An 89,048-nucleotide genomic window follows, 5' to 3' on the forward strand; every position below is an offset into this window, starting at 1 on the left:
GTACATGTACGGATGAATGTGGGAAGTGTTCGGATGAAGTTGCCATTCAAGGGCGAGTATAGCTACGGCAGCGTTATCTTAGGCGAAAGTGCCAAAGCACGTGAGGGTGTCGAGCTCCTCGGCAAGATCATCGACGAGCAGGGCGCCAACGGCAACGATCAGATTATCATCGCCGACAGCAACGAGACTTGGCTGTTTGCCGCACTTTCCGGCCACCAGTGGATCGCCATGAAGCTCGCCGATGACGTCGCCTCACTCAACCCCAACATCGGCGGACTCAATTACGATGTCAACCTTGATGACACCGAGAACTGCCTCCACTCCGAGGGCATCCAGACCATGCCCGAGAAAAATGGCTTCGCCGAGTACACCGACGGCAAGTTCGACGTTGCCAAGACCTATGGCAAAAGCGTCGCCGATTCCGGCGTTCATCAGTGGACTCGCTATGTCCAGGGCCGCGATTACTTCATGGCCCCGTTGACCAAGGGCGCGGATTACGACATCGTCACGGTTAAACCGAAAAAAGGCCCCGACCAAATCGGGGCCATGGTCAGCGAGATCCAGCCCCTGTTCTTCCAGCCCGGCAAGTCCGACTGGAACACCTTTGAGATGATCCGTGCATTTGGCAACCGCGGCGAAAATGTCCCCGGCCTCAACGCCAACACCGACGGTGTCTACGCCATCGGCACCGAAAGAAGCACCGAGACCAACCTCTTCCAGATCCGTCAGGACATGGACCCCGAGATCGCGACCATTCAGTGGGAGATGCTCTCCCGCGCCGCCTACTCCGTCGCTATTCCTCTGTACTCTGCACTGCTCACCGAGGTCAGCCCCTACTTCAGCAATCAGGATGTCTCCTACGATCACTGCGAAGAGACGGACATCGTGAACAACGAGGAGCCCGAGAACTCCATCAACTACGTCCTCATGGACATTAGTTCCCTCTGCTACGAGCACCGCGAGCAGCTCGGCACCGGCGTTCGCGCCTACCTCGACGCTCTCCAGAACGAGCTCATCGAACAGAACCTTGAGGTCGATGCTGCTATGCAGGCCGAGACCACCACTGAGGGCCGCACCGCCCTGGCAAACAAGGCCGGCAAGGCTGCCACTGAGAACACCTACGTCAAGTGCAAGGCCCTGCTCCAGGAGATGCGCGCTTATCTGAAGGCTGAGGATTTCAGCACGCCCTTCACCCCGAGCGACCTGAACACCGAGACCAACGGCCTCAAGGTGTCCATCACCTACGCCAAGGACGCTCTTGCCACCGACCCGGTAACCCCGGATCAGCCTGGCACCCCCGAGCAGCCTGGTACTCCTGAGCAGCCCGGTACCCCCGAGCAGCCCGCTAAGCCCGAGCAGCCCGCTAAGCCCGAGCAGCCCACCACCAAGCCCGAGAAGCCTGGCAAGTCCGACACCACGACCACAGTAACCACCAACAAGACGAACACCAAGGGCGGCCTGCCCACCACTGGCGATCGTTTTGATGGCCGCATGGTGGCCGCATTCGCCATCGCTGGCGTTGCCGTCATCTCCGCAGGCGGTTACTTCCTCTACCGTCGCAATAAGGAGTAACGTCTTAGCTGAGCGGGCGAGGCAGCAATGGCAGCCTCGCCCGCTTAACCCGCCTTTTTGGCCGACGGGAAACCCACGGGAAACCCGCCTGAAATCTTTTTAAAAAAGATTTCCCCGCACACACTTCGCTGTGCTATAGTGCAGCGCAACAGCAACTAGGTGCGACCGCGCCACGGCATCACGAAAGGAGCCACCAACATGAAGAACACGATGAAATCTCTCAACAACTGGTGGTGGCGTGATGCGAATACGATCGGTCGACAGTGAGTCCCTCACGCCTGTTTTTGCGCTCTAGGTGATTGGAAGGCCTCCGGTTTCGACCGGGGGCCTTTTTCTATCTCGAGCCCGATCGCATTCGCATCACGCGCCTCCGCTTTTCTCTTGCAATCCCCTTCCGAAAGGATTTTCACCATGTCTCAGAACACCACCGCCACCCAGCCCCGCACCGTCCAGACCGCCGACCGTGGCAAACTCGATGTCCGCGCCCTCGTCCTGCTCGCCATCCTGCTCGCCGCCGGCTTCATCCTCAACTTCACCGTCGGCAAGGCAATCTCGGGCATCTCGGGCGGCATGATCAGCCCCGAGTTCATCATCTCGGCCTTCTGCCTCACCATCCTGGTCGTTCGCCCCAACATCGGCCAGGCGCTCGTCATTGGCCTCATCTCGGCTGCCGTGATCCAGATCACCACCACTTCGCCGTTCGTCGATTTTGCCGCCGAGGGCATCGCCGCCATGCTCATGGCCGGCATCGTCAACGCCGCCGGCAAGAACGGTCAGGTCAAGCCTGCCGTCGCCATCGTCGCTACCTTCGTGACCACCTTTGTCTCCGGCGTCATCTTCATGGTTATCAAGATGGCCATGCTTGGCGTGGTCGGCGAGCTCGCCGCCGCTATGCTGCCCGTCGTCGCCATGACCGCCGTCTTTAACGCCATTCTGGTCGGCGCCCTCTATCTGCCCATTCAGAAGGCCCTGAAGCTCAACTAACCCGCTCGGCTTTATGAGCCACCCCATCTTGGCGTTCATTCGTCGCTCGCGTACCCAAGTACGCTTCGCTCCTCTTTCGCGCCAACCTGGGGCCCCTCGTAAAGCCGTCTCCGCACTCCACCAACAAAGACTGTCCCAAACAACTAGCTCTTGGGGACGTTCTTAAACGACTAGTCATTAAAGAACGTCCCCGATGACTATGAAAGGTATCCATGGAAACGATCATCAACGTCGACGATGTCTCGTTCTCCTATGGCACGCAGACCGAGCAGGCGCTCAGCCACATCTCACTCAGCGTGAACAAGGGAGATTTCATCGGCATCATCGGGCCCTCGGGCGCCGGCAAGTCCACGCTTGCCGCCTGCCTGTCGGGCGCCGTGCCCCACCACTACACCGGCACGTTCTTTGGGTCCGTCATGGTTGACGGCCACGACACCTGCGAGGTCTCGTTGACCGACGTGTCGCAAATCGTCGGCAGCGTGCTGCAGGATATCGACACGCAAATGGTCGCCTCGGTCGTCGAGGACGAGATGCTCTTTGGCCTCGAGAACTTTGGCGTCCCCCATGACCAGATCGAGCAGCGCGTGAGCGAAACGCTCGAGACCGTCGGCATCAGCGACCTGCGCGACCGCGAGATTGCCACCCTCTCGGGCGGACAGAAGCAAAAGGTAGCCATCGCCGCCATTCTCGCTATGCGTCCGCGCGTCTTGGTTCTCGACGAGCCCACCGCGGCACTCGACCCTGCCAGCTCCACGCTGGTCTTCGAGACGCTGCGTGAGGCAAACCGCGCACTTGGAATCACCATCGTCGTCGTTGAGCAAAAGGTCGCCCTGCTCTCGGAGTACTGCAACCGCGTGCTCGTGCTCAACCATGGCGAAATCGCGCTGCAGGGCGAACCACACGAGGTCTTCGCGCATACCGACGAGCTCCGTGCCATCGGCGTCGACTGCCCTCGCGTCACGCGTATCTTCAATAGCCTCGAGGCCGATGGCCTGGTAAGCGGTACCCCTTGCTTGGATGTCGATGAGGCCGAGCGCCTGATTTCGGGCATCGTCGACCCCGCACGCGCGGCCAGCGAAACCCAGGCGCCCGCCGGCTCCCCGCATGCACCGTCGTTGCGCCCTCATGCCAAGGACGCCGAACCCGTACTCACCTTCGACCATGTTGAGTTTGCCTATCCCAATGGCGGCGCCGCCGTACACGACCTCAACCTGACGCTCTATCCCGGCGAGCTCGTGGGCATCGTCGGCCAGAACGGTGCCGGCAAGACCACGCTCACCAAGCTGCTCACGGGCCTGCTTAAGCCCGCCTCGGGCAGCGTGCGCGTCACGGGACTGGATACCGCAGCCGTTCCCACGAGCCGCATCGCCCGCGAAGTCGCAACCCTCTTCCAAAACCCCGACCGCCAGATCTGCAAGGACACCGTGCTCGACGAGGTCGCCTTTGGCCTGGAGCTTGCCGGCATCGACCGTGCCGAGGCGCTGCGTCGCGCCCAGCTCGTCGTCGATCGCTTTGGCTTGCCGGCCGACGAGGCGCCCTTCTCGCTCTCGCGCGGTCAGCGCCAGATGGTGGCACTCGCCTCCGTCGTGGTCGTAGAGCCCAAAATCGTGGTGCTCGACGAGCCCACGAGCGGCCTTGACTACCGTGAGTGCATGATTGTCATGGAAACCGTGCGCACCATGGCCGAGCGCGGCTGCGCCGTCATCATGGTCTGCCACGACATGGAAGTCGTATCCGACTTTGCCGAGCGCATCGTGGTGATGGCCGACGGCCGCATCCTCGAGCGCGGCCGCACGCACGAGCTGTTCTCGAACATCGAGCTCATGCAGCAAGCCTACGTTGAGCCACCTCAGGTCATAGAGCTTTCTCATCGTCTGGCATCCTCCGTCTCTCCCGTCTTTGCGCAGGTGAGCGAGGTCACCGATGTCGTTCGAATTACCAAGGAGATGGTCCACCGTGGTTAACGTCATCGACTACATGCCGGGCGATACGCTACTGCATCGTTTGAACCCCGTCGTCAAACTGGGCCTCGCCGCCGCCATCATCGTCGGCATCTTCTTGTCCGACACCTACGTGGCGCTGCTGGGCTTTTTGGCACTCACCCTTGCGCTGGGTGCCTATGCCGGCGTCGTCGACCGTCTGTTCTCGTTGCTCAAGTTGCTGATTCCGCTCGCGCTTATCATGCTGGTGCTCCAGCTAGCCTTTATGCGCGATGGCAACGTGGTGTGGGGCTTTATCACCGACACGGGCCTCATCACGGGATCGAAGGCCTGCCTGCGCCTGCTGGGCGTGGCGTTACCACTCATCCTCATGCTCATGGTGACCAAGCTCAACGACCTTGCCAACGCCTGCGTCGATGTGTTGCACGTGCCGTATCGCTATGCCTTCACCTTTACCACGGCGCTACGCTTTGTGCCGGTGTTTGGTCAGGAGATGAACGCCATCATGGAAGCGCAGACCGCACGCGGCGTCGAGTACGACACCAAGAACCCCATCAAGAAGCTTAAGCTCATGCTGCCGTTGTGCGTGCCACTGCTCATCTCGAGCGTGGGCAAGACCGATGCCACAGCCTTGGCGGCAGAACAGCGCGGCTTCTATCTGCGTACACGCGCCAGCTCGTACAAGCGCTACCCCATCAAGGGCTTGGACATCGCCGTGCTCATCGTCAGCATCGCCCTCATCGCCATCGGCTTCCTGTTCTAGTTCGCCACCGGCAGCAACCGCCCAACGCAAAAGGCCTCGGCTCGCACCAAACGAGCCGAGGCCTTTACTGTTTCACCAGATAAAACCTACCAAAATTAACCTGTCCCTTTTTGACAGGTCGGAAGCTAGAGGCGGTAGGGGGCGCCGCTGCGGATGATGGATTCGCGCACCAGGACATCCATGGCATCGAGGGTGATCTCGGGCATCTCTCGATACTTCTGCAGCACCGATAGCTCGGTGCAGGCCAGAATGACACGGTCGCAGCCGCTACGGGCGAACTCCCACATCACGCGGTCGAACTTATCCATATCGGGCTCACGTCCGGCTTTCACATCATCGTAGATAAGCGACATCACATCGTTCTGACGTTTCTCGCTGGGATAGACGACCTCAACACCCGCAGCCTCGCATTCGCGGCCGTAGACGCCCGCGCCCACGGTTCCGTCGGTGCCCATGATGCCAATCTTGTGCACCGGCTCGGCCGGCATACTCAGGTTGGGGTCGAACTCGCACTCCCCCATCACCGCACCCGCAAGGGCATAGCGCACCGACTCACGCGGCATGTGGATAATCGGCACCTTCGTAAACGACTGGATCTGGTCGTAGAAGTAGTGTGACGTGTTGCAGGGAATGGCAATGTGCGCACAGCCCAGCGACTCGAGTGCCTGGGCACACTCTTTCATGGTCGCCAGCAGCTTGGCGTGCTCGCCAGTCTTAATGGCCAGCGTGCGGTCGGGCATGGTCGACTTGGAGAGCACCACCATGTCGATATGATCCTGATCGCAGGCAGCAGCCGTATGACGCACTACCTGGTCGTAGTAATACGACGTGGCCTCGGCGCCCATGCCGCCGATAACTCCCAGCTTTTCCATCGCCGCCTCCTTGGTGACGCTTGCGCAATTGCGCGTATCATACCCGCGCCCGCCCGATGTAAACCGGACGGGCGCCGCACTCATCTACTTGTAATACGTCTTGAACAGCTTAAAGTGGCGCAGCTTGGTGTGCCACATGCGCAGCCAGCGGTTAAAGACAAAGTCGCCCTTCATAAACGAAGGGTCGGCGCCCTTGCCTTCCTTGTCCAGGCGATGCACCTTAGCGCGCAGCTCGGGATCCTTGACGTACTTGTCGACGACGCCCATGGGGACGACCATCCACAGCGCCTCGTCCTGCGCCGTCACAAACTCCGGCTCAAACGGGCGGTTGAACACATACTCGTCCACCACATACTTGGCAACGTTAAAGCCGCTGTTAGTGACGTAGTAGTTGCTGCGACCTTGGCGCGTGTTGAAATCGAAGAACTTAAACGAGCCGTCGCGCTCGTCGTACTTAACGTCAAAGTTGGAATAACCCACAAAGTGAAGGTCCTCGAGCAACTTGCGCACGCCGCCCATGAGCTCGTCATTGGGCTCGGTGATGATACAGGCGTGGTTGCCGACACCGTGAGGCTGATGCTCCTCGAGCAGCACGTGGCCCAGGCACATCATGCGGACCTTGCCGTTGCGGTCGGAATAGCTGGTGAGCACGCGCATATACTCGTCGTTGCCGGGCACGCGATCCTGCAAGATCAGGTCGTCGGTGTAGCCGCTGGCATACGAGTCGCGAATGACCTGTTCCAGCTCGGCACGGTCGGCAATCTCATAGGCCTTTTTCTGGCCCTCGAACTCGTGCTGCCACCACATGATGCCGTCGGAAGGCTTCAGGATCATCGGGTAAGGAAAATCGATCTGGTCGAGCACTTCGGCAGGTGCCTCGCCTTGGGCATTCAGCATCGCCATGGTGAAGGTAAAGGTATGCGGATAGGGCACGCCGTGCTTCTCGCACAGCTCGTAGAAGATCTCCTTCTTCTGACACTGCTCAAGCATGCTGTAGGGAGCGTAAGGCGCGACGATGTTATCCGCCAGCTCATGGGCATCCTTGGCCTGAGCCACGAGGGCAACATAGTTATCGCCACAGCCCACAAGGACAATCGTCTTGTCGGCATGCGCTTGGGCAATGCCGTTGACGGTTTTGAGCATCACGGGCATGGTGTCGATATCCACGTTGGGCGTGTAGTCGATAATCTGGCTGCGGTAAGCGGGACCCGTCTGGTACTTGCCAAAGACCAGACTCTTGACCTGGTACTCCTCATAGAAGGCGCGCGCCACCGAATAGGCGTTGATGTCGCCTCCGAGCAGCACGGGAATGAACTCGCGCTCTGTAAACTGCAATGCCATGGAAACTTCCTATCATGAACTGCCCACACAACGGGCGGTCTTTGCGCAACTGATTTATTCTAGCGTGCCAAGCCGCCGGCGCCCAAAGCTCCACCGTATCTATGGCAATCGACGTGATCGTCCAGCATAAAGCCGCACTCACCGCGATGGGGCCTTGTAGCCGCAAACCCCCTGTTGAGATAGCTTTCACGACCGAAAGCCCGTCCGCAAACAGGCCCCCGTAACGTTAAAGTTGAACTCTATGGTTTCTCAACAATTCATCATAACTGCAGGTCAAAGCCAAAGCCTCAAGTTCAACTTGACCCTTTGGAACCTTTAAGGTTCAAGTTGAGGTCGAAAGCAGTAGTAGAATACCGTTCGAACCATAACCTACGATTGATTGCAGAGGGACTGGATGCAGCATTCGAATCATCGCACCGCAGCGCTCATCGCGTCGAAGCCGGCTCGTATCATCACGAGCGCCGCGCTCGCCGTTGCGCTGACGGCCACGCCGATGCTCTCCCCCGTTGCGGCGTATGCCGCCTCGCAGGCAACGCAGGACCAGCTTTCCGCAGCCCAGCAGAAGATCGAAGCCGCCACGAGCGCCTACAACGACGCCCGCACCAAACTCGATGACCTGCAAAAGCAGATTGACTCCAACGAGGCAAGCATCGAGGAAATCGAGGCTAAGCTTCCCGAGCAGCAGGCCAAGGCAAGCTCCGCCATGCGCGATCTGTACAAGTATCAGAAGGGCACCAATCCCATCGTGAGCTTCCTGGTCAATGCGCAGAGCCTGGGTGAGTTCATCACGACCTGCAAATACACCAACCAGATCACGAGCTCGAGCGTCAACGAGATCGAAGAGCTCAATAATATGCAAACCGAACTCGAGCAGAACAAGGCCGAGCTCCAGCAGGCCAAGTCACAGCTTGAGGCAGAGCAGAAAAACGCCGAGGATGCGCTGGCGCAGGCCCAGCAGCTCCGCAGCGAGGCACAGGCAAAAGCCGAGCAGGAAAATGCCGCCGAGCTTGCCAAGCTTGAGGCCGATAAGGCCGCTGCCGCCGAGAAGCTCTCGGGCGAGGGCGTAAGCGGCGGCAATTCCAGCAGCCAGGCCACCAACACCAACACCACCATAGACACCACGGTGAACAACTCCAATACCGGTAGTTCCGATTACGATTCGTTCATTAATGAGTGGACGAGCCGCATCGACAATTATCTCGCCGGCTCCCCCATGGCAGGCCAGGGCTATAACTTTGCCGTCGCCGCTTGGAATACCGGTGTCGACCCCCGTTGGTCCCCCGCCATCGCCTGCATCGAGAGCACCAAGGGTGCTTATTGCGCCAATTCTTACAACGCCTGGGGCTGGAGTGCCCGTGGCGGCGGTTGGCGCAGCTTTGGCAGCTGGAGCGAGGGCATCTCCGCTCACGTTGCCTATCTGGGCGCCAACTACGGCTCCACCCTTACCCCGGCAGCGGCCAAAAAGTACTGCCCGCCCACGTGGCAGGACTGGTACAACAAAGTCGCCGCTCAGATGAACCGCATCTAGGTGCAACTGCAAAGGGCCCCAATGGGGCCCTTTTCTTTTAGGTAGCGGAGGTATCGACGACGCCGGTCGCATTGGCAACCGCGACTATGACGATCATGCATAGGAGCAGCACACCCAATGCCTTGAGCCAGAGTTTCGCGAGTTTCTTGCCGCGATAGCTGTCGAGCAGTACGAATCGCCGACGAAGACGGCGCTTATCGAGCAGCGCAAAATGCATAAGCACCATAAGGCCATCGACAAAGAAAAAATACTCGATTATGAGAAGCCACGTCGGGTAGCCTTGGTTTGCTCCCGTGGGGTGAAAGACGGCAAAGTGACTTCCGGCAAAGAACACAAGTAGCGAGAAGCAGACAAGCGTATTCCAAATGCGCCCCAGAGACTCCGGAACGCGAGAGAGCAGACCGCATGCAGCGGAGGCGGCAGGCCTAGGAAGCCCTGCGGGGTTCTGGAGCCCTTGGGGCGTCAACACCGTCTCCGAGGCCGGAGTACGGACAGGCGCAGGCGCAGGAGGCCGCACGGGGCGACTCAGATCGTATGCCGCGCGCGTAGCCCGTCCCAACGCTTCCGCACTCGCAAAACGCTTAGCCGGGTCGAGCGCCATCGACATGCAGATGACATCGGCAAGTGGAGTGGGAATGCCACGCGCCTCGCATTGCTCGCGCATGTCGAGCCCTGGTTTAGGGTCGATTCCCGTCAAGCAGAAGAACAACAGGGCGCCAAGTGCGTAGACGTCGCTGCGCACACTCGTCTGCCCAAACCCATACTGCTCGGGCGGCGCATAGGGTCGCGTGCCAAACTTGACGGTGTCGGCATCGGCGCCATCGCGCCATACGCGCGCGATCCCCAAGTCGATAATCACCAGCGATGAAAACGTCAGGCCCTCATCGAGCGTACGGCTCGCACCTGTCACGATGATATTCGATGGCTTGAGGTCGCGATGGATCACCGGCGCCGACGTCTCCCCCGCCATTGCAAAACCGGCATGGAGCTCGCCCACGGCGTCGCAAAGGGCAGGATACAATTCACATGCATAATCGGGGGTGGCTCCCAGACGGTCCACCAGCACCCCGAGCGTCTCACCTTCGATATATTCCATAACCACGTTAAGCTCGTCGCCCACACGACGGCAATCGACGATTCTGGGCAGGTGCTCAAAACGCCTGCCCGCCCGCTGAGCGGCAAACAGACGCTCGTATGCCCCGCCGATTTGAGCCGAGGCATCGATGCGTTTACGGACAAAGGGGCCGAGAGAACCACCACCGGTTCCTTCAAAGTACACGAGCTCGGTTGTTTCAACGGACGAGCGCTTAAGTACACACTCCACGCGATAGCTGTCGTCGCGATCGAGCGACGCCAGATGTTCGGCAAGCGCTGCGGTCAGCTCGTCATCGGAATATGTTGTGGTCTGAGTATCCATAGCCTCCATCATAGCGCAGGGCGCAGACACCCCATGGCATCCGCGCCCCGTTCGTTTGCATCGTTGTTCGGCAGCTCCGCCGGCTCAGATATCAGCCGCTAACTCACCGTCTCCTCGCCAAAGCGATACAGCTCCTCGTTGACCTTTTGGAGGCTGCACCCGCGATCGATGCAAAAGATGATAATCGCATCACGGCGATCCTTGCAGTTAAGGACGCTTACCCCGGCAGCCGTCAGTGCACGGTTGGCCTCTTTGAGCGTCAGCGCCATCGCAAAGGCAATCTGCAGCACCTTATTGCGACTCGGATTGCGCGAACCAGTAAAGATCTGATAGCCAAAGGTCTCGTTGAGGTCGGCCATACGCACCACGCGCGAACGCTCCAAGGCCTTTTCCTGCAGCAGCTGCTTCAGGTAGTCCGAAAGCGACGGGGCGGCAAAGTCGTGCTCCCTGATATAGTCATCGATGTTCGGTGCATCGAGAAGCTCATTGAGCAACTCCTCAGTCAGCTTTTTATCGGGCATACGACTTCACCTCCCCCAGTGCATGCAACATGCTAGAAACCGCTTACGTCCGAACGCTCCCAGCTAGCAACCTGGTCGGGAGACACCGTACCCAGCGCCTCGAACTTCCAGGAACCGCCCGCCTTCAGATGATTGGTGTTTGCAAGAGCCGTTCCAACCTGGTTGCCATCGGCATCATACAGAACATACTCAATCTGAATGTAGCTCTTTTCCTTGTCCGTGTTATTGGTCAGCGTGCCCGTGATCTTATAGGCAAACTGATTGGAGGTGTCTTCAGCCTCGTCAGCAATGGTATACGGTTCTTGCGGTTCTTTTTGCTCCTCAGCCTGCTGTGTCGCCTCGGCAGGTTTTGCCGAATCGCTCGCAGACGAATCGGTTGAATTGCCACCCATAGAGCCCACGGCACCGACGATAACCAGCACCACGATGATGCCTAGGACAATCTTGCCGATCGGCTTCTTTCCCTCTTTTGCCATTATTCATCCTTCCTACAATCCGGCTACCGTGCCGGCACACAGCACATCGTAGGAGGCAGCGAACTCAAATTCATTAGCTGGGAGCTAATGTCGCAACATAGTTTGCCATCTGACACTCATTGAGTCCTTTTTTTCCTTCACCGAACTCATGCCTTTGTTGTTGACTATTAAACATTTAGACGTAAACTGCTTTGTTACCTTGTCAACATCTGAAAGGAACCTCATTGGGAAAAGACGTACTGGTGCAGCAACTCGTCGACTCATTCGACAGCTGGCCCGCCAAAAATTCCGGTTGCGGATCGTCCCGCATGACACAAGAGCTCTATCCTTTTGACAAGCTCTTCTCTCCCATCACAATTAACAAACTCACCGTCAAAAACCGCATTGTCATGGCACCGATGGGCAATATCGACATGTGCGAGGAAACTGGCCGCCCCAGTGACATGATGCTGCAGTACTTTTTCGCCCGCGCCAAAGGCGGCTGCGGCCTCATCACAACAGGACTCGTGCCGGTAAGCCACGGCATCGATACCACGGTTACCGAACTGGACAAGCTCACCTATTTCCCGCGCATCGATCGAAGCCGAACCGTTATGGCAGGCTGGCGCGACCTTGCCCAAGGTGTCCATGCCTTCGGATCGCGCATTTTTGTCCAGCTTACGGCTGGACTCGGCCGCGTGGGCAATCCGCAATGTCTCATCACGCAAAAGAAGTTTCCGGTCTCGGCGAGTTTCTTGCCTAACTACTACATCCCCGCCATTCCATGCATGCGCCTCTCGGACCAAAAGCTGCGCCGTATCGTAAACAATATCGGCCAAGCGGCGGCCGATGCCCATGCCATGGGCATCGATGGCGTCTATTTGCACGGGCACGAAGGCTATCTTATCGAGCAGCTCGGAAACCCCGCCTTTAACCATCGCAAGCTCGGACGTTATGCCGATTGGCGTCAATTTGGCCTCGATATGGTCAAAGAAATCCGTCGCCGCGTTGGGCCCGACTACCCCATCATGTACCGCATCGACCTTTCGCTTGCACTCGAGGAAACCTATGACGAGCAGGTCATGAATTCGACCTATCTGGGACGCATGCGCGGCGGCCGCACAGTCGAACAGACCCTGTGTTATATGGAAGAGCTCGTGGCGGCGGGAGTAGACATCTTCGACGTCGACCTGGGTTGCTATGACAACTGGTGGATGCCCCACCCGCCTGCAAGCATGCCCGCAGGCTGCTTCGTTCCCGTGGCGCGCGCCGTTCGGGAGCGCTTTGCCGCCGACAATATCCACTCCAATGCCGGCCTTCCCATACCCGTTGTCGCGGTGGGTAAGTTGGGCTACCCCGACATTGCCGAACGCGCCCTTCGCAATGGCGACGCCGATATGATCATGCTCGGACGCCCGCTGCTTGCGGATCCCGAGTGGCCCAACAAGGCGTACGCCGGTCGCGTGGCAGATATTCGACCCTGCATCGGATGCCAGGAAGGATGCCTCAACGAGTTTGTCGAAGGGGGCCACCCGCAGTGCGCCGTCAATCCACGCTGCAGCTTTGAATACCTCATGCCCCAGACACCCGCTCCCGCCATAGAACCCAAACGCATAGCGGTGATAGGAGCCGGACCCGCCGGGATGGTCTGCGCGTTAATCGCCGCGCGTCGTGGCCACGACGTAAAGCTCATCGACGCCGAAGATGAACTTGGAGGAAAACTCCTCTCCGCCAGCGCCGCCCGGATTAAGTTCGACCTCGATAACTACCGATCATATCTTGTTCGACAGGTGCGCGAGCAGGCAGAAAAACCCAACGGGAACCTGACAATCGAGCTTGGACGGGCGGCACGCGCCGAAGATCTTGCAAAAGCAGGCTTCGACGCAATCGTGTGCGCGACAGGCACTTCCAATGCGATACCGCCCATCCCCGGCCTTACGGAGCTTGCAGCATCGGGCCATGCCGTGCAGGCAACGCAGCTACTGCGCCAACCCGCGCTGCTTGGCAACGCCAAAACCGTCGCCATCATTGGCGGAGGGGCCGTGGGCTGCGAGGTTGCCCAGTGGCTCACCGTCGAACACGGCATACCACAGGTCAGCGTAATTGAAATGCTGCCTCACATGATGCAGGGCGCCTGCACGGCAAATCGTGGCCACCTACTCCATGCGCTCAGGGGACGCAATGTGCGGCTCCTCAATATGACACGCGTCGAGCACGCGGAGGTCGGCGGCAAACGCGAGTCTGGAGCCCCAGCGAGGTGCGCGCGTCTCCACCTGAGTCGCAACTGCCACAAAAACGTTCCCGACCCCTACATCTCGTGGTCACCGATCTTGCCCGAGAACGTCGAAAACCCGCTTGCACCCAAAATCGGCAACGACTGGAAGCCGCTCGAGCTAACCTGCGACCTGGTAATCATTGCCTGCGGCGGACATCCCGACGACGCACTGTTCTACAAGCTGCAGCAGACGCATGCCGCAGACGATCTGCATAACATCGGCGATGGGTTTGCACCCGGCCGTGTGCTCGAAGCGGTCCGCGCGGCATACCGACTCGGCACCAATATCTAACACGAAAGGATGGGCTCACAGATGAACCTGACCTCCCAACAACAAGCCCTGCTCAACGGCGCCAAGGGCCCCGCCATGGCCAAAGTGGTCAAGACCCTCGTTATGTACGGCGAGTGCTTTGGTGCCGAGCGTATGGTTCCCGTGACCGGCGCAAACGGTCATCTTGTCACAAGTTTTGGCCTCTCCATGCTCGGTCCAGTCTATGACCTTATGGATGAGCTGTTGGAAGACGGTGCCCTGTCCGGTCAGTCGTTCTCGGTCGACCCGAGGCCCCTCGACCCCGCCGTCCCGGCCAACCCGCTGCAAAAGCTGCTGTTCAAGATTATGTATTCCAAACAAGGCGATTATGAGGCACAGCTGCGCAGCATGGGTCTATTGGACAGCGATGCTTTCACCTGCACCTGCTACCAGCCCGAAGTTGGCAATCGACCTCGGCGTGGCGACATCCTAAGCTGGGCAGAAAGCAGCGCCGTGGTCTTTGCCAACTCTGTGTTGGGCGCCCGCTGCAATCGCAACTCCGGCATCATCGAGATGTTCGGCTCAATCGCCGGCTTTGTCCCGGAATTCGGCCTGCTCACCGACGAGGGCCGCAAGGCGACCTGGATCATCGAAGTCGACTGTAAACGCAAGCCCGAAGCGCAAGTACTTGGCAGCGCCATTGGCATGAAGGTGATGGAAGACGTCCCCTACATTAAAGGCCTCGACCGTTGGCTTGGCCGCGAACTCACGCCCGACACGCAGGACTACCTTAAGGACATGGGCGCCGCCAGCGCATCGAACGGCGCTGTCGGGCTCTACCACGTGGACGGCATCACGCCCGAAGCCGTCGAGCAAGGCGAACAGCTCATAGCACCAGACGCCCAAATCTATCGCATTGACGACGCCGAGCTGGAACGCATCCGCTCAAGCTACCCCATAATGTGGAAGAACCCGGGTGCGCGCCCCAAGCTGGCCTTCATCGGCTGCCCTCACCTCTCGTCTGCACAACTCGCCCACTGGGCAGACGCCATCTGCGATGGACTGTGCGCCTCCGGCAACTGCCGCGTGCAAGTACCCACCGTGCTGACCGCCGCCCCATCCGTGGCAGACGCCTTCCGCAAGACCGTGGCATACAGACGCCTCTCGACTACCGGCACCGTCGTCTCGAGCATCTGCCCGCTTATGTACACCAACAACCCGCTGTGCGGCAGCATGCCCATCATCACCAACTCCAACAAGTTGCGTACGTACTCGGCATCGCGCTACTACACCGACGACGAGGTGCTCGCCTACGTCACCACCGGAAAACCGATCAAATAGGAAGGCGACTCCTCATGGAAAAAATCTTTCACGGCCGCGTCGTTGTCCCCGGAACTGCCCACGCCAAGGCACTTGTCTCTCGCGGAGGGCTCAACACACTCGCATCGTTTCAGAAGGCACTGATGTTTGGTGACAAAAAGGCCACGTGTTCCGACCAAAACAATCCCGACTTGTACGGCAAACCTTTAGCAGGATGTGCCCTGTGCCTACCGCAAACCATCGGCTCCACCACAGGCGGCATGGTGCTCTTCTGCGCCACCAAAATGGGCCGCCAACCCGCATGCCTGCTGTTTTCCAAACCCATTGACAGCCTTGCCGCCGCTGGCGCGATCCTCTCGGGTGTGTGGACCGACACCCCCATGCCCACCATTGACAACCTAGGCGATGAGTTTCTCGATGCCGTGTCGACGGGCGACGCCATCACCGTGGCCGAAGACGGCACGGTCATCGTCGGCTAAGGCTATCCGACCCGCCGCCCGCAGATGAACAACGTGTTTCGCCGTTTCCCGCGCGCGGTGCGGACGATAATCTTGACGTATTCGATATACAACACGAAAGGAGTCCCACCATGGGAGCATCGGTATCGGTCGCACAGGGCGCGCCTCTTGATGCAGGCACCTACAAGGCAGACGAGGCAGCCGTCGAGCGCTTTTGCGAATTGCTGCGCATCCCCACCGTTTCACGTGAGAACATCGCCGAACGCGACGATGAGCCCTTCAACCAGTGGATTCCCACGCTTCAGCGGCTTTATCCGCATTTCTTTAAAGTCGCCGAGCTTACACGCGTCGACGATTTTGGCATGCTCCTGCGTTGGCCTGGTGCCGATTCCGCCTTGGACCCCATCGTCATGATGGCGCACCAGGACGTCGTGCCCGTCGAGGGGCAAGACTGGAAGCATGATCCCTTTGGAGCCGAGATCATCGACGGCGAAATCTGGGCCCGCGGCTCACTCGACACCAAGTGCATCGTCTCTGCTTTCCTCGAGGCAGCTGAGCATTTGATTGCCCAGGGCTTCGTTCCCCCGCGCGACGTCTGGTTCTTCTCGAGCGATGGCGAGGAAATCGCCGCACCCACCGCCACCCATGCGGTGCAGTGGCTTCGCGAGCACAACATCCATCCCTATATGGTGCTCGATGAGGGCGGCGCCGTGGCAACCGACGCCCCGCTCGGCGTCACCGAACCCGTTGCCATGGTAGGCGTATCCGAGAAGGGCCACGTCGACCTTACCGTCACGGCGCGCGCCGACGGCGGCCATGCCTCTACGCCCGCGGCAAACGATGCCTGCCGTCTTCTCTGCCGTGTATGCGAGACCATTTCTGCCAACCCCGGCAAGCCGCAACTCACGCCCGCCGTCGAGGCCACGCTGACCGAACTGGGTGCCCGCAGCAGCGCGACGTATCAGGCGATCTTTGGCAACCTGTGGCTCACGCGCCCCGCGGTTACCAAGATCATGGCCGCCAGCCCCGAGACCTCGGCCATGCTGCGCACAACCTATGCGCTCACGCAGCTCGAGGGTTCTAACGCACACAACGTGCTGCCTCCAGTCGCCCGCGCCAACTTTAACGTGCGCATCGCACCGTTCGAAACCATCGCCGATGCCGTTGAGCGCGCTCGCAAGCTCGCCGCTCAGCAGTGTCGCGCCTCGGGCGTAAGCCCCGACCACGTCACCGTCGAGATTAACGAGGCGATCCCCTACACCGAGCCCGCGCCCGTCTCGCCTTACGAAGACGATGCCGCCTTCAACTACATCCATCGCTGCGTGTCGGGCGTCTATCCCGAGGCCGGCTTTGCTCCCTACGTGCAGAACTCCTGCACCGACTCGCGCGAGTTCAACGAGATCTGCGATCGCGTCTACCGCTTCTGCGGCTTTATCTACTCGGGCGAGGCGCGCAAGCTCATCCATGCCGCCAACGAACGCATCGGCGTCGACGTCTACAAGCGCGGCATTGAATTCTATGTGGCGTTTCTCGCCAACCTTGAACAACTGTAGGACGGGAGGGCCGATAGCGCCCCTCCCCGCTTTTACCGACCAGGAGAACCAGCATGACCCAACCAAATCTTAAGCGGGCGGCCCGGCTCGACACCAAGGCCGTCGCCCTCGCCTCCCTACCCTTTATGGGCATGATCAGCTTTTGGCAGGTCTACGACGGCATCGTTCCTAAGATGCTCACGGGGACCTTTGGCCTATCCAACTCGCTCACCGGCGCGATCATGGCTATCGATAATGTCTTTGGCCTGTTCCTGCTTCCGCTCTTTGGCATTCTCTCGGACCGTTGCACAAGCAAACTCGGGCGCCGAACGCCCTTTATCTTGGGCGGCTCTGCGGTGGCAATGCTCTCCGTCCCGCTCATCGCGATCGCCAACAACATGGGCAGCCTACCCCTGCTCATCGGCGCGATTATCCTCACGCTTTTGGCAATATGCGCCTATCGCACCATGACGGTTGCCGTCGTGGCCGACATTACGCCCCGTCCCCTGCGAACCAAGGCGGACTCGATCGAAAAGATCGTCGGCTACGCGGGGACGGGTCTTATGCTCGTCGCCATCTCGGTCATGGTTCCCAAGGCCGACAAACCCGATTATCTTCCGCTCTTTATTTTGCAGGCCGCCTTTATTCTCGTCTCGGCCGTTGTCTACGGCATCTTTATCCGTGAGCCCGCCCTTGTCGAAAAGATGCGCAAGAAATCGCTGTCCATGGGCATCGACGAGGATCAGATTGACAAAGATGACTCTCCCGAGGCCGGCGGTAAAGATCGCATTGCAGACGCCGGCGTACGCCGCTCCATCATCATGCTGCTCGCTGCAACGTTTTTCTACTACATGAGCTATAACGCCATGACCACCAATATCAGCCGTTATGCCGATATGTTCTACGGCATGGAGGGCGGTTCATACGCCATCATCAATATCGTGACGATTGCAGGCGCGCTGCTAAGCTACGTACCCTTGGCGAATCTTTCGCTCAAAATCGGCCGTAAAAAGGTCGCCCTGGGCACCGCCGTCATCATGGTTTTATGCCCCGCGCTTCTTTGGCTGGCACCCGGTTTCTCGCCCGTGCTGTACGGCGTCTTTTTGTTGATGGGCGTTGCGCTGGGCGGCGTGGACCTGTGCGTATACACGATGATTCTGGAGTGCTGCAGTTCCCAAAGCGTGGGCCGCTACTCCGGTTACTACTACACCGTGAGCATGGCGGCTCAGGTGGCGACACCGATTCTCTCCGGTATCGTTATGGACGTGGCGCCGTCGATGCTCTTCGCCTATATCACGGCAATGGGCCTGCTTATGGCCGCGAGCATGGCCTCCGCCAAGCACGGCGACGCCATCTTAATCGACGAGGTCGCTCGCCGCGAGGCAGCCGAGTAGAAGTGCACGCCAATATTGAGCAATGGAGCCGGATGGGGGTATTTCCCATCCGGCTCCATTTTTTCATCCTCAAGAGGCTTGTCGAAGCCTACCCCACCGTGACGGATTCCCCGGTAAAGGTACTGACCATCAACAGGACAAAGAACACCAGGTAGCTGACACTCAGCGGGTACGCAATGATCAGGAAGACGACCCAGCCGACATTGGTTTTACCGCAGGCATGGCGTTGCTCGCGATTGCGGCAGAGCCAAATCGTCACGCCAATGGCCACGATCAGCAACACGAGTGCCGCTGCCGCCAACCCGGCAAGCGCAAACATAACGCCAATGCTCACAGCAATAACCGGAAGCAACAACAAGCCGCATCCACACCCACCGGGACTATAAACGGCAAATTGTCGGCGTCGCCCCATCGTCACTCCAACCTCAACATCTTTGAACACTACAATGCGATAGCCTGCTGGACAGGAACGATCTTATCCAGTTCCGGTTCGATGCGTCTCTTCTCCGCCTCGAGATCAAACGCTATCTGGGCGCGCAGCCAATAACCATCCGTCAGGCCAAAGTAGCGGCAAAGGCGAAGGTCGGTGTCGGCCGTCACACGACGCCTTCCCAAGATAATCTGCCCAATGCGTTGAGCCGGAATCCCGGTCTCCTTAGCAAGGCGATATTGAGAAATGCCCATAGGGACAAGAAATTCCTCTTTGAGAAGCTCACCAGGAGTCACCGGCGGCAGCAAATCGGACGCAGTCTCATCACTTGTGATAATCGACGATTTCAACATTCCAAGCCATCCCCTGTCTCCACTCAAAACAGACCCGATAGCGCTCATTGACACGGATACTATATTGACCGGCGCGATCGCCCTTCAACGCTTCAAGACGATTGCCTGGCGGAACGCGAAGATCATCAAGCGAAGCGCAGATCTGCAGTTGTCGAATCTTCCTCAAGGCAACCCGCTCAAAAGGAATGAACTTCCTAACCCGCGTACCCATTGCAAAGCGTTCAGTGTCTTCATCTTTATATGATGCAATCATAGTATCGCCTTACGTTAATAACGTCAAACGTTTCTATAGACTTACATCTCTATTATACCGTACATCTGTTCGTGTTTTCTAGAACAGGTATCCCTCGCCACTTAAGCAAGCAAAAGCAATCGTTTGTAGACATCGAGGCCCTTGAGTAGAATTTCCTCGTCAAAGAGCATGGTATCGGTATGCAGAGCGCTCGTGGCATAGGCGGGACAGCCATCCGAATCGATCGGATTATCTTGTCCCTCCGGCACGCCCGTACCCAGGAGGAAGAACACGCCTGGCAGATGGCGCTGATAGAAAGCGAAGTCCTCGGCAATCAGCAAAGGCTCATCCACGAGTTGCAGCTCGGACAAGACAGGCGCAATGTGGGCGAACAGCTCGGGATCGTTATCGACCGGCGGATAGCCCTCGGCAAAATCGAGGTCATATGTGCAGCCCGTTGCGACGCAGGCATCGTCCAGCACGCGGCGCACGCCCTCGCGCGCGCGGTCGAACATGTCGTCCGTAAACACACGTAGGCTGCCGGCAACATGGGCCTCCCCCGCCACCGCATTGCAGACGGTGCCGGCCTGCAGCAGGCCGAACTTACCAATGCAGGGCTCGTCGACACCCAACTCGTCCATGAGCTCGCGCTCGGAAACCAAGAACTTGGCAGCCGCCAGCGCCGCATCGTGCGACTCCTCGACCGGAACGCCATAGGTCTTAGCGATATGGATGCTCGTGCCATGGATATGAATGTGTGTCTCACTCGAACGCGCCAGCAACGGACCGGAGCAGCTCGCCAACGTGCCGGCGGGCAGATCGGGCCACACGTGGAAGCCGAAGATGCGATCCACCCCGTAGCGCTCGAACACGCCGCTCTCGCACACCGTCTTGGCACCACCAGTCGTCTCCTCGGCCGGCTGAAACACAAAGAGCACATTGCGCTTAATGGCGCCCGGCTGCTCACGGATCGTACGGTCGACAAAGGTTGCCGCCGAAAGCGCCATGGCCATGTGTCCATCGTGCCCGCAAGCATGCATCTTGCCGGGATGGGTCGAAGCGAACGCTGCCCCCGTTGCCTCGGCAATGGGCAGCGCATCCATATCGGCGCGAATCGCCGTGGCATGCGCGGCGCCAACGCCAGCGTCGAAGAAAGCGCAGACGCAGCCGGGGCACGGATGGGTCACATCGCAGGTGAGCGGTGCCAACACGCCCTCGATATAGGCGATCGTCTGCGGAAGATCGAAGTCGAGCTCCGGGATCCTGTGCAAGTCGCGGCGGTAGCGACGGAGTTCTTGGAGCTCGGCCATATTGGTTCCTTTCGTAGGTGCGCGTCGGCTGCTATCTATTGTGCCGCAAGATTGCTACACCCTTATTTCCAGCATATCCCTGCATTTTTTAAACGTTATATACGAATACTCTTGTTTGGTAAAGTGCAACGTGGTAGGGTCGTTACCACTTGATAGAGGCGCGGGCACGAAGAGCCGCGGGCGAGCCGGCAGGCTTTGACCCCGCGGGGAGGCGAAACCCGCCGAACTGGGTTTTTCGGGCACGAACAGCCTGGTGGGCCTGCGGGAAACACCCGCAGGACTGTCTGCAGCAATGCGGGAGCGCTATCCGGACATTGGGTCCACGCTATGCGGATTCGATGCGCAGGTAGCGCCGTCTGGATAGCGAGGTTTACGGGACATGTCATTGACTCCCAACGAGGCATATGCGGCCAAGCAGCCGTTTGTGGACAAGGAGACGCTCGAGCATATCGTCGAGCAGTTCCCCACGCCGTTTCATCTATACGACGAGGCGGGCATCCGCCGCAACATGCAAGAAGTGCGCGACGCCTTTGCATGGAACCCGGGCTTTAAGGAATACTTTGCCGTCAAGGCCAACCCCAACCCGGCACTCATCTCCATTCTCAACGAATACGGCTGCGGCTGCGATTGCTCGAGCTATACCGAGCTCATGATCGCCCGCTCGCTGGGCATCACCGGACACGACATCATGTTCTCGTCCAACGACACACCGGCGGCGGACTTTGAGCTCGCCGACAAGCTGGGTGCCATCGTCAACTTTGACGACATCAGCCACATCGAGTTCTTTGAGCGCGTTGCGGGACCCATCCCCAAGACGGTCAGCTGCCGCTTTAATCCGGGCGGCCTATTCCAGCTCTCCAACGGCATCATGGATAACCCCGGCGACTCCAAATACGGCATGACCACCGAGCAGCTCTTCGAGGCCTTCCGCATGCTCAAGGCCAAGGGCGCCGAGGACTTTGGCATCCACGCATTCCTTGCCAGCAACACCGTCACCAACGACTACTACCCCAAGCTTGCGCGCATCCTCTTTGAGCTTGCCGTGCGCCTGGAGCGTGAAACGGGCGCACATGTCGCCTTTATCAATCTGTCCGGCGGTGTGGGTATCCCCTACCTGCCCGAGCAGCAGGCTAACGACATCCGTGCCATCGGCGAGGGCGTACACGCGGCCTACGACGAGATCTTGGTTCCCGCCGGCATGGGCGATGTGGCGATTTGCACCGAGATGGGTCGCTTTATGATGGGCCCCTACGGCTGCCTGGTGACCAAGGCCATCCACGAAAAGCAGATCTACAAGGACTATATCGGCGTGGACGCAAGCGCCGTCGATCTGATCCGTCCTGCCATGTATGGCGCTTACCACCACATTACGGTGATGGGACAGCCGGGTGGCGCCGACAAGACCGCAGCACCCGTTACGGACACCTACGACATCACGGGCAATCTGTGTGAGAACAATGACAAGTTCGCCATTGATCGCGAGTTGCCGCATATCGACATGGGCGACCTGCTCGTGATCCACGATACCGGCGCGCATGGCTACTCCATGGGCTACAACTACAACGGCCGTCTGCGCTCCGCCGAGGTGCTGCTGCGCCCCGATGGCTCGGCCGACCTCATCCGCCGTGCTGAGCGCCCGGGCGATTACTTTGCCACGCTCGACGTGCTGCCTAGCGGCCGAGAGCTGCTGGCCAAGTCGCGCGCCGAAAGTGCCCGCCGTCGCGCCCAGGACGAGCGTCTGGCCGTCGCCGCTCAGTGGAACAAACGCATCCAGATCGCGGAAGCGAAGGAGAAGAACATGGATATCCGCAACCTCGAGGGTTCGATCGTCGCCCTCGTCACGCCGTTTAAAAAGGACGGAAGCGTCGACTTTGACGCGCTCGAGCGCCTTATCGATTTCCACCTGCAAAACGGTACCGACGCCATCCTCACCCTGGGCACCACCGGCGAGAGCGCCACGATGACTGACGATGAGGACAACTCCGTTGTCGCCGCGGTGGTCAAGCAGGTTGCAGGCCGTGTCCCCGTCATCGCCGGCTCGGGCTCCAACTCCACGCAGACCATGCTCACCAAGTCGCTCACCTATCAGGGCCTGGGCGCCGACGGCCTGCTGCTCATTACCCCCTACTACAACAAGTCCAACGAGGAGGGCATCTACCAGCACTTTAAGACCGTTGCCGATGCCGTAGATATCCCCTGCATCCTGTACAACATCCCCGGCCGCTGCGGCTGCGGCATCAGCGAGCGCAACGTAGAGCGCTTGGCCGCGCACCCCAACATCATGGGTATTAAAGAAGCCTCGGGCAACGTCGCCTACGCGGCCAAGATCGCCCACCTGCTGTCCGATGACTTCCGCATGTACTCGGGCGAGGACGCCCTCACCGTGCCGCTCATGAGCCTGGGCGCCTCGGGCACCATCAGTGTGTGGGCCGATGTTCAGCCGCAGCTCGTGCACGACATGTGCCGCGCCTATCTGGACGGCGACGTAGCGCGCGCCCGCGATATCCAGATTGCCGGCCAGCCGCTCATCAATGCCCTCTTTAGCGAGGTCAACCCCATCCCAGTTAAGGAAGCGCTCGCCCAGATGGGTATGATCGAGGCAAACTACCGCATGCCGCTGTGCCCCATGGCCAACGACACGCGAGCCGCACTTACCGATGCTCTGAAGGGAGCTGGTCTGCTTGATTAAGACCGTCATTATGGGAACGGGCCGCATGGGCTCGCTCATCCGCACTACCGCCGAAGGCATTGTCGACGCCGCCGGGCAGCCCGTTTTTGATATCGTGGCCCACATCGGCTTCGACTTGTCCGAGCTCGAGAGCGCCCCGGCAGCCGACGTCATCATCGACTTCTCGAACGTCGTGACCTTCGATGCCGTCGTCGCCTATGTCGAGTGCACGGGCGCGGCGTTGGTCTCGGGCACTACAGGCTACACACCCGAGCAGATGGATCGCCTGCGCGAGCTGGGTCAGAACGCCCGCGTCATGCACTCCGGCAATTACTCCATCGGTATCGCAGCCCTGCGTCATCTGGTAGCACAGGCCACACGCGAGCTGCCCGGCTTTGACTGCGAAATCGTCGAGACGCACCATAACCAAAAGGTCGATGCCCCCAGCGGCACTGCAAAGCTGCTGCTCGACGCCGTAGTCGAGGCCGAGCCCAAGGCAGGCTACCACCCCGTCTATGGCCGCGAGGGCATGTGCGGAGCGCGCGACCCCAAGGAGATCGGCATGCACTCGCTGCGCGGTGGCACTGTCGCCGGCGTGCACGAAGTGAGTTTCTTTGGCCAGGACGAAGAAGTCACGCTCACGCATCGCGCCACAAGCCGTCAGATCTTCGTCAACGGCGCCCTGGCAGCCGCGCAGAAGCTCGTCACCCGCGAGCACGGCTTCTATACGTTCGACCAGGTCATGTTTGCCTAACCAGGTATCAACCGGATCCACCCAAAGGAGAGACAGCAAATGAGCAATGCAGCCGAGATGGATGCCCAGGAGATTATCAACTACATCGCCACAGCGCCCAAAAAGACGCCCGTCAAACTGTACGTGCGCGAGAAGCCCGGCATGAAGGTCCAGTGGGGCAATGCGCACGTCTACGGCGGTCGTCGTGGCAAGACCGTCTTTGGTGACTGGGATGAGCTCAAAGCCATCCTTGATGCCAATGCCGATTCCATCGATTACTACGATGTGGAGAACGATTGCCGCAACTCCGCCGTGCCCATGCTCGACCTTAAGGGCATCAACGCCCGCATCGAGCCGGGCGCGATCATCCGTGACCGCGTCGAGATCGGCGATCGCGCCGTCATCATGATGGGTGCCATCATCAATATCGGCTCCGTCATCGGTGAGGGCTCCATGATCGACATGGGCGCCGTGCTGGGCGGCCGCGCCACAGTGGGCAAGAACTGCCACATCGGCGCTGGAACCGTGTTGGCAGGCGTCGTTGAACCCGCAAGCGCCACGCCCGTCATCATCGAGGACGATGTCATGATCGGCGCCAACGCCGTGGTCCTGGAAGGCGTGCACGTAGGCAAGGGCGCTGTCGTTGCCGCCGGCGCCGTGTGCGTCGAGGACGTCCCCGCTGGTGCCGTCGTGGCCGGCGTCCCCGCCCGCGTCATCAAGATGCGCGACGAGAAGACCGACAGCAAGACCGGACTCGAGGAAGGCTTACGCCGGCTGTAGAAGTTACGCGGTTTTACCAAACCGCGTAACGGCTCGACGCTGCAAACGCCCCTAAGCGGCAATCTGACGTTCAATCGTCGGTCGCGTACCGAAGTACGCTTCCCTCCTCTTTCACGTCACCTTGCTCGCCTAGGGGCGTTTTCGCTGACGTATGCTCAGTCTGCAACTCAATTCAGCTCCAAGCAAAAAGGCCGAAGTCCCGAAGGGTTTCGACCTTTGTTTTTCTGCAGCGTCCAAGCGCAGTTTATCTATTCTCGATGCTGCCGATGTTTTTGAGCTCGATGGAAATGAGGCCGTTGGGCTCGTTGACGAACTCGATGTACTCGGAGTTCGAGCCCATCTCGGCCGGAAAGCTGATCTCGATGCCCGTATCGGTACGAATCTTGTGGTTGCGCACGGCCGCACGCTCGACCTGCTTGCGCTCCACGGGCACACGCTCGGGCACCTTCTCTTCGGTCAGCGCCGCGCGTACGCTCTCCTTGATGACCGGCTCGTCCTCAAAGACCTCATCGACGATATCCCAGGGCGGCAGCTCCTCGTCATCCTCAACCTTCTCGGCAACGGCAGCCTTAACCTTAGCGAGCGCTACGGCCGTATTGGCACCGTGCTCCTCGGCGACTTCCTCGACCACGCGCGTCACGGTGTCGATGACCTCCTTGCCCGACACGCCCGTATCGCACTGCAGCAGACCGTCGGGAATGAGCATGCGGTCTTCGCCGGCAATCTTGCGCTTCTTGTCCACATAGCCGATCTCCATGGTGCTCGCACGCACGATGGCATAGCTTGGCACCTTTTGGGAAGGATTCGGCAGGATAGCATAGTGGCGCGCGATGTCGTTGCGTACCTCGCCCTCCTCGCGGCCCACCTCGTGCATAAAGGCCTGCTTGGAGCCCAGCAGCATCACGGCAAACCAGCGGGCATCCTCATCGTCGTCAAAGTCGGCCACGAGCACATCGGTGGACTCGGCTTTTTCGGCCTTGGTAAGCTCGGAGGAAATGAACTCCGCAATCTGCTGCGACAGGTCTACGAACTCGCGCTCGCCAAAGAAATAGCCCTTGAGCTCGCCGCCAAACGCAGAGTTCTCGGCAAACGCGGCGCGTTTATTGTCGGCCGAGGTACGTGCGCGGCGCAGATGCGTGGTCACAAAGTTGCGCACGGTACGGCTCTCGATATCGAGCTCGCGCTGGCTCATGACGTTGACGGCAGAGTCAAAGTCCAGGATATGCAGAATCGCGTGATTGATTTTCATATACGGCATTCCGTTCTAGATCGATTTCGGCACGAACCAGTATAGCGGTCGAGCCCGCCCCAGGCGCATCGAAGATTGGTGCATCGGGGACAGGTTGCTTTGCACCAATGGCTAGCGCAGGAGCTCGGACTGCCATACCTCGAGCTGTTCTGCCAGGCTCTTACCACTAGAAGGCACGCTGAACTCGGGACGTTTGGGCAGCAGCGCACACTTAAGAATTGCCACGATGGTCTGCGAGACAAAGCGTCGCGTATCCTTGTCAAACCCTTGCGCAGCCTGGAGCATCACGGGCAGGCTCTCGCGCAGATTCCCAGCGATATCCGCAAACCGCTCAGCACCCGTAGCCTCAAACACGGAGAACAACGCATCTACAAAACGCTCGCGCTCGCTAGGCGAAACTGCAAGCAGCATCTCGCGAATGGAGCCATCAACGTATCGAGCACCGGCGGACAGGCGCTCACAGTACACGAAGTCGCGACCATCAACCACCCAGCTAAAGGGATTGTGCTGCAGCAGGCTGAACTCGGTGCTCTCAACGATGGCATAGTCCTCCTGCGTCTCGAACATCATGCCAAAGATCGACGACCGAGGTAGCGTCTTGTCGATTCGACCGGAAAGATCGGCAAAGGCGTTGCCGTTCAGAAACTCCTCGACGAAGCCCGGACCATCATGGGAATACGCCTGTTCGATTCGCGCACGGGCGACATCGGAGCACATCGCCGCACCGTACACCGCAAGGTTTCCACCCTTGGAATGACCTCCGCACAAAAGCGGCCCGTCAATCGCATCCGCCGCCTCGTCCACATAACGCGCCGCGGATTCCTGGGCCGGCACAGGATACCGGAACGCCATGTTAAAGTCCTCTTTCCAGCCCACAATCGTGCTGTCGGTCCCCCGGAAGGAAAGATAGCTAAACCCCGCCGGAAACCGGAACGCCATGGCTGCAAACTGCTCTGTCGCCACCACATCGCTCACGGCACGATAGCCGCAAACGTGCACGCCACGGTAGCGAGGACTTGCTGCCACGGCCTCCAGCAAGGCCTTGCTCCCCTCCGGGTCCCACAAGTCGTCAATCATGTCCCGGTAGCACTCGGCACGCAGCAGCTCGCGTACGTCTAGGCCCTGCCAGTTCGTCAGCTCCGCCATATCACCCGGCAAACGCAAATAGGACAACCACGCAAAGACGAGGCTATCCACCGCGCAGAACGGCCTCTCCTCAAACGGATCAAACGCCGTCTGGGCATAGGTTAAAAAATTAGGCGAATCCGACATGGCCCTCCCATCAACTATGCTGCATTGGGGTCAGGTTACTTTGCACCAAAAAGGCGCCCGGGCCGTGTGGGCTCGGACGCCTTCATTGTAGCTTTTCGCTCTAGCGAGCTTGATTTAGCAGGAGAAGTCGACGCTGTCGATGATGTCCTTGAGGGCCTTGGCGGAGGCGGTGAGCTCATGCTGCTCGTCATCGTTCAGCGGCACGGGGACGCGACAGACGACGCCGTCGCGGCCAACGACCGTCGGCATGGAGATGGCAAGATCGGACAGGCCATACTCGCCCACCATGAGCGAGGAGACGGGCAGAACGGTCTGCTCATCGCGCATGACGGCGGTGCAGATGCGCTTGACGGCCATGGCGACGCCATAGTAGGTGGCGTGCTTCTTCTCGATGATGGTGTAAGCGGAGTTCTTGACGTCCTCGGCGATGCGCTTCTCGGCAGCCTCATGCTCCAGATGACCGTGAAGCTCGCAGAAAGTGTTCAGCGGCACGCCGGCAACCTGGGCGCTGGACCAAGCGACAAACTCAGAGTCGCCGTGCTCACCCATGACATAGGCCTGGACATCGCGCGGGTCAACCTCGACGTGGGCACCAAGCATCTGCTGCAGACGGCCAGTGTCGAGCACGGTGCCGGAGCCGATGACATGGCCCTCGGGCAGGCCGGACATCTTGATGGCGGCATAGGTCAGAACATCGACCGGGTTGGAGACAATGAGCAGAATGCCGTCGAAGCCAGACTTCTTAATTTCGGGAATGATGGACTTAAAGATGTTGACGTTCTTGTTGACCAGGTCCAGACGGGTCTCACCGGGCTTCTGGGCAGCGCCAGCGGTGACGACGATCATGGCGGCGTCGGCGACATCGGAATAATCGCCGGCGTAGATTTTCATCGGCTCGGCAAACGTCATGCCGTGCGCGATATCCAGGGCCTCACCCTCGGCGCGGTTCTTGTCCACGTCGATGAGGACCATCTCGGAGAACAGACCGCTCTGCATCAGCGCGAACGCCGAAGACGAACCGACGAAACCGCAGCCGACAATAGCGACCTTCTTCTCGTTAACCATTAGAAACTCCCATCTCTCTCCACAAACAAGCCACCCGGGAACGACCCGAGCGGCTTGTCGTAATCCCAATACATCCAATCGGGACTTTGATTATGCTCCTATTCGCAGCCAAAAATCGACCGTTTACCGAAATTGTTTGCAGGATTCGTAAAATAACTGCACGAAATCGGTTTCGAGCTATTGACGAGTCGAAACAGGTTTCTAATACAGACCCGCCTCGCGGATGGCCTCGACAGCCAAAGCAATCTGATCGGGCGGCAGGACCAGCGCCATGCGCACGTGCCCCTCGCCCGAAGGACCAAAGCTCGCGCCCGGCGTCACCACAACGCCGGCCTTCTCCATGAGCTCCTCGCAAAACGCCATGGAATCGGTGCGACCACCGGGAAGCTTGGCCCACACAAACATAGAGCCATGCGCGTTGGGACGCTCCCAGCCCAAGCCCTCAAGACCGTCGCACAGGGCATCGCGGCGCTCCTGGTACTTCAGACGCTGCGCCTCGACCTCATCGCGCGGACCGTTCAGGCAGGCGATAGCAGCCTTCTGGATCGGGAAGAACATACCAAAGTCGATCTGGCCGCGCAGCTTGGCAAAGGCAGAGACCACGTCCTCGCGGCCGACCAAAAAGCCGATACGCGCACCGGTAACGTTAAACGACTTGGAAAGCGAGAAGAACTCCACGCCCACCTCAAGCGCACCAGGATACTGCAAGAAGCTTCCGCCCGGCTCGCCGTCGAACACGATGTCAGAGTACGCGTTGTCATGGACGATGAGCAGGTCGTGCTCGCGGGCGAAAGCGATGATCTCCTCGTAGACCTCGGGCGTGCCCACCGAGCCGACCGGGTTGGCGGGCAACGACACGATCATATACTTGGCACGATCGGCCACCTCGGGATCGATGCCCGCCACATAGGGCAGGTAATTATGCTCGGCGACCAACGGATAGTACTCGAGCTTGGCATCGGCAATCTTGGCGCCCGCCTCAAAGACCGGGTAGCACGGATCGGGAACCAAAATGGTGTCACCCGGATCGAGCAGGGCCAGGCCCAAATGGCCCACGCCCTCCTGCGTGCCGTTGCACGACTGCACCATAGACGGCGTAATGCCCGAAACGCCAAAGCGGCGCTCATAGTAATCGCACACGGCTTGCTTGAGTTCGGGCAGGTCGCGCAGGGCATACTTCCACATCTCGGGGTCCTGGGCCGCTTGCGTGAGCGCCTCGACCACGTGGTCGTACGGCTTAAAGTCGGGCGTGCCCACGCTCATGTTGTAAATGGTCTTGCCCTGAGCCTTCAGCGCAAGCAGTTTGTTGTTGAGCGAGGCGAAGACCTCCGCGCCAAAGCGGTCGAGACGCTGCGATGCCTGCATGGTGCCACCTTCCGATATAAAAAAGCGGCGCTCCGACAAGAGCGCCGCGCGATACGGGCCATCAGATTGCAAAAGTGTAACGCTTGCACCCGCTGTTTTGGTTCAATTTGGCAACCTTAGTCCATCGGATTGAGCGCGTCAATCTGGGCGAGCCACAGGCGCGAGCTGGCGTCACTCGGCATGCGCCAATCGCCGCGCGGGCTGAGCGTGACCGAGCCCACCTTGGGGCCATCGGGCAGGCAGCTGCGCTTAAACTGCTGGGCAAAGAAGCGACGGTAGAACGTGCGTAGCCACGTGTGAACGGTCTTGGCATCGTAGACGCCCTCGAAGCTCTTGAGCGCCATGCGGTAGATCTTGCCCGGCTCAAAGCCAAAACGCAGCAGGTAGTAGAGGAAGTAGTCGTGCAGCTCGTACGGGCCCACCAGGTCCTCAGTCTTCTGCGCAATCTCGCCGTCGCCCGTGGGCGGCAGGAGCTCGGGGGACACCGGCGTATCGAGGATATCGAGCAAGACCTCGGCAATACGCCCGCCAAAGACATCGGCCGCATAGCGCACCAGATGGCGCACAAGCGTCTTGGGCACGCTCGCGTTGACGGCGTACATGCTCATGTGGTCGCCGTTATAGGTAGCCCAGCCGAGCGCCAGCTCCGACAGGTCGCCCGTGCCGATGACAAAACCGCCAGCCTGGTTGGCCAGATCCATCAGAATCTGCGTACGCTCGCGGGCCTGGCTGTTCTCGTAGGTCACGTCCTGCACGGTCGGATCGTGCTCGATATCCTTAAAGTGCTGCTCCACGGCCGCATGAATCGAAACCTCGCGGAAACTCACACCCAGGTCGCGAGCAAGCGACTCGGCATTGGACTTGGTGCGGTGCGTCGTGCCAAAGCCGGGCATGGACACGGCCGTGATACCGGTGCGCAGCAGCCCCAGTGCATCGAAGGCGCGCACGGTCACAAGCAGTGCTAGCGTGGAGTCCAGGCCGCCCGAAAGACCGATGACAGCCGCCTTGGTACCCGTATGGGCAAGGCGGGTCTTGAGGCCGGCGGTCTGCAGGTCGAGGATGGTCTCGCAGCGCTCGGCCAGATCACCGTGGTCGGCCGGCACAAAAGGCGCGCGAGGGAAAACGCGGTCGATATCAAGCGCATCGCGAAGAACAGGATCCTTCGCAAGCACGCCCTCAAACGAAAACTCAACGGTCGTGGCCTCCGGCGCATCGTCCGCGCGCGTCCACGTCGTCGAGCGACGGCGCTCGGCAACCAGGCGGTCAAGATCAACGTCGGCGATGGCCATATCGCAGGTAAGCAGTTTGGTCGCGGCGAGCTTGGATCCGTTTTCGTAGACGAGGTTCTCGCCCGCAAAGACCATATCGGTCGTGGACTCGCCCTCGCTCGCGTCCGCGTAGGCATAGGCGCAGTACAGGCGCGCGCTCTGGTTGGAGATAAGGCTGCGGCGGTAATCTGCCTTACCGATAATCTCGTCCGAGGCCGACGGGTTGAGAATCACCGTCGCACCGGCAAGCGCCATCTCGGTCGAAGGGGGTGCCGGCACCCACAGGTCCTCGCACACCTCGACACCCAGCACCATATCCTCGGCGCCTTCATCACAGCAGCGGTAGACAAGCCCCGAACCCAGCGGAACCGGACCCTGACCGGCAAACTCGACCCACACAGGATCTGCGGGCGCCGGAGCAAACCAGCGGCACTCGTAGAACTCGCCATAGTTGGGCAGATACTTCTTGGCCGTGAGGCCCAAAAGCTCGCCCGCGCAGCACACGGCGGCGCAGTTGTAGATATTCTCGGCAACCGCAACGGGAAGACCGATGGTAAAGACAATCGACAGCTCACGAGTCTCGTCGAGGATATGCACCAGAGCAGCCTCACAGGCATGCAGCAGCGTGCGGTTATGGAACAGATCAGCCGCGGTATAGCCGGTCAGGTTAAGCTCGGGCAACACCAACGCGCGAACGCCACGCCCGGCAGCATCGCGAACAGCCGCCAGCGCAACCTCGACATTGCCCTCGACATCGGCGACGCGAATCTGCGGCGATGCCGCCGCAACCCGCAGAAAGCCGTCGTTCTTATTAGCCGAAACGCAGCATTGCCTTGTTGATCTGGACACTGGAGGCCCCTTCTACCCTGAGATTCAGTCTAACGGACGTTCACATATCTCTAACTAGCCAAAGCAACCTCCCAGTTTACTGAGACGCTAACCTGTGCTAAGAGCATGTATTCCAAAAAAATCTTTAATTAAAAAAGGAGAAATCGATAATCGACTTCTCCTTTAAGCGAGGCAAGAAAATTCCGAAACTAATGGCAGAATTTATCCATGTAGTCCTCAAAGTCGAACACTTCTACCACGACGCCCTCTTCCTGAGACTCTTTCAGTTGCTCCAAGAGATCTTTGTTAATAACGTCCATGCAGAAACCTCCTCTATCTAATCAGTTGTAGTATATCTGCTTTCATGCAATTATCAACCAACTTGTTTAATTGCTCCTCGCTTGTCGATAGTCCCTCTTTTTTCAAAATGTCGCGCACCTCGTTCTTAGTAATCGGCTTTTCAAACAACGAAAGCAAAGCGAACGAAAAATCATTAACCGCACACATTCTATGGGTGGCACAACTCAGCAGTACTCTTAACCCCTCTTTTGAGCGTCCGACTTCTTTAACAAACGAACTTTTAACCAATTGAAAACCATTATCGTGCATTACATAATCGGCATCGATATTTGTATTCAGCAATCCATAATGCAACAGTTCTTCTATCGCCCTTGTCAGCTCGAGGTCGCCCTGATCAAGAATAAGAGAAATGCTACAATCGGCCTCCAATAAACGGGCCAACTTATGGTATACCAACTGGGAAACAGCATAGACATGATGGTATTCAGAATTATAGAAGTAGGCAAATGGCTCAACGAGCACGACAGAGGTCTTGGAATCCAGCCAGATTCGATCGGCTGGATTTAGACTAGTTAGCCGTCGCTTTACTTTGGTCAAATGTCCCTTATACCTGACAGCGTGAATAGAATCTAGGATCCAGGTCACCTCTGAAATATGAAGCCGCTGGGGCAAGTCAATTGTGTCGCTACCGTTTATGACCTCTTGCATATAAAAATCAATATGATGCTCATCAGATAAGGATTTTGCTTCATTTAAAGTTAAACCAGTGCCTGAAACATAATCTACTTCGAGGCGCAAATCCTCATATTGGGACTGCGGCATTACAGAGACACCATACTTATCGGGATGATTCCAAACATCCGACCCCATAACGAGACCAAAATTCGTAAATCCTCTCGTGGAATATGGAACACCACATACCTGTTTTGAATAATTCAAAACATTCTCTGTATAAGCTAAGGTGTTCAGAGCCTCTTCTTTAGTTTCGGTCGGAAAGCCAATCATAAAAAATAGATGAACAGGAATACCCGCATTGAGACAATCATGGATATTGCGATCAATCCAATCAACTCTCGTGTTCTTCTTCATTAGATCAAGAACTCTTTGGTTGTATGACTCGAGGCCAAACTGAATCTGCCTACATCCACTTTGGTATATCTTGTTAAAAACGTCTGTACTTAGGGTTGGAGAGAACCTCGTTTCTCCATGCCAGAAAAACGTTTTTCCCGATGCGTTTATTTCATCCGCGAGTTGCTCCATTCTTTTGCCTTCGAATGTTTCATCCACAAAAGAGAAAACTCTCGTGCCGTATTTTTCATTTAACCGACACATTATTTCAAATACTCTCGATATAGGCATCTTTCGGTAACAACCACCGGTAGCACCGGGAATGGTGCAGAAGGCGCAATGATTAAAACACTGCCTAGAGGAATAAACCGGCAATATTAGCTCAGGCATGAAGTATTTAGAAAGGGCGAAGCCATCGAAATCGGGAACTGTATCGTTGATAAATGTTTGCTCAATCCGATGGTTTTTATATATCTTTCCACCTTTAGCATGGCAAAGGTTTGGAACACAGTCGAGATTGTCATCACCAGAGTCAAGAGCCTCAAGAAGACGTGCAAGCGGCTCTTCGCCGTCATACATCATTATCGAATCAATGTATTCAAAAAAGGGATGCCATTCTTTCATGCAGTCATCTGCTAAACGAGTAATGTAATTGCCGCCCAATGAGACGTGTTTAACAGATGGACATTCTTCTTTAATCAGTTTCGCTAACGTAACTGCAGAAATCAATTGGAAACAGCCGCTCACCGAAATCCCAATAAACTCGATTTTTTCCCTCTGAATACGCTTAAGAAAGGCAGTTTCATAGAAGGAAATAAACGGATTATGCAAGGTATCCGCAAGCGATTTCATTATTTCTGGTGTCGAATAATAATCATAGGGCAGATCTATGGAGTTGAACGTGTATTTAACTCCATATGAGACGTGATTTATGATATAGAGTGCATTTCTAAAAATGTTTTCAGCATATTGTCTTTCTTTTAGATTAAAGTATCTCTTCGATCTGAAAATATCTTTTGCCTCGTCAACATTAAGTGCCGACTTTTGTATCAACTCGATTGTTAATTGGACATTCGAACTAAACGAATCCTTTGATTCCCGATACCTTTTACAGCACTCTTCGACATGTCTAAAAGATAGGAGGTCATCGTAAAATTCCACGTTTAAGTCAACAATGTCAACTTTGTATTGTTCAACCTCTTGAAGATATGACTTCAAAACAGGCAAGGCAAGATACGGCCCCACTGGACTCCATCCTGGGGGAAATACTAAAAGCGTTTTAGGCATATCAACGTCACATCTTTCGCAAATAATTCAATTGAAACACAACTACCATCATAATTGAAAATACACCAAGTCCTGTAACGAGAATTGAGAACATCGCGATGCTCGTGAACAGCGAAACAAGAAGTGTTGAAATAACAACAGCAACCGATTGCAAAGACTCCCTAATTGAAAACAGGCTTATCGATTCAGATCCGTCTCTCGCCAAATCCTGCAGCGATGTTATGAGAAGCACATCTTGAATGGCGTTTCCGGCACCGACGATAAAAAGGAAAATAAACGATATCCCAGACGCATAGCGATAGCCAAACGCCAGATACGCACCGAGCGCAAGATACGTCACAAAACAATATGATTTAACGCAATCGGAACCACTGATTAAACGACCATATATTGTATTTCCGAACAACAGTCCGATTGTAAGACTACTCTGAAGGAATCCGTATTGTATCGATGACGAGTCAAATTGCAATTGCGCTATAGCTGGCAAAAGAGAATTCAGAGAGCCGAATGCCACGCCACTAGAAATATCGATTAATAGGAAACCAATTGCCAAGTGCTTCGCGCTAAGATCACTAAATGCAGTCCTGTTTTTTTCATTTTTGCTTATTCCCTCTTTATCATTAACCTCGATAACCGACGGAACATCTCGCAGCAACCAGAACGACGCGGCAAAAGAAAGCGCGTCTAATGCAAGAACAGCCTCCGCCCCAAATTGAGCGACAACAAAACCGCCGGCAACTGGCCCCAGAACCATCATCAAATTCTGCAGGAACCCAAACGAATTATTAATTACGTCGCGATTGATACTATTCGTATTGGCTCTTAACAACGAGTAAAAGCAGGGCATTTCTACCGTTCGGCAAAGCGATACCGCGCACGTAATAGCAAACATACTCCATTTACTATCAACAAAAATATAGCAAACGAATAATCCCGCGCGAATTAAGTCTGCCAATCTCATGGCCTGCAGTGTCCCGATACCCATCTTCTGAGGCAGCTGCGCGAGCGCAACTGAAAACAGAGAGGGGGCAAATCTGCAGCAGACCATCAAAGCAGTTGCAGAAACATCGTGAGTTACCTCGTAAATTAGCATTGGCAAAGCAATATTCGCACACCAATTGCCTATTTCGCTTATCCCTCTAGCAATATATAGGACCCGAACCGGACGGCTAGCTCTCAATACCGTGAACATCACGATTAACCTCGTATTTCAGGCCTCGTTCATCCCTTAATAGGAATCCATAATCAACCAAGTACCGCCTCAACACGGCATAATCAGGATAGAGCTGTGACAGCACACGATTAACCTGAAGCTCCGTATAACTTGTATTTAATTCAAAGAAAGAGACGGCCCATAGCAGCATGATTCTTTTATAGCTTTCCTTTTTTGGAATTGAAACCAGCTCGCCATTCTTGAGAAATCGTTTTTTAAAGTCTATTAGCTCATCCATTCACATCCTCCATTTCATACGCATCTAATACTAAAAATGCATACGCTTTAGGTCATCGCATTCAGCTTCTTTATTCGAACTAAACTCGAACTAATCTAAATTATTTGCTCAGACACTCTTCGAAAGCTCGTTTTTCACTCTGAGTAAAATGCCCTTCCCAGTCAGTCCACGAACAGGAAGGCAACTCACAACGAGCGGAGTCGAAACCCTCTGCCGTCGGTCGTTCAAAATGCACGATAACCTTTTCGATATCGCCATCTGTAATCAGGTCAGAATGAATGACCTCGGTTCCATCTTCGAATGTCATATACGGGTACATCACGTAAACCACCTCGCAAACATAAATCCAGTTTAGCATCAAGCTATCGCACCAAAGACAGCAAGCCCCCTTGATGAGTTGATGGTATCTGTTAAATGTCACGTACGATTCACATCTGGTGGGTACCCTGATGGCTACACGAAACGAAGCAGATTTACACCGGGAGGACCCCGTATGACAACCAAGTACACCGACGCGCCGCGCACGCGCGTCATGACGCCGGCATCACTCAACAACGGCGTGCACGAGAACCATTCCATCGGACAGACCATGGCCATCGCGCCCAAAAAGGGCCTGTTCGACGACATTTCCATTCCCCAGATCATCGCCGGCGCCGCAGCTGCCGCCACGAGCGTGGCGCTTGCTTCAAAGATCGGCATTGCCGGCTCGGTGATTGGTGCCGCTGTGAGCTCAGTCATCACTGTTGTGTCCTCGCAGGTCTATCGCCACTTTATCTCCGCCAGCGCCGAAGCAATCAAGGGCACGCATGCCGCTGTCGACTACCCTACCGGCGCCTACGAGCCCGTTGAGCCCAATGTCGAGGAGCACCTAGGTGGCGCCGCAACCACGCAGGAGATGCGCCAGGTTGCGGGACGCGCGACCACGGCGCGCGTCGCTCCCAACAGCCTGCGCGCCAAGGCGGCGGCTGAGCGCAGCCAGACGCAAAAGAAGGTCATCGTCTTCTCGATCGCTATCGCCATCGTCGCGGTCATCGCCTGCGCCGGCGCCATCCTTATCACCACTGCCGGTGAGGGTCTGGGCGAGCGTCCCGAGCCAATCCTGTCGTCGCGCACGACCGAGAGCGATGCAAATGGCAACACCCAGTCGCAGGATCAGCAAGCACAGACGGACGATACGCAAGACAGTTCTACCTCTGCCAATTCGTCCTCGAACACCCAAAACCAATCGCAGGGCACCGATTCCTCTGCGAACAACAGCGGCACGCAATCCGGCACGACTGACTCAAGCCAAACGACTGACGGCTCTCAACCGAGCACGGGCGGCCAGACGAGCGACACCACGTCGGGAACGGGCACAGCAGGCAGCAGCAACAGCAATTCGAGTGACACCACATTGGGCACGACATCTAACAGCTCGAGCCAAGGCACGGCATCGGGCAACTAAGCACTGCATCCCCAGATAGGCAACCTGTACAACGGGCGCGAATCGATAGCGGTTCGCGCCCGTTTGCCTTGGGTGCCGCCATGGCGAACGCTATGCGATGGTAAGATGCTTTACGTGTGTAAAGAGGAGATTTGCCATGAGCAAGACAATAGTTAGGCCCACGCTATCGCTGGGCAACCACATCTATCTGTATCGCCTGCTGCGCGACGCGATTGGGTGCGGTAAGCAAACGTTTATGACGCAGGTCGAGGAGGCGCTCGCCGCCGGCGACATGGCCGCTTATGACTTGGGCTTCGAGTCCACGCGCGAGTTGCTCGAGGAACTCGACGACTGCATTAAACTGACCGTCTTTAAGGGCGGCCGCCTGTATGCCACCGTCATCGCCAACGAGGCATGGGATGCCGCCCTTGCCAAGGACGAGGACAAGCGCAAGGCTACCAAGGGCGCCAAGCAGTCCTACAAAAAGAAGAAGCACGGCAAGAAGGACCTGAAGGCCGTGCGCCCCAAGCACGTTAAGCGTCCCGAGCCCGAAGCCATGGTTGGAGCCGTGCCGGAACCCGAACCCGAGACAGAGATCGAAGTCGCTATTGGAGTAACAGCAGAGGCCGAAACCGAAATCGCCGCCACGACCGATCCCGAAGTCATATCCGAGCAGGAAGCCACTGCGGAGCTCAACGAGGCATCCAAGTCGACAACCGAAGAGGCGGCTGGCCAGCCCGAGGCGCCCGTGTTCCAGAACCACGATGTCTTTGGCGACAACACCGAGGACAATCAGTCCGACGAGCTCGCGGATCAAGATGCTGCCGAGGCAACACCGGAGCCCGAGGCGCCCCAGCCTGCCATCTCGCTCACGGTTGTCTACGACCCCGAGAACGCCAACGCCGGCATCACCACCATGGTATCCACGCCGGTCGAGGCCAAGCCGAACGTCGAGGCAGAGGACACTCCGCAGGCCGATGCCAAAACCGGGACCGAAGACACGTCCATCTCCGTGGAACCGACAGATTCCATAGCTAAGCCAGAAGCGGCATCTGAGTCTGCACCTGTCATTGAGTCCGCATCCGCACCCGCCTGTGACCAGGCTCCCACACCTGCACCGACTCCGGTCCCCAATTCAGCACCGGCCCCCGCTTCCGCAGCACCAACCATCCCCGGGGACTTCCCCATCGATTTCGCGACCGAGGTCTTCTGCCCTAGCCCGCTGCTGCACCAGCTGTCGACTTATCTCCCCTACGGCGCCGACACCCTCGGCATCGTCGGCGAGTACTACTGGATCGCTCGCGAGCGCGGTACCATCGAGGCCGGCCGTAACCGCGCGAGCTTCCCCCTGCGCTACACACAGGCCGGCAAACGCCACGAAGTCACCGTACGCATTCGCCGCAACACCACCGGCGGCCTCGGAGCCACCTGGGCCATCGACAAGGTCGAAGCCCCGGTCGAGTAAAAAACGGCCTCGGATAGCCAATTGACCATCCGAGGCCGTTTGAATTCAGGCCTTTTAGTTGTCATCGGCGCATATAGACACCAGAGAAGCAAGCTCATCCTCAAGTTGCGGAGCAAAGTATCTAAAAGAAACCTGCGCTCCAGTCGGTATCGACTCAATCATATTCGCAGCATTATCTGAAACTCGGTACGATGCAGTTTCACCTGTCTTCAAATCCTCTATTGAGCAGACAGCGTCTTCAGCATCAATCGACCTAAGCACGCCTTTTCCTTGTAACATCACATCGGCATGCCCGCCAGCTATTTCTAATGAACCTGAGTCTGTCGCAGTCACTTCTCCGGAACCTCCGCGCGATATCTCTTCCTTTGTTGAACAGCCCACCAATGAAGCCATCAGCACCAAAGACAGAGCTAGACGAATCGTCCTACTTCGAAAAAGTCGTTCCATAAGTCCACGCATAATAGCTCTGATCATACTTCAGGAAGGATAAAGATGAATTCCAGCCGTCCGCTATGCCAATCATCTGCCTTGTCTCTCCAGTTTTCTTACCAGTAAGTGTGGCGTAAGCCTCCGCTGTTACAGAATGGGCTGATCCGTTGTACAAACTCGCATGTAAAACATTCGGTCTATTAGAGTTAATCTCATTTTGAATGCTCGCGATAGCCGGAGAGGAGACAGTGCGGGCGATAAGAGTACTTCCTCTGCTTGCGCAGTAATTTGTAAACCCCGTTGCACAGGTTGATATCGGCGTTCCGCCCAAAACAACGCCGGGAACAGTCTGTTCTTCATCGGAAAGAGCATGGGTATTGGTGTAATTCCATATCTGCATATATTGCGAAGGGTCGTTATATAAATTGGCAATGCCATACAGTTCCGCAACGTTCGAAAAAGCTGTCACCATACAAGCATAGTGGGCAGTAAGCCTCTTAATCTCGCTTTCATCATATGACATAAACTGAGAAATGGAACGAAACCCAGATACTGTGTAATCCTGCATTTGAGTTGCGTAAATTACGACATCGTTCCAGCTTGAAGGTTTATTCGATAAAACGACAGGCCGTCCTTCTATGGAAACAGCCGGGATTGTTCTTCCGCAATTTGTTGTTATTGAACCGTCCAAAGATTGCACACCGAATTCGAATGGATTGATCATTACGACTGGGTTATTGAAAGAATAAGACTCAACACCAAGATCTCCTCCCCGATCCATAGGGCTGACTAAGCCGTCTCCAAAACGATATCCCGTAAGTATTTCATCATCTGAAGCATCTAAAACCAAATAGCCCGCGGCTCTATTGAATGTCACAACCGGAACAATGTAGCCAAGCGGGGACCCATCAACGTCTACAAAAGGAATAGGGTCAGAAGGCGTATACGAAGAGCCGAGGAGTCCCTTTATATATTTATCGGCAAGCTCTTGCGCAATTTCTGAAGTAAATTGTATCTGCTCACCATCAATATTGCCCGTCGAAGCAAAAACCTCTTTCGGACGTGCGGCTAAGGCGACAATTGAAGACGCGACAAGTTGCAGAAAACGACGACGCGAAAGCATATGTTCTTCTTTCTAGAGGAGCGACTTATAAGATACTCCTATTCTATAACCTTTTTTGTAACGTTACAGCACTGGTTATATTTCAATTCGATTTGCTTATGTCCTTGTAACCCAATACGTCTTTACGTTTTAAACGGAATTAGAAAATCACTCATAGCAAAAACGGGCTTTAATCCCAAAGAGATGACTTTGATTATGAATCAAACCAGCAGCCAGGGCATAGCTGCAGTGCAATTGCTACAAGAAAGGCCGCCCTTGCTGGCGGCCTTTCTACTTGCTACTAGTCACGCGTCAGCTTGCGGTGAATACGATGCGGCTGGGCTGCGTCCTCGCCCAGGCGCTCGATGCGGTTGGCCTGATAGGCCTCGAAGTTGCCCTCGAACCAATACCAGTTGCCCGGATTCTCGTCGGTGCCCTCCCACGCCAGAATGTGCGTGGCGACGCGGTCCAGGAACATACGATCGTGGCTAATAACCACCGAGCAGCCCGGGAACTCGAGCAGCGCCGCCTCGAGTGAGGACAGCGTCTCGACGTCGAGATCGTTCGTGGGCTCGTCGAGGAGCAGCAGGTTGCCGCCCTGCTTGAGCGTGAGCGCCAGGTTCAGACGGTTGCGCTCGCCACCGGAGAGTACGCCAGCGCGCTTCTGCTGGTCCTGGCCCTTAAAGCCAAAGCTCGCCACATAAGCACGGCTCGGAACCTCGGTCTCGCCGACCATCATGTGGTCCAGGCCGTCCGAGACGACCTCCCACAGGTTCTTATCGGGGTCGATGCCAGAACGGTTCTGATCGACATAGGAGATCTTGACGGTCTCGCCCACCTCGAGCTCGCCCGAAGTCAGCGGCTCCAGGCCCACGATGGTCTTGAACAGCGTGGTCTTACCGACACCGTTGGGGCCGATGACGCCCACGATGCCGTTGCGCGGCAGGGTGAACGAAAGGTCGTCGATGAGCACGCGACCGTCGAATTCCTTGTGCAGGTGATGGGCCTCGAGCACCTTGTTACCCAAACGCGGTCCAACGGGAATGCGGATATCGGTCCAGTCGAGCTTCTGGCTTGCGCGGGCCTCGGCCTCCATCTCCTCGTAGCGAGCCAGACGAGCCTTGTTCTTGGCCTGGCGAGCCTTGGGCGAGCTGCGTACCCACTCGAGCTCGGCCTCCATGCGCTTGGCGAGCTTGGCGTCGCGGTTGCCCTGCGCCTCGATACGGGCGGCCTTGGTCTCCAGATACGTGGAGTAGTTGCCCTTGTAGGGATAAAGGTGACCGCGGTCGACCTCGCAGATCCACTCGGCAACGTTATCCAGGAAGTAGCGATCGTGCGTGACGGCAAGCACCGCGCCCTGGTAGTTGTGAAGGAAGTGCTCGAGCCACAGGATCGACTCAGCGTCTAGGTGGTTTGTGGGCTCGTCAAGCAGCAGCAGGTCGGGAGCCTCGAGCAGCAGCTTGCACAGGGCCACGCGACGGCGCTCGCCGCCGGAAAGCACGTTGACCGGCATGTCGGAATCGGGCAGCTGCAGGGCGTCCATGGCCTGGCCGAGCTTGGAATCGATATCCCAGCCATCAGCGGCGTCGATCTCGTCCTGGAGCTTGCCCATCTCGGCCATGAGGGCGTCCATGTCGCAGTCCGGGTCGCACATCTCCTCGCCGATCTTGTTGAAGCGATCGACCTTGGCAATCATGTCGCCAAACGCCATGCGCACGTTCTCGATGACGGTCTTGTCGTCGTCGAGCGGCGGCTCCTGTTGCAGGATACCCACGGTGTAGCCGGGGGTGAGCCTGGCATCGCCGTTGGAGACCTCCTCGATACCGGCCATGATCTTGAGCAGGGTCGACTTACCCATGCCGTTAGGACCCACGACGCCGATCTTGGCACCGGGATAGAAGCTCAGGGTCACGTCGTCAAGAATCACCTTGTCGCCATGGGCCTTGCGAGCCTGATACATCTGGTAGATAAACTCCGCCATTTGCCTGTTTTATCCTTTCTACCTGCTGTTTCCCTATTCTTGATTCGCTTTAGTGGAAACGAAATGAGGAAACCAGCTCTGAAACTTAACGAAAAAGGGGCATGGTTGCCCACACCCCCTAATACTACCTGGGAAAAGTCCCCCTTAACACACTATGAACTGCGTACGCTAGTTTTCCGCAACCTTAACGAGCGGCTCGCTGCGATTTGCGCCACAGCAGATACGAATAGACGTAGGCAGCTCCAGCTGAACCAAACGCCAGAACCGCAATCACCGCGGCGACGACTTCACTCGAAAGCACACTACCCGCCACGCCCATCACAATCAAACCAACACCCAGCACCATAAAGCAGGCGCCGCCAAAACGCTGCGTACGGCGCCAGTTCTCGGGATCGGCAAGCGCCCAAGGCGTCTTGATACCGAGCGTATAGTTCTGCTTCACACGCGGCAAGTAGTTGCCTACGCCGATGAACAGCAAACCGACAGCACTGGAAATCAGCACGTTGACCGAACCGACCGCCGGCACCACGCCCCAGACCGTAAGCTCACCCAACCAGCTTATGGCACACATGAATACCGTGAAAGCAATTACAAAACCCTGATAGAACTTGCCCGAGGTCCGATACGCCTCGCCCTTGGGGTCAATGCGTGGCACGACGTAGAACATTGCGAGAAGCGCCAGAGGCAGCACGCCGAGCGCGGAGGCCATTCAGCTAGGACCCCAACCGTCGACGGCGCCGTTCGCGCCCCAGTGCGTGGGAATCTGCGCAGGCAAGCTCGGCATCACCATAAGGTGCGCCGCGACATTAATAGCGCAGACCACAACAAGCATGGCCCATACACGCGGCGATACCCCCGTGGCGTGAATGCCCTTGTTTTCGTTATTCATCCTCATCACCTTCAGTGTCCGTAAAGCCCATAAACCAGCCAATCAAGTCCTGCATGACGGTGGTGTTTAAGCTGTAAACGAAGTTTTGGCCATGGCGCTCGTCGGTCACCAGCCCGGCGTTTTTGAGCGTCGCCAAATGATGGCTCAATGACGGCTTGCTGATGTCAAAATGCTCGGCAAGCTCCCCGGCCGTACAATTGCCCTCGCGCAGCAACTCCAAAATGCGCCGTCGCGTTGGATCGGCCAGCGCCTTAAAACCCTCTCCCGGCATAGAACCTCCTCTCGCTATCTCTCGCGACGTGCACACTATACTCATTATTTAGATGTTTGTCTAATTATCTAATAGCAATGTTATGTATAGAACATTCGTTCGTTTTTAGATACAATGGGTCCAGAAGCAGATGGGCCAGCTCCCTCTTCCCAAGAAGGAGATGGACTATGAGTATTGATAATGTCCTGACGTTGTTATTGCTTGTAATCGCGGCTGTGGAACTCGGCATCCACATAGGAGGTCGAATGAAATAGCCGCCCCCGCGTAATGCGAAGACGGCCACTTCTCACGCTACAAACGTGTTTGGGAGTTGGCCAACCCGCTGCAACGGGTGCCATCTGCTTCATCTTATGCGAATCCTTGCCTCATTTCAACAAGCCCCTAGGGCTCAAATGGAATCGCGATAATACCTATAATGGTGATAGCTAAAACACGATTCGCTTCCCCATCGGAGGATGTCTATGACCGAAACCGCTGCTCTCGTCGAGACACGCGACACCAAACTCGAGATCATCATGGGCCGTGAGGCACTCGATAGACTCGCCAACGCCACGGTGCTGGTGCTCGGCTGCGGAGGCGTGGGCTCTAACTGCTGCGAGGCACTTGTCCGCGGCGGCATCGGTCATTTTGTGATTCTGGACAAGGATATCGTCGCGCCCAGCAACATCAATCGACAGGCCATCGCCTTTCACAGCACCGTCGGCAAGCGCAAGGTTGACGTGATGGAAGCCATGATCCACGACATCAATCCCGCCGCCAGCGTTATCAAGCGCACCGAATACCTGCTGAGCGACAACATCGACGAGTTCTTCGCGGGCGTTTTGGAGCAGACGGGTGGCAAGCTCGACTACGTCGTCGACGCCATCGACACCATCTCGGCCAAGCTCACCATTGCCAAATATGCTCAGGACAATGACATTCGTTTGGTTAGCTCCATGGGCGGGGCCAACAAGCTCCATCCCGAATGCCTGCATTTTGCCGACATTTTTGACACCGTGCGCGACCCCATGAGCCGCATCATGCGCAAAGAGTGCAAAAAACGTGGCATCAAGAGCCTTCACGTGCTGTTTAGCTGCGAGGAGTCGGTAAAGACCCAGCCCCGCGACCCTTCCAACATCCACGAGCGCACCGAGCTGGGAACCGCGAGCTTTATGCCACCCATCATGGGCCAGATGATCGCCGGCGAGGTTATCCGCCAGATCAGTGGCCGCGGCACCGAGCGCGTGCGCGCCGATGGCCAGCGCCTAGACTAGCGGAGCGCGCCGAGATGGAGCCCCGGTTATTTGATGCACACTGCCATCTTGATCTAATGGCTCACCCGGACGCCGTTGCCGATGAGGCAACGGCGCTGGGCCTGATTCTATTTGACTGCGGCGTCGATCCGCACGACTTTGCACGCGCCAAGAAGCGCGCCTGCGGCCGTTCAAATATCTTTGCCGGCATCGGCCTCCATCCCTGGTGGCTCGCCGACGGACGATATGGCAACGCTGAAATCAATCTGCTTTGCGAAGTTGCTGCCCAAGAGCGCTATATCGGCGAAGTCGGACTCGACTTTTCCGCGCGCTTTGCTGGAAGTGAGCCGCTACAAATACAGGCATTTGACCGGCTCTGCGATGCGCTCGTGCAGCATCCTCTTACCGGGCGCGTGATATCAATTCACGCCGTTCGTTCGGCGGGAACCGTACTGAACGTCCTCGAATCGCATGGACTACTCATCCCAAACTCCGACTCCCCCGTTATCATCTTCCACTGGTTTAGCGGCACTTCGGACGAACTCGTCCGCGCGCGAAACGCAGGCTGCTATTTTTCCGTGAACGAGCGCATGCTCGCCACCAAGCGCGGTCGCGAATATGCCCGACAGATTCCACTCGACCGTCTACTGCTCGAGACTGATGCGCCGACCGAGCCAAACACAGAAACAAGCGTGCAATCGCTCATCAGATCGCTCGCAAGGACCTCGATGCGCATTGCCTCACTCAAAAACTGTGACGCAAAGCGCATCGAGTCGGTAGTTTTAGCAAATGCGCACTCTGTTTTTGACCTTCGCTAACCCCTGTGGGCAAAAATGCCAAGGGACATGCGAATCGCACAATGCAGTCCCTATTGGCAGGCAGTACAATTCGGCAGCATTACACCAATTCGTGCATGAGATCACGGTTGCGTGCATACAATTCGTCGAAGATATGACGGCGCGACGCATATAGCTCGTGGGCAGCCATATCGGGCACGATTGTTTGTGCAACGCCAAGGACTTGGGCGAGTTCATCCCATGATGCATAGGCGCCACCTGCGAGAGATGCCATGATGGCATCACCGAAGCATGCGCCCACCGTAACCTTGGCAACCGAGACCTCGCGCCCGCATACGTCGGCGATAGCCTGCATCCAAACTGGATTCTTGGTTCCACCTCCGACAAGCATAATGCGCCCAATTGGCAGTCCATGCTCTCGCTCGATAATGTCGACATGGGATGCAACGGTATACGCGACGCCTTCCAAGGCGGCGCGAACCATATGGGCTCGCGTATGCCTTCCGGTCAGGCCAAAGAAGACGCCACGCGCCTCGGGATCATTGAGCGGAGTACGCTCCCCCGCAAAGTACGGCAGACACAGGAGCCCATCGGCACCCGGCGCCACATCGGCGGCATCATGCGCCATAACCGAATATGCATCGGGGCCACCGTGGCCCTCGGCCTCTACGGCGTCGCGATACAGCTCTTGGCGCAACCACGATGTGAGTGCACCCGCCGTATTGGTCCCCGCGCAGATCCCGTAAGTTCCGGGAATGATAAACGTTCCTGGCCACAGGCGGGCATCATCGACCATATGATCAGCTAAGTAGATGAAATACGCCGTGCTCCCCAACTGAACCATCATATCGCCGGGACGGAATACACCCGTCGAAATGGCCTCGGCACCAGAGTCGCCCGTTCCCACCAAGACAGGTGTCCCCGCCACGAGCCCCGTCGCCTCAGCCGCACGCTGCGTAATCACCCCGGCAATATCGGTAGCCGACATTACCTCCGCCATCTGGTCAGGCCGGCAGAAACGAGCACATTCCCGAGCATCAACCTTCCAAGTGTAGCGGTCATATAGGGGAAGAAAATCCTCCGCCAAATAACGGTCCACCGTAAAACGCCCCGTCAACTTTGCGCACAGAAACGATGACGCCGTCAGGAACTTCGCGGCACGTTCGTGCACCTCGGGCATATTCTCCTTAAACCACAAGATCTTAGGAGCAATATCTGACGAACAGGGATCGTGCCCGAAAAGCTCGCGCGCGCGATCTGACCCATATTCGGAAAGAAGCTCGTCAATCTGCGGCTTCGAACGTGCATCGACTCCATATAAAATCGCGGGCGCCAGCGCGTTGCACTCGGTATCGACCGGTACGCAGTCGCAACCCAATGCGGAAAGGCCCACGCATCCGATCTGCGCCGCGTTAACCCCCGATCGCACCACCAGCTCGCGCGACAAGCGGCAAAAATCGCCCCACCAAACTGCCTCCGCATCATGCTGGTACCATCCATCACGCGGGTTGTCCGTCTCGTGTCCACAAGAGGCCTGGCAAACGATGTTGCATCGATCATCGATTAAAACGCCTTTAGAGGCACTTGTCCCAATATCAATACCCAGATAGAACGCCATAGGTGCCTACTCCCCTCGCGCCGTGCGAGCGGCAGCTATAAAACGAGCTACCCGCTCAACATCAACCGGGGCATCCAGCTTTCCATCGCGCTTTAAGCACGTGCCGACAAACGCGCCATCGTAGTGAGCAAATACGTCAGCCACGGTATTTTCGCGACAACCGGTGCCACACACCACAGGTACTTGGCCAACACGCTCGCGGACTTCATCGGCAAGCTCGCCCGAAGCGCCGCGGCCGGCAGCCGAACCGCCGATGACCATCGCATCCGGTAGGCAATTAAAGAGAAGTGAATCGGCAATGTCCGCAGTCGTGCGGTCGTTGAGATAAACCTCCCCCTCGCTCGTGATGAAGTGAAAAAGCTTGAGGTCGTCCAAGCGCAGCGCCGCCTTGCGACGCATGGTGTGAGCGAAATCTCGGTTAATCAGCCCGAGATCACCGGCCCAGGCACCGCAAAAATTGCAGCGCGTGAACTGCGCGTCGACGGCAGCGCACAGCTCGATTGTGGCATCACCATCGTAAATTGCCTCAGCTCCCCAAGGAGTCGACAGATCATGGGATAGAGCCCCGATTACATAGCCCATCGATGCAAGGGTTGAGGGAGAAACGTGCTGCTCATAGGGCATCGAGAGCTCATTGGTAATCAAAATGCCATCGACACCGCCCTGCTGCAACGCTTCGAGATCGCGCTTGGCGGCTTCCACGACCTGTGACACGCTTCCGCCCGGGTAATACAGTGGATCGTCCGGCAGAGGACGCAGGTGCAGCATTCCGATAACCGGCTTTTCGGTCTTGAACATCGAAGTTAGAAACGACATAACGTGCTCCTTCATAGGGTTATTGCAGGGACGCTACTCCCCCAGCACCTCGACGTACACTTTTCGCTTCTGCGGACCGTCAAACTCCGCAAGATAGATGTTCTGGGCACCTCCGCACACGATGTGGCCATCTTGGACGGGAAAGAAGCAACTGTTTCCACAAATCATGCTCTTGATATGCCCACAGGAGTTGTTACCGGTGGCTCCATAGCTCGGCAGGAAGTGTGCATGCGCATAGGGGGCATCGAGTGGGGCGATGCGATCAAGCGTCTCCATAAGATCCGTCTCCACGCAGGGCAGCCCCTCGTTTACCACGATTCCGCAGGTCGTATGCGACAAAATAATCGCCGCCAAGCCATTGGTCACCGAGCTGCGTTCGATGGCAGCGTGCACGTCCTCGGTAATATCGATGAACTGGTCCGGAGCAGTCGATAGATAGCTCAATGTCTCGAGCGTCACCATGTTCACTCATCCCCTTCAAGAAAACACAGGGCATTACCCCAGTAGAGCCTTTCTCGCGCATCATCGCGCATGGGCACGGTATCGAGCGCCCGCTTGAGTTTGAATGCACGGAAGCGCGGCGTATTGCTGGCGAACATCACTTGGTGCGATAGCGCGCGCTCATACCACAGCGGCCCCATATCGACCGTGAAAAGACGCTGCATCATCTCCTCGGGCGAATCGATGTAAGTGATAGAGGTGTCCGCATAGCAGTTGGGATACTTGAGCAGCATCGCCACGGTCTCGCGCACCCAGGGCCAGCCAAAATGGGTCAAACTAAAACGCACATTTGGATGCGTTGCGATTGTGTGCTCAAATGCAAGCGGGTTACTGCGCGAGAGCTCTGCGCCCGGCTCCCAAGACATACCGGCATGGAAAACCACCGGCTTGTTATAGCGCTCGCACAGTTCGTAAAGCGGCTCGGCCACAGCATCATCGGGGGCAAAACCCTGCTTTGCAGGATGCAGGCAAAGCCCCTTTGCCCCCAACTCGGTAAAGGCGCGCTCCAATTCGTCTGCGGCACCGCTCACCTGCGGGTCTACGCTCGCAAATCCCCACAGACGATCGGGATGTGCGGCAACCAGCATGGCAATCTGGTCATTGGTGCCAAAGTGCCCTCCGCATGCCGTGGTTACATCGAGCGGCATGAGCACGCTCTTCTGCACATCGCAGACGTCCATCTCGACTTGAAGCTCATCCCAATCCATGGGGCCCATATGCCCCATACCAAATTCTCGTGACCAAAAACCGAATCCATCAGGCTCATCACCCGGCGTACAGATCTCGCCGTAGAGCATAGGATGGACCAACATGTCGATAACCATTTCGTACTCCTTTCCAGGCATTTGACCCTAGTACGGCTCAAACGAACCAATCACTCGGGACGACAGCTCAGCGCCCGCCTTCATACACGCCGGAATATCAAGGCCATCGATCACGCCCTTGGTAAATCCGGCGATATACGAGTCGCCGGCACCCACGGTATTAACGACCTTCTCCGCCGGCACGATCCCGCACTCATAGAAGCGTTCACCGTCATAGGCAATGCTTCCCTTCTCGCCAAGCGTGGCAACCGCAACGCGCGGCCCCAATTCCTGCACGTGACGTACCCAGTCTCGCAGCTCCGGAGTGTCATCTTCAAACGACATAAATGCGTAGTCAACGTAGGGAAAATGATTCTCGCAGGCATATTCGGGATCCTGGCTGAACACCGAGAAGTCCATAACCACCGTCTTGCCCGCATCATGCCACTCGGGCAGGAGGTCCAAACAATTGCCAAACAGGTCGGTATGAATGATGTCATGCTCTAGGATAAACGCCCGGTCGTCTTCATTCGGTCGATATGTCTCCATTACGCCATCGATTGCCTCGAGATGTACACGATCGACGCCGTCTTTCAATGCCATGAGCATCACCGAAGTGTCGCCATCCTCCACCCGCAGGTGTGAGATATCAAACCCCTCGGCGGCCAGCGCCTCCCTCATCTTGTCTCCGTACTCGTCCTTGCCGACAACCGACACGGCGGATACCGAAACGCCCATTCGTGCAAGATGGATACCCCAGTCAATGCCGTTACCAGTCGGATAGAACACGCCGATGTTTTGATAGACGTCCGCGCAGCAAAAACCAGCCGCACACGCTTTAATACCCATACTCTTCTCCAATGTTCAAAAGGGGACCCACCACATAACGAGCCCCCTTTTCGCGTTTCGCTTATTGTTTTGCATCGGCTGTCCAAGGCCTCATAGCCAGACCGCCGTACGCTTTCTTAAGCTATTCGACGATTGGTGCTCCGTGGCCCCAAGAACCTTCCATGCCGCACACGGTCGAGGCAAACCCGGCAGCAAAATCGAGCGCGCGCTCGATGGCCTCGGCGCCATCCTCACCACGCTTGGCGGAATCGAGATAGCACATCAAAAACGAGGTGAGGAACGAGTCGCCCGCCCCCATGGTGTCCTTCATGTCCGTTACCGGTTTAGCCAGCTGGCGGTAATAACGCTCGCCGTCGTAAGCGATGCAGCCCTCGGCGCCCGCCGTAGCCGACACAAAACGCGGACCCAGACCCTTCACCCATGCCAGACGCTCGCGAATCTCGTCCTCACTCGCGGCATCCGCCGCACTAAAGAAAGCAAAATCGACGTAGGGCGCAATCTGCTCGTAGTACTCGTCGGTGGAGTCGTCCGAAAAGTCAAAAGAGACCGTGACGCCCGCAGCCTTTAACTTGGGCAGCTCGCGCTCGGTGAAGCAATAGTTGCCCGAATGAACCACATCGAACTGCTTCATGTACGAAAGGTCAAAGCGATCGAGGACATAGCGCGCATCGCCACGGATACCGCCCTCGTTGGAGCCGAGGAAGACACGGTCACCGTCAACGACGGTCACGCGAGCCGCTCCGTTCTCGCCAATCATCTGCTCGCACTTGTCAAGCTCGATACCCTCATCCTCGAGGCTTGCAATGACATGCTCGGCAGCGGCGTCATTGCCAAAAATGCCCATGTATGCAGAGCGTGCGGCACCGCATTTCTTGGCATAAACGGCGAAGTTCACCGCATTGCCGCCGGGATACATGGTGTGGATATGCTCGTAGCGATCGACGACGTTATCGCCAAATCCGAGCGCGTTAACGTTAAATGCCATGGCCTTTGCCCCTTCTAGTACTCGACAACACCCATATAGCGACGGAAATCGGGATCGTGATCAAACACCTTGCCGCGTGCAGCACGCAGCTCGCAGTTCATGGCGTAGAACAGCACCGGGTCCAGATAGGCACGGACGCTCGCCGGCACGGCTTCCATACCGTATTCCTTGGCATCGAGCACCATCAGCGTATCGGTATGCGTCTTAAGGAACGCAAGGGCGCGCTCGTCCATAGCACGGCACTCGCTGGAGCCCATCTGCAGGAAGTAAAAAACGCCATCCTGAGTAGCCTCGAAGGGGCCGTGGAAGTACTCGGCAGAGTGGATGTAGCTGCAGTGCTGCCACTGCATCTCCATAAGAGAGCAGATAGCGAAACCGTAGGTCTGGCTAAAGTTGGGACCGCTGCCCAGAATGTAGAAGAACTCGTGCTCCTGGCAAAGCTTGGCAAAACGATCGCCTAGCTCGGCATTTACCTTCTCACGTGCCGGGGGAAGAATCTTATCCATCTCGGCGATACCGGCATACATATCGGCAAGATCGGCGTAGCCCTCCTGCTGATCGAGCAGCTCGGCCGCAAGCGACAGCGAAATGCCAGCGGGGACCTCGGCCTGCGGCACGCCCTCGCCCCACGGGTAGACCCACGTGGTCCACTTGCCGGAGTCAATCTTGGATCCAGCGTTGTCGGTCTGGGCGATCACCGTAGCGCCGGCTGCAAGGGCAATCTCACAGCCCTCGACGACCTCGGGGGTGTTGCCACTGTGGCTGCAAGCAATGACCAGGGATTTCTCACTCAAGCGGCGCGGGCGCATGATATCAAACTCGCGAGCCGTATAGATATACGAAGTGAAGGTGGTTGCCTCGCGCTGCAGAAGCTCATGAGCCGGGATCAAATCGATCATGGAGCCACCGCAAGCAATCCAGTAGACGCTGTCGAACTTGCCCTTCTCGGCAATTGCCTCTTTGATCAGATCGTGTGCGTTCATATCCAGTTCCTTTCTTGTTTGGTCCGCAATCAATGACGTTGGCTGCGTGGCCGATAGTTGGTTTAGTCAATCAGATATTTCTCGAATGCGGCCATGTTCTTGGCATCTGCCGCCGCCGGGTCATCGTAGTAACGCCCGTCCGTGATTTCCTGGCCTAGCATGCCATCGAAACCATGGGCATTAAGCGTGGCGACGAAGGCGTCCATATCGTGCTTGCCATCGCCCCACACCAGATGGCCATACGGGTCACCGTCGATAAAGTGCATCTCGTGAATTGCCCCATCACCAAAGGCGGCAAACCAGTCCTCGAGCGTCTCGCCCGCAACGCCCATCGCGGTTGTATCAACCATGGGCTGTAAGTACGGGCTCGCGACCTCGTCAATCATGCGCTTCGCATCGGAAACCGTCGTTACAAGGTTGCTCTCCTCGGGACGCAGGCTTTCCATCGTAAGCACCAGACCGTGCTCACCGGCATACTCCGCCAGAATGGACAAGTGCTCGCGGCTGCGCTTCCAGGCTTCCTCGCGGTCCTCGTCCCAGTCGCCCCAGCCCGAGTTGACGGACATACGGTCGCACCCAAGTACCTCGGCAAGCTCAATGCCGTGCTTAAAGTACGCCAGGCTGCGCTGTTCATGCAGCGGTTTGCGTGCGCAGTACTGCCAAGGATAGACAACATTCTCGGGGCACAGAGTACGATACCTAAGCCCACGGTCTGCAGCCTTTTTCGCCAGGACCTCAGCCTCAAAGTAGCCCGTGTGGTCGAGCGTCACATGCGGCTCCGCACACCACAGCTCAATGGACTCAAAGCCCAAACGCTGCTGCACATCAAGGAAGTAATCGAGCGACCACATGATGTAGTGGATATTCATGCCCGCAATCTGTTCGCGGCGCAGCGTCGGTTTGGATTCAGACATCTTATGCCTCCTTATTTCGATCGAACACGATTTGTCCGTCCGACATCGTCATATCAACCGAAAGATCGCGTGCGTCGCGATAATCGAGGTCGAACACATCCCGATCGAGCACGCAGATATCGGCAAGCTTGCCGACCTCAAGCGTACCCAGTTCGTCTTCGCGCATCAGATCGTACGCGCCCCCGGCAGTCCAAGCACGCAAGAGCTCGACAAGCGTCAGCGCGTTGGCCTCATTCACGGGCAGTCCATCGTCGAAGTATCCACCGCACGCGCTGTAGATTGACTCGCCCAGGCTCGGAATCAGCAGTGGCAAATCCGTACCACAGCACACCGTGCATCCGGAATCTTCCATGCCGCGGCGATTCCAGCTGTGCATAAGTCGCGTCTCGCCAATTTGTCGACGCATCATCGACAGGCAATCCTCGCGCCGGTCCAGCGTCAAAATCTGCGGATAGACCTCGCAAATTCCACCTAACTTGCCAAACTCGACAAGATCGGTCGGATCAGAGTTCTCGAGATCGGTAATCGCATGGCGGCGAAGCAACCGTCCATGCTCGTCTCGAGGCAGCGAGGCATAGAGCGCCACGGTGCGACGAACGGCGCCATCGCCCTGGCAATGCAAGGAATATCGGAAGCCGTCAGCATCAATTGCGCGCAGCTCGTTCTCAATCAGATCCCACTCGGGCTCCTCGACAACCGTCTTGCCGGCAGCTCCCGCATCGGCCGTGTCCTCATAGGGGTCAATCATCTCGGCAAGCCCCGCCCATACGCCGCGATCGGTCATACGGTTGAAGCCAGAAAAACGAACGAACGGTCCCCGGAAGCGCTCTCGTGCCTCGCGAGCATACGACAGATTTGCACCGGCACCCACCGGCTGCGACATCATAGAGACGCGAACCGTCAGCTCGCCAGATTCTTCACGGCGAGCCATTTCGTCGGCAAAACCGTAGTAGTCATCAAACGCCATCTCCTTGATGGCGGTAACGCCGCGCTCGTTAAGCATGCTCATGTAGTCCGAATACCCCGCACGTACCTCGGGCAGCGCGAGGAAATCGCTCATCATGCGCCAGATCTTCTCGGCATAGCACGCCTGGGGCGTGAAGCCGTATCGCACACTGGCGGCAGCATTGAGAACGCAGGTCTCCGCACCCGGTGTAAAGCAGACGACAGGGATATCGCCAAAACAATCGTCAAACACAGCCGCCGTATTTGCGTTCTCGGCATCCGATGCCAACGTTTCGGGTAGGTTGTGGCCAAAAGCCGCCGCGCAATCCGGATGATCTTCTTTCCATGCACGCAAGAGCGACACGGCCTCTTTGGCATCAGCGATGCCGGACAGATCAGGCCCCAACGTCCGCAGCGCCCAGCCTGTATAGAAGGTATGCACATCGATCAGGCCAGGCATGACGGTGCGGTCGCCCAGGTCAACTACCTCGTCCGCCTGGGTCAAATACGAAGCCAGCTCACACTTGGTGCCAACAGCCTCAATTCGATTGCCACGGACCGCTACGAAACCTTCAAACGGCAGGTCCCCCGTACCGGTAAAGACGCTCTTAGACGTCAGGACCGTCAAACGATCAGACATCACAACCACCTACGCCGGAAGCATGCCAGAAATTGCCGTTACGATCAGGCCAAAGACGACCATGAAGATGAAGAACTTCCAAATGGTCTTCCACCATTGGCCAAACGAAATCTTAGCCACGCCAAGGCCGGCAACCGTCATGCCCGCCACGGGACTGATGGTGTTGATGGTCTGGTTGGCAAACTGGAGCGCGGTAACGGCCGCCTCGGGATTGAGGCCCATGAGCTCGGTCAGGGGGCCCATAACGGGCATGGTGAGTGCCGCCAGGCCAGAACTCGAGGGAACCAGCAAAGAGAGCAGGCCAAGGACGATATACATAAACGTGGTGTAGACGGCGGCGGGTGCACCGGCGAGCGCAGTAGCGAGCGCCTGGAGGATGGTGTCGATGATCATGCCGCCCTCGGCGATGACCAGAATACCGCGAGCGATACCGATAACGATGGCGGCGTACGCAAAGTCGGCGAGACCTTTAACGAACTCCTCAGCAATCGTCTGCTGGTCAAGACCGCCCAGGATACCGGCAAGCAAGCCCATGCCAAGGAACACGGCGGAAATCTCATTCATGTACCAACCCTGGGTCACAAGACCCCAGACGATAATGCCCATACCGCAAGCAAAATCGATAAGCACGAGCTTCTGACGGGTAGTGAACTCTTCCTCGATGGAGACATCGGTCACGGAAAACTCGATACGCTTGAGCTTATCGTCCTCGTACGTAATGGACGACTCGGGGTTTTTCTTGACGCGCATGGCGTAGCGCATGGCCCATGCGATACCGACGGCAGTGAAGATGACCCAAGAAACGGCGCGCAGCCACAGTTGCGGATTGCCCTCGATGCCAATGATGCCTTGGGCGATCAAAACATTAAACGGGTCGATGGTCGAAGCACAATATCCCAGGTTAGGACCGAGGAAGCAGATGATGAATGCCGTCATCGAGTCATAACCGATACCCATCATGATGGGAATGAAAATGGCATAGAACGGCAGGGCTTCCTCAGACATACCAAACGTGGTGCCGCAAATGGACAGCAACGTCATCGTGATGGGAATGATGAGGATGTCCTTGTTCTTGAGCTTTTTAATCACACGGCTCATGCCGGCATTCAAAGCGTTGGTCTTGGTGATGATTGCGAACGATCCGCCAATCAATAAGACGAACGCAACGACGTCGGCAGCCTCCTGGATGCCCTTAGTGGGCGCTTGCAGGACCGCGAAGATATCCTGACCCAGATTGATGGTCTCGCCGGTCTCGGAATCGGTGTAGTTCTTATCGACCTGTTCATAGGTTCCAGCAACGGCGACTTCACGCTCGCCCGCCGCTGTCGAAATCATCTTGCGCTGATACTGACCAGAGGGAACGATCCAAGTCAAGACCGCAAAGACAACGATCAGCAAGAACATGATCGTATAGACATGCGGTAATTTGAACTTAAAACGTCTGTTTGTCTTCTTCGCCTTCGTATCTGACATAGATACCTCCAAAGAACTCGAGACTGCATCGCATCTCGCCTCAACGTTTGCACAAGGCAAACGTTCTATGACGTTCTATAGATTACCAGCAGCTTTTCTCGTCATCAAGATAATTTCAAACTGATTGCCGCAACGCGGTTGAACGGTTGCGTTTGCGCCGTGAACGGTATGAAAACGCCCGGTGAGATGATTCACCGGGCGTTTCCATACGCAATGTCCTAGATGTCAAAAACGTAGCGAGACCCAACGATCCGCTGACGACCGATGATAAACGGCCGCCGCTGCTCATCAAAGAAGAAGGCTTCCATATAAAACAAGGGTTCGCCAACAGGAACTGCCAACAACCGAGCGACCTCGGGCGACGCGCACGCGATCTCAAGCGTGCATGGATCGGTAAACGCGGGCGTGCGACCCGTCCGGTTGCGCACGAACTCAAAAATGGATTGGTTAGATAGAGGTGCCGTTGATAGATAGGCGTTGTCCTCGTAAACATATATGTTGTTCTCGAGCATGACAGGGACGCCATCGGCAGTGCGCACGCGCTCAACGCAAATCAAGTCAGTTCCAACGGGAACACCAAAGAACTGTGCTTCGGTGGAATCCGCCGGCAGTATCTTTCTCGAAATGACACGCGCCCCCGGTTCCATTCCGTTAACGCGGCATGCGTCCGAAAAACTCTGGACGTCATCCTTCTGGCGAATCTTGCGCTTGAGCTTGGGGGCATTGACAAACGTGCCTTTCCCCTGTCGCTTCGTTAGATAGCCCTGCTGGACGAGCTCCTCAATAGCGCGTCGCACGGTAACGCGGCCAACTTTATAGCTCTCAGCCAATTCGAATTCGTTGGGTATCCGCGCGCCTGCCTTGTAGGCACCGGAGTTGATTTCGTTTTTGATGATATCGATAACCTGTTGGTACAGCGGTATCGCTGCTTTACCGTCAGTTAGCCCTTCAGTCGGTGGCATATACCCTCTCCAAGCACAATTAAGTCTAAAACGGGCTTAGGGGCATTCAACAAGTCATTAAGCCCGCATTAGCTTAAAGTATGCTAGGTGTCGCACCAAAATGTCGGGTATTTACTCATCGGACCCGAAAAACGCGCAACTAACGCGCTCTTACGCGAGTTCCAGCAGGTCCGGCAGCTGATCGATAATCTTATCCGCGGCATCCTGGCTAAAGCCAAAGCGCTCCTCGCGCTTGGCAATGACCGTCAGGCCGGCTCGCTTACCCGCGGTAATGCCCGGAACGGAATCCTCAACGCAGCAGCAGCGATTCGCGGGCAGCCCCAGCAGGTCCAGCGCATGCAGGTAGATATCGGGCTCGGGCTTGCTCTCCTTAAACTGTTCGCCGCTCACCACGTACTCAAAGGCATCCGACAGACCACATGCATCGAGTACTTCCTCGATGCTGTCCATGGGAGACGAACTCGCCAACGCCACGCGAACGCCGCGGCGCGGCAACTCTCGAATCGTATCCACAGCGCCCGGGTTAATCAAAGCCTGATAGTCGCGCGGACGCTTATGCGCCCACTCGTCCCAACGGGCCAACGCTTCCTCGCCAGTGAAGTGCCCTTTACCGGCGCGCTCAAACCAATCGACCAGCATATGCAGGAAGAACTGATGCGAGGTACCGACCTGTCCATTCAACTCCTCTTGAGTCAGATTCAACCCAAGCTCCTTGGCAAACGCGGCAGTCTCCCCCAGGTAGTAATACTCGGTATCGACGATGACGCCATCCATGTCAAAGATAACGGCGTCGAACGGAAATGCGGACACGGCACCCTCCCTAACAAAAGGGCGCCCGCAAGCGGACGCCCGAACCATGCACTATCGGCGATTCTAACCCAGCAGCTTATCCAACGCCACCGCAATGCCATCTTCGTTGTTATTGGCGGTCACCATCTGGGCAACTGCCTTAACCTCATCGACGGCGTTGCCCATGGCAACACCGGTGCCGGCCCACTCAATCATGGACTTGTCGTTCTGGCCGTCGCCAAACGAGACGACCTCGCTGGCATCGATACCGAGCTTGGGCAGGGCACCCTCGAGCGCACGGGCTTTGTCGATACCGGGCGCCGTGTACTCAAAGTACCAGTCGGCCGTAAACATGCCCGAAAGCGTCTGGGTAAAGGGCGCATACATCTCCTCGTAATGCGCCTGCAGGTAGGTCGGATCACCCGCCGTCAGCAGCTTGTCCACGGGATAAGTGTCCACGACCTCATGCAAGCTCTCGACCTCGCGAATCTTAAGATCGCACGCATCGCGCTCATACTTGACGATATTCTTCTGCAAGCCGTCAGGCAGCGTGATCATGCAATGGTACGAGTCCTCGACGTGCAAATCGCGACCGAGCGAAATCATAGGGATCACGTCGAAATTGCGCAGATGATCAATCAGACGGTGCAGCTCGTCAGCCGGCATGGCCTGGTCAAAAAGGACCTCATCGGTCTGAGCGTCGACCACATGCGCGCCATTAAAGGCAACTAGCAGACCGTCATGGTTTTGAAGGTCGAGCTCCTGCGCCAAGGCGTGCAACCCCCATGCGGGACGGCCCGAAGCCAAGATGAGCTTAATGCCCGACTCCTGCGTCGCGAGCAGCTTCTCGCGCGTACGCGGGCTGATGACCTTTTGATCGTTGGTGAGCGTACCGTCGATATCCATTGCGATGGCTTTGATTGCCATATATGCCTCCCTGTCATTGAACAACCTTGTCTGAGCCATCATACAGAACACCCACGGCGGCGCTGTTTGCAACGGGAAAAATGTCATATTGTCCCAAACATGAACGGCGCGCCTTCGACGATTGCGATGCCCGTCGAGGCGCCTCCCGATACATTCCATCCTATCCAAATAGCAAGGGGCCCGTATCCCAACGGATACGGGCCCCTTTCAGCCATAAGCCAACTCAGCCGTAAAGACTACTTGCGATGAGCGCGATAGAACTCGATGAGCGCCTGGGTCGAAGCGTCCTGCTCGGCCTTGGCGGCGTCGTCGTGGAAGGCCGGGGTGATCTGCTTGGCAAGCTGCTTGCCCAGCTCGACGCCCCACTGGTCGTAGGAGTCGATGCCCCAGACCGTGCCCTCGACAAACGTGATGTGCTCGTACAGGGCGATGAGCTCGCCGAGTGCGAACGGGGTCAGCGTGTCGCCGAAGATCGAGGTCGTCGGACGGTTGCCCTCAAAGCAGCGGGCCGGGACGATCTGCTCGGGCGTGCCCTCGGCACGAACCTCGTCGGCCGTCTTACCAAAGGCGAGCGCCTTGGTCTGGGCCAGGAAGTTGCCCAGGAACAGCTCGTGGACGTCCTGGCCGCTGTCGGTTGCGGGGTTGGCAGTGTTGGCGAAAGCGATAAAGTCGGCCGGGACCACCACGGTGCCCTGGTGCAGCAGCTGGTAGAAGGCGTGCTGACCGTTGGTACCGGGCTCGCCCCAGAAGATCTCACCGGTATCGGAGGTCACAGCGCTGCCGTCCCAGCGGACGTGCTTGCCGTTGGACTCCATGGTGAGCTGTTGCAGGTAGGCCGGGAAGCGGTGCAGATACTGGCAGTACGGCAGCACGGCGTGGCTCTTGGAACCGAAGAAGTTGACGTACCAGACGTTGAGCAGGCCCATCAGCGCGACGGCGTTGTTCTCGAGCGGGGTGTTGCAGAAGTACTCGTCGATGGCGTGGAAGCCCTCAAGGAACTGCTGGAAGCGCTCGGGGCCGAGCACGACGATCAGCGACAGGCCCACGGCGGAGTCGACAGAGTAGCGGCCGCCGACCCAGTTCCAGAAACCAAAAGCGTTGGCGGGGTCGATGCCGAAGGCCTCGACCTTCTCGAGTGCGGTGGAAACGGCGACAAAGTGCTTGGCCACGGCCTCGGCGTTCTGCTCATCGGAGCCGTCGATGGCACCCTGAGCCTTGAGCTGCTCGAGCATCCAGGTCTTGACCTCACGAGCGTTGGTGAGGGTCTCGAGCGTGGTGAAAGTCTTGGAGACGATAATCACGAGCGTGGTCTCGGGATCGAGGCCCTTGAGCTTCTCTGCCTGATCGTTGGGGTCGATGTTGGAGATGTAGCGGCAGTCAATACCGGCGTCGGCGTAGGGACGCAGGGCCTCGTAGGCCATGACCGGGCCCAGATCGGAGCCGCCGATGCCGATGGACACCAGGTGCTCGATCTTTTTGCCGGTAACACCCTTCCACTCACCGGAGCGCACGCGCTCGGCGAAGGCATACATGCGGTCGAGAACCTCGTGCACGTCGGCGACGACGTCCTGGCCGTCGACGATGAGCTGGCCCTTCTCGCTTGCCGGGCGGCGCAGCGCGGTGTGCAGGACGGCGCGGTCCTCGGTGGTGTTGATGTGCTCGCCGGAGAACATGGCGTCGCGGCGCTCCTCGAGCTTCACCTCGCGGGCAAGATCGCACAGCAGCTTGACGGTCTCATCAGTCACCAGGTTCTTGGACAGGTCGAAGTGCAGGTCACCGGCGTCAAAGCTCAGCTTGTTCACGCGCTCGGCATCGGCGGCGAACCAGGCCTTGAGGTCGATACCCTCGGCCTCGAGCTTCTCCTGATGGGCCTCGAGCGCCTTCCAAGCGGCAGTCGACGTAGCATCGATAGGTGCGGCAACAGTTGCCATAGAGTCCTCCTCAGCATACGGGCGCACGCCTCCATGCGCCCGGACATTCAGATGCCACTATTCTAGCGCAGGTCAAGACTATAATCAGCGAGCGTTGCCAATCGGCCCCCAAACGGCAACCGACCAAAAAGGGACAGGTTTAATTTGGCAGGTCAAACGCTTTACCAATCAAAAATAACCTATCCCTTTATGCCAAATATTAGGCCGCAGCGCAGACGCTACCGAGCAACTCACGCAGAGGAGACCCGATGCCCTCCAGCAGTTCGGGCGCGATGATGGCAAAAACGGGAACCTCGCCGGCCCCCACGACGGCAGGCACCTTGCCCTCCGAGACGATACATCCATAAGGGACAAAACCGTCTTCGCCGACATCGAGCGCCGCCATGCGACGGGCGAGCTCGCGCGCAAAGCCGGCAGTATCGGCATCGCCAATCGCCAAGACAAAGTCCACGCCTTCGTCGGTCGCCAGGGCCACGGCTTCGTCGATCAGCTCGTCTCCTCCGTCGCCTTCAACCGAGCCGCAGCGGAAAAGCACGCGCTCGAGCAGGGCGCGATCGAGCGAGCCCAGCGCCGCCGAAACGAGCTCATCACGCGTGTGCTTGTCGCCTCCCAGCACGACCAGTGCCTTGGTGCCGCCATAGTGGGCAACCAATCGCCCGCACCAGCGAGCCACATCCCCATCCGCAACCAAGCGCGTCGGCATACCAAACCCATAGTTGACCATTATCCCCACAACCCTTCCGTGCTTTATGGTGGTATCAATCGTTAGCCTCATGCTACGAAGCGAGCTTTTCCGAGCTGTTTCGCGCTCTTTAGGGCTGCGTTAAAAACCCGATGCAACCGCACGACCATATCTGCCAAATAGGGACAGGTTTTGACGGTGTCCGGTCGAGCAGGTATTATCGAACAGGTATTCGATAAGAACATGTGTTTGATGGGAGGCTCGGATGGAGCACGAGCAGCACACCTACATCTGCATCGACCTCAAGACGTTTTATGCCAGCGTCGAGTGCGTCGATCGTGGGCTCGATCCGCTCACCACCAACCTGGTCGTTGCCGACGAATCGCGCGGACGCACGACCATCTGTCTCGCTATCACGCAGACCATGAAGGACCTCGGGATACACAACCGCTGCCGTCTATTCGAGATTCCCGACGGCATCGACTACATCAAAGCAGTGCCGCGCATGCAACACTACATGGAGGTGTCGGCGCAAATCTACGGCGTCTATCTGGAATACGTCAGCCCCCAGGACGTGCACGTCTACTCCATCGATGAGTGCTTTATCGACGTGACGCCCTATCTGGACCTTTATCACACCGATGCCGAAGGGTTCGCCTGCATGTTGCGCGACGAGGTCTTGGGGCGCACCGGCATCACGGCGACGGTCGGTATCGGCCCCAACCTATTCCAGGCCAAGGTAGCACTCGACATCACTGCCAAGCATGTGCCCAGTCGCATCGGCACACTCGACGACGAGATCTTTCGCAAGGAGATCTGGCCCCATCGCCCCATCACCGACATCTGGGGCATCGGCCCCGGCGTGGCGGCCCGTCTCGAGAAATACGGCGTCTACGACCTGATGGGCGTCGCCGCACTCGACGAGAACCTGCTCTACGACGAACTCGGCGTCAACGCCGAATATCTCATCGACCACGCCTTCGGGCGCGAGCCGACAACCATCGCCGATATCCAAGCCTATCGCCCGCAAGCGACCTCGACCACCACAGGGCAGGTGCTCTCGAAGGGCTATGCCTACGAGCAGGCCTACACCGTCTTGCGTGAAATGGTCGATGCCGCCGTACTGGACTTGGTCGATAAGCACGTGGTCTGCGACAGCATCTCGCTCTTTGTGGGCTACGCAAGCGAGCGCGCCGACATACGCCGCCTCGACGCCAGCGGCACGGCGCAGTATATAGACGGCTGCGGACACCTGCGCTCGAGCACGTCGAGTATCGAACCCACCGCAACCGCCGGTCCCGAGCTCGCGCCCCGTGCACCCAAGCCCGTCCAGCGCGATGACGAACGGCGCCGTCTGGTGCGCGAGGCGCAGGCAATCGATGGCATCTTTGTGGGCGAACACGGCGGCAAACCGCGCGGTGGCTATGCTGCCCTCTTTGCGCACTCCAACGCCTCGCGCAAGCTGCCCGAGCGCACCAATTCGTTTAAGAAGATCATGGGCTATTTCGATGACCTTTGGGCACAAACGGTCGATCCCAAACGACCGGTCAAGCGCATCAACCTGGGATTTGGCAACCTCATGCCGGAGGAGTTTGCCACCATCGATCTATTTAGCGATGTCGAGGCCGATGAGCGCGAGCGCGAGCTGGCCCGTGCCGTCCTGGCCGTAAAGGGCAAATACGGCAAAAACGCGCTCGTCAAGGGGCTGAGCTTTACCGCCGGCGCCACCGCACGCGAACGCAACGATCAGGTCGGAGGACACCGTGCCTAAACCAAAGCAACCCATGCGCCCGCCCACCGCCTTCGAACGCCTGGCCGACCCTGAGGGAAGACGCCGCGCCGCCGACCCCAACCTCACGGCCAACGGCGCCGTTCGCGCCGGACGCGCCGCGCAGTTTATGCCCTTCGCCGCCCTCACGGGGTACTACGAGCTCGTACGTAAGCAAGAAATCACCATCGAGCCCAAGTGTGAGCTCACGGAAGAAAAAGCCCTCGAGCTTTCGAAAAAGCTCGAGGGCCTCAAGCGCGGAGACCTGCTCCGCGTGACCTATTACGATACGTACGGCTATCGCTCCCGCACCGGCATCCTCGACGAGGCACTCCCTGCCTTCAAGCTCCTCAAGCTCAAAGACATCGCCATCGATTTCGATGACATTCTAGACATCAAACTGCGCGGACGAGCCTAGACAAGGAAATGCATCCAAGGCGGCGCTTACAGCGTCATGACGTAGTAACCCGCGTCCTTCACGGCCGCCACGAGAGCACCGCGATCGATCGGCTGCTTAGAGCGCACGCGTGCCGTGTGGTCCGCATACGTCACCGTTGCCCACACGCCATCCAGTGCATTGAGGGCATTGGCCACATTCTGAGCGCAGCCATCGCAGCTCATACCGCCGATGAGCAGCTCATCGCTATAGGGGTAGTGGGACAGATCGGTATCCGCAACCACTACCTTCTTGGCCTTCTTACCGCTCGCGCCATCGCTGCAACAACTCTTCCCGTGTGTCGAAGCGGCAATGCGACGCAGTCCAAAAAACATGCCGACGGCAATGACGGCCAGCACGATGAGATTCGCAGGGTTGAGCAAGTCACTCATGCGTTCCCCTTTCAAGTAGCCCTATCTAGATACCCCCATGGGGTGTCCCCATCTTAACCCAAAACCATGTCCGTTCGATCAATTAGTTTCCCTTTTCTTACTTTTTAGTTGACCTAGGCTTACTTTCGTGTATAAGTTTTCCTAGGTTAACAAGTGAGGACTCGAAAGGAGCGACGTGACTCGGACCATTGATATCCCGACGTTTCAGGCGGCACTCGTGCGCAACTGCTCCCCCACGCTCGCGGGCATCAAGCCCGCTTCGCTCTTTACCTATCCCGGCGTCTACGCCCGTCAAGATGGCTCGAGCGCAACCGCGGCAATCGAAGATCGTCGAACGCGTCTGCTCAACGTTATCGCTCAGTGCAATCACGAGCTCGATCCGCTCGGCATCCACTTGAGCGTTTTGGTCTGGCGACCTTGTGGGGCGCTCGTCTACGCATACTGCCCCGCGGACCTCATGCACTACCTATCCGACCCCCGAGCCGCAAGCGCGCTCGCCGCCGAAGGCTACGATATCCGCGACCTGCTCTCATCCCTCGTGCATCTCGCCGCGCGTATCACGCAGGCCAGCAGCAATGCCGCAGAAAGCGCTTATGGCGACAGCCTTTGCGCACTCGCCCAAGATAGGCCTTGCGATAAGGGTTGCACCTGCGAGTTCCCCCACGAAATTGGCTACTTTTTGGGCTATCCCTACGAAGACGTGCATCAGTTTATCGTCCAGCATGGCGAAAACTACAAGGTCTTTGGCGCCTGGAAGGTCTACACGAATGTCGAGCAGGCGCTCACGACCTTCGACTCCTATCGCGCCTGCACGCAATACCTCACCTATGTCTATCAGCAGGGCTACAGCCTGGCACAACTTGCCCAGGCAACCCGATAGAACGTATAAACCGCGGCCGCGTGCCGCACAACCGAAAGGACTCAACATGAGCAAGATTGCCGTCGTCTATTGGAGCGGTACGGGTAACACCGAAGCCATGGCCAACTTCGTCGCCGAGGGCGCGACGTCAGCCGGAGCCGAGGCAGAGGCTATCTCCTGCGCCGACTTCTCCGCCGACAAGGCCGCCGAATATGATGCCTTCGCCTTCGGCTGCCCCGCCATGGGCTCCGAGGAGCTTGAGTATGACGAGTTTCAGCCTATGTGGGATGAGGTCAAGGAGACCCTCGGCGACAAGAAGGTCGTCCTCTTTGGCTCCTATTCGTGGGCCGAGGGCGAGTGGATGGACAACTGGAAGGCCGACGCCGACGAGGCCGGCGTCAACGTCGTGGACTCCGTCATTTGCTACGATGCGCCCGACGATGAGGGCGAGGCGGCCTGCAAGGCCCTCGGAGCCGAGCTGGCCTAGCAGCGCCACGCGCCTCATCGAATCGGGCCCATCTCAAAACACGACTGCACCCTACAAAAGCGGAGGCTGGAATCAATCCAGCCCCCGCTTTCCGTAAGGATAGCTTTGCAAAGCAGCTACGAGATATTGCCCAAGAACGCCTTGGTGCGCTCGCTCTTGGGGTGGTCGAAGACCTCGCTCGGCGTACCCTCTTCCACAATGACGCCGCCGTCCATAAAGACGACGCGGTCGGCGACATCGCGGGCAAAGCCCATCTCGTGCGTCACGACGATCATGGTCATGCCGTCGCGCGCCAAGTCGCGCATGACGCCCAGGACGTCGCGCACGAGCTCGGGGTCGAGCGCCGAGGTGGCCTCGTCAAAGAGCATGACGTGCGGGTTCATCGACAGGGCGCGAGCGATGGCAACGCGCTGCTGCTGGCCGCCCGAGAGCTGGCTCGGCATAAAGTCGATACGCTCGGCAAGACCGACCTTGGTCAGCTCCTCGACGGCAATCTTCTCGGCCTCTTCCTTGCTGCGCTTGAGCACCTTCTGCTGCGCAAGCATGACGTTCTTTTTGACTGACAGGTGCGGGAACAAATTGAACTGCTGGAACACCATACCCAGATGCGTGCGCACCTTGTTAAGGTCGACGCCCTTGGCGCACACGTCCACACCCTCAACGACAATCGAGCCACTCGTGGGATGCTCAAGACGGTTGATGCAGCGAAGCATCGTCGACTTACCCGAGCCCGAGGGACCCAGAACTACGACGACCTCGCCCTTGTGCACATCCAGATCGATATCGCGCAGGACCACGTTATCGCCAAAGGCTTTCTGGAGGTTCTTGATACTGACGACAACCTCGTTCGAGTTATTGGTTTCGCTCATGATAGGACCTCCTTACAGACCGGCGATGTGATCGGCGGGCGTCGCGACAACCTGTCCGGCGCTCTTGGCGGGACGCTTCTTTTTGGTTTCGGCAGTACCCAGCAGCCTCGCCTCAAGACCGCTCACCAAGCGCGCAAGCGGCAGGGTGATGACCAGATAGAACAGGGCGGCAACCACATACGGCGTAATGGAGCCCGTCGTAGCCACGATGGTACGGGCGTTCATGACGATCTCGACCACGCCCACGGCCGCGAGCAGCGACGTATCCTTGTAAAGCAGGATGAACTCACTGGTCAACGTAGGCAGAACATTGCGGAACGTCTGCGGAATCATAACGTAGAGCAGCGTCTGGAAGGCGTTCATGCCCAGCGAGCGCGCGGCCTCGTTTTGGCCCTTGGGGATCGACTGAATACCGGCGCGGAAGATCTCGCACAGGTAGGCGGACGAGTTCATGGCCATGACGATAACGCCCAGGACATAGTCGTCCACCTTGACGCCGGCCAGCGGCAGGCCAAAGAATGCAATGTAAATCTGCAGGAACGCCGGCGTACCGCGGATGATATTCACATAGATGCCGGCAAGGCAACGCAGGATGCGCGACTTGGAGATGCGCATGAGCGACAAGGCAAAGCCAAAGGGAATTGCCAGCGGAAACGCCACGAGCACGATCGAGAGCGACATGAGGAAGCCTTTGAAGACGATCGGCAGGCTCTGGACCAAAATGACCGGGTTCAGGAACAGGCGAAGGAACATGTTGGAATTCCATGCCTCGACCCACGGCTGCTCCTTAAGGTCGGCCAGGAAGTTATCGAATGCCGTCACGCCCTTAATCTCGACGGAAGGAATCTTAGAAATCTTCTTGGTCGAACCGTCGGCGAGCGTATAGGTGCCGCTGAAGGCCTCATCGCCGCCCTCGACGGGAAACGTCACGCCGTAAACCTCGACACGGAAAAAGCCTCCGGCAGGCGCCGTCTCGCCAAAGTCGATCTTGAGCGTCTGGCCGTCAGCCTTGCACGTGGGCTTCATGGGCGTACGATCCATGAGGTCCTCGCCCGAGAGCATCGTCAATCGCGTGTCATCGGTACCAAACGTCGTGCCGTCGACAAACGTCAGCGAAAGACCGCTCAGCTCCTCGTCGGCATCGGCCTGAACTTCCCAGGTAATGCGCGTCTCGGTGCCGCCGACCACAGCGCTGCCCGAACCGGTGTTGGGTCGGGCAGTAATCTTTGCGGTCTCAAGCGCCTGGGCGGTCGTGGGCGCATATGCCCCCGCGCACACCAGCGCGAGCGCCACGGCCATGACGCAGGATAGCTTTTGGAGCAAGGCGGGCAGTGAAAAACGCTGCTCCGTGGCCCCTTTGTTCAGTCGAGACAAGGTGGCTCCTATCGTAGAAGTTGCCGACAAAACGAGACGGAAACGCTCTCCGTCAAGAGAGGCGCAAAGGCCCTCTCCGCAAAACGGAAAGGGCCCGCGCGCAATCAAGCATTAATTTACTTGATGTTGTACTTAGCCATGAGGGCGTCAACGGTACCGTCGTCGGTCAGGTCCTTGATGGCCTGGTTGATGTCGTCCTTGAGCTTGGTGTTGCCCTGGTTGATGGCGATGGCGTACTCCTCGCCGGTGCTGACCTGCTTGATGGTCTGGCAGGTGTTGAACTGCTCGGCGGTCAGCTGGCTGGCAACGGAGCGGTTGGTGACTACGGCATCGCCCTTATCGGACTGCAGGGCGCTGAAGCACTCGGTGGCGTCCTTGTAGGGAACGATCTTAGCCTTGGGGAAGTTTTCCTGAGCAAAGGCCTCGGCGGTCGATCCAGACTGGACGATGATGGTAGCGTCGGCGTTGTTGAGCTTCTCGCTGTAGTTGTCGGCCGTGATGTCGGTGTTATCGACCTTGGTCACGATAGCCTGATCGTCCATGTAGTAGGAATCGGAGAAAGTGACTTCCTTCTCACGCTCGGGCGTGTCGGTGATAGCCGCGATGGAAACGTCATACTTGGCGCCCGAAGCGACACCCGGAACCAGCGTGTCAAAGTCATTGTTGACGTACTCGACATCCAGGCCCAGCTTGTCGCCGATAGCCTTGATAAGCTCAAGGTCAAAGCCCTGATAATCGCCGTTGTCATCCTTGTACTCAAACGGAGCGTACTCGGCAGAGGTGCCGACGGTCAGCGTACCGTCCTTGACGAGCGCGTACTCCTTGGAGCCGTCGACCTTCTCGACCTTAGCGTCGTCAGAGCTGCTGGAACCGGCATCAGAACCAGAGGTGGCGTTGGACGAGCCGCAGCCCGTCAGTGCGAGGGCGAGTGCCATGGCGCCCGTGGCGGCAAATGCGCCAAGCTTCTTCAGCTTCATAATCAGTCTCCTTCCGGTGACCCCGTTTGATTCAGAGGTCTGCAAAAACTGTTGGATATTATGCGCCCGTTTGGAAGAATCCGCAATTAGAAAACTGATTGAAACAAACCCATAACGTGAATGGAACACTCCACTTTATGACAGTCATTACTGCTGCAATGACCTTAACAGTTTGATTTCAGCCGCATAACCTGCAAGTTCGTTCGGCGTCTCCAAGATGAATGGCAATGCGCGCAAGCGGCCATTCGATACAATATTCTGTATAACCTGCATACCGCCGCCAAACTCTTCACTACCCAGGTAGCCCTTGCCGATGCACTCGTGGCGATCCTTATGGGCGCCACAAGGGTTCTTCGAATCGTTGATGTGTACGGCATGCAGGCGATCGATGCCCACCACGCGGTCGAACTCGTCGAGTACGCCGTCCAGATCATGGATGATGTCGTAGCCGGCATCGCTCACATGGCAGGTGTCCAAACAAACGCCCAGCTTATCGGACAGCTCTGGACACTTGGCGGCAACCCCCTCGATAATGCACGCCAGCTCTTCAAAGCTACGGCCCACCTCGGTGCCCTTACCCGCCATGGTCTCGAGCAATACCGTCGTCTGCTGTCCCCCAAACATCACCTGGCACAGCGTGTCGACAATCATCTGAATGCCGGCATCTGCCCCCTGTCCCACATGCGCGCCGGGATGGAAGTTGTAGTAGTTGCCGGGCAGTGCTTCCAGACGCTGCAAATCTTCCGCCATAGCCTCCAAGGCAAACTCGCGCGCCCGCTCCTTAGCGGAGCAGGGGTTATAGGTATACGGGGCATGCGCCACCAGCGGTCCAAAGTCGTTTTGCGCCATAAGCTCGCGCAGAGCCGCCACGTCATCCATGTCAAGGTCTTTTGCCTTGCCACCGCGCGGGTTGCGCGTAAAGAACGCAAAGGTATTGGCACCAATGGACAACGCCGTCTCCCCCATTGCCCGATAGCCCTTCGTCGTCGAAAGATGACACCCGATCGTCAGCATCTCCAGCTCCCCCTCATCAGTTGCGGTGAAATACGGTCTATTGGTGCCTTATTTTGGCGCAAACAGACCGTATTCCACCGCAAGATATAAAAGGGGCATCAGGGGCACGGTCCGCCGAGCCCCCCCTTGAGCAGCAGCACCGCAGCCTAGAGCGCCAAGCAAATCGCATCGATGATCTGCGCGCAGCGCTGTGTGGCGGCAAGGGGCATGACGGGACTCTCGAGTTTCCCCGCCCGGATGAGCTGAGTCGCATGCGAAGCTTCGCCGTAAAAATCATCGACCTCAAATGGGGCGTCGATTTCGAGCACTCGACCGTCGGAGTACTTCACATGGGCGAGCTCGGGGCGATGGAGGCGCTCGATTTCCAACGAACCCCGTTCGCAGGCAATCGTTAAGCGGCTTTCATATGCTGCTTTGCCGTCGCACACCATATGAATGGGTATACCGCCGACACTCATATGAATCTCATCGGCCCAATCCACGCGGCCGCCCGATACGTCACGCCAGCGAACTTCACGAGACGAAGCATCGCACGCACCCGCAAGCAAATCCTCAAACCACCCGGCCGCATAGCAGCCCATGTCATATAGACAGCCGCCCTGCAACGGATCGAGCAGATAACTCGAAGGGAACTCACCATAATCGAGTTTTTGCACGCTTTCGATCGAGACGATACAGCCGAGCTCGCCCGACGCAAGCAAGTCCTCCACGCGAGTGCGCATCGGGCAAAACCGATTCTTCATCGCCTCCATAAACAGCACGCCGCACTCGCGAGAGGCGGAGGCAATCGAGAGAGCCTCTTCCTCACTCAAAACGGCCGGCTTTTCGCACAGCACGGCCTTTCCGGCGCGCAGCGCGCGACAGGCCCAACGCGTATGCATACCATGCGGAAGAGCCAAGTAGATTGCGTCGACATCGGGGTCGGCAATCAGCGCATCATAAGCCGCATCGCCGCCATCGTCAGCCGTGACATAACTGTGCGCAGCATCGATCGAAAACGCTCGACAAAATTCCTCGACATGTGCAGGAGTGCGGCCGGCCGCAGCCACCAGCCGTGCCCCGTCGACCTTCTTGAGCGACGATGCAAATCGATGCGAAATGTGCCCAGCGCCCAAAACGCCCCAACGAACCTCACGCAAATCATCACATGAATCCCGATAGCCCACGACAGCCCCCTTCAGTTGCGACGAAATAGTTCCTGCTATCGCCCTATTCTGCCGCAAACAGGAACTATTCCATTACAAGATATAAAAGGGTCATGAGGAGCGAGTTTTGCTGAAGACTTTAAGCGCGGCCGTTACGGGGCCAGGCTGGAAACGTCGGCGCGCGTCGTCGAGACGCTCGGGGATATCGATGTGTTGCGGGCAGTGACGCGCACATTTGCCGCACTTGACGCAATTGCTCACGAGCTTGGGCTCGCTCGTGCGCACCGCGCTCGCCGTAAAGTATTGCGACAGCCCCGTAAACCAGCTGTGCGCATAGCTCGCGTTGTAAGCGGCAAAGCAGCCGGGAATGTTAATACCCTTGGGACATGGCATGCAGTAGCCGCATCCCGTGCAGGGCACGCGATTCGATTTTTCAAACTCCGCCAGCACGCATGCGATGGTATCGAGCTGAGCGGCTGTCATCGAATCCGGCAGGGCCCGATCGGCCAGCACCGCGTTCTCGTCCACCTGCGCGGTATCGGTCATGCCCGAAAGCAGCATCGTGACTTGAGGATGGTTCCACACCCACGAAAGGCCCCAAGCAGCCGGCGTCTTCAGGTACGGATCGCGTACGTCATCGAGCACGGCGCGGGCCCGCGGAGGCAGCTTGCCCGCCAGGCGTCCGCCCAAAAGCGGTTCCATCACAAACACCGCGAGCCCGCGCTCGGCGGCTGCTATAAGTCCCGCCGTTCCCGCTTGGTAGCGCTCTCCAGCGTAGTTGTACTGAATCTGGCAAAAATCCCAGTCATACGCGTCGAGCATCGTGAGGAAGTCCGCCGCACTGCCGTGATACGAAAAACCTATCTGGCGAATACGCCCCGCAGCCTTTTGGTGCGCAATCCAGTCTTCGATGCCCAACGCCACCACGCGCTCCCACTGGGCGGGCGAAGTGATGTTGTGCATAAGGTAATAGTCGATATGGTCGGTCCGCAGGCGACGCAGTTGCTCGTCGAAGAACCGGTCGAAATCCTCAGCGCACTTGCACGAAGCGTGCGGCAACTTGGTCGCCAGCAACACCCGGTCGCGCAGCCCCAAGCGCTCAAGTGAGGCGCCCACGCACGCCTCGTTACCGGGATAGAGATACGCAGTATCCAGATAATTAATCCCCTGCTCCACCGCATGGGAAATGATGGCATCGGCTGTCTTCGCATCGGGGTGTCCCGGCGAACCGGGAAACCTCATGCAGCCCAGACCCAGAGCAGATATTCGGTTACCACTTTTGGGGTCAACGCGGTATTGCACGGCCCCTCCCTTCGCCATCAGCGCCCCGGCAAGGCGAAACACAATGGTCACGCGGCCGAAACATCGTGGAATCGCAATCGAGAACGTATCGTAACGCAGCAGAAATCGAGCTGTCACGGCACCGCTTTAACATCAGCAAAAAGCCCGATGAAAGGAGCCACCCATGCCCGCGCTCGACCTTTGGAACCTCGCATCCCAGCTCAAAAGCACCGATTATCGCTGGGTCAACCTCACCCACACGCTCTCGTGCGACACCCCACACTGGTTTGGCTTTAAGCCGTGAGTTCCCATGCGTTTGTTCTTCTAAATACCGCTATCCGGAGCACGCAACACACTCCGGTAAAACCAGAGTTGAGGCTAACTTTAGGACCCCACGATCTCGTCCTCATCATCACGGCAAAGGACGACGCCGGCGCTTCCCAGCGCAGCGACAGCAATCAGGGCCCCCACAACGATAGGAGCAGCTCCGCACGTGCCCTGCATACCCGCGACGAGCGCGGCCGTAGGACCAAGGCAGCCAAGCGTCAATGCAACGGCGGCAACGGCGATATCTCGAGCGTTCACAAGACCACTTCCTCCACGAGAACGACTTTGTTTCTCGTGACTTAGTGTGCCCCGCGCCCATATGCGCGGCGTACGGCCACGGTAAGCGCTCTGTTAACTCAAGCACGCACAAAAAACGGACGCCCTTACGTTGCCCAAAGGCTCGGTAAAGACGCCCGCCCGTCATGTCCTATTGGCTTATGGCAGATTACCAACCGGTATAGTAGTCGGTGGTTCCGGCAGCACAGCCGGAGTCATAGACCTTGCACTCGCCCTTAGAGCCCGTAAAAGTCGAGCCCTGGGCCTTATCGCCCGCGGCAACGACGTAGTAGCCATCGGAATCGCGCCAAAAGCCCTCGGAATCCTGCGTCCATTCGCCCGTGCGGTGGTGATACAACACGTTGCTGCTGTAATAAGTCTCGCGGCGGCCGTTATAGTTATTGACGCCGCTCGAGCGCGTCAGACCCGAGCCGTTCGCGCAATACGCAGCAGACGTGTAAGACGAGCCGGAGCCGGCGTTGTAATACGAAGCCTGAACGGCCTCAGCGGCCTCGGCTTCGGCTGCGGCAGCCTCGAGCGCCTCGCGCTTGGCATCCTCAAGCGTGGAGCGAAGCTCGTCGAGCTCGGTCGACTTGGCGTCGACCTCATCCATCGTCAAAAGACTGCCCGCACCGTCGATGCAACCCTGTAGTACAGCGCGCTCGTCATCGGTGGCATAGTCACCGTACATGTTCATAATGATCTGAGCGCGCATCTCCAGGGAATCGCGCTTTGCCCCCATCGAGGCGTTCCACTCCTGCATGGAACCATAACCATCGCCGCGATAATCAACGGGCTGTACCAGCGTCGTCTCGGACGGCGTAGATCCAACCGTATCGGACAGTGTTGCCGCGTGGGCATCAGTTGCGCCGGCGCCCGCCAAAAGCGCCACGGTCAGAGCGGCGGAAAGGGCGACGGCTTTCGGTTTTCGTGAATCGATCCTCATGTAGCTGGAAACCTCCGTAGTGCGTTTTTGCTGCGTTTGAGCTGCGTGTGATTCGATCGCGCTGCATAGTACCTCGAGCAAATCGCGACCTGCGGTTTTACTCAAAAGGCGCACGTCAATTGCGTAAAACTCACATCCTCTCAACAGGAGTTTTCCACAACCCAAATGCATAAAGCATGCCAAAAACCCTGTAATAGCGCCTTTCCTATGCAAAAAAGACGCCTGCGCAACCATTGCTTGCGCAGGCGCCTTGAGCAGGCATTTATGCAGTTATACCTATCGAGTCGCAAGGGGTCCTTGCACAAGTCGCCTTACTCGTCCAGCACGGCGAAGGCCTGCTTCAGATCCCAAATGATGTCCTCGGCGTTCTCGGTACCGATGGAAAGACGGATCGTGGAGGGCGTGATGTTCTGCTCGGCGAGCTCCTCGGCAGAGAGCTGGGAGTGCGTGGTGGTAGCCGGGTGCACGACGAGCGACTTGACGTCGGCCACGTTGGCGAGCAGCGAGAACACCTGCAGATGATCGATGAACTTCCAGGCAGCCTCCTGGCCACCCTTAATCTCAAAGGTGAAGATCGAAGCGCCGCCGTTGGGGAAGTACTTCTGATAGAGCTCGTGATCGGGGTGCTCAGGCAGGCTCGGGTGGTTCACCTTGGCAACGTGGCTGTCGCCGGCAAGGAACTCAACGACCTTCTTGGTGTTCTCGACATGACGGTCAACGCGCAGCGACAGGGTCTCGGTGCCCTGGAGCAGGACCCAGGCGTTGAACGGGCTGATGCAGGCACCCTCGTCACGCAGCAGGATGGCGCGGACATAGGTTGCGAAGGCGGCGGGACCGGCAGCCTCGGCAAACGAGACGCCATGGTAGGAGGGGTTGGGCTCAGCGATCTGGGCGTACTTTCCGCTCGCCTTCCAATCGAAGTTACCGCCGTCGACGATCACACCGCCCAGCGAGGTGCCGTGGCCGCCGATGAACTTGGTTGCGGAGTGGACAACGATGTTGGCGCCATGCTCCAGCGGACGGAACAGATACGGGGTGCCGAAAGTGTTGTCGACGACAACCGGCAGACCGTGCTTCTTGGCGATCTCGGAGATGGCGTCGATGTTGGGGATGTCAGAGTTGGGGTTGCCGAGCGTCTCGAGATAGATGACCGTGGTGTTGTCCTTGATGGCACCCTCAACCTCTTCCAGGTTGTGGGCATCGACAAACGTGGTCTCGACGCCAAACTGGGAGAGCGTATGCTCGAGCAGGTTGTAGGAACCGCCGTAGATGGTCTTCTGAGCCACCACGTGGTCACCAGCCTGGGCAAGAGCCTGCAGGGTATAGGTGATGGCAGCGGCACCGGAGGCGACGGCAAGACCGGCCACGCCACCCTCGAGCGCGGCGATACGGTCCTCAAAGACGCCCTGGGTGGAGTTGGTCAGACGGCCGTAGATGTTACCGGCGTCGGCAAGACCAAAGCGATCGGCGGCGTGCTGGGAGTTGCGGAACACATAGCTCGTGGTCTGGTAGATAGGCACGGCGCGGGAGTCGGATGCGGGGTCGGCGCTCTCCTGGCCAACATGAAGCTGCAGGGTATCGAAACCAAAGGTGTGCTCGGGGTTGTTGATGAACTGGCTCATGATGATCTCCTTGATCGAACGAAAGTAAATAAATAAGAGAGAAGTAAGTCGCTGTCTCCTGATCACGCCGACGGGCGCAAACAGGAGCCCGGCATTCGTCTTGGTAAGCAGTTCATATGCGGTCCTCCTTTTGACATCCCGGTTCCGTGGTCGGCTTAATTACCTACCGCCTTTGTGTGTTTTGAATAGTACGAGCATTGTTTCGCTCGGTCAATCACTTAAAAGCGCTAACCTGTTATCGGTTTTTTAGATAGCTATCGAAAGGACGGGCACCGATGACACTCCAGCAGCTTCGTTTTCTTATCGCCGTGGCAGAGTCCGGCTCAATCAACGCCGCAGCTCAGCGCCTCTATACCGCTCAGTCCAACATCTCAAACGCCGTCAAAAGCCTAGAACAAGAGCTCCATCTGGAGATCTTTACGCGCTCCAGCCGCGGCGTCACGCTCACCAACGACGGCACCGAGCTTTTGGGCTATGCGCGCCAGGTCGTAGAGCAGGCCGACATGCTCGAGGCACGCTACGAGGACGGTGGCACCCCGCAAGCCCGCCTCGCCATTTCCGCCCAGCACTACGCCTTTTCGGTCGAGGCCTTTGTCAACGTAGTCGAGCGCTGCCGCGACAGCAAGTTCGAGTTCATCATGCGCGAGACCACCACATCGCAGATCATCGATGACGTCCGTGCGTTTCGCAGCGACATCGGCATCCTCTATCTGGACGACTTTAACGCCCGCGTTCTGCAGAAGGCCTTCGCCGATGCCCGCGCAAGCTTCCATCCCCTCTTCGACGCGACGGTCCACGTCTTCGTTAGCGAGCGCCACCCGCTCGCACGCCGCCCGCAGCTGTCCCTTGCCGACCTCACGCCCTATACGCGCTACAGCTTTGAGCAAGGCACCTCGAGCTCCTTCTATTACGCCGAGGAACCTTTTAGCTATATCCCTTGCGACCGCAACATACGAATCTCGGACCGCGGAACACTTACTAACTTACTTATCACGTCGAACGGTTACACCCTGTCGACCGGTGTCCTCTCCAATGAAATGCAATGGGGTATGGCATCGATCCCGTTAGCAGACGCCCCAACGATGCACGTAGGCTATATCATGCACGACGAGCGCAAGCCCTCTCCCCTCTTGCAGCAATACCTCGACGAGCTCAACCGCATCATCCGTGCCAACTAACTGTCGGAAGACGGGGTAGAAATCGTAGATTGCTAGCCCCCGGCGGGCATGGCGCTACAATGGTCACTCACACGAAACGTACCCAACGAAAGGAAGCCCGTGAAGGTCATCATCTATACCGACGGCTCGGCCCGATCAAATCCGGGACGCGGCGGCTACGGCGCCGTGCTCAAATACACCAACCCCGCCGGCAAGACCTTCACCTCCGAGCTTTCGCGCGGCTACGCCAAGACCACCAACAACCGCATGGAGCTCATGGCGGTCATCGTGGCGCTCGAGGCACTTAACCGCCCCTGCGAGGTCGAGGTCCATTCCGATTCGCAGTACGTCGTCAACGCTTTCAACAAGCACTGGATTGACGGCTGGAAAAAGCGCGGATGGAAAACCGCCAACAAGCAGCCCGTCAAGAACCGCGACCTGTGGGAGCGCCTACTCGCCGCCAAAAGCAAGCACAAGGTTGAGTTCATCTGGGTTAAGGGTCACGCCGGCCATGAGCTCAACGAGCGCTGCGATGAGCTCGCCACCACGGCGGCCGACGGCAGCAACCTCGATATCGATACCGGCTTTAACGAGAGCGACCTGTAACGGCGTTTTCGCACGCTATTTCCTGCCCCCTCGCGCTACACTCATCCTGTAAACCGAACGGCACGAGGGGGATACATGCTGCGTATAGCGACCATCGGCACATCTATGATTACCGACGACTTTATCCAGGTCGTCAACGCCAACGACCAAGCCGCGTTTGTGGGCACGCTCTCGCGCGATGCCGAGCGCGGCGCCGCCTTTACCGCCGAACACGGCGGCGAGCGTAACTTCACCGCACTTGACGAGCTTGCGTCCGCCGACGACGTCGACGCCGTCTACATCGGCAGCCCCAATGCGCTTCACTACGAGCAGGCCCTTGCCTGCATCGCCGGTGGCAAGCATGTCATCGTCGAGAAGCCCTTCTGCGCCACCGAAGCGCAGGCGCTGGAAGTCTTCCGCGCTGCCGAGGCAGCAGGTGTCGTGGCCCTCGAGGCCATGCGTCCCCTCCACGATCCCGCCTTCCACGCCATCGAGGACGCCCTGGGCGAGATCGCCCCCATCCGCCGCGCCTCATTGCGCTTTGGCAAATATTCCTCGCGCTACAACGAGATTCTCGCGGGACGCGCCACCAATATCTTCGACTGCAATATGGCATCGGGTTCCCTCATGGACATTGGCGTCTACACCGTCGAGCCCATGGTCGAGATTTTCGGCATGCCCTCCGGCCTTACGAGCATGGCTACTCTGCTCGACCCCACCACGCAACAGCTCACGCACGGCCCCATCGATGGCTGCGGCTCCATCCTCGCCAGCTATGGCGGAGGCAGCATCTCCGTCGAGCTCGCGCACTCCAAAATTACGAACGACCTGCTGCCCTCGCAAATCGAAGGCGAGCGTGGCACTATCCAGATCGACCATCTGTCCACGCCCCGCAACGTCCGCATCGACTATCGCGGCGACGTCGTACGCGGCTCGGCGACCGAGGCACCGCGCGAACAGGGAGACAACGGCCGCGTGCTCGACCTGCCCAAATCGAGCAACACTATGGAATACGAACTCACAGACTTTATCACCGCCATCTGCGGCATCGATAACGTTAAGGAAGAGATTTGGGAGACCCCGGCGGGACGCCACGAGCTTGGCCACTACCGCGATGTCACGCTCGTCTCGCTGCGCATCATGGATGCCGTGCGCCAGCAGGCCGGCATAACCTTCCCGGCCGACGCAGGCAAGCAGGCATAGCGATGGGCCTCTTCGATACGTTCTTCTCCAGCGTCACCGGCGGCAGTCGAGAACCTCAAAAACCATCAAACGTCGAGCTCGAGCTGCGCCGCAGGCTTACTGTGCTCGCAAGCGACGAGGCCACTCAAGACACTCCCCTGCGCTATTTCCTGCGCTGGGCGGGGCAAGTCCAGGGCGTTGGCTTTCGCTTTACCAACACCAACCTCGCGCAGGCACGCGCGCTCACCGGCTGGGTGCGTAACATGGAAGACGGCTCAGTCGAGATGGAGATACAGGGAGCTCCGGCAAATATCCTATCTCATCTCGAAGCGCTTCATGCCTCCTACGAGCGCATGGGTACGCGTTTTCGCCTCGTAGACGCCCAGGCCCGAGCCCCACTTGCCAATGAAGACGGTTTCACGCCTCGTTATTAGTATTGTGTGCTAAATACGGTATCATTTACCTACGACCGTTGATAGAAAAGAGGCGAGGCGCATGGCGGTGCAAAGAAGGAATACCAGGCAGCGAAAGTTGGTTCTTGACGCCGTGCGCCAAAGCTATAACCATCCCACCGCCGACGAAATCTACGACGTCGTGCGCGCGCAGGATGACAAAATCAGCCGCGGTACGGTCTACCGCAACCTCAATCTCTTGGCCGACGCCGGCGAGATTCTCTCCATCAAGACGCCGGGCGGAAGTCGCTTCGATCGCACCATCGAGCCGCACGCACATATCATCTGCACCTCGTGCAGCCGCGTCATCGACGTACCGCTCCCCTTCGATGCCCAGATCGACGCCAAGGCGTCCGAGCAAATCGGCTGGCACGTCACGTCGCACTACACCATCTTCGAGGGTCTCTGCCCCGACTGCCGGTAAATGTTTGGAACATGCCTTAAATCCACCTTTTCGCACTTTGCAGCAAAAAATAGATTTCTAGGTATGTCCCGAAAACCTACTCGGCGAGCAGACGGCGCAGCTCCTCTTCGACCGTGCGCACGTAGCGGACGTGGTCGTTGATGCCGCGCATAGAGGGATTGCAGCTCTCCATTAGATAAGGATGGCCCACTACGTTGAGCATGTCGCGGTCGTTTTCGTTATCGCCAAACGCCATCATCTCATCGGGCGAAATACCCAGGGCACGACCGTAATCGGCAAGCGCGGAGCCCTTGCCCGAACCGAAACCGATAAAGTCCGTCCATTCGGTTCCCGACGTCATCACGTCAACACGGTCGCTAAAGAGGCGCTCGAAATACTCCAGGGCCGCCGCCTGATCCACCTCGGGCATCTGGAAGGCAATCTTAATGACGTCCTCGTCGATGTCCTCGGGACGGCCGACCACCGCCACATCGCAGTGGACCTCATAGCGCAAATGGTCGACGAACGCATCGTTGCCGCTTATGGTGTAGAGGTGCCCCTCGCAGGAAAGGGTAACGTCGGCATGGGGGTAGGCGACCACGGCATTCGCGATATCCATCGCCAGGTCACGCTCCATAGAGCGCTTGACAACGGCACGCCCCTCGCTCATCACCAGGGCTCCGTTTTCGCATACATAGGCGAGCTCATCGGCCACCGGGGCAAACAGGTAGCGCAAGCTCGCATATTGACGGCCGCTCGCCGGCATAAACACGATACCGCGACGATGCAGTTCATCGATGAGTTCAAAGGCCTCGGAACGCGGCTCGCGCTCCCCCGGATGCAGCAACGTGCCGTCCAAATCGCATGCAATCAGCTTGATTCCCTCAAGACCCATATGCTTCCCCAAAGCCTCCTATCAACAGCAAGACGGACCTTGATTGGTCGCCCCTCAAAGCCCGCCTTGCGTATATACGCGCTTAGCCGCGCGTCTTTTTTACGATGGTAAAGTCGGGAGCCATGCTCACGACGGCCTCCGCCGCACTCGATGCAAAGCGCCGGTCCGCATCGAGTTCACGGGTAACCACCGAGAGCCGAACACCCTCGACGCCCCGGAGCATGCAGCCCAAAACAGGCTGCACCGGCGTATACATGCGCACGGTATGCTCGTCCGAATCGCCTCGGAAAAGCGGCGCGTGCATATTGCCGATCTCCCAGCACGCATGCGCGAGCGCAATCGGATCCATGCGGTCGACTTCGACCAAATAAACCTCGGCGCTGCGCAGGCGCACGACAACCGCCACGGGCACCATGCCCGAACGGTCGATGGCGAGCACGTCGCCATCGGCAAGACGACCGCCGTCGGCAGCATCCAGCCGAACATCGATCGTGCGCCCCAGCTCCGTCACGCCCGCAAACGCGCATACATCAGCCCGGTCCCAATCGAACAGTAGCTCGTCAACTTCAAAGACGCCGCCCAACTTCCGGCGAAGCAGGAGTTCATAGGACGGATCGTTGAGATTTCCCAAGCATGTCGTCGAAACCAAGCGTTCAGGCATACTCTAACCCTCGACCTCAACGAGCTCGATATCAAAGTTGAGGTCCTTGCCGGCCAGCTCGTGGTTGGCGTCGAGCGTCACAGCCTCGGGCGTCACGTCGATGACCACGGCGGGAACGGGCATACCGCTCGGCGTGGACAGGAAAAGCTTCATGCCCTTCTCGATCTGCTCGATGTTGGGAACCTGTTCGGCCGGGAAGGTCAGAACCATCTCGGGATTGTGCTCGCCGTAGGCATCGGCAGCAGGAATGTGCACGGTCTTCTTCTCGCCCACCTGCATGTCGACAACAGCGGCGTCGAAGCCCTTGATCATCTGACCGGCGCCGCAGGTGAACTCCAGCGGCTCGCCGCGATCGTAGGAGCTATCGAACTGCGTGCCGTCATCGAGCGTGCCGCGATAATGGGTCTTGACCTTCTTGCCCTGGTTGGACATGGTAACCTCCGTGATAAGGGCGGCGCACAACGCGGGCCGCCGTGAACATATGGCGCTAACTATACCCTAGTCATACAATTCAATGACAGTTTGCAAAGAAACGCTGCAACCGGAGGAACCATGGCATATCCCGTATTTGACCTACACTGCGACACTGCCGACCGAATCGGCTGGGCCACGCTCGATCTCGACCTGCGCTTTACCGCCGGCACCGACGGTTATTTCCCCGGCGACGAAACGCATCCGCAAGATTTCGACCTCATCGAGGGTAACGCCTGTGCCATCTCGCTCGCAAAGATCGGCAACACGCCGTGGGCACAGTGCTTCGCCACGTTTGTCCCCGACGAGATTCCCACCGCCCACGCCGCGCGCTTCCAGGCGCAGATCATGGCGCATATGAGCGGCCAGGCAATGCTCAACCACGACCGTATGGTCAACGTGCGCAGCGCCGCAGACATTCGCCCCGCGCTCAAGGACGGCAAGGTCGCTTGCATCCACACCATCGAAAACGCCACGTTCTTTGCCGAGGACCCCGCGCTGATCGAGGTGCTCAAGAGCCTGGGCGTGCTTATGTCGTCACTCAGCTGGAACGCGCAGGGACCGCTCGCGAGCGGCCACGACACCCACGCCGGCCTCACCGCCGCCGGCATCGAGGCGCTTACGCAGATGGAGCACGCCGGCATGGTGCTCGACGTCTCCCACCTCAACGATGAGTGCTTTGACGAGGTCGCCGCCCGCGCCACGCGTCCCTTCGTCGCCAGCCACTCCAACTCCCGTGCGGTTTGCGGCGCCAAACGCAACCTTACCGACGACCAGTTCCGCACCATTCGCGACATGGGTGGCATCGTCGGCCTCAACTACTGCAGCGAGTTCCTTTCCAACGACGCAACCGACAAGACCGCCGCAGACGTCACCTTCGACCAGCTGGCGGCGCATATCGAGCACTGGCTCGACCTGGGCGGCGAGGACGTCATCGCGCTCGGCGGCGACTGGGACGGCGCCACGGTGCCCGCTTTCCTCTCCGATGCCAGCAAGATGCCCGAGTTCCAGAACATGCTTTCCAAGCATTTTGGCAAGACCGTGATGCAAAAGCTCTGCAGCGACAACGCGCTTGCCTTCTTCGAGCGTTATTAATTTCACATCCCTTGAGCGGGCCGGCATGCCGAACGGTCGACATGCCGGCCCGTCCCCGATCTGAAGGACCGCTTTTGACGCAGCAGTTTACGATTTCCGCATCCCGACCGGATGGGACGACCATCCCCGTCGTCGTTACCAAAAAGCGCGTCAAGAACTTCAACCTACGCGTCACATCGAGCGGCGAGGTCCACGCCAGCGCACCGATCGGCGCCAGCCGCGAGCGTATCGAAGCGTTTGTGAAGCGCAACAGCGCCTGGATTATCAGCCGACTTGCCCAGCGCGAGCAACGTCAGACGACGGCACAGGAGTCGCTCAGCCCCTCGTCCATCATTGCACTTTGGGGCAAGCCCATCACGGTACAGGATGCACTCGACCACAACTTTGATCCCCCCGCACCGCGGCCCAAACAAGCCACGTTCGCAAGCTTTATGGGTACCGACGAGCCAGACGAACGTCCGCAGGCCAAGTGGAACGCGCCCCTCGACGGCTTAACGCCCAGTGAGATCCAAGCCCATATTGACCAGCTCTATACGTCCGAAGTCACATCGGCGCTGCGGGATATGGTGCACGCATACGAAATCGCAATGGGTGTCGCCGTTTCCCGCGTTTCCGTGCGCAGCATGAAAACGCGCTGGGGATCATGCACGCCCAAAACCGGCGCCATTCGCATCGCACGAGAACTTGCCGCCTACCCCGTCGAGTGCCTTGACATGGTTGTCGCCCACGAGCTCGTCCACCTGCTCGAGCCGAGCCACAACCAGCGGTTCCACGTCCTGCTCGACACATACTGCCCCAACAATAGAGCTCTGTCGCAGTGGCTCAAGCAGCCGCCCCTCAACAAGCTCTAGCGTCGACTAGCGCACGCGCTCGATCTCGACGCCGCAGCTTGCCAGGGGAAGACCGACGGGAGCCCAAGGCTTATCGAGCTTAACACGCACGCCAAGCAGCAAGGGGTAACGACGCAGCAGCATCTGGGCCACACCCTCGGCTGCCGCCTCGATGAGTTTAAACGTATGCTCGCGCAGATAGCCATCGACATCGTGGCACACCGAGCCGTAGTCAATCGAAGCGTCCAGGTTATCGTGCTCCCCCGCTGCACGCAGGTCGGCATAGAGCACCAAGGACACGATGAACTTCTGGCCCAGCGCGTTCTCTTCGGGATACACGCCGTGGTTGGCAAAGACCTCGAGACCGTCGATAGTAATGCGGTCAGCATGGCGCAGATCGTCATAGCTCACGTGGGGAACCGCCGTTGCGGTGGATATTTCGCCCCTTCCACGGCGGGCGAGCTCGGCGCCTTCAGTCTTGGTTGCATTCTCGGGCAGTTTCTTGTTGCTCATCGCGATCGTCTCCTTCGTTTAGAACCCCGACCGCGCAAACTAACTACACGCGAATCGACAGGTTCTTTTTATCATCGCTCCAGTTGCAAGCATTGCGCGCGGGGCATGCAAAGCAGGCGCGCGACGCTTTGTCGGCTGCATAGAGCAGGCGCTCGAGCGGTTGGCTGTTCACGCGCAGCTTTCGATGGCCCAGAATGGCCGTCTTAATGGCTGCGGCATCGGCCGGCTCAAACGCTACGTCATCGGGCATACCGCCGAGAATCGCATCAGCGACGCGTTCGCTTGCAACATCATGGGATATACCCGATTCATACTGTTCATCTTTGCCGATATCGTGAAGAAGTGCCGTGGCGTAGATGACCTCGCGGTCAAATTCGAGCTGTTCCTCGAGATTCTTGATCCACATAATGCGAGCGACATCCAGCAGGTGGTCAATACCGTGGCGGCAGAAGATGCGCCCCGATTCCAACTGTGCAATGTTGCCCAGGTGCCGCCGGAACAGACCGTTGGCACAGATGTAATCAATGCGAGGCATGGCACCAAAAGGCGCCAGGCCCGAAGCCATAAAACCGCGACGCGGCGTTCCCTCGTCAGTATTCGATGTAAAGTCGTTGACGACTCTCATAGTTAGCGTCCCAGCATCCTAAAGAATCGCTCCTCGAGCGCCGGATCGGCCTCAAAGACGCCGCGACGAGCGAGCGTCACGGTCTTGGTGCCAGGCTTTTGCACGCCGCGCATGGTCATGCACATATGCTCAGCTTCCATGAGCACAATCGCTCCCTGGGGAGCGAGATACTCCATGAGGGCATCGGCAACCTGTGCGCACAGCTGCTCCTGCAGCTGCAGACGACGGGCGTAGACCTCAACCGTGCGGGCAAGCTTAGAGAGCCCTGCGACACGGCCGTTGGGGATATAACCAATGGCGGCCTTGCCATAAAACGGCAGCAGATGATGTTCGCACAGCGAGTAGAACGTGATGTCGCGCTCGATAACCAAATCGTTCGAAGCGACGGCAAAGGTTTTGTACAGGTGCTCCTCGGCACTCTGGTCCATACCGCCGGCGATCTCACCATACATACGGGCAACGCGCGCCGGGGTCTCCAGCAGGCCCTCACGAGTTGGGTCCTCGCCTATGCCCTCAAGCAACAGCTTAATGGCGGCCTCGACTTTTTCCTGATCGATCATCTGGGCCTCACTTTTCCGATTTTGCGTTCGCGCTATGGTACCACGCCCTTTGGCATCGGCCACAAGCTACATAGTATGGGTCGAATAGACTGGATCGTCCCGCCAAAGTTCAACCGCATCACAAAGCGCAACACACTCGCGCTCAGCACGGTCGCGCGTAGCGTTCATATCGATCACACGCTGGTTACTCGAGCCTCTAAAACGCAATGAGATATCGTACAGATCCTGAACAAACGGGCCGTCCACCAACATGTCGAGGCAGGCCAGGATACGGTTCGTCACCTCGGTATGATGACGGCCACCCGGCATAAGCTCCTCGAGCACGTCGCCGGTAAAGCACCAAATGGTCTTGCCCGACCCCGCGGGATAGGCCGCACGCACGCGTTCGATAAAGTCAACAAGCCCCACCTGATTCTCGGGCTCCATAGGCTCGCCGCCCAGAATCGTCAGACCATCGATAAAGGGATGATCGAGGCTCTCGATAATCTTGTCCTCGACGGCACGATCAAAGGGCTCGCCCGCAGCAAAGTCCCACGCGACGGAGTTAAAGCAATTCTTGCACCCACGACGGCACCCGCTCACAAACAGAGAAGTACGAACGCCTTCCCCATCAGCAATGTCGAAATACTTTATGTTCGCGTAGTTCATAGGTAACTCTCCTGGGAGGCCGGGACATATCATCCCGTCCTCAAACATTCTCGGCCTTCGGCCTGCGAAACTGCGGGCGGGACGATATGTCCCGGCCTCATGCAAAGGGTAACTCAATGAACGAAGCGAACATCGAGCATAGGGTTCGAGGTCTAATAAAAACTTTGTTGCAGCTCAACCGCCATCGCAAGTAAATCGAAGCTGCAGCTCGAATTATTTCCGCTAAGAACTTCGAAGAGTGAGCAGACCGCATGCTGCATCTCAGCTACATCAACTTGGCTGCCCCGTAGCGAGGCCCCGGACCTTTGCTCGATATGAGTTCCGCACGAACAGGAGGCGCCAGTGGCGCCTCCGTCGTGAGCCAGGACTGTCCGAAATAGCGAGTAAAGGTCCGGGGCCTCGCTACGGGGCAGCCTGGGATGGTTATTAGAGATGCAGCACGCGGTCGCGGATCTCCTCGGTTCGACCCTGGTTCCAGAACTGGGTACCGATGTAGCCGCACGTACGACGGGCGACGTTCATCTTCTCCTGGTCGCGGTTGCCACAGCTGGGGCACTCCCACACCAGCTTGCCGTCATCCTCGACAATCTTGATCTCGCCATCGTAGCCGCATACCTGGCAGTAGTCGCTCTTGGTGTTGAGCTCGGCGTACATGATGTTGTCGTAGATGTACTGCATCACGCGGATGACAGCCTTGAGGTTGTCCTGCATGTTGGGAACCTCGACATAGGAGATGGCACCGCCCGGCGAAAGCTGCTGGAACATGCCCTCGAACTTGAGCTTGTCGAATGCGTCGATCTCCTCGGACACGTGGACGTGGTAGCTGTTGGTGATGTAGCCCTTGTCCGTCACGCCCGGGATAATGCCAAAACGACGCTGCAGGCACTTGGCGAACTTGTAGGTCGTCGACTCAAGCGGGGTACCGTACAGCGAGAAGTCAATATCGCTTTCGGCCTTCCACTCCGCGCACTTGTCGTTCATGCGCTGCATGACGGCCATGGCAAACGGCGTGCCCTCCTTCTCGGTGTGGCTGTGACCCGTCATGTACTTGACGCACTCATACAGACCGGCATAGCCCAGGCTGATGGTGGAATAGCCGCCCACGAGCAGCTTATCGATCGTCTCGCCCTTCTTCAGACGCGCCAGGGCACCGTACTGCCAAAGAATCGGCGCGGCATCCGAAAGCGTGCCCATCAGGCGCTCATGACGGCACAGCAGGGCACGATGGCACAGCTCGAGGCGCTCGTCGAAGATCTTCCAGAACTTGTCCATGTCCTGATGCGAGCTCAGTGCGACATCAGGCAGGTTAATGGTCACAACACCCTGGTTAAAGCGGCCATAGTACTTAGGCTTGCTCGGGTCGTAGTTCAGTGCATTGGCAACGTTATTAAAGCCGTTGCCCGAGCGGTCGGGCGTCAGGAAGCTGCGGCAGCCCATGCAGGTATAGCAATCGCCGTTGCCGGCGGTCTCGCCCTTAGACAGCTTGAGCTCGCGCATCTTCTTCTCGGAGATGTAGTCGGGCACCATGCGTTTGGCGGTGCACTTGGCAGCCAGCTGGGTCAGGTAGAAGTACGGGGAATTCTCGTGAACGTTATCGTCCTCGAGTACATAGATAAGCTTGGGGAATGCCGGGGTAATCCAAACGCCGGCCTCGTTCTTAACACCCTCGTAGCGCTGGCGAAGCGTCTCCTCCACGATCATGGCAAGGTCGTGCTTCTCCTGAGGCGTACGAGCCTCGTTAAGATACATAAAGACCGTCACGAACGGCGCCTGGCCATTGGTGGTCATAAGGGTCACGACCTGATACTGAATCGTCTGGACGCCGCGACGGATCTCATCGCGCAGGCGATCCTCAACAACCTCGCGGACCTTTTCGGGAGATGCGGAAACGCCGAGCTCCTCGAGCTCGCGGGCGACCTCGCCGCGAATCTTTTGACGGCTCACCTCAACAAAGGGGGCGAGATGGGTCAGCGAGATGGACTGGCCGCCGTACTGGGAGGAAGCAACCTGGGCGATAATCTGCGTCGCGATGTTGCAGGCAGTCGAGAAGCTGTGCGGCTTCTCGATCAGCGTGCCCGAGATAACGGTGCCGTTCTGGAGCATGTCCTCCAGGTTCACCAGGTCGCAGTTATGCATGTGCTGGGCAAAGTAGTCGGAATCGTGGAAGTGGATCAGGCCCTCATTGTGGGCATCCACGATCTCCTGGGGCAGCAGCACACGCTGAGTCAGATCCTTTGAAATCTCGCCGGCCATATAGTCGCGCTGAACGGAATTGACGGTCGGGTTCTTGTTAGAGTTCTCCTGCTTGACCTCTTCGTTATTGCACTCGATCAGCGACAGAATCTTGTCGTCGGTCGTGTTCTTCTGGCGCTTCAGGCTCTGAACATAGCGATAGATGATGTAGTGGCGGGCGACCTCGTAGCAGTCGAGACGCATGATCTCGTCCTCGACCAAATCCTGGATCTCCTCGACCGAAACGGTGTGGCCCGCGTTCTCGCATGCCTCGGCGACGTTTTGCGCCGCATAAACCACCTGGCGGTCGGTAAGACGAGAGCTCTCCTCGACCTCCAAGTTTGCGGCGCGGATGGCATTGACGATCTTATCGATGTCAAAGACAACCTCGGTGCCGCTGCGCTTGATGATCTTCATCCTCTTGCCTCTTTCGCGTCGTAGCCTCATTGCGCTTCAGAGCCAAACGATGCCCGGCAGGGCCTGCCCCTGCCTTGCGGCGCCGTCGCGCAATCTGTGTTTTCGATAAACCATAAGCCTCCATGCGGACATTCCCAGGAGCCGATCAAACGGTTCAAGGACACGTTCAAAAGAGGCAGTTAAGGTCTTCGTTCTCTGTCCGCCATCTATCATACGACAAAGAGGCATCTATATCCTGTATTCTTTTTTTAGGTCAAACACAACATATAGTGTTTCAGCAGGTCAAAGCAATTGGTCATTTTGCAGACGCATTAAAAATGAGGGGTATTTGACAAGTCGGTAAAACGTTACCAACACGGCTACCTGCATGGCAGTTATAAAACCCCCTTAATCAAGCCGCTGACAAATCCTACCAAAACCAAGCCGCTCACGCCAAAAGAATCCAAAAGATTATGCTTGACCAACATGTTGCGGTCGTGCCTTGCCGAGCCTCATGCAACCGCGGCACGAATCCTTGAAAGATATGTGTATGCAAACGGAGAAGATGAGAGTTTCCTCGGATGACTACTGAGAAGCATCCCGGAAGATCAAAAACTCGAAATTTGGTGACGTATTTGGCGACCAAAACAAAACAGCTCAGGGGCTAAGCCTCTGAGCTGCGAACATTTGGTGGGCGTTAGAAGATTTGAACTTCTGACCTCTTCCGTGTCAGGGAAGCGCTCTCCCCCTGAGCTAAACGCCCAAATGGAGCGGACAACGGGGCTCGAACCCGCGACCCCAACCTTGGCAAGGTTGTGCTCTACCAACTGAGCCATGTCCGCTTACGAGGATTAATCTTACGTGATGCCCGCATCCTATGCA

84 protein-coding genes, 2 tRNA genes and 1 riboswitch are annotated in these 89,048 nt (G+C 57.8%); of the genes, 28 read left to right on the top strand and 58 right to left on the bottom strand.

Going from position 1 to position 89,048, the window contains the following annotated elements:
- The first annotated feature begins 33 nt into the window (after positions 1-33).
- The 4 genes from DW645_RS04450 to DW645_RS04465 all read left to right on the top strand — a co-directional run bounded on the left by DW645_RS04450 (position 34) and on the right by DW645_RS04465 (position 5,259).
- Positions 34-1,572: a C69 family dipeptidase gene (locus DW645_RS04450; protein WP_158568680.1), complete on the top strand. Its 1,539-nt coding sequence runs from the start codon at positions 34-36 to the stop codon at positions 1,570-1,572.
- Positions 1,573-1,983: 411 nt separating this feature from the next.
- Positions 1,984-2,556 carry a hypothetical protein gene (locus tag DW645_RS04455; RefSeq protein WP_117635404.1) on the top strand — a complete coding sequence of 191 codons (573 nt, stop codon included), beginning with the start codon at positions 1,984-1,986 and terminating at the stop codon, positions 2,554-2,556.
- A 212-nt stretch (positions 2,557-2,768) separates the two neighbouring features.
- Positions 2,769-4,520, top strand: coding sequence for an ABC transporter ATP-binding protein (locus DW645_RS04460; RefSeq protein WP_117790632.1), 1,752 nt, complete (start codon positions 2,769-2,771; stop codon positions 4,518-4,520).
- A complete protein-coding gene (locus tag DW645_RS04465; protein WP_117790633.1) occupies positions 4,513-5,259 on the top strand; it encodes an energy-coupling factor transporter transmembrane protein EcfT in 747 nt (248 codons plus the stop codon). Before DW645_RS04460 ends, DW645_RS04465 begins: the two co-directional genes overlap by 8 nt.
- A gap of 125 nt (positions 5,260-5,384) precedes the next feature.
- Here DW645_RS04465 and DW645_RS04470 read toward each other — a convergent pair whose 3' ends face one another.
- Positions 5,385-6,131 carry an aspartate/glutamate racemase family protein gene (locus DW645_RS04470; protein WP_233540245.1) on the bottom strand — a complete coding sequence of 249 codons (747 nt, stop codon included), beginning with the start codon at positions 6,129-6,131 and terminating at the stop codon, positions 5,385-5,387.
- An 84-nt stretch (positions 6,132-6,215) separates the two neighbouring features.
- A complete protein-coding gene (locus DW645_RS04475) occupies positions 6,216-7,472 on the bottom strand; it encodes an ATP-grasp domain-containing protein (protein ID WP_117629769.1) in 1,257 nt (418 codons plus the stop codon).
- Positions 7,473-7,866: 394 nt separating this feature from the next.
- Between DW645_RS04475 and DW645_RS04480 the strand changes: the two genes are divergently transcribed.
- On the top strand, positions 7,867-9,000 hold the full coding sequence (locus DW645_RS04480; protein WP_117655310.1) for a glucosaminidase domain-containing protein: 1,134 nt from the start codon (positions 7,867-7,869) through the stop codon (positions 8,998-9,000).
- Between the two features lie 37 nt (positions 9,001-9,037).
- Here DW645_RS04480 and DW645_RS04485 read toward each other — a convergent pair whose 3' ends face one another.
- The 3 genes from DW645_RS04485 to DW645_RS04495 all read right to left on the bottom strand — a co-directional run bounded on the left by DW645_RS04485 (position 9,038) and on the right by DW645_RS04495 (position 11,414).
- On the bottom strand, positions 9,038-10,417 hold the full coding sequence (locus DW645_RS04485; RefSeq protein WP_158568682.1) for a protein kinase: 1,380 nt from the start codon (positions 10,415-10,417) through the stop codon (positions 9,038-9,040).
- Between the two features lie 98 nt (positions 10,418-10,515).
- Entirely contained in the window at positions 10,516-10,938 is a 423-nt protein-coding gene (locus tag DW645_RS04490; RefSeq protein WP_118226494.1) for an XRE family transcriptional regulator, read from the bottom strand.
- Positions 10,939-10,970: 32 nt separating this feature from the next.
- Positions 10,971-11,414 (bottom strand): FxLYD domain-containing protein, encoded by a 444-nt coding sequence (locus tag DW645_RS04495; protein ID WP_117862326.1) that lies wholly within the window; start codon positions 11,412-11,414, stop codon positions 10,971-10,973.
- Positions 11,415-11,638: 224 nt separating this feature from the next.
- Between DW645_RS04495 and DW645_RS04500 the strand changes: the two genes are divergently transcribed.
- From DW645_RS04500 to DW645_RS04520, 5 genes are all read left to right on the top strand, one after another.
- On the top strand, positions 11,639-13,960 hold the full coding sequence (locus DW645_RS04500) for an NAD(P)/FAD-dependent oxidoreductase (protein WP_199576428.1): 2,322 nt from the start codon (positions 11,639-11,641) through the stop codon (positions 13,958-13,960).
- A gap of 21 nt (positions 13,961-13,981) precedes the next feature.
- Complete coding sequence (locus DW645_RS04505; protein ID WP_118226496.1) at positions 13,982-15,259, top strand: aconitase X; 1,278 nt, start codon at positions 13,982-13,984, stop codon at positions 15,257-15,259.
- A 14-nt stretch (positions 15,260-15,273) separates the two neighbouring features.
- A complete protein-coding gene (locus DW645_RS04510; RefSeq protein ID WP_118226498.1) occupies positions 15,274-15,717 on the top strand; it encodes an aconitase X swivel domain-containing protein in 444 nt (147 codons plus the stop codon).
- A gap of 110 nt (positions 15,718-15,827) precedes the next feature.
- Positions 15,828-17,249, top strand: coding sequence for a M20/M25/M40 family metallo-hydrolase (locus DW645_RS04515; RefSeq protein ID WP_118226500.1), 1,422 nt, complete (start codon positions 15,828-15,830; stop codon positions 17,247-17,249).
- A gap of 53 nt (positions 17,250-17,302) precedes the next feature.
- The gene (locus DW645_RS04520; RefSeq protein WP_118226502.1) at positions 17,303-18,622 is read left to right on the top strand and encodes an MFS transporter; all 1,320 of its coding nucleotides are present in this window, start codon (positions 17,303-17,305) and stop codon (positions 18,620-18,622) included.
- A gap of 88 nt (positions 18,623-18,710) precedes the next feature.
- Here DW645_RS04520 and DW645_RS04525 read toward each other — a convergent pair whose 3' ends face one another.
- The 4 genes from DW645_RS04525 to DW645_RS04540 form a co-directional block, all read right to left on the bottom strand.
- Complete coding sequence (locus tag DW645_RS04525; protein ID WP_147356628.1) at positions 18,711-18,980, bottom strand: hypothetical protein; 270 nt, start codon at positions 18,978-18,980, stop codon at positions 18,711-18,713.
- Positions 18,981-19,063: 83 nt separating this feature from the next.
- Positions 19,064-19,405: a HigA family addiction module antitoxin gene (locus DW645_RS04530; protein WP_118226506.1), complete on the bottom strand. Its 342-nt coding sequence runs from the start codon at positions 19,403-19,405 to the stop codon at positions 19,064-19,066.
- Positions 19,377-19,658, bottom strand: coding sequence for a type II toxin-antitoxin system RelE/ParE family toxin (locus DW645_RS04535; RefSeq protein ID WP_118226508.1), 282 nt, complete (start codon positions 19,656-19,658; stop codon positions 19,377-19,379). The genes DW645_RS04530 and DW645_RS04535 overlap by 29 nt, the downstream gene beginning before the upstream one ends.
- 101 nt (positions 19,659-19,759) lie before the next feature.
- Positions 19,760-20,947: an N-acetyldiaminopimelate deacetylase gene (locus DW645_RS04540; protein ID WP_118226510.1), complete on the bottom strand. Its 1,188-nt coding sequence runs from the start codon at positions 20,945-20,947 to the stop codon at positions 19,760-19,762.
- Between the two features lie 145 nt (positions 20,948-21,092).
- Positions 21,093-21,261, top strand: a riboswitch (Lysine riboswitch).
- Between the two features lie 65 nt (positions 21,262-21,326).
- Between DW645_RS04540 and dapA the strand changes: the two genes are divergently transcribed.
- From dapA to dapD, 3 genes are read left to right on the top strand one after another with little or no spacing between them, the layout of a single operon-like run.
- Positions 21,327-23,636, top strand: coding sequence for a 4-hydroxy-tetrahydrodipicolinate synthase (gene dapA / locus DW645_RS10090; RefSeq protein WP_118226512.1), 2,310 nt, complete (start codon positions 21,327-21,329; stop codon positions 23,634-23,636).
- Complete coding sequence (dapB, locus tag DW645_RS04550; protein WP_199412215.1) at positions 23,629-24,369, top strand: 4-hydroxy-tetrahydrodipicolinate reductase; 741 nt, start codon at positions 23,629-23,631, stop codon at positions 24,367-24,369. Before dapA ends, dapB begins: the two co-directional genes overlap by 8 nt.
- Positions 24,370-24,408: 39 nt before the next feature.
- Positions 24,409-25,128: a 2,3,4,5-tetrahydropyridine-2,6-dicarboxylate N-acetyltransferase gene (gene dapD / locus DW645_RS04555; RefSeq protein WP_117637490.1), complete on the top strand. Its 720-nt coding sequence runs from the start codon at positions 24,409-24,411 to the stop codon at positions 25,126-25,128.
- Between the two features lie 244 nt (positions 25,129-25,372).
- Here dapD and DW645_RS04560 read toward each other — a convergent pair whose 3' ends face one another.
- The 8 genes from DW645_RS04560 to DW645_RS04595 all read right to left on the bottom strand — a co-directional run bounded on the left by DW645_RS04560 (position 25,373) and on the right by DW645_RS04595 (position 36,281).
- Positions 25,373-26,377, bottom strand: a complete 1,005-nt coding sequence (locus tag DW645_RS04560) for a nucleoid-associated protein (RefSeq protein WP_117583913.1) — start codon at positions 26,375-26,377, stop codon at positions 25,373-25,375.
- A gap of 111 nt (positions 26,378-26,488) precedes the next feature.
- On the bottom strand, positions 26,489-27,649 hold the full coding sequence (locus DW645_RS04565) for an Mbeg1-like protein (protein ID WP_117583912.1): 1,161 nt from the start codon (positions 27,647-27,649) through the stop codon (positions 26,489-26,491).
- Positions 27,650-27,763: 114 nt separating this feature from the next.
- A complete protein-coding gene (locus tag DW645_RS04570; RefSeq protein ID WP_006234343.1) occupies positions 27,764-28,714 on the bottom strand; it encodes an L-lactate dehydrogenase in 951 nt (316 codons plus the stop codon).
- A gap of 201 nt (positions 28,715-28,915) precedes the next feature.
- Positions 28,916-30,079, bottom strand: a complete 1,164-nt coding sequence (locus DW645_RS04575) for a pyridoxal phosphate-dependent aminotransferase (protein WP_006234344.1) — start codon at positions 30,077-30,079, stop codon at positions 28,916-28,918.
- A 116-nt stretch (positions 30,080-30,195) separates the two neighbouring features.
- Positions 30,196-32,196: an NAD(+) synthase gene (locus DW645_RS04580; RefSeq protein ID WP_118226514.1), complete on the bottom strand. Its 2,001-nt coding sequence runs from the start codon at positions 32,194-32,196 to the stop codon at positions 30,196-30,198.
- Between the two features lie 312 nt (positions 32,197-32,508).
- Entirely contained in the window at positions 32,509-34,830 is a 2,322-nt protein-coding gene (locus DW645_RS04585; RefSeq protein WP_118226515.1) for a radical SAM protein, read from the bottom strand.
- A 7-nt stretch (positions 34,831-34,837) separates the two neighbouring features.
- Positions 34,838-36,022 carry an MFS transporter gene (locus DW645_RS04590; protein ID WP_082435530.1) on the bottom strand — a complete coding sequence of 395 codons (1,185 nt, stop codon included), beginning with the start codon at positions 36,020-36,022 and terminating at the stop codon, positions 34,838-34,840.
- Positions 36,000-36,281, bottom strand: a complete 282-nt coding sequence (locus DW645_RS04595; protein WP_055251466.1) for a DUF2087 domain-containing protein — start codon at positions 36,279-36,281, stop codon at positions 36,000-36,002. The genes DW645_RS04590 and DW645_RS04595 overlap by 23 nt, the downstream gene beginning before the upstream one ends.
- 493 nt (positions 36,282-36,774) lie before the next feature.
- On the opposite strand from DW645_RS04595, the gene DW645_RS04605 reads away from it, so the two are divergent.
- Both DW645_RS04605 and DW645_RS04610 read left to right on the top strand, forming a co-directional pair.
- Positions 36,775-37,725: a hypothetical protein gene (locus tag DW645_RS04605; RefSeq protein ID WP_118226516.1), complete on the top strand. Its 951-nt coding sequence runs from the start codon at positions 36,775-36,777 to the stop codon at positions 37,723-37,725.
- A 136-nt stretch (positions 37,726-37,861) separates the two neighbouring features.
- Complete coding sequence (locus DW645_RS04610) at positions 37,862-39,169, top strand: hypothetical protein (protein ID WP_118226518.1); 1,308 nt, start codon at positions 37,862-37,864, stop codon at positions 39,167-39,169.
- A gap of 54 nt (positions 39,170-39,223) precedes the next feature.
- Here the strand turns inward: DW645_RS04610 and DW645_RS09880 are convergent, their stop codons facing one another.
- The 6 genes from DW645_RS09880 to DW645_RS04625 all read right to left on the bottom strand — a co-directional run bounded on the left by DW645_RS09880 (position 39,224) and on the right by DW645_RS04625 (position 43,841).
- Positions 39,224-39,562, bottom strand: a complete 339-nt coding sequence (locus DW645_RS09880; protein ID WP_147346212.1) for a hypothetical protein — start codon at positions 39,560-39,562, stop codon at positions 39,224-39,226.
- A 31-nt stretch (positions 39,563-39,593) separates the two neighbouring features.
- A complete protein-coding gene (locus tag DW645_RS09885) occupies positions 39,594-40,721 on the bottom strand; it encodes a hypothetical protein (RefSeq protein ID WP_147356630.1) in 1,128 nt (375 codons plus the stop codon).
- Between the two features lie 280 nt (positions 40,722-41,001).
- Positions 41,002-42,681 carry an energy-dependent translational throttle protein EttA gene (gene ettA / locus DW645_RS04615; RefSeq protein ID WP_055251458.1) on the bottom strand — a complete coding sequence of 560 codons (1,680 nt, stop codon included), beginning with the start codon at positions 42,679-42,681 and terminating at the stop codon, positions 41,002-41,004.
- A gap of 184 nt (positions 42,682-42,865) precedes the next feature.
- A complete protein-coding gene (locus DW645_RS04620) occupies positions 42,866-43,390 on the bottom strand; it encodes an SdpI family protein (protein ID WP_199576430.1) in 525 nt (174 codons plus the stop codon).
- Positions 43,391-43,570, bottom strand: coding sequence for a DUF1648 domain-containing protein (locus DW645_RS10010; RefSeq protein WP_199576431.1), 180 nt, complete (start codon positions 43,568-43,570; stop codon positions 43,391-43,393).
- Positions 43,563-43,841: an autorepressor SdpR family transcription factor gene (locus DW645_RS04625; RefSeq protein ID WP_118226520.1), complete on the bottom strand. Its 279-nt coding sequence runs from the start codon at positions 43,839-43,841 to the stop codon at positions 43,563-43,565. Before DW645_RS04625 ends, DW645_RS10010 begins: the two co-directional genes overlap by 8 nt.
- A gap of 461 nt (positions 43,842-44,302) precedes the next feature.
- Here DW645_RS04625 and DW645_RS04630 point away from each other — a divergent pair, with 461 nt between their 5' ends.
- A complete protein-coding gene (locus DW645_RS04630; protein WP_370448096.1) occupies positions 44,303-45,094 on the top strand; it encodes a ThiF family adenylyltransferase in 792 nt (263 codons plus the stop codon).
- A gap of 14 nt (positions 45,095-45,108) precedes the next feature.
- On the top strand, positions 45,109-45,891 hold the full coding sequence (locus tag DW645_RS04635; RefSeq protein ID WP_118226523.1) for a TatD family hydrolase: 783 nt from the start codon (positions 45,109-45,111) through the stop codon (positions 45,889-45,891).
- Between the two features lie 79 nt (positions 45,892-45,970).
- Here the strand turns inward: DW645_RS04635 and DW645_RS04640 are convergent, their stop codons facing one another.
- From DW645_RS04640 to DW645_RS04710, 15 genes are all read right to left on the bottom strand, one after another.
- Positions 45,971-47,488 carry an FGGY-family carbohydrate kinase gene (locus DW645_RS04640; RefSeq protein ID WP_118226525.1) on the bottom strand — a complete coding sequence of 506 codons (1,518 nt, stop codon included), beginning with the start codon at positions 47,486-47,488 and terminating at the stop codon, positions 45,971-45,973.
- Between the two features lie 6 nt (positions 47,489-47,494).
- Positions 47,495-48,304: a BtpA/SgcQ family protein gene (locus DW645_RS04645; protein ID WP_233540711.1), complete on the bottom strand. Its 810-nt coding sequence runs from the start codon at positions 48,302-48,304 to the stop codon at positions 47,495-47,497.
- Between the two features lie 33 nt (positions 48,305-48,337).
- On the bottom strand, positions 48,338-48,766 hold the full coding sequence (locus DW645_RS04650; protein WP_117735290.1) for a secondary thiamine-phosphate synthase enzyme YjbQ: 429 nt from the start codon (positions 48,764-48,766) through the stop codon (positions 48,338-48,340).
- A 2-nt stretch (positions 48,767-48,768) separates the two neighbouring features.
- Complete coding sequence (locus DW645_RS04655; protein WP_233540712.1) at positions 48,769-49,629, bottom strand: amidohydrolase family protein; 861 nt, start codon at positions 49,627-49,629, stop codon at positions 48,769-48,771.
- 27 nt (positions 49,630-49,656) lie between these two features.
- Positions 49,657-50,457, bottom strand: a complete 801-nt coding sequence (gene frlD, locus DW645_RS04660; protein WP_118226570.1) for a fructoselysine 6-kinase — start codon at positions 50,455-50,457, stop codon at positions 49,657-49,659.
- A gap of 121 nt (positions 50,458-50,578) precedes the next feature.
- Positions 50,579-51,442 carry a PfkB family carbohydrate kinase gene (locus DW645_RS04665; protein WP_035138847.1) on the bottom strand — a complete coding sequence of 288 codons (864 nt, stop codon included), beginning with the start codon at positions 51,440-51,442 and terminating at the stop codon, positions 50,579-50,581.
- Positions 51,443-51,456: 14 nt separating this feature from the next.
- On the bottom strand, positions 51,457-52,425 hold the full coding sequence (locus tag DW645_RS04670) for an SIS domain-containing protein (RefSeq protein WP_117757366.1): 969 nt from the start codon (positions 52,423-52,425) through the stop codon (positions 51,457-51,459).
- A 62-nt stretch (positions 52,426-52,487) separates the two neighbouring features.
- Positions 52,488-53,339: a sugar phosphate isomerase/epimerase gene (locus tag DW645_RS04675; RefSeq protein ID WP_117629752.1), complete on the bottom strand. Its 852-nt coding sequence runs from the start codon at positions 53,337-53,339 to the stop codon at positions 52,488-52,490.
- A 1-nt stretch (position 53,340) separates the two neighbouring features.
- A complete protein-coding gene (locus DW645_RS04680; RefSeq protein ID WP_118226531.1) occupies positions 53,341-54,924 on the bottom strand; it encodes an amidohydrolase in 1,584 nt (527 codons plus the stop codon).
- A gap of 9 nt (positions 54,925-54,933) precedes the next feature.
- The gene (locus DW645_RS04685; RefSeq protein ID WP_118226533.1) at positions 54,934-56,397 is read right to left on the bottom strand and encodes a YfcC family protein; all 1,464 of its coding nucleotides are present in this window, start codon (positions 56,395-56,397) and stop codon (positions 54,934-54,936) included.
- Positions 56,398-56,615: 218 nt separating this feature from the next.
- Complete coding sequence (locus tag DW645_RS04690; protein ID WP_117786622.1) at positions 56,616-57,359, bottom strand: GntR family transcriptional regulator; 744 nt, start codon at positions 57,357-57,359, stop codon at positions 56,616-56,618.
- A 150-nt stretch (positions 57,360-57,509) separates the two neighbouring features.
- Positions 57,510-58,169, bottom strand: coding sequence for an HAD family hydrolase (locus DW645_RS04695; protein WP_370448098.1), 660 nt, complete (start codon positions 58,167-58,169; stop codon positions 57,510-57,512).
- Positions 58,170-58,232: 63 nt separating this feature from the next.
- Entirely contained in the window at positions 58,233-59,075 is an 843-nt protein-coding gene (locus DW645_RS04700; protein ID WP_117803851.1) for a Cof-type HAD-IIB family hydrolase, read from the bottom strand.
- Between the two features lie 236 nt (positions 59,076-59,311).
- A complete protein-coding gene (gene pgi, locus DW645_RS04705) occupies positions 59,312-61,006 on the bottom strand; it encodes a glucose-6-phosphate isomerase (RefSeq protein ID WP_117564424.1) in 1,695 nt (564 codons plus the stop codon).
- A 199-nt stretch (positions 61,007-61,205) separates the two neighbouring features.
- Positions 61,206-61,730 carry an iron-containing alcohol dehydrogenase gene (locus tag DW645_RS04710; RefSeq protein ID WP_099431475.1) on the bottom strand — a complete coding sequence of 175 codons (525 nt, stop codon included), beginning with the start codon at positions 61,728-61,730 and terminating at the stop codon, positions 61,206-61,208.
- Between the two features lie 223 nt (positions 61,731-61,953).
- Here DW645_RS04710 and DW645_RS04715 point away from each other — a divergent pair, with 223 nt between their 5' ends.
- Together DW645_RS04715 and DW645_RS04720 are read left to right on the top strand one after the other, a co-directional pair.
- Positions 61,954-63,459, top strand: coding sequence for a DNA repair protein (locus tag DW645_RS04715; protein WP_118226537.1), 1,506 nt, complete (start codon positions 61,954-61,956; stop codon positions 63,457-63,459).
- Entirely contained in the window at positions 63,452-63,874 is a 423-nt protein-coding gene (locus tag DW645_RS04720) for a hypothetical protein (RefSeq protein WP_233540713.1), read from the top strand. The genes DW645_RS04715 and DW645_RS04720 overlap by 8 nt, the downstream gene beginning before the upstream one ends.
- Positions 63,875-63,900: 26 nt before the next feature.
- Here the strand turns inward: DW645_RS04720 and DW645_RS04725 are convergent, their stop codons facing one another.
- Positions 63,901-64,284, bottom strand: a complete 384-nt coding sequence (locus DW645_RS04725; protein ID WP_118226541.1) for a heavy-metal-associated domain-containing protein — start codon at positions 64,282-64,284, stop codon at positions 63,901-63,903.
- Between the two features lie 175 nt (positions 64,285-64,459).
- On the opposite strand from DW645_RS04725, the gene DW645_RS04730 reads away from it, so the two are divergent.
- Together DW645_RS04730 and DW645_RS04735 are read left to right on the top strand one after the other, a co-directional pair.
- Positions 64,460-65,164 (top strand): DUF3793 family protein, encoded by a 705-nt coding sequence (locus tag DW645_RS04730; protein ID WP_118226543.1) that lies wholly within the window; start codon positions 64,460-64,462, stop codon positions 65,162-65,164.
- 46 nt (positions 65,165-65,210) lie between these two features.
- On the top strand, positions 65,211-65,630 hold the full coding sequence (locus tag DW645_RS04735) for a flavodoxin (protein ID WP_118226545.1): 420 nt from the start codon (positions 65,211-65,213) through the stop codon (positions 65,628-65,630).
- A 116-nt stretch (positions 65,631-65,746) separates the two neighbouring features.
- On the opposite strand, the gene DW645_RS04740 is transcribed toward DW645_RS04735, so the two are convergent.
- The 9 genes from DW645_RS04740 to DW645_RS04780 all read right to left on the bottom strand — a co-directional run bounded on the left by DW645_RS04740 (position 65,747) and on the right by DW645_RS04780 (position 75,461).
- Complete coding sequence (locus DW645_RS04740; protein ID WP_055251428.1) at positions 65,747-66,499, bottom strand: amino acid ABC transporter ATP-binding protein; 753 nt, start codon at positions 66,497-66,499, stop codon at positions 65,747-65,749.
- Between the two features lie 12 nt (positions 66,500-66,511).
- Complete coding sequence (locus tag DW645_RS04745; protein WP_233539198.1) at positions 66,512-67,873, bottom strand: ABC transporter permease subunit; 1,362 nt, start codon at positions 67,871-67,873, stop codon at positions 66,512-66,514.
- A 116-nt stretch (positions 67,874-67,989) separates the two neighbouring features.
- Complete coding sequence (locus DW645_RS04750) at positions 67,990-68,850, bottom strand: ABC transporter substrate-binding protein (protein ID WP_117629739.1); 861 nt, start codon at positions 68,848-68,850, stop codon at positions 67,990-67,992.
- Between the two features lie 147 nt (positions 68,851-68,997).
- Complete coding sequence (locus DW645_RS04755; protein ID WP_118226547.1) at positions 68,998-69,864, bottom strand: deoxyribonuclease IV; 867 nt, start codon at positions 69,862-69,864, stop codon at positions 68,998-69,000.
- A 146-nt stretch (positions 69,865-70,010) separates the two neighbouring features.
- Positions 70,011-71,030, bottom strand: coding sequence for a Gfo/Idh/MocA family protein (locus DW645_RS04760; protein WP_233540714.1), 1,020 nt, complete (start codon positions 71,028-71,030; stop codon positions 70,011-70,013).
- 90 nt (positions 71,031-71,120) lie between these two features.
- Positions 71,121-72,311: an aldo/keto reductase gene (locus tag DW645_RS04765; protein ID WP_118226549.1), complete on the bottom strand. Its 1,191-nt coding sequence runs from the start codon at positions 72,309-72,311 to the stop codon at positions 71,121-71,123.
- A 363-nt stretch (positions 72,312-72,674) separates the two neighbouring features.
- Positions 72,675-72,875, bottom strand: coding sequence for a hypothetical protein (locus DW645_RS04770; protein WP_118205956.1), 201 nt, complete (start codon positions 72,873-72,875; stop codon positions 72,675-72,677).
- Positions 72,876-73,062: 187 nt separating this feature from the next.
- A complete protein-coding gene (locus tag DW645_RS04775; RefSeq protein ID WP_118226551.1) occupies positions 73,063-73,839 on the bottom strand; it encodes a hypothetical protein in 777 nt (258 codons plus the stop codon).
- A 311-nt stretch (positions 73,840-74,150) separates the two neighbouring features.
- Complete coding sequence (locus DW645_RS04780; protein ID WP_118094505.1) at positions 74,151-75,461, bottom strand: O-acetylhomoserine aminocarboxypropyltransferase/cysteine synthase family protein; 1,311 nt, start codon at positions 75,459-75,461, stop codon at positions 74,151-74,153.
- A 275-nt stretch (positions 75,462-75,736) separates the two neighbouring features.
- On the opposite strand from DW645_RS04780, the gene DW645_RS04785 reads away from it, so the two are divergent.
- The 5 genes from DW645_RS04785 to DW645_RS04805 all read left to right on the top strand — a co-directional run bounded on the left by DW645_RS04785 (position 75,737) and on the right by DW645_RS04805 (position 79,261).
- Positions 75,737-76,639, top strand: a complete 903-nt coding sequence (locus DW645_RS04785; protein ID WP_117842850.1) for a LysR family transcriptional regulator — start codon at positions 75,737-75,739, stop codon at positions 76,637-76,639.
- Positions 76,640-76,687: 48 nt separating this feature from the next.
- Positions 76,688-77,224, top strand: coding sequence for a ribonuclease HI (gene rnhA / locus DW645_RS04790; protein WP_117776457.1), 537 nt, complete (start codon positions 76,688-76,690; stop codon positions 77,222-77,224).
- A 75-nt stretch (positions 77,225-77,299) separates the two neighbouring features.
- The gene (locus DW645_RS04795) at positions 77,300-78,406 is read left to right on the top strand and encodes a Gfo/Idh/MocA family protein (RefSeq protein ID WP_118226553.1); all 1,107 of its coding nucleotides are present in this window, start codon (positions 77,300-77,302) and stop codon (positions 78,404-78,406) included.
- A gap of 2 nt (positions 78,407-78,408) precedes the next feature.
- The gene (locus DW645_RS04800; protein WP_117583885.1) at positions 78,409-78,819 is read left to right on the top strand and encodes an acylphosphatase; all 411 of its coding nucleotides are present in this window, start codon (positions 78,409-78,411) and stop codon (positions 78,817-78,819) included.
- Between the two features lie 61 nt (positions 78,820-78,880).
- Entirely contained in the window at positions 78,881-79,261 is a 381-nt protein-coding gene (locus tag DW645_RS04805; RefSeq protein ID WP_192934559.1) for a Fur family transcriptional regulator, read from the top strand.
- 76 nt (positions 79,262-79,337) lie between these two features.
- On the opposite strand, the gene DW645_RS04810 is transcribed toward DW645_RS04805, so the two are convergent.
- The 3 genes from DW645_RS04810 to DW645_RS04820 form a co-directional block, all read right to left on the bottom strand.
- The gene (locus DW645_RS04810; protein ID WP_118226554.1) at positions 79,338-80,135 is read right to left on the bottom strand and encodes an HAD-IIB family hydrolase; all 798 of its coding nucleotides are present in this window, start codon (positions 80,133-80,135) and stop codon (positions 79,338-79,340) included.
- An 82-nt stretch (positions 80,136-80,217) separates the two neighbouring features.
- Positions 80,218-80,796 (bottom strand): urease accessory protein UreE, encoded by a 579-nt coding sequence (locus DW645_RS04815; protein ID WP_118226556.1) that lies wholly within the window; start codon positions 80,794-80,796, stop codon positions 80,218-80,220.
- A gap of 3 nt (positions 80,797-80,799) precedes the next feature.
- A complete protein-coding gene (locus tag DW645_RS04820; protein ID WP_035138874.1) occupies positions 80,800-81,228 on the bottom strand; it encodes a peptidylprolyl isomerase in 429 nt (142 codons plus the stop codon).
- Positions 81,229-81,348: 120 nt separating this feature from the next.
- On the opposite strand from DW645_RS04820, the gene DW645_RS04825 reads away from it, so the two are divergent.
- Both DW645_RS04825 and DW645_RS04830 read left to right on the top strand, forming a co-directional pair.
- Positions 81,349-82,362: a dipeptidase gene (locus DW645_RS04825; RefSeq protein WP_089572972.1), complete on the top strand. Its 1,014-nt coding sequence runs from the start codon at positions 81,349-81,351 to the stop codon at positions 82,360-82,362.
- A gap of 74 nt (positions 82,363-82,436) precedes the next feature.
- Entirely contained in the window at positions 82,437-83,213 is a 777-nt protein-coding gene (locus DW645_RS04830) for a M48 family metallopeptidase (protein ID WP_158568684.1), read from the top strand.
- A 6-nt stretch (positions 83,214-83,219) separates the two neighbouring features.
- On the opposite strand, the gene folB is transcribed toward DW645_RS04830, so the two are convergent.
- The 7 genes from folB to DW645_RS04865 all read right to left on the bottom strand — a co-directional run bounded on the left by folB (position 83,220) and on the right by DW645_RS04865 (position 89,008).
- Positions 83,220-83,705, bottom strand: a complete 486-nt coding sequence (gene folB, locus DW645_RS04835) for a dihydroneopterin aldolase (protein WP_118226560.1) — start codon at positions 83,703-83,705, stop codon at positions 83,220-83,222.
- 43 nt (positions 83,706-83,748) lie between these two features.
- Positions 83,749-84,330 (bottom strand): HD domain-containing protein, encoded by a 582-nt coding sequence (locus DW645_RS04840; protein ID WP_199576432.1) that lies wholly within the window; start codon positions 84,328-84,330, stop codon positions 83,749-83,751.
- A 2-nt stretch (positions 84,331-84,332) separates the two neighbouring features.
- The gene (gene folE / locus DW645_RS04845; RefSeq protein ID WP_118226562.1) at positions 84,333-84,890 is read right to left on the bottom strand and encodes a GTP cyclohydrolase I FolE; all 558 of its coding nucleotides are present in this window, start codon (positions 84,888-84,890) and stop codon (positions 84,333-84,335) included.
- Positions 84,891-84,956: 66 nt separating this feature from the next.
- Positions 84,957-85,538, bottom strand: coding sequence for an anaerobic ribonucleoside-triphosphate reductase activating protein (gene nrdG, locus DW645_RS04850; RefSeq protein ID WP_118226564.1), 582 nt, complete (start codon positions 85,536-85,538; stop codon positions 84,957-84,959).
- 426 nt (positions 85,539-85,964) lie between these two features.
- Positions 85,965-88,187 (bottom strand): anaerobic ribonucleoside-triphosphate reductase, encoded by a 2,223-nt coding sequence (gene nrdD, locus DW645_RS04855; protein ID WP_118226566.1) that lies wholly within the window; start codon positions 88,185-88,187, stop codon positions 85,965-85,967.
- Positions 88,188-88,854: 667 nt separating this feature from the next.
- Positions 88,855-88,929: transfer RNA gene (locus DW645_RS04860), tRNA-Val, on the bottom strand.
- Between the two features lie 3 nt (positions 88,930-88,932).
- Positions 88,933-89,008: transfer RNA gene (locus DW645_RS04865), tRNA-Gly, on the bottom strand.
- Between the last annotated feature and the right edge of the window lie 40 nt (positions 89,009-89,048).

Source organism: Collinsella sp. AM23-17, from assembly GCF_003470945.1.
Taxonomy (GTDB): Bacteria; Actinomycetota; Coriobacteriia; order Coriobacteriales; family Coriobacteriaceae; genus Collinsella; species Collinsella aerofaciens_O.

What these genes read in the sequence shown, in the direction of transcription:
- DW645_RS04450 (WP_158568680.1), top strand. Translation starts at nt 34, where the DNA reads ATGAAGTTGCCATTCAAGGGCGAGTATAGCTACGGCAGCGTTATCTTA.
- DW645_RS04455 (WP_117635404.1), top strand. Translation starts at nt 1,984, where the DNA reads ATGTCTCAGAACACCACCGCCACCCAGCCCCGCACCGTCCAGACCGCC.
- DW645_RS04460 (WP_117790632.1), top strand. Translation starts at nt 2,769, where the DNA reads ATGGAAACGATCATCAACGTCGACGATGTCTCGTTCTCCTATGGCACG.
- DW645_RS04470 (WP_233540245.1), bottom strand. Translation starts at nt 6,131, where the DNA reads ATGGAAAAGCTGGGAGTTATCGGCGGCATGGGCGCCGAGGCCACGTCG.
- DW645_RS04475 (WP_117629769.1), bottom strand. Translation starts at nt 7,472, where the DNA reads ATGGCATTGCAGTTTACAGAGCGCGAGTTCATTCCCGTGCTGCTCGGA.
- DW645_RS04480 (WP_117655310.1), top strand. Translation starts at nt 7,867, where the DNA reads ATGCAGCATTCGAATCATCGCACCGCAGCGCTCATCGCGTCGAAGCCG.
- DW645_RS04485 (WP_158568682.1), bottom strand. Translation starts at nt 10,417, where the DNA reads ATGGATACTCAGACCACAACATATTCCGATGACGAGCTGACCGCAGCG.
- DW645_RS04490 (WP_118226494.1), bottom strand. Translation starts at nt 10,938, where the DNA reads ATGCCCGATAAAAAGCTGACTGAGGAGTTGCTCAATGAGCTTCTCGAT.
- DW645_RS04495 (WP_117862326.1), bottom strand. Translation starts at nt 11,414, where the DNA reads ATGGCAAAAGAGGGAAAGAAGCCGATCGGCAAGATTGTCCTAGGCATC.
- DW645_RS04505 (WP_118226496.1), top strand. Translation starts at nt 13,982, where the DNA reads ATGAACCTGACCTCCCAACAACAAGCCCTGCTCAACGGCGCCAAGGGC.
- DW645_RS04510 (WP_118226498.1), top strand. Translation starts at nt 15,274, where the DNA reads ATGGAAAAAATCTTTCACGGCCGCGTCGTTGTCCCCGGAACTGCCCAC.
- DW645_RS04515 (WP_118226500.1), top strand. Translation starts at nt 15,828, where the DNA reads ATGGGAGCATCGGTATCGGTCGCACAGGGCGCGCCTCTTGATGCAGGC.
- DW645_RS04520 (WP_118226502.1), top strand. Translation starts at nt 17,303, where the DNA reads ATGACCCAACCAAATCTTAAGCGGGCGGCCCGGCTCGACACCAAGGCC.
- DW645_RS04530 (WP_118226506.1), bottom strand. Translation starts at nt 19,405, where the DNA reads ATGTTGAAATCGTCGATTATCACAAGTGATGAGACTGCGTCCGATTTG.
- DW645_RS04535 (WP_118226508.1), bottom strand. Translation starts at nt 19,658, where the DNA reads ATGATTGCATCATATAAAGATGAAGACACTGAACGCTTTGCAATGGGT.
- DW645_RS04540 (WP_118226510.1), bottom strand. Translation starts at nt 20,947, where the DNA reads ATGGCCGAGCTCCAAGAACTCCGTCGCTACCGCCGCGACTTGCACAGG.
- dapA (WP_118226512.1), top strand. Translation starts at nt 21,327, where the DNA reads ATGTCATTGACTCCCAACGAGGCATATGCGGCCAAGCAGCCGTTTGTG.
- dapD (WP_117637490.1), top strand. Translation starts at nt 24,409, where the DNA reads ATGAGCAATGCAGCCGAGATGGATGCCCAGGAGATTATCAACTACATC.
- DW645_RS04560 (WP_117583913.1), bottom strand. Translation starts at nt 26,377, where the DNA reads ATGAAAATCAATCACGCGATTCTGCATATCCTGGACTTTGACTCTGCC.
- DW645_RS04565 (WP_117583912.1), bottom strand. Translation starts at nt 27,649, where the DNA reads ATGTCGGATTCGCCTAATTTTTTAACCTATGCCCAGACGGCGTTTGAT.
- DW645_RS04570 (WP_006234343.1), bottom strand. Translation starts at nt 28,714, where the DNA reads ATGGTTAACGAGAAGAAGGTCGCTATTGTCGGCTGCGGTTTCGTCGGT.
- DW645_RS04575 (WP_006234344.1), bottom strand. Translation starts at nt 30,079, where the DNA reads ATGCAGGCATCGCAGCGTCTCGACCGCTTTGGCGCGGAGGTCTTCGCC.
- DW645_RS04585 (WP_118226515.1), bottom strand. Translation starts at nt 34,830, where the DNA reads ATGCCTAAAACGCTTTTAGTATTTCCCCCAGGATGGAGTCCAGTGGGG.
- DW645_RS04590 (WP_082435530.1), bottom strand. Translation starts at nt 36,022, where the DNA reads ATGTTCACGGTATTGAGAGCTAGCCGTCCGGTTCGGGTCCTATATATT.
- DW645_RS04595 (WP_055251466.1), bottom strand. Translation starts at nt 36,281, where the DNA reads ATGGATGAGCTAATAGACTTTAAAAAACGATTTCTCAAGAATGGCGAG.
- DW645_RS04605 (WP_118226516.1), top strand. Translation starts at nt 36,775, where the DNA reads ATGACAACCAAGTACACCGACGCGCCGCGCACGCGCGTCATGACGCCG.
- DW645_RS04610 (WP_118226518.1), top strand. Translation starts at nt 37,862, where the DNA reads ATGAGCAAGACAATAGTTAGGCCCACGCTATCGCTGGGCAACCACATC.
- DW645_RS09880 (WP_147346212.1), bottom strand. Translation starts at nt 39,562, where the DNA reads ATGGCTTCATTGGTGGGCTGTTCAACAAAGGAAGAGATATCGCGCGGA.
- DW645_RS09885 (WP_147356630.1), bottom strand. Translation starts at nt 40,721, where the DNA reads ATGCTTTCGCGTCGTCGTTTTCTGCAACTTGTCGCGTCTTCAATTGTC.
- ettA (WP_055251458.1), bottom strand. Translation starts at nt 42,681, where the DNA reads ATGGCGGAGTTTATCTACCAGATGTATCAGGCTCGCAAGGCCCATGGC.
- DW645_RS04620 (WP_199576430.1), bottom strand. Translation starts at nt 43,390, where the DNA reads ATGGCCTCCGCGCTCGGCGTGCTGCCTCTGGCGCTTCTCGCAATGTTC.
- DW645_RS10010 (WP_199576431.1), bottom strand. Translation starts at nt 43,570, where the DNA reads ATGAATAACGAAAACAAGGGCATTCACGCCACGGGGGTATCGCCGCGT.
- DW645_RS04625 (WP_118226520.1), bottom strand. Translation starts at nt 43,841, where the DNA reads ATGCCGGGAGAGGGTTTTAAGGCGCTGGCCGATCCAACGCGACGGCGC.
- DW645_RS04630 (WP_370448096.1), top strand. Translation starts at nt 44,303, where the DNA reads ATGACCGAAACCGCTGCTCTCGTCGAGACACGCGACACCAAACTCGAG.
- DW645_RS04635 (WP_118226523.1), top strand. Translation starts at nt 45,109, where the DNA reads ATGGAGCCCCGGTTATTTGATGCACACTGCCATCTTGATCTAATGGCT.
- DW645_RS04640 (WP_118226525.1), bottom strand. Translation starts at nt 47,488, where the DNA reads ATGGCGTTCTATCTGGGTATTGATATTGGGACAAGTGCCTCTAAAGGC.
- DW645_RS04645 (WP_233540711.1), bottom strand. Translation starts at nt 48,304, where the DNA reads ATGTCGTTTCTAACTTCGATGTTCAAGACCGAAAAGCCGGTTATCGGA.
- DW645_RS04650 (WP_117735290.1), bottom strand. Translation starts at nt 48,766, where the DNA reads ATGGTGACGCTCGAGACATTGAGCTATCTATCGACTGCTCCGGACCAG.
- DW645_RS04655 (WP_233540712.1), bottom strand. Translation starts at nt 49,629, where the DNA reads ATGGTTATCGACATGTTGGTCCATCCTATGCTCTACGGCGAGATCTGT.
- frlD (WP_118226570.1), bottom strand. Translation starts at nt 50,457, where the DNA reads ATGGGTATTAAAGCGTGTGCGGCTGGTTTTTGCTGCGCGGACGTCTAT.
- DW645_RS04665 (WP_035138847.1), bottom strand. Translation starts at nt 51,442, where the DNA reads ATGGCATTTAACGTTAACGCGCTCGGATTTGGCGATAACGTCGTCGAT.
- DW645_RS04670 (WP_117757366.1), bottom strand. Translation starts at nt 52,425, where the DNA reads ATGAACGCACACGATCTGATCAAAGAGGCAATTGCCGAGAAGGGCAAG.
- DW645_RS04675 (WP_117629752.1), bottom strand. Translation starts at nt 53,339, where the DNA reads ATGTCTGAATCCAAACCGACGCTGCGCCGCGAACAGATTGCGGGCATG.
- DW645_RS04680 (WP_118226531.1), bottom strand. Translation starts at nt 54,924, where the DNA reads ATGTCTGATCGTTTGACGGTCCTGACGTCTAAGAGCGTCTTTACCGGT.
- DW645_RS04685 (WP_118226533.1), bottom strand. Translation starts at nt 56,397, where the DNA reads ATGTCAGATACGAAGGCGAAGAAGACAAACAGACGTTTTAAGTTCAAA.
- DW645_RS04690 (WP_117786622.1), bottom strand. Translation starts at nt 57,359, where the DNA reads ATGCCACCGACTGAAGGGCTAACTGACGGTAAAGCAGCGATACCGCTG.
- DW645_RS04700 (WP_117803851.1), bottom strand. Translation starts at nt 59,075, where the DNA reads ATGGCAATCAAAGCCATCGCAATGGATATCGACGGTACGCTCACCAAC.
- pgi (WP_117564424.1), bottom strand. Translation starts at nt 61,006, where the DNA reads ATGGCAACTGTTGCCGCACCTATCGATGCTACGTCGACTGCCGCTTGG.
- DW645_RS04710 (WP_099431475.1), bottom strand. Translation starts at nt 61,730, where the DNA reads ATGGTCAACTATGGGTTTGGTATGCCGACGCGCTTGGTTGCGGATGGG.
- DW645_RS04715 (WP_118226537.1), top strand. Translation starts at nt 61,954, where the DNA reads ATGGAGCACGAGCAGCACACCTACATCTGCATCGACCTCAAGACGTTT.
- DW645_RS04725 (WP_118226541.1), bottom strand. Translation starts at nt 64,284, where the DNA reads ATGAGTGACTTGCTCAACCCTGCGAATCTCATCGTGCTGGCCGTCATT.
- DW645_RS04735 (WP_118226545.1), top strand. Translation starts at nt 65,211, where the DNA reads ATGAGCAAGATTGCCGTCGTCTATTGGAGCGGTACGGGTAACACCGAA.
- DW645_RS04740 (WP_055251428.1), bottom strand. Translation starts at nt 66,499, where the DNA reads ATGAGCGAAACCAATAACTCGAACGAGGTTGTCGTCAGTATCAAGAAC.
- DW645_RS04750 (WP_117629739.1), bottom strand. Translation starts at nt 68,850, where the DNA reads ATGAAGCTGAAGAAGCTTGGCGCATTTGCCGCCACGGGCGCCATGGCA.
- DW645_RS04755 (WP_118226547.1), bottom strand. Translation starts at nt 69,864, where the DNA reads ATGCTGACGATCGGGTGTCATCTTTCGACGACGAAGGGCTATCGGGCA.
- DW645_RS04775 (WP_118226551.1), bottom strand. Translation starts at nt 73,839, where the DNA reads ATGAGGATCGATTCACGAAAACCGAAAGCCGTCGCCCTTTCCGCCGCT.
- DW645_RS04780 (WP_118094505.1), bottom strand. Translation starts at nt 75,461, where the DNA reads ATGAGCCAGTTCATCAACAACCCCGAGCACACCTTTGGTTTCGATACC.
- DW645_RS04785 (WP_117842850.1), top strand. Translation starts at nt 75,737, where the DNA reads ATGACACTCCAGCAGCTTCGTTTTCTTATCGCCGTGGCAGAGTCCGGC.
- rnhA (WP_117776457.1), top strand. Translation starts at nt 76,688, where the DNA reads ATGGCGCTACAATGGTCACTCACACGAAACGTACCCAACGAAAGGAAG.
- DW645_RS04795 (WP_118226553.1), top strand. Translation starts at nt 77,300, where the DNA reads ATGCTGCGTATAGCGACCATCGGCACATCTATGATTACCGACGACTTT.
- DW645_RS04800 (WP_117583885.1), top strand. Translation starts at nt 78,409, where the DNA reads ATGGGCCTCTTCGATACGTTCTTCTCCAGCGTCACCGGCGGCAGTCGA.
- DW645_RS04805 (WP_192934559.1), top strand. Translation starts at nt 78,881, where the DNA reads ATGGCGGTGCAAAGAAGGAATACCAGGCAGCGAAAGTTGGTTCTTGAC.
- DW645_RS04810 (WP_118226554.1), bottom strand. Translation starts at nt 80,135, where the DNA reads ATGGGTCTTGAGGGAATCAAGCTGATTGCATGCGATTTGGACGGCACG.
- DW645_RS04815 (WP_118226556.1), bottom strand. Translation starts at nt 80,796, where the DNA reads ATGCCTGAACGCTTGGTTTCGACGACATGCTTGGGAAATCTCAACGAT.
- DW645_RS04820 (WP_035138874.1), bottom strand. Translation starts at nt 81,228, where the DNA reads ATGTCCAACCAGGGCAAGAAGGTCAAGACCCATTATCGCGGCACGCTC.
- DW645_RS04825 (WP_089572972.1), top strand. Translation starts at nt 81,349, where the DNA reads ATGGCATATCCCGTATTTGACCTACACTGCGACACTGCCGACCGAATC.
- folB (WP_118226560.1), bottom strand. Translation starts at nt 83,705, where the DNA reads ATGAGCAACAAGAAACTGCCCGAGAATGCAACCAAGACTGAAGGCGCC.
- DW645_RS04840 (WP_199576432.1), bottom strand. Translation starts at nt 84,330, where the DNA reads ATGAGAGTCGTCAACGACTTTACATCGAATACTGACGAGGGAACGCCG.
- folE (WP_118226562.1), bottom strand. Translation starts at nt 84,890, where the DNA reads ATGATCGATCAGGAAAAAGTCGAGGCCGCCATTAAGCTGTTGCTTGAG.
- nrdG (WP_118226564.1), bottom strand. Translation starts at nt 85,538, where the DNA reads ATGAACTACGCGAACATAAAGTATTTCGACATTGCTGATGGGGAAGGC.
- nrdD (WP_118226566.1), bottom strand. Translation starts at nt 88,187, where the DNA reads ATGAAGATCATCAAGCGCAGCGGCACCGAGGTTGTCTTTGACATCGAT.